The following is an 81,392-nucleotide window of genomic DNA, read 5'->3' on the forward strand; positions in this document are numbered from 1 at the left end:
ATTGCGGTGCGCCAAGTCAGCGAAATAAGCTAAAAAAGGCGAGTTGGGACGATGATTACAGGGCAAAAGTTTTCTTTGGTTAATTATCCGACAAAGTATGCTCCCGCCCTGGCGCTACCCCATGTGCTGTCAGGTAATCGACATATCGAGAAAGGTCGAAAATTAAACAAAATACCGGATAACTTCAACTCAGGTACTTAATAAAATTAGTGAACTCACATTAAAATAAATCGCTAAAATTGTGTGGTTTTGTCAACGGAATAAGGGAGAAAAATGACTGATAAAAAATATCCTCGTGGCTCGGAGTGGCGAAAATGGGATTTACACATACATACTCCTGCCTCATTTCATTGGAGTGGTAAGCGTTTTAACGCTGATCCAAAGTCACTTGATAATGCAGATTTAGTTGATGAAATGATAGATGCCTTAAATTCAGCTGAACCTGCTGTGTTTGCTTTTATGGATTATTGGACATTTGACGGCTGGTTTGCCCTTAAACATCGATTATCCCAGCCGGGAGCCCCTGAGTTAACAAAAACAGTTTTTCCAGGCATAGAACTTAGATTGGTCGCTCCTATGACTGGACGGCTGAATGCTCATGTATTATTTTCAGATACAATTGAAGATCAATACTTGCGTGATTTTAAGACAGCATTAGAAATCGCTTTAATTAATAGGCCATTGTCTGACCACTCACTGAAATGCTTGGCTAGGCATGTTGGTGATGACTTACTGAATAAAAAAGGTTATCAACGATGTGAAGTTAACGATGATGATTCTAAAGCTTTAGAAGCAGGATCGAAAATTGCTGAAATCACTTGCGATAGTTACAAGAAAGCAATATTGAATGTTCCAGATAATAAGGCCATTGGATTTATGCCATTTAATACAAATGATGGTTTGGCAGATATAAAATGGAACGAGCATTATTCATACTGTCTAGGTCTTTTTGATAGTTCGCCAATCTTTGAAACACGATTGACGGATACTTGGGCCGCATTTGTAGGAATCGAAACCAAAGGCAATGAAAAGTGGATTTCAAATTTCCAACTCGCTCTTAAAAATATACCTAGGCTTGCAATCTCAGGAAGTGATGCTCACCGATTTATAGGTGAATCAGGTAATAAAGACCGACGTGGATACGGCGATTATCCTTCTGAAAAAGCAACTTGGATTAAGGCCAATCCCACATTTGAAGGTTTACAGCAAGCGATTAAAGAGCCAGCAAAACGTTCATTTATTGGTGAGCAGCCACCGAAGAAAAAGCTATTTAATGAAAATAGAAGCTTATTTATTGATAAGTTAGAAATCAACAAATCTAGTGATTCGACATTGAATGATGAATGGCTGAATCAAACCAGATTGGATTTGAACCCTGATTTGATAGCAATCATTGGAAATAAAGGAAGTGGTAAAAGTGCATTGGCTGACATCACCGCCTTATTAGGTAATTCAAAGCAAAGCCATCATTTTTCTTTTTTAAAAGAGAATCGATTTAGAGGGAAAACGGGTGAGCCAGCTAAACATTTCGTTGCCAAGTCAACATGGGCTGACGGGAAGGATCTGGAGAAAAACCTTAATGAAAACCCAGCTACAGAAAATGTTGAGTTTGTTAAATATATCCCGCAAGGACATTTTGAAGAGCTGTGTAATGCACACGTTTCAGGGAAGTCTGACGCATTTGAGAAAGAACTTCGTGCAGTAATATTTTCACACGCTGACGATACTATTCGTTTAGGTGCTCTTGATTTTGATCAGCTAATTGAGCAACAGGAGCGCTCTTTAAGAAGTCGTATCGATGGATTGAGAAATGAATTACACAATGTTAACCAGCAAATTGACTCAACTGAAAGCCAAATGTTGCCTGAGACTAGGAGAGCAATCGAAGAACTACTTACTCAAAAGCTTAGGCTTATTGATGAACTCAATAAAATTAGGCCTGAAGATGTTGCTCAGCCGACAAGTGAGCTAACAGACGAGCAGCAGAAAGCTACAGGCCTGCTTGCCGAGATAGTGGAAGAATTAGAAAAAACAAAAGCCCAAAAGCAAATTAATCAGGATGAATTAACAAAGCTAGCAGCCAAGAAAAAGGCTGGTCGTAATCTCCTCGAAGGTATTGATGTAGTAAATCGAACGATTCAAAACTTTTTTACTTCATTTGATGAGGATGCAAAATTAATAGGACTGGACATAAATGAGATCATTCAACTAAAAATCAATGAACAGAGAATTGCTGATGTTGAGAGCGAAACATCAACTCGTGAAACCGAGATTGGAAGTGATAATCAAAAGCTGGAAGAGCATGATCAGGCGATAATTACGAAGCGTGAACCTCTGAATGCTAAGCTAAATTATCCGCAACAAGCCTATCAGAATTATCTAGACCAGCTAAATGAATGGGAAGAAAAGAAAATCAGCATATTAGGAAGCAGAGATTTACCTGACACCCTGAAAGGCTTAGAGCATCGAAAGGAGCAGCTGGACAGCTTACCTACCCAAAGATCTAATCTGCAAGCGGATAGACTGGAAAAAACAGCTCAAATATTTGATTTGCTAAATGAGCAAAGAGCTAATCGAGAGACGCTCTTTCAACCTGTTCAGCAACTCATTCAGAACAATAGCCTTATCAGGGATGAGTATAAGCTACAGTTTAAAGCTGAACTAAGTAGTACCACAGAATTGATTACTGACAAGTTATTTTCCCTTGTCAAACAGGCGTCCGGTGAATTTAGAGGTGAATCAGAAAGTCTGGCTGCCATAAAGGAATTAACAGACAGGCACGACCTCAATAACAGGCAATCCCTGCTCGGTTTTTTGACTGAATTACATGATAAACTTGAAGGTTCTTCGAGTGGACAGATAGGCATTCAATCAATGTTACGAAAAGGACGCTCTGCAAATGAAGTTTATGACTTCCTATTCGACTTGGAGTATCTAAAGCCTAGATACACTCTAATGTTCCAAGATGCTCACATAGAGCAACTTTCTCCAGGGCAAAGAGGCTCTTTACTTTTAATTTTTTATCTTCTAGTGGATAAAGGTAATACACCGATTATATTAGATCAACCAGAGGAAAATTTGGATAACGAAACGATTGTGAGTTTGCTGGTACCTGTACTAAACGAAGCGAAACAAAAACGCTAAATTATAATGGTTACTCATAATCCTAATTTGGCTGTAGTCTGCGATGCAGAGCAGATAATCTACTGCGAAATTGACAGAAGAAATGGGCAGAACATTTCGTATACATCTGGTGCTATTGAGTGCAGAGTTATAAACCGGAAGGTTGTCGATGTGCTTGAAGGTACAATGCCTGCGTTTGATAACAGAAAGATGAAGTACCACTAATCGCATGTAACAAGTCAAAGCACGCGGACTCGAGCATCATTCGGACACCCACAATTATTTTCGTATTTTTAAGGCTGGTATATCTCACTAAAACCTGATAAATAGTATTTAATACAGTATATTAATTATGCGTCTATTTTGGGAGGAAGTACTGGTCTGATGTGGTGATCGCGCATGCGCACTATTCAATGGTTAGCTTCAATTGGCAGTATTGACTAAACTCTATATTTCAGTAAAATTGTTGATGTTAATGGATTTAGGCGGAAGTCTGGAGTTCGATTCTCCAGCTCGGCACGCTGGACATAATTACTGTACTCGCATTCGTAATGGTAACTTTGAATTACGTAAGCAATTGTTTGGTTTCACATAGAACAATTAAAAGAGGAGGTAATCTTATGGAAAGATTAAAACAAAACGTTAAAAGTGTTATAGCTTCGGTAGTAAATGGGGTGAGTGCGGTTTGTTCAAGTGTCGTAGCAACTGGGTTGACAGCAGGGTTGAGTTTAGAGGGCTTACGCTCTCTGGGCTTCTACCTAAGTCCATTACTCCTTCCCGTAAATCTCAAAATTAAAACTAACCAAGCCAAGCAGCAGACTCCACCAGCGGTCACGTTTTTTGTACCAAAAAGTCCACCACTTTGCTCCTCGCGCTGTTGGCGGCGTTAGATTCACAAGGAAAGTTTATGAGTACTCTCGAAGATTATGTAGTCAAATATTTGGAAAGCTTTTCTGTTATAGCAACAAAAATCCCTGAGTCGAATGAGAAAACTCCTGACTTCTTAATTGAACAAGAAGAAAGCGTTTTAATTGAATTAAAAGAAAAAACTGATTCAGAAGAAAAGCATAAAGAGCAAAAAGAAGTTTTAGCTAATAATAGTGTCTATGAACATATAACTACGACAGGACATAATAATCGAATTTCGGGTGTTATTACTGGCGGGATAAAGCAATTAAAAAACAGAAAGTCTAAACATAACTGTGACTTCTGTTTGTTATTTCTTGTCGCTAATGGTGTAGCTCAAGGAAGCCAAGCAGAGCAAATTCAGGCCACTTTATATGGTAAAAAAATGTAATTGATTTTGATTCACAATCGAATGTTGCTATTAGTTGTTACTACGCATACTTCAGTGACTTTTTTCGTTACAAAAACACCTTAGATGGTGCATTTTTAGCTTCTCAAGGAAGAGTTATCCTTTTGCTTAACGACCAATCTCCTAACTTTCAAAAGTTTAAAAACTCTAATTTCATTAAAAAATTCCAAGGTGAAATTAAGATTATTGATCCTGTTGAACTTGAAAAAGAGAATCATATTTATATTGCTGATTTTGATGCTGACAGGAAAGATGAGGATTTAATGACAAGTTTAGTTTTCGATAAGTATAATATTAAAAATGGTCTGCTAATTGATTTCCCAAATTATACGCATCAAGTTCAGGTATAATGTAAACATAACAGATAGGATAGGCCGTGCGCAGCCGTGTCTCTGTTTTTAGAAAGAGGCAAGTGTACTCTTATTAACGTGAGGAGCCCGAGGCTGAGGGTTAGGCAGACTCTTTATTATGCAAATAGCAGAACGAGGGCTCGCTCTGTTTGAGGTAATGTTTCAGGGGAACGTTTTTGATCGTTATGATGATCCCTTAATCTCGAACTAAGCCTCAAGTGACCCATTGTTAAAAATATCCTAAGCATCCTTCAAAAAACTCAAATTGAAGCAGCACGCTGCTTTGGCTTTTTTCAATCCCCATCGGAGTAACTTTAACTTTTCGATAAAAAATAGTGTGATTAAGACAGGATGTCGAAAATAGCCTTAGTTGAGCCATGGACGGCGAATATGAGGCGATAGCTATTTTTGTTCATCGAAAATTGAAATGCTTCTACTCCGTCGGGCGTTATGGAGATTGTAAAGAGGATAAGGACGAGCAGTCCTCTTTACCCCAGTGTGGATGGGAATCCACGACGTTTTTTTATGTATACCGCATAACCAAGAAAAACACAAAAACCAAACCATCCAGTGCGCCTCATAAAGTATCTTGATGGCACAATAAATACCTATACTCTGAATATAGTCGTGTAACCAGCACCTATAATCTAACCTCCGGCAGTTGATGTCGGCGTTAGCTGTATTTAGAATATGGAGTCATTTTCATGGATAGAGTAATGTTCAGGGTTAACCTTAACGATTGGCTTGAAGGTACAATTATCAAAGTAAAAAATAATGAGTGTTGGAACACAGCTTGGTTAGAGACTTATAAAGAGTTAGGCGGTCAAAGTGTAGAAAGCGGTAAAAAGTCTTGTCCCAAAAATGCTGCAAGAATTCTATATCAAAGCGGCAGACTGAAAGGGCATAATAAACCTTACAAAAATGTCTCATTTAAAGATGTTAAGGCTAATGATTCCGTAAATGGAGTGTACGCCCTTATGGCTATCGAACAACTAAAGCAGAATGATAGTATTGAGTTAAGTTCACTTGTAAAGTCTGTACATGAAAACTTTAAGAAACAATTTGGTACTGCACCTAATACAGATCAAGGAGCTATAAAATTAACTTTTAAGCTTTGGCATTTAAATAAAATATTTCAAAAGTAATACAGCTAATAATCTATGTCTTGTTTGATTAATTTTTTTAAAGATTGAACATCAATCTGTGGCCCGTTTGACTTGGCCACGTCAGCATTAAAGGTTAACAACCCTAGTTCGAGTTAGCACTTGAGTTGGCACTTGAATTAGCACTCGCGCTTGCGAGTTCTTGTCGAACAATATCAGCGCCTGCACTTAAGGCATTGAGTTTGCCTCTTGCCACTTGATGAGATAAGGGGGCCATGCCACAGTTGGTAGACGGGTAGAGCTTGTCGGCATCGACAAATTGAAGTGCTTTTCGTAGTGTATTGGCGACTTCTTCTGGTGTTTCAATGGTATCGGTTGCGACATCAATGGCGCCTACCATCACTTTTTTACCGCGAATGAGTTCAAGTAAGTCCATTGGCACATGAGAGTTGTGACATTCTAGTGAGATAATATCGATATTCGATTTTTGCAGTTTGGGAAACGCTTTTTCATATTGTCTCCACTCTGATCCCAACGTTTTTTTCCAATCTGTATTGGCTTTGATGCCATAGCCATAGCAAATATGCACGGCAGTTTCACAGTTAAGTCCTTCAATGGCTCTTTCTAAGGTCGCAATGCCCCAATCATTGACCTCATCAAAAAACACATTAAATGCAGGCTCATCAAATTGAATAATATCAACACCCGCCGCTTCTAATTCTTTGGCTTCTTGATTGAGGATTTTGGCAAATTCCCAAGCGAGTTTTTCGCGACTTTTATAATGGTCATCATAAAGAGTATCGATCATCGTCATGGGACCGGGCAGAGCCCATTTGATAGGTTGCTTGGTTTGCTGACGTAAAAACTTGGCATCTTCAACAAAAACAGACTTTTGACGAGTAACAGGACCGACAACCGTCGGTACACTCGCATCATAGCGATCACGAATTTTAACGGTTTTACGTTTCTTAAAATCAACACCGTTGAGGTGCTCAATAAACGTCGTCACAAAATGTTGCCGTGTTTGCTCGCCATCGCTGACAATATCAATACCGGCTTGTTGTTGATCTTGCAATGACAAACGTAAAGCATCGTGTTTGCCCTGAGTTAATTCCTCACCGTGCAATTTCCAAGGTGACCAAAGTGTCTCAGGTTCTGCAAGCCAAGCCGGTTTAGGTAAACTGCCCGCAGTTGAAGTCGGTAATAGTGTTTTCATGATAAATGATGCCGTATATTTGGGTTAACGTTAGAACATAGCGATTAAACGTAGCGATTAAAGTTAGCTATTGAGCATGATTATTGAACGAAAGTAGCAGACCATTGTTCAAGCACAGTTTGGTGCGGTTTAATGAAGTGTTCCTCAGTAAACTTTCCCTGCTCATTAGCCAACTGGCTACGTTCTTCTCGATCATAAACAATTTGAGTTAATGAATGATCGAGGTTCTTTAAGTTTGGTTGATAGGATTTCCCCGCAACAGCATTCGCATTATAAATCTCAGGTCGGTAGATTTTTTGAAACGTTTCCATCGTGCTAATGGTGCTTATAAGCTCAAGGCTAGTGTAATCATTCAGTAAATCACCAAAGAAATAGAAAGCCAAAGGCGCAACACTGTTTGGTGGCATAAAATAACGAACCTGTAAGCCCATTTTTTTGAAATATTGTTCAGTCAAAGAAGATTCATTGGGCTGGTATTCAACACCTAGTACAGGATGCTGGTTTTCAGTCTGATGATAAGTTTTGTTATCCGAAACACTGAGACATATAACCGGTGTTTTATTAAAGTTTTGCTTGTAAATATCTGAATTCACAAAATACTGAAACAGTTTCCCATGCAGTTCGCCAAAGTTATTTGGAATACTAAACTTGGGTTGATCCTTATTATGATCAGGCAGTAATACGCTAAAATCATAATCTCGCACATAAGAGGAAAAATTATTCCCTACAATGCCTTCAATGCGTTGGTTCGTTTTACGATCAACAATATTCGTTTTTAATATTTCAATTGATGGGAAGGTTTGACCACTGCCTTCAATATCCATCTCAACGGAAATGATGTCAAGTTCGACAGAATAACGGTCTCCTTTAGGGTTATCCCAATGCGCTAAGGCATTAAAACTATTGTCGATCATCTTTAAAGCGTTGCGCAAGTTCGCTTGACGGTGGTTTCCTCTCGCCAAATTAGCAAAGTTGGTCGTGATCCGCGTATTGTCTGAGGGGTGATAATTTTCATCGAGACAAATGCTCTTAATCGTAAATGCAAAGTCTTTATTCATTGTGATCGGGTATCCTGTTCCTGAGGTAAAAAACGGAGATAAAACCTAAATGTATTGCTTGCTCTTTCTGGACTTTCTGATTTTCTCAGTCATTAGTCTTCAGCGTCTTTTTTGATTTATGCCTATGACCGAATTAAGGATCAATTGTCATATTGTCTAAAGTTAATAGTAAAATGCATTTTATACTTGGATTGGTACATGATGAAAAGCGCATTTATTTCACACAGAACATGAGAAAGATTCATTAGCTATCTATTTGAATGTTGGTGTGGGTGTCAGTTATATTAATGAGCTTGAAAAACAGAACTGAATTTATTAACTCTTGATTATAAAAAGAAGTGAGCTGAATGAGTGAATTAGTGTTATTGATTATATTGTGCGCCTTACTTGGCAGTGGCGTTGGTTTTTTGGCAGGACTGTTAGGTATTGGTGGAGGATTAATTATTGTCCCAGTGCTGAGCAGTATTTTACTTCCTTTTGACGTTTTACCCCCTGAGCAGGTGGTCATCGTTGCCATTGCAACGTCATTGGCATCGATATTATTCACATCAACGTCTTCGGCAATCGCTCATCATAAAAAGGGTAATGTACCCTGGGATCTCGCGCCTTGGATAATGATGGGGGTGGCTCTTGGTGCGCTTATCAGTGGCTTTATGGCAGCACTATTACCAGAAAAAGTTGTTCGCATCGTGTTTGTCGTGAGTGTGGTACTCATTGCGTTCAAGATGCTTTACAGCAGCACCAAAAGTGACGCTTCTGCTGTGCGTCAAATGCCCAACAAAGGTTTGTTAACCATTTTTACGACGATTACTGGCGGGTTGTCTGCCATGATAGGGATCGGTGGTGGTGCACTCTTAGTGCCCTTGTTGACGTTTTTCTCACTGGATATGAAAAAAGCCATAGGATGTGCCTCTGCTTGCGGTATTGTCATCGCATTATTTGGTTCGATAGGCTACATCAGTTCAGGTAGTACGCATTTTGCTTTACAAGATGGATTTGCTGGGTTCGTCTATTTACCGGCTTTATTCGGTATTGTTTGTACTTCTTGGTTTACGGCGCCGTTAGGGGCCAAATCGACACATTACTTACCCGTTTCTGTGATCAAAAAAATCTTCGCGGTGTTATTGTTAATTATGGCTGTAAATATGATGATTAATTAGAGGGGGGCAAGTTAGTAATAGCTTGGTCATATTTCAATCTAAAGCCGAGAATGCAAACATAGCAATAAGGGGAAGCCGCGCCCCTGCTTTTTAGCAAGAGGCAAGTGTACGCTTATTTAACCTGAGGAGCCCGAGGCTGAGGTTTAGTCATACTCTTTATTATGCAAATAGCAGAACGAGGGCTCGCCCTGTCTGGTGTGATGTTTCGGGGGATTGTTTTGATAGTTGTGAGTGGGAACTCACGATCTTAGCCTCACCGCAGGTGAAAAGAAGATTCACTCACGATCTTCCATTAAGCGAAGCTTAATTATAAAAATGCCCCTTGCTGACATTTATTTCAGCTTCTCCAACTCGATGGGTCTACACAAAATCGTCATTTGTGGTAATAAGGCATTGGGGCTAAGCGAGAGCGCAAAATCAACGGCTTTGACAATATCGTCGGGTTGTATCTTGGCTTCATTATCAATGCGTCCATCATTGGTCATGTTGGTATCAACCACACTGGGGCAGAGGCAAGTGACCTTCACACCGTAAGGCAATAAGTGTTTAAATAAGCTTTCACTGTAATTGATTAACGCGGCTTTGGTGACCCCATAAAGGCCTATTTTTGGCAAGGCATTGATCCCCGTATTCGAAGCAAGAGTAAAGATATGCCCCTTTTGTTGTTGCTGCATGTGTTGTGCGACTTTATTGGTCAATATCAAGGTGGAGGCTAAATTGATACTGAGTAAATGATCGATGGTATTGTCATCGGCTTCGATAAAATGAGTGGTTAATACCCCTGCGGAGTTGACGAGAATATCGATAGGGGAATATTGCCTTAAAATTCGATCGCTGAGTTGCTCAACGCTGCTGGTGTGAGCGAAATTACAGCGATAAATACTGATTTTGATTGCGGGGTATAACCCAGATAGTGCCTGTTTTGCTTTGATAAGTCTTTCTTTATTCTTAGCCACTAAAATAAGATCGTAGCCTTTTTGGGCAAGGTGACAAGCGATGGCATAACCTATTCCTTGGTTTCCTCCAGTGATTAACGCATACGGCATAACGTTCTCCTGATATAAAAGAGCTGACTCTGGGTATCTTACTCTTGAACACTTCTTTTTGGTAACCCCTTTCAGATGAAGAATAGAACAGTAAAAGACAACATAAAGTGGCTAAAAGCACTTGATGGTTTTATGTTTCAATTTTGTGTTAGCGGTGTTTCTGATGATTGAATCGAATCATCAATTAAAGGATAAATCGATAAATTAGCGTAAAAAAGCTTTAAAAATATGAAGTAACGTGGTTTATATGAATGAAGAGGCCCAATAATGAATGTGAAGGATGTGAATCATGAAATCAATGTCACTGCTGCAAAAAGTGTTTCTTATCATCGGAGCCGTTATGATAAGCATGACTTTGTATATGGCATCCAACACCTCTGATTATATCGATAATTCGATTGTAAGTGTGGGTAAAGTGGTTGATTATCGAGAGGTTTATTCAAGTAGTTCGTTAACTTATGCACCTATTATTGAATATCAAATACCCAATGGAAAAACACTGTCATTTGCTTCCTCAACCAGTTCTTATCCCCCTGCTTATGATATTGGCGATCCCGTTAATATTCGTTATGCAACGGGATCGCCACAAAATGCCATGATCAATGGTTTTTTCTCTCTTTGGCTAGGGGAGATAATTGTCGGCGGATTGGGCTGCGTATTTCTGGGTATTGCGTTTTTTGGCAATGTGTTTAATTTTTTTAAAAACAGAAAAAGGACCTCTTTAACGCTCTATGGCGATAGAATTGATACTAAATTACAAGGTGTAGAACGTAATTTAAGCCTAAGAGTCAATGGACGTCATCCCTATAACATTGTCACGCAAGGTTTGAATAGCCGGACAAGTGAGCGACAAACCTTTAAGAGCCAGAATTTGTGGGTTGATCCAACAGCCTACCTGGATGACCGATGGATCACTGTGTATGTCGATAAACGCAGGCCAAAACGCTATTTTATGGATGTGTCATTTTTATCAAATGGCTGATCATATTTGAGATCTTTGCTTAAGGTATCGGCTGAGGAGTCAGCTTTATTTGATTATGATGCTGTTTAAAAAGGAATAAGGCACCTAACACTGATAGGATGCTGAAGATGAAAAAGAGTTGTTTAACATTGATATCATAATGAAGCACTATTCCCATGATCCCAGAGGAAGTGATGACACTTAATGCACAAACAAAATTGTTGGCGGCAAATATAGCCGCTTTTTGTGCATCGGCCCCATTGACTTGTAATAAGGCAAACCCTGAAAAGAGTAGTAGGGAGCTCAGTAGATTAAGCAAGAAGATGATGATTAATGCTTGGGTAAATTCATCCATTATGTTTAAGAATAGGTGTTGACTGGACGATAAGCTGTTTGAACTTAACATTAAGTAACCGACTGAAAATCCAATACAGCCAAGAAAGGTGATTATGCCTTGATTGACACGATTATTTAAAAATAGGTACAGCATGGAACCACAGGCGATAGCCAATGTCATGGTCGTTAATAACATCGTGACATGGAATTCATCGACTTGGAGTTGGTATTTAGCATAAGTGGCTGTTTGTGAGTAACTTAGATTGATGAAAAACCAATAGTAGGCAATGAGACTCACACCTAAGAGTAACTTAGGATCATGGCTAATGATAAGTTGCATCTTTTTATATTGGCCCTTAAAGCGAAGGGGTTCTTGTGGACTTTTGATGGGGATCCCATCAGGGTTTTTTTGGCTTAGGACCAATATTGCACTGATGAGCGTCAATGTCATGATGCCGATTATGGTAATGTTGATGTTGATGTTCATCAAAAAACCGCCTATTCCGGTACCTAATAACACCGCAATGACACTGCTGCTTTGGAAAAGGGTGGTAGTGCGACTTCTTTGTGCTCTGGGTACGACATCATCTATCATGGCAAGTTTAAGTGGACTCGATAGACACGCGACTAATCCAATTGGCAGTAAAAGAAAACAAAGAAGATAGATGTTTTTTTCAAATAAGCAATAACTTAAAAAGGCGATAACAAGATATTCAAAACCTTTTAATTGTTTAAATAAAAACATCTTGGAGTAACGATCGGCTATTTGCCCGACGATGCCCGATAGGAGTAGACAAGGTAAGATAAATAAAGCCATCGCAATGGCGGTTAATTGTGCGGCGACTTGTTCAGACTGCGCTTCAAACCCGACAAAGATGATCAGGACATTCTTAATCAGATTATCTAAGGTGACACCTGAAAAATTAATCAAGAAGAGGGCACGGAAACGATGTCTACTCATCGCTTTTGCTCCTTGAAAAAGAGTCGACTCAATTGACTAAGCCCTTTCCATCCAATTTGTTTGAACCAAGGTAAGTGATTGACATCAATGGCGGTAAACTCCATCTCTTCTATGCCGCCTCTGGCACATTTGAAATCCATGGCGCCAGAACTGGCATGGCAAATAAGCCGTCTCTCACTACAGACTTGAGCAATAATGGCGTTAAGTATGGGGTAGAGCTGTTGCTTCTTATCAAGCAAGGTATCGTATCCAGAAAAAGGCACCGTGAGTACGCTTCCTTCTATATACAGCCCTAGCATAGCAACCAGTCGTCCTGTTTCAGGATCTTTTAAGGCTTGTATTTCTATTGCATTTTGATTTATACAGGTCTCAAAAAACAGAGTGGTAAATTGAGGGTTATGTTGAGAGTGCTGTTTGATAAACATTTTTTGATACAGTTCATGTAATTCACTGGCATACTCAATATCAATTTTTTCAATGAGTTGATATCGAGTGTTCCTCAAATGCCGACGATCATTTTTACTGGATTTTTTACTTAAAGGCATTGGGGTTCGATAATCAATCATACAGATAGGGCGAGAAGGTAATAACATGAAGCCTGCAGATTTAAGCTCATGGATTAAGGTGTGATTTAACGTTTGATTCAAAGAGCGAAAAGCTAATGCATGTGTTGGATAAGCCTGTGTTAATGTTTGGCGAATTTGAGCGATAGGGACGTTGATTTGTGGGTAAAGGTTAGTTGACCAGAGTCGGTTGTTGACTTGTACACAGCGGTTAATGCTCATGAGTTTTAATGGTGACGCTAGGCAATTGATCATTATTTTTAACGTTTTTTTGATCATGCTTGGATAGCGACTGAGTAAGGCATCACGGCCATAACTGACAAAAGCGTTATAAGGTGAACAAACATAAGACGCTTCGTATTCTTTTTCGTTAACGGTAAAAGGAATGACGTACTGGTGGTGGATCTGCAATAGGTGGATTTTAGTGTCGACATTATTAATAAAGGGTCTGCACCCTTGCTTCATATAGCTTGAAATCAGACGATCAGCTCCATTAGCTCGGAAGTGGGTAATATTTTCTGCTGTTAATATATTAACAGGCAGTTGCGAATTTTTTTCAAACATTATTCTGAGCTCCAATGAATAAGTTTTAGCACGTTTTCATTAGAGAAATCGGCAAGGCTGTATGCTGATAAAGGGGCATATTAGTGTGATCAATGTTATATCCTGAATATTAATGATGTTGATGATTAATCGCACTACAGCAGTAATTGTTTCTCTCTGTGGGTGGGCTGGATATCATTTTGAAAGGCTTTGATAATATAAGGGCGCATTAAATCTGTTCCCGTGATCATCGGTTTAAAATCAGCATTGTTATTGAGTGCGTTTTGCTGCGTTTCTAAGATCCGTTTATCTTGTATAAAGGCAATATATTGAAAAGGAAACATGGCCCACATTTTTAAATAGTTGAGGTAATGGTGGCCAAAGGCATAAGTCCGCACGATAAGTTTGGTTTTTTTGTCTGTTTCCGGCACCAGATAGATGACAACAGAGAGGGCGATGCCTTTTTTAGAATAGTATTCCAATTCAAGGATCCCTGAGGCATGAATACGGCCAATCCCTTTAATAATGTGACTTCCAAATAGCCTGCTAACCAGGCCGGTTTGTTTTTTCTCTTCAATATATTCTGCTTGATAACCGTTTGCATGGTGGGTGATGGTTGCATGGCAAGCGTGACGTTTTGGGCTGTTGTTACGTATGATCCCAGTGTGAACGGTATGGGTATGCAGTGCATCAAGAAAGTTTTCGGCAATATCGACACAGTTGGCCTCAATGATGCCTGTTTGGGTCGAATAAATATGGCTAGCATGGACCTGAGGGATAAAAGGTGGGTTGTGCTTAACCTGATTAAGGCTGAGCCAGATGAGACCATGGGCTTCACAGACGGCATAGGTGTCAATAAAGGCATGTTTAGGGGCTCGAAAATGAGGATCACCTGGGATCGATGTTAATTGTCCCTGCCCATTAAATGTCCAGCCATGGTAGGGGCATTCAAGTGCTCCCTGTTTCAAGCACCCTGTTGATAAGGGGACACCTCGATGAGGGCACTGATCTTTTAAGGCATGGATCTTATTGCCATCTCTAAATAAAACCACAGATTGTCCATAGTAAGCGACGGCAAGGGGCTTATTTTTCTTCAATTTACGCACTTGTGTGACGGGGAACCAGTGATCCTGAGAAGGGTATGTATTCATAATTTGTATTTTTTAATAAGGGGTACGAAGATGTTATTGGTGATCCAAGAAAGAAGTCGCCACATGCGTTGCGTTTTTTTAGGCAGGTGCTGGGTATAGACAGCCGAGTATTCGATGATAGGGCAAGCCCCCCTTTGCCTTTTAAAGTGAGCCGCTCCAGAGCTGGCGTTAAAAATGAAGCCATTACTTTCGGCAAAACCTAATCCTGAAAAAGCGGCCAGTCGATATAAACCTAGTTTTTGGGGCTGAGTGGTGTCATAGCCAACGATAGGGGCAGTGACGATGTTATCGATAGTGAAATGTCCCGTTATGGCATCAATGACGCCTTCAGGGTTTCGAAAACCTTCAAATGAGAAATGAGGGTGCTTAAGCATGGCATCAAGATAAGCTTCGGTAAATTGAGGGTTGAGTTGAGAGTATTTGCTCACATAGAGCATGTTATAAAGCTCGATGATCCTCGGATAATCATCAGGTGTAATTTCAGCTTGGCTGATACTTCGATAAGATGTTTTTTTGAGTAAATTGCGATCCTTTTTATAGTTATGACGTCGGCTATAATCTGATAAGTTTCTATCATAAATATAGACTTGTCTTGAAGGTGCAAGGGTATAGTTAGCGTGTTTAAATGCCGCTATTAATGGTGCATTGGAATAGTCGTTGAGTGAACGAAAAATGATGGCATGATCGGGATAGTCTTTGACTAATGTCGCCGTGAGTGAAGCAATGTTTTCTGGGCTAAAAGAAGCGGGGTAAAGGTTGGTTGATAATAACCAATTATTCACATGGACGACTTTGTTAATATGATTGCGTTTCAGGTAACGATCAAGCTGATGGATACTTGATTTAATGATAGATTCAAGCCAAGGTTTATTGAGTTTATCGAGCTCTTCTAGGCAGTAAGGCACAAAGGCAGTGTAAGGAGAACACACATAGCTGTTCTCAAATTCAGTGTTGTTGAGGCTCATTGGCAGCTGGCAATGTTCGCTGACGACGAGTGTACTCATATGTGTCTGTACATTTTCAATCATGCATGAGGAGGAGGCGGCAAAGTATTGGCAATATTCGTCAGCCGGATGAGTTGAGGTTGTCGGTTCTGTGGTGTGGTTCATTTGATGGTTTCTCCGTCCCACTCAAAATCTTGTGTGGCGGCTTCTCTTACCGATATTTTATCTTTTATCGCAATGTGGATAAGCTCAGCGAGTGAAATAAATTGAAACCAAGAGAAACCATAATCTTGCGAGCAGATCATGACATCTTTTGCCTGTTTATAGTCTTGATACCAAGTGTTGATTTTTCTTTGATGAATGGCAAAAGGCAGTCCAGCAATGAGCATCATAACGGAAATCATTTTGGCTTGATTTAGGCTGGTGGGGTGTTGGGGTTTGAGTCCTAAAAAGGCATCGGCTAAGTTAGCGCTTTCTAATAAGTGTAACCCGCTGGTGGCCCGTGGATTACATTCAATAATATAAATATTGTCCGCGGTTTCAATGATATCAAAACCTAAATGCCCTGTGTATTCATGTTTTTGGCAAAAAGCGTGAATAAAGTCAGAAACTCTTTTATTTTTAATGGGCTTAAAATAAATGCCTGCTGCTACTTTGAGTCGATGAGTCGGCTGATAAATGGCCTGGGCAAAGACTTTTCCTTTTACGGCAATGGCGTAGGTGCAATATTCAGTGCCGATAATTTTTTCTTGTTTAAGAATGCGTCCTGCTGCATTCGAATGTAACTTTTGGACGCTATCAGGGGTTGGGGATAGCAATACATCGGTACCGAAACGGCAAAACTCGCGTTTGACTATGCTATTGGATAATGATGTTTGGGTGATCGGGTGGGTAAAGTCCAATAGTTCGGTCTGAGGAAGTGTGATCCCCGTATCATCGCATAAGGATAAGATGTCGTATTTACTGTGTAGCTGCCGCATTAAATTAAAATCTGGACACAGTACCTCACAGTATTCAGCCAAACTCGCTTTTATGGCTGAGATATAAAAGCTTTCTTCACACATAGGCAATAGATAGTCAATTTTGTGCTCTGCAATTATATCCAGTAGGGCAGCTTGATAGACATCAATATTTCCCCTTGGGCTGGGTGTAATAAGAAACTTTGTTAAACTACGGCTATTTTTGGCCAATGGAAAACGTAAAGAGTCAGTCATAAACACTTGGTGTCCATGACGGTTTAAATTTCTAGCAAGTTCTAATGATACAGGGGCTCTGGCACAGGTAATGAGAAAACGTTTCATGCTGACATCCTAAATATATATCTTGGTCAATCGTTGTCTTTATATGATTTGTTGTTATTTAAATGTTCTTATCACTCGACGTCTCTTTTCCCCTTTATTCGGCGCAGTATAGGGTTGGAATCGATATTGGGGTTGACGCACATTGAGTCGGTTAAACAGTACGTTTAAGCCTGCCGTTATGGCCTGAGTGTTATCGCTAGAGTATGGGGTGCATTCAATCGTGAGAGTGTCTGAATGGGTTTGTATCACCCGATATTCGTCGATATGCTGGCAATTGGCCACGATAGTATTGCGAATAAAATCAGAATAAATATCAACATTCTCGTTAGCTTCATTTTTCAATTGCAGGACGTCATCTTTTCGACCTTCAATCGATTTTATACGCGTGTGAGATGATCCGCAGGGACAAGGTGTGATGTCTTCCACTAAGACATCATCGAGAAGGTAGCGTACGATGGGTTGAGTGGTACGCCTCAGATCCGTCACAATAGGTGAAAAACGCTGTTGGGCCTTATCGATCCACTGCTTTTCAATAATGATATTATCTTCATTAAGGTGCAGGTTTCCTTGGGCGCAGCTGATCCCTAAAAAGCCTTCCGTGCACTGGTAAATTTGATGTACTTTTTGGCCAAAAAAAGTACTGATTTTTTGTTTGTCATGCTCTTCTAATACTTCAGCAACCGCAATGATTTTTTTGGGTTGTATATTGGGCTTTAATAGGCATAAATTGCGTAATACACTGGCGGGTGCGATCAAAATACTGGGATTGTATTGCTCTAATGCATTGATGTGTGTTTTTAGTTCAGTCATCAAATCAAAAAAACGATACTGAATGAAAAGGCTTTGGGTACTTTCATATAATTGGTTATTGGCGCGTAGAAAAAAAGCAATGCGCTGAGAACGGTAATAGTGGGGTAAGGCTTTCGCCATCATATAACCGGCCCATTCACTGCGCTCGATTTCTGATGACACAAAAAGTCCTCTATGCCCACTGGTTCCTGAAGACAATCCAACGGCATATTGGCCATAACTTGGTGTAAAATCTCTTGTGTTTTCTGATGTTATGGCAATCTCAAGTGCTTTTTCCCGTGACAGTCCGGCAGTATTGATACGATCAAAGTTTTCCATGTGAATTTTTTTATTGATAACAGGGAAGGCTGTTAAGGGGGAATCTAAGTAGTCTTGGTAATAACTTGATTGGCTTAATGTTTGGCTTTTAAAAGTATTAAAAGCCTGAGTTTGGTGTTTGAGTAATGCCAAACGGGTTGTCTTTTGATAATGTTTAGCACGAATAAAGCCGGTCACAAAGGCCCAGATTTTTTTTATTCTTTTTAATGGATGTTTCATCATATCATTAACCCCTCAATGGTTTTTTGACAGTGACTGGGGATCAGTTGAATGCTTTTATTGATGGAGTAGAGCTTGGATAATTGATTTAATGTCTCTAAATAGGCATCACCGTTATCCATGATGATATTGGCTAATCGATTCGGTCTGGCACCTTGGGTATAGGCTTCTTGTGTCCAGCAAGCATCACCGATAAGAAAGGCTGTTTTTTGTTGGTTTTCCAGTAATAAACCAAAGTGCCCAGCGGCATGACCGGGCAGTGAAATGGCCATGGCACTACCATCTGCAAAAATATCATAACCTAAGTGGAACGGCGCATATTGGTCAGATAAATGGATGGATTGGCAATCTTCAATGAAACGGCAACGCAATGTAAAATTGCTGGGTAATAATTGCGGCAAATAACCTTTGATTAATCCTTTGAAGCGGCTCGATTGAGATATGGCATTTAACGCGATGCGTGAGCAGATAAAAAGGGCTGCTGGGAAATCCATTAATCCCGCAATATGATCGGCATGGAAATGAGAGATAAAAATATATCGAATCTCTTCAGGGCGGATTCCCCTTGCATGCAGCTGCGTGATAAGTTGCTCTTTATCACATAAATGCATCGGCGTTAAGCAGCGATATAAGCGCTCAGGAAAAGGGTGGGTTGCTTTAATAAAGCGTTTAGCATAACCGGTATCAAATAAGATGTAGCCGAGTTTGGGGTGTTTGATCAGCCCAACATAAGCAGGGAATTGCATGCTTTTCCAAGAATGGCCTCGCATTACCATGGCTTCAGGGTGGAAACAATGACCGACTTTAAGTAGGGTTAGCATGGCGACCCCGACGTAAAGTATTGCTTAATCCCATGCTCTAGCGAGTAAAGGGGTTGATAGCCCAACATGTTATTGGCCGCACTAATATCCAGTGTTTGCGATTTGGCCAGTAATCCTGTTGCGTAACAGGTCAGTAGAGGCTCTTTAGTGTTAAATATTTTTGCGAATGACTCCAAGGTACCTGCCAATCCGTAAAGTAAAGGGTAAGCAACGGGCAAGAAAGTAATCGATTTATTGGTGTGTTTAATGAGTGTGTCGATTAATGTTTTGACATTCATGGATTGGGCATTAGAGATATTAAAACACTGTTGATGAAGGTCAGGCTTGCTGCCAGCAAGAAACAATGCATGAGCCACATTTTTAACATAGGTGATATCAACCAAAGCTTGACCTTGATTGAGAAGTGGAAAAACCCCTTTATTCAATAGTGCCAATATACGAGGAAAAATGCTGGTATCCCCTTCACCTATGATCCCTCTTGGTCGTATAATGACCACTTCAGTATTGCGGCATTCATTAAGCATAACTTGCTCACCAAGATATTTAGTTTTGGCATATTCGTTGACAAAACCCGATGTTAATACCTGATTTTCTTTAATGTTGAATTTATCAGTAAAATCAAAATAGACACTGGTCGATGACACATAAACACAGCGTTTGACATTATAATATTCGGCGGCGTTAAGCACATGTCGAGTGGCTTCTACATTGGCGAGATAAAATTGCTGAGCTTGTCCCCATGCGCTGGAAAACGCAGCGCAGTGAAAAATGACATCTGCTGTTTCGAAGGCATTGATGACATGTGAACCGAGCGTTAAATCAACGACTTTAAAGCGAGTTTGTGAAGAATTGAGCTTTAAGCCTTTGTCTTTATTTCTGCCCAAGGCCAAGATTTGATAACCTTGATTTTCAAGGTATTTAACCAGGTGTGAGCCGAGAAACCCTGTCGCGCCGGTAACGATGGCCTTCATCCTATTTCCAATACGATAGCGCCAAAGCTTAAGCCTGCTGATGTGCCGAGTAGCATGACTTTATCGCCAGTTTTGACTTTTCCTGATTGTAATAACTCATGCAGTGCAGAAGGGATAGAGGCCGCAATTTGATTGCCTCTATGTTTGATAATGTTGATCATTTTTCCGGGGGCAATATTCAGTCTTTTTTCAATATGTTGGAGTCCCAATTGACTGGCTTGATGAGGGATCACCCAATCCATGTCCTGAAGGGTATAAGATGTTTTGGCTAACAGATTATCGACAAAATTCTGTATATGTTGGGTGGTAAGACGAAAAACCGCTTTTCCTTGCATTTCAAACAAACCATAAGGTCGATAATCGCCTTGGGTATTTGCCGGATGATTTAACGTACCCAGTCCTCGGATCTGGCACATTTCAACACCTTCACTAAAGGTCTCGAAGTGACTGGCGAGAATGCGAGTGTTGTTTTGTGTCGAGTGGCTGACAATGAGCGCTGCTGCGCCATCACCAAATAACCCTCCTGTTTCTCGTACGCTCCAATCAAGTCCAACAGACGCTATTTCAGATGACACAATGAGGATATTCTTATAGCGTTGAGTTGACAGTAAAGCATGCGCGATATCTAAGGCTTTGACGGCGCTTAAACAAGTCATATTGATATCAAAAGCAGGAATAGGGCGAGCAAAGGGCAGTCTTGCATGAATTTTAGCCGCATTACAAGGAATAGGTTGCTCCATGGTTCCACTTGCAGAAATAAGGCAGTCAATATCATCGAGTAACAGATCACTATTTTCTATTGCTTGGTGGATTGCTGTGAGGGCAAGATCCGTTGCAGTTTCGTCATTGACATAATGGCGTGAAGCAACCCCAGTAGTTTTTTCTGTTTGTCCTAAAGGCCAAGATTGTTGTTTATCGATGTCAATGGATTGGATAACATTCAGAGGTAAGGCAATTCCAGTGGCACGAATATTAATGTTTGAGTTAAGGTGATCCATATTATTATTCTCTCCATTTTGGTGATTAAAAGTACATGTTTGTCAGTTAATCTATGGTTTATATTGTATTTTTATCACCTCCTACTTTGTAGGGGGGCGTGACAAGACTAAGGCTTGTTAGTGAGTACTTGTTGCTCTTAGTTACAGGGGTTATTGAATATTGATGGCTAAATTTATAACGAAACTTGATTGATTTATATCAGGTGTATACCTGAGTTTTAAAAATAACCCTTTAAACTCAACGGGTTAATACTTTAGTGTAATAACTCTAAATAATTGTTTGTAAAATCAGCATCTTGATATAAATAAGGAACATAAATGCATTTAGTTAAAAAAGAGTTAAAAGATGGCCATTCACAGATTACTTTCCCTAATCGACAAGCCGACGGTGCGCTCGTTGTGACGATGGTTTTTTATGCCAGCGGCAAGTTGGTTATTTATCTTGGTGGGGCCGTTTTTTATACCGTTAAAATGCAGTTAACGGTGATGGAAAATGGTATTGATTATGATAACCCTGCCGATGAGCTGTCCTATGTGATCAGCGCTGAACAATATCACTTCAGTATTTCAGCAGCTGTTTACGCTGAATTGATTTGTTTACCCGAATTTAGTGATTGTGCTGGTTAACGAATGGCGAGAAATAGAGGTTAATATTTAATGGCATCATTGAAAGGAAGTTATTAACAATCATTGTGGCTTAACATCGTTAAGCGTAAAGATGGCGTTTGATAGGTGATATTTTGATAGGTTTTCTGTTTTTTGACAGCAGCGGCAATGCATTACTGGTATATAAAGGAGCATAAATTGAGGAGAGGCAAAGAGGAGTGATGATAATGCTCGTATGGTTTAAGCGACGCTTATTATATCGATTACCATTAGAAGGGGTGGATGCAGGTTGGAAAAATTTTAATAACGATAATCCAATGTGTATTTGGGAGCATATTGCAGAGTTTTTTTATGGGGTCAATCAAGAGGAGGCACAGCAAGCTTTATTCGATTTATCTCGAATTCAAATCTGTGATTCAAAAAAGTATGATGCATTTAATCGATTACGCACATTAGCGGCTGAAGTTTTCTGTGACAAATTTAGAGAGGAAGGGGTTAAAAATAAAGATGGTTCTTGGGATATCACCATTCAAATTAAAGGTTGGCAAATTAATCAGGATATTTTACAGCTTAATTTGAAAGCGGTTAATGCTATGTATTAATGATGGGGGGTATTGAACCCGTTTTCACTGCGCTAGATTAACGATAATATCGACGTATTTTTTTGACTAAAGCTGACGTTATGACATGGATAGGGATCAGTCGCTTAAATAATTGACGTAATTTGATTAAGTCATCGGGATACTTTCGTATAAAAATGAGAAATAAGCGTGGGTTTAGCCTTGCTTCAGTGCTTTTTTTTGGCTAATGTGGCGCCATTATATTTACATTTAGCCAACAAAGATCGGGTCCATGAAAAAAACACTACTCTATCTGACATTCGTATCAATCAGTTCACTGAGTGCGATGCCAATATTCGCCGCTAACGACTCTGGATCTGCTTCGGGCTCAGAGACCAACATTCAAACGCCCTTTACGGTACAAGATTTAGTCAAATTGAATGAATTAGCTTCCCCTGCGCTTTCCCATGATGGCATCAAATTGATTTATAGTATCGATAAAAAAGATGATAATGATCAACATCAATCGGATTTGTATCTACAATATTTAAATCAAAATGGTGTGGGCGATGATCAGGCTAAGGGGCTGGCGAATAAGGTTATTCAGTTAACCTCATCAAAAAGTACTGAACGTAATGTTGTCTTTGCCAAAGATGATCAGGCTATCTACTTTATTGCTAATCGTACCGGCTCGAGTCAATTGTATCGTTTGTCATTGACGGGGGGGGAAGCGGTCGCGATATCCGATTTACCCCTAGATGTGGATGAATTTAAGCTGTCCCCTGATGGCCAGCAAGTGTTATTGACCATGCGAGTCGTTCCTGAGTGCGATACGCTGATCTGCTCGAAAGAGAAGTTTAAGACGGAGAAAAACAGAACGTCGACTGGGATTGTCTATACCCAATTAATGGTACGCCATTGGGATACTTGGTTTGATCATGCTAGAAGTCACTTGTTTATTGCAAAGCTCGATGGGAAAATGATCACCGATGCGCTTGATATTACTCAGGGACTGGATACCGAAACGCCGCCTAAGCCCTTTTCAGGTTTGGAAGAGGCCAGTTTTACGCCAGACAGTCAATTTGTTGTTTATAGTGCCAAAGCGCCGAGCCATACTCAAGCTTGGACGACGAATTATGATTTATGGAAAGTCGCTGTAACGGGTGGGGACGCCGTTAATTTAACGGAAAAAAATAAAGCTTGGGATTCTCATCCAGTATTTTCTTCAGATGGCCGTTATCTTGCTTATTTAGCAATGAGTCAGCCGGGTTTTGAAGCTGATCGTAATCGCATCATGCTGCGTGATACGGTCACTGGGCAAGAAAAAGAAGTGGCGCCGCTTTGGGATCGCAGTCCGCATGCGTTATTTTTTGGCACGGATGATAAAACCTTATATGTCACGGCTAAAGATCTCGGTCAAGTGTCACTTTTTGCTGTCAATACCCAGTTTGGTGATGTGCGATCGATTTATAATGAGGGATCGAATACCATTGTTGGGATCACTCAAGACAATATTATTTTTAGTCATAAGAGTTTAGTGCAGCCAAGTGATCTTTATTCTATTAATTTGGATGCGCAGAATCTTGAGCAATTAACCGATGTTAATCTCGACAAATTGGCTAAGATAAAGTTTGGTGAGTTTGAGCAATTTCATTTCAAAGGGTGGAATCATGAAACCGTTTATGGTTATTGGATAAAACCTGCCAATTACCAACAGGGTGAACAATACCCTATCGCATTTCTGGTTCACGGCGGACCGCAGGGCTCTTTTGGTAATAATTTTAGTGCGCGCTGGAATGCCCAGTTATGGGCGGGAGCAGGTTACGGCGTGGTGATGATAGACTTTCATGGCTCGACGGGCTACGGGCAAGCATTTACCTATTCCATCACTCAAGATTGGGGCGGAAAACCCCTTGAAGATCTGAAAAAAGGCTTATCTGCTGTCGTCGAGCAGCAACCTTGGTTAGATAGAAATCGTGCTTGCGCCCTAGGCGGTTCCTATGGTGGCTATATGATGAATTGGATTGAAGGTAATTGGAGCGACGGTTTTAAGTGTTTGGTTAATCATGCTGGCTTATTTGATATGCGCTCGATGTATTACGTCACAGAAGAGCGTTGGTTCCCAGAATATGAATTTGGGGGCACTTATAATGACAATAAAGCCTTATACGAACGCTTTAATCCGGTGAATTATCTTGATAGCTGGAAAACCCCGATGTTGGTTATTCATGGCGAAAAAGATTTTAGAGTGCCATACGATCAAGGCTTAGCGGTCTTTGGCTTTTTACAACGTAAAGGGATCCCTTCTGAATTATTGATTTATCCTGATGAGAATCACTGGATATTAAATCCCGATAATTTAGAGCAGTGGTACGCGAATGTATTAGGCTGGCTCGATCGCTGGACGAAAAAGTAACTAATCAGTCAATAAAAAACCAGAATGTGTGTTCTGGTTTTTTTATTGATGGTCGTTTTTTTAAGTGATGTTATGGGATCATGAGCGCTACACTATACCCAATAATATGGCAATGATGAGTAACAGCACGCTTAAACCCCAAATCCAAAAGAAAGAGTAACGGATATGTTTACCCATTTTGAGATCGGCTAATCCGAGACCAAGCCATAATGCGGGGGAAAAAGGACTGATAAACGTGCCGAGAATATTGCCGATGATCATGGCATAGATGGATGATTGTGGGCTTATCCCGACGCTCGAGGTTATTTGTTCTACGATAGGAACCAGTGCAAAGTAATAAGCATCCGTGTTTAAAATCAGCTCGAACGGCGCGCCGAGTATACCGATAATAATATGCAGATACGGTAACATTGCTGTGGGCAGAATAGCGACAATATCGACGGCGAGCGCCTGCAGCATTTTTGTCCCCGTTAAGATCCCTAAAAAAGCCCCCGCCGCTAAAATAATACATCCCATCAGCACAGCACTTGGGGCATGGGCTTTAATCCTATCCATTTGATCGGCGACCTTTGGATAGTTGATGGATAATGCCAAACTGACGCCGATCATAAACACAAATCCAGAGGGGATAATGCCCCACACCAGTACGCCAATGACACTTAAGGTTAATAATAAATTGATCGCTAATTTTTGTGGTTTAGCGCAGGCTAATGTGGTTTGAATATCGATATGATCATTGAATACGGTCTGACTAAGCGGTTGTGTAAGGGCTGGCAAGTTGGCGATGCGGCGCTTTTCTCTTATTCCCAATAAAATAGCCATAGGCACCAACATGAATAACGCGATGATTTGTAAGGGGACTAATGGCCGCCAAAGATCGGTGGGGTTCATGGATAATAGTGCACTTGCTCGGCCAATCGGCCCAGCCCAAGGGAGCATATTCATAATGCTGGCACTGGCGCCGACAAGTAAGAGTAATAAATAGGGGCTCATTCTTAGGCGTCGATATAAAGGCAGCAGGGCGGGAATAGTGATTAAAAAAGTCGAGGCGCCAGAGCCATCAAGGTGAGCAATTGCGGCAATAAAAACGGTGCCAATGACGACCGATTGAATACTCCCGTGAGATAGAGCGATCATTTTGTTGATCATCGGGGTGAATAATCCCACGTCATTCATGATCCCAAAATAAATAATGGCAAAAATGAACATGATCACAATGGGGAAGACTTTTTGGGCGCCTTCATTAAAGTAAAGCCCAATGTCATGGACACTGGATCCAGCAACAAGTGCACCCACAATGGGAATAATGATCAAGGCGGTGATTGGACTGGTTTTTTCTGTGAGTAATAATCCCACAATAGTGATGATGGTGATAAAGCCAATGATCCCTAACACGGCAATTCCTCTTATTTATTTTTATTTATTTGATGTAAGGTGGGAGGTGGCAACGCTCTTGACAAATACCGCCTCTGTGACCTTCGTCGATGAAAAAGTCCGTTCGATTAATCTTAGAGTAAACATAATGCGTGTCAGAGTAGAAGAAGTTTTAATCAAAACACCCGTGCGCTTAATCTATTACCGCTTAATTTAAGCCAAACTGGATTTAAATGTATTTTTTCAGTTTCATTTAATTGTTATTTTGTTGTCATATTTTGTTCTTTGTTACGCTTTATTCTGAGTGACTATTGATAGCTAAACCCATTAAATTTTCCAATCTCAATGGTTCTGGGTATAGGGAGAGACGCTTAACGATTAAAGATTAATCGATCCTCAAGGTGTCATGAAGAGAAGCAAAATAAGTGAATCAAAAGGAATAGCAATAAAGATGAAACAATCAACATCGATATTACCAATACTGCTGTCGAGCGTATTATTAATGGCTTGTGACGATAACCAAAAGACCGTTAATAGCACAAGTCAAAATGAAATAGGGGGATCTTCTCCCGCTTCAATGGTCTCTTCAGTGCCTTTAGCATCATCTGGAGAAAGGTGTGATGGCGTCAGTGCTCCTGCTAGTGATGCGAGTCTTGAAAGTGATGTGTGTGCTGGCTCTAGCCTACTCTCAATGTAATTGGTTGCCCGCTATGCAGCGAATGAATTTGGTGTCAGTGCCGCTGAAATAGTCGATTACCATGCGAGTTCAAAACAGATTTTTGTAGTGAATGCCAAAATTGGTCGAGTGGATATACTCGATGGATCGTTATTGGAAACGGCGACGCCGGTGAGTATAGATCAGGCCTTATTATTGAATAATTTACTTAAAGTAGCTGATGTTGATGTGGTCAGTGATATTAATTTGTCACGGTTAGGCGGCGTTAATAGTATCAGTATTTATCAAGATTTATTGGCGGTGGCGGTAGAGCGGGGGGATGAACAAGGCAATGACAAACAAGGTAAAGGCTTGGTCGCTTTTTATCAGTTAAGCGACGACGGTGCCGTGCAATATATGCATCAGGTTGAAGTCGGTTATTTACCCGATAATCTCGTGTTTACGCCCAATGGACAGCAATTATTAGTTGCTAATGAAGGTGAGCCAAATGAGGCATACTCCGTCGATCCTGTGGGGAGTGTGTCTATCTCAATATTGTCGATGGTAGGCCGTTAATGGAAGCGACTCATGTTATGTTTACTGATTTCAATCAAGGAGGGGATCGCCATAATGAACTCAGTCGTTCGATTAAAATCAATGGTCCCAATGCCAGTGTGGCACAAGACTTATAACCTGAATACATCAGTGTCAGTGAGGACAGTCGAATGGCTTATGTCAGTTTGCAGGAAAATAATGCCATTGCAAAAATCAATCTACAAACGATGAGCATCGCGTCGATATGGCCACTTGGATTGAAAGATTTTGGTCATGTGGACAATGCCATTGATGCTAGCGATAAAGATGACGGTATTGATATTCAGCCTTATACGGGCGTCTTTGGGCTTTATCAGCCTGACACCATCGCGAGTTACCGCTGGAATGAGGTTGATTTTATTGTGTTAGCCAATGAAGGGGCGGGAGAGATTATGATGGTTTTTTTGAAGAAGTACGTGTGAAAGATATCTCGCTGAGTACTGCGCATCCTCAGTACCTTGCTGCAGTCCATCGGGAAAGGCAATGAAGTGAGTGGCAGTACCAGTGTTTATCAACTGATTAAAGATTAAAGATTAATGAGTGAAGAAGTGTCTACACATTGTGATTGATCTTGAAAATAAACAATCCGCCATCAACTTGATGGCGGATTGTTTATGTTAGTTAAAATGGCGTAAACGTGTGAAGTTAAAAACCGCGAGGTAATTGGCCTTGACCCGCCAGTTTTTGAAGCCATAACTCTTTTGGCGTTTGCCCCGCTGATAGCGTTACGGCATTATGTTGAATGGTTGCGACCTTTATGGTTTTTTTCGCTGCAGATTTCGGCTCGATTTTAGGCGTTGTTTGAGTGTCTTTTTTATTGGGTATTGCTGTGTCACTCTTTGCTATGTTCGATTCAGTATGGTTAAATTCAGCGAACATGGCCTCTAACTCACTAAAGCGTAAAGATTTACCGCCATCGATTTTGTACCAGCTGCCTTTTTGCTCAATAGAGACGGTTTGGCCTTTTTGACTTGATAATAAGCCTTCAAGTTGGCTGATAACTTCTTCTTTGGTCAGTTTAGACATAGTGATAACCTGTTAATTTTTTGTGTAAATAACGAATTGGCGTGATTTTATAGGGTAATGCACTCCGATGTCCAATTTTCGATGAAATTCGCCCCTTTTTCCTTGTGTTTGACGGGTTTTTAAGCAACAAAAGCCAAAGCGTTAAGTACGGGGTAAGTCATAGATAAATAAAATAGATCGGTTACAATAAGGCTTTATAGTTGGCACTAGGGTGATCTCATGTTGCGTACTGAATTAACGCAGTATTTATCTTCTTTTTTAAATATCAACGCGTTTAAAGATTATGCACCCAATGGGCTACAAGTAGAGGGGCGTCGAGAGATCCACACTATTGTTACGGGTGTGACGGCTTGTCAGGCATTGATTGAAGCCGCTATTGCGCTTAAGGCGGATGCGATTTTAGTCCATCATGGCTTTTTTTGGAAAAATGAGCCTGAAGTGATCACCGGTATGAAACAAAAACGCATTAAAGCCTTACTTGAAAATGACATCAACTTGTACGGTTATCATCTCCCTTTAGATGCACACCCTGAGATCGGCAATAATATTGAGTTAGGTCGTCAATTAGGGCTGCAAAATATAGCGCCTGTCGATCATGTAACTGGCGCATCAACCCCCGGATTATTGTGGCGTGGAAAGCTGCCTGAAAAAATGTTGCCGAGTGTTTTTTCCGCGCATTTAAAGGCGGTGCTTGGCCGCACACCCTTACATTTAGGGGACGAGAGTAAAGTCATGGAAACGGTTGCTTGGTGTACGGGAGGCGCGCAAGATTATATTGATTTAGCCGCGCAATTGGACGTTGATGCGTTTATCAGTGGAGAAGCCTCGGAGCGGACTTTTCATTGTGCTATCGAACAAGGTATTCATTATTTTGGCGCAGGTCATCACGCGACTGAACGGTATGGTATTCAGGCGCTAGGGCGCCATTTAGAAGCGAAGTTTGGTGTAACACATCACTTTGTCGATATTGATAATCCGGTGTAATATGACTTCTTGGTTAAGCCTTTTAGGCTAGGGTTGATTTTGAGTTGGTTATTGTAATGTTTATGTATACTCGTATAAATATTACCACTGCCTTTAGCTGAAAGTAGTAGGTGTATTAACGGTTGATGGCTAAAAAATGATAGAAAAGTATAAAATTGATATCGCATAATATTCATAAAAATATAATCTAGAATCAGTATTAACGCTCTGGTTTAGATTTTATCAATTTTATGAGGATATTATGACAACGATAAGCCCTTCCGCTACCAGTTTTTTACACAATATTGAACTCGACTTGTCAAATTCCCAACTAACTGATTCCAATCGATTTAATGATTTCAATGATTTATTCTGTGAAGACTTTGTTACCTCGGAAGACTTTTTAGAAGGAAACTTTGCCGATACTTTTGAGACCTTGAAAAGCTTTGCAAAAAATAATGATCCTGAGAGTGTAGATATATTGTGTCAGTTAACCGCAAGAAGTGATGAGCTAGGGAAAGCGGCAACGAATGCGCTAATGGAGGTGAGGCAGTTATCTGAAGAAGGGACTCACAGACGGGAGCTGATAGACAATCGTTGTTTAAATTTGTATGAAACATGCAGAAATAATGAAGCCAATTATGATTTTCCTCAAGTTAAGCAACTTAGCAAGGGAATGCTGAATATTATTTTAGATACAAAATTATCAACTGAAACCATTTTATCAGAAGATACACAAGATTTAATGCAGTTGATAGCGCAGCCCGATATTGAGCCGTCACAAATTCGCGATCTTGCTTCATTAACAGGGGGAGAGTGGCAGCGCTACGAAGCCAATAATCAGCCGATAAAAGGTGAGGTGATTGAAAGAGCGTTTGGAGCCAGAGGTGATCGAAATGAAATCAGTGATAACATGTCGGGGATATCAGTTGGCCAGATGGAAACTGATGAAACAGAGACTGACACAACCAGTGTGACACAATCTATTGTAACAAGTGATACACAATCTACAGCCACTTCACGTACGTCATCTTTAAGCAGCACGACATCAGTATCGAGCAGTTTTATCCCGCAGCAAACTGCCATCACACCCATTACATTAAGTGAGACACAGAGCCAAATGAGTGACTCATTAGTGGGAGCCTTTGAACGATTAGAAATACAAAGTGATATCAGCAGTGATACGAATAGCAGTAGTATGAGTTCATCTTTGAGTTCCAGCGTATCTGTATCAACGGTTAGCACTGATAATCCTGTCGATTTTAACCCTATGCTTATGCTACAAGGTCAATCATTACGTGCTCAAAATGCTCCTATTGTATTATTGCCGAAAATGACCTTAAGCGACTTATTTCGTTTAACTGGGGAAGATGTCTCTAATTGTGAAAGAACCAATGATTTACTCATGAATAAGAGCGAGTTAAATAATAATGACGCTGAATTGGCAAGAACGTTACATTCTGAATTACAGTCTGCACAGCTGGAATTTTTACTGAACTCTCAAGTGCCAATACAAGCGGTGGACAATCTTTCAGGTGTATCAGAGCCTGTTAGCCAAATGAGTGATGAAGACAAATTGATATTGGAAACGTTAAATCTTAATAAAGTAAGAGACTATTTTCATTTAATTGAGTTAACCGGTGAGTCATTGGAAAACGCACCTCGCGCGACGGCATTGCTGCAATCTAACCAATTGAAACCTATGTCTAATGCACATGATTTTTTAAATGATCCAAGAGTATTAATGCAGGTAGGAGATTTAAATAACATAGAGTCATTAGCGGAAGAACAATTTAGATCAGGGCTATTTTCAACGGATGGTGAACGACGTCCACCGATCACGATTAGATCGAGTTATACACTAGATGAAACAGTTATACAGAGTGATGGACGTTGGGTTGATGAACCTCGCCAACGCACAGAAGGTACATATTATGCTGTTAAAACCATTGATAGTGGTGATTGCTCAATTGCCAGTATCGGCCTCGATCCGAACGAGGTGAGAACGAAGCATTATGCAGAAACAATGATCCAGACGATTATTCAAAATGGTAGTGTGGAACAAAAAGAGCAATTATTATTCAGCCTGACAGGCGTGCAAACTGCAATTAATGAGGTTGAAGTGACTCGACTAAATGCAGTATCTAATGCTACCTTAGAGAGTCTACTGGCGCTAGATATGACACCAGTGATAAATCGTTTAGTGACTAGTGATGTTCAGTTAACTCCTCGTGAGTTAAAACTTGTTGCTGCTCTTGGTTTCAATGTTAAAGAGCTAAGAACGGAGTCTAATGTAAAGCAAGGATTAGAACATATTATTAATAATGGGAATATTGTTGAAAAACAGCAATTGTTGTTGAGTTTAAAGAATGTTGCAACTGAACTTAGAAAAGCTAAAGAGTCTGAGTTGTTAGCATTAATCAGTGCTAGCGTGGAGGATGTACCAAATTTAGATATGACTATATTAATAGAAAGGTTGTCAACGCCAGGGCTATACCTAACCCCGCAAGAATTAGGCCTAGTGGCTGCGAAAGAAAACATGAAGCTTGTTTTAGTGGGGCTAACACATCAGGATATTCGTAAAATGGATAATTTTACCGATATGCAAACAGTTCAAACCACGACTATGACTCAGGAATTAGGGGATAAGAATAGTCAAACGGTTAAACATGTATTGATGTCGCCAAATTCTCCTTCAATCAATGCTAATAAGCAAACGCACTTTTCGACTTTACAGGTGATAGAAGAAAACGTCACGCAACTGCGTTAATTTCCTTTATGGGCTATTAATCGATAACATATGATGAGATGACAGGTTATCGATATAGCGAAGAAATAAAAAGCCGCTCAATGATATTGCATTGAGCGGCTTTTTTATCGGCGATAAAAATTGGGTGTTATTTCACTTTCATACCCGGCTTGGCGCCCTCATGGGGCTCCATGATCCATAAATCTTTTCCGCCAGGGCCTGCGGCTAATACCATGCCTTCTGAGGTACCAAAACGCATCTCCCGTGGGGCGAGGTTAGCGACCATTACCGTCAGTTTACCTTCGAGATCTTCAGGCGCATAAGCAGACTTAATGCCGGCAAAGACTTGTTTGGTTTCGCCGCCTAAATCCAGCTCTAATCGCAGCAATTTTTTCGCATCTTTAACATGTTCCGCTTTGGCGATACGTGCGATACGTAGATCGATTTTAGCGAAATCATCAAAACTGATTTCAGGACTGATCGGCTCTTGTTCGAGAGGAGACAAGTGTGAAGCAGGTGTGTCTTTCTTTTCAGCTGCACTTCCTTCGTTACTTGCATCGCTAGTCACTTGCAGGTTTTCCGTCGATGCATCGATGATGGCTTGAATATTTTTCATATCTACACGTTGCATTAAGGCTTTAAAGGGCTTGATTTCATGCCCGCTAAGATCTTGATTCAAATTATCCCAAGTGAGCTTGAGCTGTAAGAAACCTTCAACATCATTGGCAAGTTGCGGCAATACCGGTTTAAGGTAAGTGCACAAAATACGAAACAAGTTCAAGGCATGACTGCACACTTGATGGGCTCGCTCTTGGCTTTCTTCTTGTTTGATTAACTGCCAAGGAGCGGCTTCAGCCACAAAGGCATTGGCAAGATCGGCAAGGGCCATAATTTCACGCATACCTTTGCCGTACTCACGCGTTTCATAAAAATCAGCAATAACATTCTGTTTAGCTAAAAAGGTTTCAGTCAAGCTGTTATCAGTGACTTTTGCGAGTTTGCCATCGAAGCGCTTGCTAATGAAACCGGCAGTACGGGAAGCGAGGTTCACTAGCTTACCGACAAGATCGGAGTTCACTCTTTGGGCAAAATCTTCGAGGTTTAAGTCTAAGTCATCGATACGACTGCTCAGTTTAGCGGCGTAGTAATAACGCAAATATTCTGGGTGCAAATTATCTAAATAAGTGCGGGCTTTAATAAAGGTGCCTTTGGATTTAGACATTTTAGCACCATTGACCGTGACATAGCCGTGTGCATAAACGCTAGTGGGTTTACGAAGGTCTGCACCTTCTAACATAGCAGGCCAAAATAGGCTGTGGAAATAGACAATGTCTTTACCGATGAAGTGGTACAGTTCTGCCGTAGAGTCTTTGGCCCAAAAGTCATCAAAATTAATATCACCGCGTTTGTCACACAGGTTTTTAAACGAACCCATGTAGCCAATAGGGGCGTCTAACCAGACATAGAAGAACTTGCCAGGTGCATCAGGGATTTCAAAGCCAAAATAGGGAGAATCACGGGAGATATCCCATTGTTTTAGGCCTTGTTCAAACCATTCTGCGAGTTTATTGGCCATTTCAATTTGTAAAGAACCGGAGTTTATCCACTCTTTTAACATGCCTTCGAATGCCGGTAAGTCAAAGAAGAAATGCTCAGAGTCTTTCATGATAGGCGTCGCGCCTGAGACGGCAGATTTTGGATTGATTAAATCTGTGGTGGTATAAGTGGCGCCGCAATTATCACAATTATCACCGTATTGGTCGTCTGAATGGCAACGAGGGCAGGTGCCTTTGACGAAGCGATCAGGTAAAAACATCGATTTTTCAGGATCGAATAACTGTGAAATGGTTTTGGTTTTGATGTAGCCGCCGTCACGAAGCTTTAGATAAATCTGACTAGCAAGGGCTTTATTTTCTTCACTGTGTGTGCTGTGAAAATTATCAAATTGAATATTGAAATCAGCAAAATCTTGTTGATGCTCTGCTTGCACTTGCGCAATCATGGCTTCAGGTGCGAGCCCCATTTGCTGTGCTTTTAGCATGATCGGTGTGCCATGGGCATCATCTGCACAAATATAATAACATTCGTGTCCACGTAATTTTTGATAGCGTGACCAGATGTCTGTTTGAATATATTCCAACATATGCCCTAAGTGTATGGGGCCATTGGCATAGGGAAGTGCACTTGTCACTAAGATTTTACGTTGTGAATTAGCCATCTTGTCTCTAAATCGTTGGGTGCTCAAAAGTATGGCGTAGATACTAACCGATCCTGCGGAGACTTTCATCAAAAGCTGACGTAAGTGGGTTAAATCTAGACTAATGTTTGGCTCAATATCTGCTACAATTGCACAACTTTTATTTTAGGGAGTGATATTTTGCCTTCATTTCACCGAGAATTCTCACTAAGCGATGCTTTACTAACCCCTGTATTAAGCCGCTTAGAGTCGATAAAGGATGATCATCTTGGTCTGAGTCTATTAGATGCTGATCTGATCAGAGACTTGGTGCTCAAAGGTAAATGCCTTGAAATACATTTAGTTTATCCTTATCCCTGCCAAACCCGTATTCCGGCTATTGAACAAGCATTAAATGCGGCATTAACTTCATTAACTGAAATCGATGCAGTGAAATGTCACATTGACTTTGAATTTACTGTACAATCTTCGCCGGTTAAGGCACCGATTGAGAACGTAAAGCAAGTGATTGCAGTGGCATCGGGTAAAGGGGGGGTGGGTAAATCCACCACCGCGGTGAATTTAGCGTTAGCCTTAGCGGCCGAAGGGGCAAAGGTGGGGCTGTTAGATGCGGACATTTATGGTCCTTCTATCCCTATTATGCTGGGGATCCCTCATTTTAAGCCAGTATCACCCGATGGTAAGGTGATGATCCCTGCGAAGGTTCACGGTATTGTGGCCCAATCGATAGGGTTTATTATTGATGGAGAACAAGCCGCTGTGTGGCGAGGGCCTATGGCTGCAGGGGCGTTAGTGCAATTGATTAACGAGACCCAATGGCCAGAACTTGATTATATGGTGATTGATTTACCACCAGGGACAGGCGATATTCAGTTAACCTTGTCACAGAAAGTGCCCTTAAATGGGGTTGTTATTGTGACGACGCCTCAAGATATCGCATTGGCCGATGCCCAAAAAGGCATCAATATGTTCCAAAAGGTGAATGTTCCCGTTTTGGGGATTGTGGAAAATATGAGTTTTCACCTTTGTAGCCAATGTGGTCATCAAGAGCATCCATTTGGTCGCGACGGCGGTCAAAAAATGGCGACACGGTATGGATTACCGTTATTGGGGCAATTACCATTAATATTGACTATCCGTGAAGACATGGATAAAGGGTTACCCAGTGTGGTGGCGACACCGCACAATGATATTGCTCAGTTGTACCTAGCCATTGCTAGGCAAGTGGGTGCAGAGCTTGCGCTGACTAAAGCGCAACCATCCGTTTCTATTAGTATGTCAGACGAATAAGGGTTTAGAACACAAATGAATTCACAGCAGTGTGTGATTATTGGGATTGCAGGGGCATCCGCGTCAGGTAAAAGTCTAATTGCTAAAACGATTTTCGAAGAGTTATGCAGTGATCTGGGAACAGATCAAATTGACGTCATTTCAGAAGATGCTTATTATCGCGATCAAAGCCATTTGTCGATGGAACAACGTGTATTGACAAATTATGATCATCCTAAAGCATTGGATCATGAGCTTCTATGCCTACACTTACAACAGCTTAAAGACGGAAAGTCGGCTGATATTCCCGTTTATAGCTACAAAGAACACACTCGAACGAATAAAACGATATCATTGACACCGAAAAAAGTGATTATTTTAGAAGGGATCTTGTTACTGACAAATCCTGAATTGCGTCAGTTGATGGATGCGAGCGTGTTCATGGATACACCGCTGGATATTTGCTTCATGCGCCGTCTATCTCGTGATGTGGCCGAGCGGGGACGGACCATGCAATCTGTCATGTCTCAGTATACCGAAACTGTTCGTCCCATGTTTTTGCAGTTTATTGAACCTTCTAAACAATATGCCGATATCATCGTTCCTCGTGGCGGTAAGAACCGAATTGCGACCGATATATTAAAGGCAAGAATTCAACATTTACTCGCAAAATAACGGCTAAAGTGATTGTAGAGGATTATGGAATATGCGTTTAACCGATATTGAAATAGAAGCGTGCTTAGATGATGGCTCGATTGTTATGGAGCCTCGTCCAAGTTCGGATGCGATAAGTGGTGTGAGTGTTGATGTTAAACTGGGTAACCAGTTTCGCGTGTTTAAGGATCATACCGCGCCCTTTATTGATCTCAGTGGCCCTAGCGTTGAAATGCAGGCCGCACTCGACAGAGTGATGAGCGAGAAGATAATCATTGCCGAGGATGAATCTTTTTTCCTTCATCCCGGAGAGTTAGCGCTATCGATTACCCATGAAAATGTGACCTTGCCTGCTGATATTGTTGGCTGGTTAGATGGGCGTTCATCATTGGCTCGATTAGGGTTGATGGTGCATGTCACCGCGCACCGTATCGATCCGGGTTGGCAAGGTAAAATCGTGCTTGAGTTTTTTAATAGTGGCAAATTGCCCTTAGCACTAAAGCCTTTGATGACCATTGGTGCGTTGAACTTTGAGCGTTTAAGCCATGATGTTGCGAAACCTTATAACACGCGTAAAAGTGCCAAATATAAAGATCAACAAGAAGCGGTTGCAAGTCGCATTAGTCAGGATTAACGAATAGAGAGTCAGATATCGAGTATCAAGATAACGGATTCAAGATGGCTCATTCAGTATCATTAATTCAGAGTAACGAATGATGAGAGTCTGGGTGAATGGTGTAGAAAATATCGGGGTAGCGCCTCTTGATAGGGGGCTTGCTTACGGCGATGGTGTCTTTGCGACTATGCAAGTGGCGAATAAGACATTGCTGTTTTTAGGGGCTCATTTACAGCGTTTACAGCAAGGTGCCATACGTTTAGGCTTTGATTGGCAAGTGTCCTCTGAATTACTCAATTTATTACAAAGACAAGCGACTTCGATGGAGAGAGGTTGTATAAAACTGTTACTGACGCGAGGAGTGGGTGGACGTGGATATGCCGTGCCATCAGAGCCTCAAGTCACAGAAATTGTGTCTTTGCACGCTATTCCAGTTCATTATAAAACGTGGCAGCAACAGGGGATTTCACTGATCACCAGTGAGGTAACGTTGGCACGCCAACCCCGATTAGCAGGGATCAAACACTGTAATCGGCTTGAACAAATATTAATAAAATCAACACCACCTCCCGAAAGTTTTGATGATCATTTGGTATTAGATACTCATAATTTAGTGGTAGAATCTTCCATGGCCAATATTTTTTTGGTTAAAGGTAAACAGATTATGACTCCTGTGATGAGCCATTGTGGTGTGGCTGGGGTGATGCGTGAGCAGGTGATCCATGGTGTATTGGCATTAGGGTTCACTGTCATCACCAAAGCGGTGCCTGTCAGCACATTGTCTGATTATGAGAGTGCTTTTGTGACGAACAGCTTGTTGGGGATCGTTGATGTGACTCGCATTAACGAGGTTGATTTTTTTAAGGCACAATGGACATCCTCTTTACGATCTTCATTGGATTTGACCTTGTATTAGAACAGTAAATTAGGTTGTGATAATGAAAAAAATGGCAGTAGTTTTTATTGCGAGTAGTTTGATTGTGTTGGTACTTGCAGGCATGGGGGCTTATTGGGCTTATCAAATGCTACAAGATTATGGACGCAGTCCGATTAACACGCCTTCTCCAATTGAATTAAAGGTTGAACGAGGGACGTCGTTTTATGAGTTGGCCAGCCAACTCCAATCAAAAGGATTGATAGAAGATGCGCAAAAGTTAAAATGGCTAGCAAGGATAAAGCCCAGTATTGCGCATATACGTTCTGGTTTATATCAAGTCGATCCTGCTGATAGCATTGATAGTTTGCTGTTAAAAATTGCCAAGGGTCAAGAGAAAGTGTTTAGTCTTACTTTGGTTGATGGCCTGACACTCAAAGAGTGGAGTGAGCAATTGAAAACCTTGCCGCATATGAGCTTTAATACTGATGTATTTAATCGCGTGTTGTTGGCTAATGGTGATGAGTCTAATTTACCTGAAGGTAAATTTTTTCCTGATACCTATCAATATCGTGCAGGTGAGTCATTATTTGATTTGATGAATACTAGCTATCAAAAAATGCAACAAGAATTGACCTCTGCTTGGGAAAATAGAGCAGCAAACCTTCCCGTGACTTCATCTTATCAGTTACTGATCCTAGCCTCTATTATTGAAAAAGAAACAGCCAAAGCAGAAGAGCGTCCACAAATAGCGGCAGTGTTTATGAATCGCTTGCGTAAAGGCATGCGGTTGCAAACGGATCCGAGTGTGATTTATGGTATGGGTGAACGTTATAAAGGCAATATTACTCGAAAAGATCTACGGGAGTTAACACCGTTTAATACTTATCGTATTAAGGGGCTCACGCCAACCCCTATTGCCGCGCCCAGTGGTGCGGCGATTGAAGCTGCGGCCCACCCCGCGACGGTAGATTATTTGTACTTTGTTTCTCGTAATGATGGCAGTCATGTGTTTTCTAAGACCTTGAAAGAGCATAATCGAGCCGTGAACAAGTATCAAAGAAATCGATAAGGGCTATTCAAGCGATCTGTAAATGAAATTGATTTGAGAGATAAAAGTGAATAAAAGTAATCGTAAAGCGACACACCCAATGGCAAAGTTTATTGTTATCGAAGGGCTGGAAGGGGCGGGGAAATCGAGTGCTATCGCTTTAGTGCGTGATTTTATCGAGAAGAAAATAGGCACAGTGCCAGTTTGTACCAGAGAGCCGGGTGGAACGCCTTTAGCTGAAAAAATGCGTGATTTAGTCAAGATTACCGATGAGAGCGACCCTTTATGTGATGAAGCAGAATGCTTACTGATTTATGCCGCAAGGGCTCAACTTATTGCCAATGTGATTAAGCCAGCGCTTAACCGCGGTCAGTGGGTTCTCGGCGATAGGCATAACTTGTCTTCACTGGCCTATCAAGGTGGTGGACGCCAGTTAATGCCATTAGTGGAGTCGGTTAGCGCGGCCACCTTGAAAGGATTTAAGCCTGATTTAACCTTGTATTTGGATATTGCCCCTAAATTGGGTCTTGAACGGGCTGCAGAGCGAGGTGCATTAGATAGAATAGAACAACAGGCAGTGGACTTTTTTGAAAGAGCGCGCCGCACTTATCTTAATTTAGCGGCTACTGATGACAGTATTGCTGTGATCGATGCCAGCCAATCGATGGCGGCGGTACATAAAGATATTATTGCTGTTTTACAAGTACAAGGTTGGTAATATGCCCGCTAATGTCGTGCCTTGGATAGATAAAGCGTTAAGTCAATTTTGCCTAAGGCTCAAACAAAATAATTATGGTCATGCTTATCTCATTGGGCTTGAAAAAGGTTATGGTGGCGATTTATTAGGCCTCGATATGGCAAAGTCATTGCTATGTGATAAGGCGACTGCGCGAGGTGGTTGTGGTTTTTGTAAGGCATGTCAGTTATTTGAAGCGAATAACCATCCCGATTTTTATTTAATTAAAGCCGATGGCCATCAAATAAAAGTGGATCAAATACGAGATCTGTGTCAGCGACTCACTGCCACCGCTCAGCAAGGTGGCCGCCGAGTCGCATTATTACTCAATAGTGAACGGCTCAATATTGCGGCTGCGAACGCCTTACTTAAAACTCTTGAAGAGCCTGGTAAAGAGACCGTATTGCTATTACAGTCAGATACGCCGAGTCGTTTAATGGCAACGATCAGCAGTCGCTGTCAACGAATGGATGTGCCGTTACCGACACTGATTGAAATAAAAAGCTGGCTAAAACAACAAGCAGATGTGCTACAAGATGTGACTTGGTGTTTACCTGTGGTGGGTGGGCCCATCGCGTTGGCACATAGCCTTAAAGCAGGCGAGTATGCGCGGCTATTATGTTGGCGTAAGGCTTGGGCGCAAAGTTTGTCGTCGGGACGTTTATCCAATGAGCTGATGAATTTGGATGAGCAACAAGTCCTCGATGCGATTAATATCTTGTTTTTAGTATTAAAACAGAAACTCATAAAACAAGTCGATTTAGATGCGATGATCCGAATGAAAATTGTCGATTTTTCGACGCATATTATGCAGCAATATCATCAATTGAAAATAATGCCTAATATTAATATACCAGCCTTATTCAAAGGTTTTATCGCTGATTATCAACAAATAGTCACGTAAAAAGAGTGAGGTTACTTAGCCTTGTTCATTTGGGATATGGCTTGTAGTGACCGCAGCTTACCGTTATGCTGGCGACAAAATATTGTCTCTAGGAAACCTGTTGTGCTTATCGATTCTCATTGTCACCTTGACCGTTTAAAAGCGGCACCCGATCAATCCAGTTTACGTCAAATTATTCATGAGGCGAAGTCACGGGGGGTTGAATATTTTCTCTGTGTGAATGTCAGGCAAAATGGTTTTCAAGCGATGAAAGAACGGGTTTCTGAGTTTGAACAGATTTTTATGTCTGCGGGCGTCCATCCATTGGATGTACAAGAAGGTTTAGACGTTAATGAGTTGCAAGACTTTATCAAGGATCCTAAAGTCATTGCTATTGGGGAGACGGGTTTAGATTATTTTTATGCCGATGAGACTAGATCCATCCAGCAAACGTGTTTTGAACAACAAATAGCCCTCGCGGTTGACGTCAATAAACCCTTGATTGTGCATACGCGTGATGCTCGTGAAGATACCATTAATTTTTTAAAACAAGGCCACGCCGATAAAGTGGGTGGCGTATTACATTGTTTTACAGAAAGTTATGAGATGGCAAAATCGGCGATGGAGTTGGGTTTTTATATTTCAGTCTCAGGGATTATTACCTTTAAAAATGCAGCTGAATTGAGAACAACCATACGTAAAATACCTAAAGAGCGGCTACTCGTTGAAACTGATTCACCTTATTTAGCGCCCGTTCCGCATAGAGGTAAAGAGAATCAGCCCGCTTTTGTACGTGATGTTGCTGAGTTTGTTGCTGAGTTAAGGGGGGAGACTTATGAAGAGTTAGCCGCTTATACCTCTGAAAACTTTTTTCATTTATTTAAAGATGCAAAGCGGTAAATAATCTCTTAAAAAGCATAAAAAAAGACCCAAAATTGATCCGTGAGGTTTTGGGTCTAGGGGAAGGGCTCCATGATGGAGCCATGCGCTAATATTAACAGGTCATTCTATCTAACTGGTACTTAAGTGTAGTAGATAATTCTAAATAAGGGGAATGTTTATTAGCTAATGTGATTAAGTTAAAGCAAAGCGATTTTGTCTTTGACTAACTCTCTGGGCAGATTATTTTTTAGTTTATTGCCTAAGTGCTTAGCCATACCCAATAGCGCCTCTTCGTAACTGACTAATATCTCTCCCTGTGGCTGTTCTTTTTGACTCAGCATGATATCTCGGCCCATCAAATATGCTTTTGCTTGTTCTTGCGTTAACCCAATACTGGGTTTATTGATCCCTAAAGCCATCAGGGCTTCATGTTTTGCTTTAAAGCCTTTTTTGAGCAGATCGGCTAATTTTATGCCCATTCTTTGGTAACGCATCTTGCCGATAAAAGGCACTAGGGACTCAGGAAAGAGCCAAAATTCATTTTCTCTTTGCATGAGAATACCTTGCTTAGGCAGCGTGATTGAAAATGTGTCCTGAAAGTACTGCTGCAAAGCGTCGATGTGCTTTTTTGGGGCGGGGTTAAAAGGAAAGTTTTTTTGCTTTTTAGGCGCTGGCTGTTGACGAGGGATCGAATGCTTTTTGGTTATTTTCGCAACAAAAAAACCTTCACTATCAAATATTTGTGGCCAAACATGTAAAAACCCTTCTTCAGTGCAGGCTTGATTGGCACCCGGAAAAAGCGTCGATAGGTCGTCAATGCTCACAGCATCAGGGTATAAGGCTTTTAAAGATAAACAGACGGCTTGGTTCTCTGCTTTATTCAACGTGCAAGTGGAGTAAACTAAGCTGCCGCCAGGCTTTAAGGCCAAAAAAGCGGACGCTATTAGTGCTTTTTGTGTTTGGGCGATATCGGCAATGTTATTGGGATCCCAATGCTTTAACGCCTCGGGATCTTTTCTGACGGTACCTTCTCCGCTACAGGGGGCGTCCAGTAAAATAGCATCAAAGCTTTCATAGAGATATTCACCAAAAACACGGGCATCGAAGTGAGTTAATGCGGTGTTTGTCACTCCCATTCGTAATACATTGGCATGTAATACTTTTATACGGCTAGCTGAATACTCATTAGCGATCAGTAATCCTTGATTCTCCATTAAGGCAGCTATTTGTGTGGTTTTAGAACCGGGGGCGGACGCCATATCTAAAACAATATTCTCTCTGGATAAATCAAATTGTTGAAATAAGGCGGTGGGAGGTAACATTGAGCTGGCTTCTTGGATATAAAAAAGCCCTTGTAGATGTTCAATGGTGTTACCAAGCTGGATATCTGATGCCAGAGTGAGCCAAAATCCATCCTTACACCAAGGTATAGGTTCAAAACCCCACCCTTGATGTGTCATTCTATCAATAAAATCAGCGCAACTAATTTTTAATGTATTGATACGGATTGAAAGTCTTAACGGCTGCCCACTAAAGTGAATGAAATCGTCCAGATTAAGGTGGCGAGGAAGATCCTTGGCGATGCTATCAATGAAATTTTGATTTAATTGAACCATATGCTGGGTATGATGCTGAAAAATACTAGTATATCATAAGAAATCAGTTCACTAACTGATTGCATCATTAAAAATAAAAGGGGCGTGTGTGCTTAATAAAATTTGGCTTGTTTTCTTTATTATCACCGCATCGGCGATAGGCTTACAGTTAGTCAATGGGCAAACACAAGTGCTAGAAGCGGCGGTGACGTCATTGTTTCATAGTGCTAAATTAGCCGCTGAAATTGCATTGGGATTAATTGGGGTGTTGTCACTTTGGATGGGGTTAATGCGCGTGGGTGAACAGGCCGGGGTCGTCGGTGCATTGGCGAAAGTGTTAGAGCCTTTATTGAGTCGATTGATGCCAGAAGTGCCCAGAGGTCATCCCGCTTATGGCAGTATAACCATGAATTTAATGGCAAATATGTTAGGTTTAGATAATGCCGCCACGCCTTTGGGCTTAAAAGCGATGCACGATTTACAAACCTTAAACCCAAATAAATCGGTCGCAACGAATGCGCAAATTTTATTTTTGGTGTTGAATACCTCATCGGTCACACTGATCCCTGTGACGATTTTCCTTTATCGTGCCCAACAAGGGGCCGTGAATCCAGCAGACATTTTTTTACCGATCTTATTCGCAACGTCAGCTTCGAGCATTACCGGGGTATTATTGGTGGCAATTGTGCAGCGTATTTCTTTATTGAATACGGTATTACTCAGTTATTGCAGTGTTATTTTTGCCATGATGATCGCCTTTGTTTGGTATTTAGGCACATTAAGTGCACAAGCGATGGGAAGTACATCAACGCTGTTAGGCAACGGGGTGCTTATTGTGTTGGTATTGAGTTTTGTATTGATCGCGGGATATCGAAAAGTGGCCGTTTATGATGAATTTATAGAGGGCGCTAAACAGGGTTTTTCTCAATCTATTCAGCTTATTCCATATCTGTTAGCGATGTTAGTGGCGATTGGATTGCTTCGAGCCTCTGGCGCATTAGATTATTGCTTAGATATTATTGCCAATGTCGTGTTGCTGATGGGCGGTGATGGACGATTTGTGGATGCCTTACCGACGGCAATAATGAAACCTTTTAGTGGTTCAGGGGCACGAGCGATGATGTTAGAAACGATGGAGCAGTATGGAGTGGATTCGTTTAGTGGGCGATTAGCGGCCATTTTTCAAGGCAGTACTGAAACGACTTTTTATGTATTAGCTGTTTATTTTGGTGCGGTGGGGATCCGCAATGGACGCCATGCATTGGCTTGTGGTTTAAGCGCCGATTTGGCGGGGATCATCGCTGCTATTTTTGTCTGTTATCAGTTTTATGGGTAAATGCTCAGGCTTGTGACTTGAGCGCCTCTTTATTTGAGCATGAGCGGAGGATCGATGCTGCTCTATGCGTGTTATCTTTTTGATGCCATAATTAATGTAAGTTGTTTTGTATCTGTTTTAGATTGAATGTGGGCTTAATGCTTTAAGATTGATAAACGTTAATGATTAGGTGTCGCTGTTCTTTTCTACTAGAATGCATCGTTTAATCATAAGATCTCACTAATTATTCTAAACATTAGCGTCTCGTTTTCTTATTTACAGTCATTCAGGTGCCATATGACGAAAGTTGTTTTTTTATTAACCTTGTTATTGACGCCTCTATCCGTCTTCTCATCACCATTTTCATCTCAAACTCCCAATTTGGTCTTGGTGACCATTGATGGATTGAGATGGACAGAGGTGTTAGATGGGGCGAATTTGAATCTAATCAATTCCCCCCATTGGGTGCTCGATACTCAGAAAATAGAACGTGATTTTTGGAATGAAAATAGGCAAGTGAGGCGAGAAAACTTAATGCCATTTTTATGGCAACAAATGGTGCCAGCGGGTGTATTAATTGGCAAACGCAATGATTTGATCCGTGCTCCTGAAACTGAACGATGTGTCCGTAATGATGATTTTTATCAGAGTCTATCTCCTGAGGTCGATTCAATGACGTTATGGACTCAAAGACCCGATCAAAATAAGAGTAAATTGCTCGCTTGGCTGTATAATACTTTTCCGCCCGTCGGTGAACTTGATCCATTAGGGGCAATGCAACAATATAATTTCTTCGAAAAACCCGTTAAAAAACAAATAAGTCCATGGCCAAAGACACGTTTTGATTCAATGACATATCGTTATGCTAAACAGTCATTATTTTTAAAGTACCAAAAGGTGACCTATGTGTCTTTTGGGGCAACAGATATGTATCTTCATGAAGGCGAGTATGGACAATATTTATATGCCGCAAGACGCATTGATGGCTATGTTAAAGGGTTATGGACGTTATTACAGGCACTGCCTCAATATCGGAACAATACCATTTTGGTGGTAGTGAATGGCCATACGCTAAAGCGTATTTCTAGTCAAGTAACTGAAAAAACGATTAATGGGTATTATCCTATGTGGTTTGCTGCCATGGGGCCGGGTATTCATTCTGTTGGGGAGCTAGGTGTTAATTTTCCACTGACACAAACCCAGATATCTGAGATGTTATTGATGCTGTTAAAAGAAAACCCAGGTATCATTCCATCGAAAGCGCGAGTATTGCTTCGAGAATTCACTTCCTAGGTTAGCGGGATCCGGTATTGGCAACGGATTTTGGGATCAATGGATAGAAAGGATCTCTGTCTGCTTGTTTGGAAAGTGAGAGTTTGGTTAGGTAGGCTGGTATTTTTCATGTAAAATATGTCGCCTGGATATTTAAGATAACGTAAGAAGTGCTTTTATGCCGTTTTGGAAAACCACCCCTTTAGCTGAAATGAGTCCTACTCAATGGGAGTCTTTGTGTGATGGTTGTGGTAAATGCTGCCTCAATAAAATTATCGATGATGAGACTGAGGTCTTGTATTACACCAATGTTGCTTGTGAATTATTAGCGCATCAACAAGGCAGCTGTAAAGATTATGAGCATAGATTCACAAAAGTGCCGGGTTGCACTAAAGTGAGCATGGATAATATTGCAGAGCTCACATGGCTACCCAAAAGCTGTGCTTATCGGCGTTTATATTTAGGACGAGATTTACCCCATTGGCATCCTCTGATCACAGGCTCTAAGCAGGCTATGCAAGCGGCGGGGAACAGTGTGAATGGTCGGGTGATCAGTGAACAACGAGTGAAATATCTTGAGGATCATATTGTGTTATGGCCGCTTAAGGATGTGGATTAAGCGGAGTGATTTTCACTGTACATTTTCAAATGGAAGCGCACAGAGATGGGTAATAAAAAGTTGGCGATTCATGCTTTATTAAGTAGCCTTTTTGAATGTTGATAGGGTAGTCATGGTTATTTTTTATAAGATAAAGCCGATTGTTGTGTTCTAATCGAGTCACTATCGCACCATTGATCTCTCCTTCCGCACTACATTTAATAAAAAAGCGACCAATCGGTCGCTTTTTTACTTTTTGACGTTACGGGTTATTCAGACGATGAGGTGACCGTTATCTCTGCTGGGACAGCATAAATATAGTCATTACCCTTGATTTTATATTTCCCATTTAATAAGGTATAACCTTCATTATTATCTGTGCGGACTAGTCCAGCATTCTTACCGCCGTTACTGACACTCGCGATTGGATGGTTAGAAACCGACCAATGGGTGTCCTCGCTTACATCCTGTTTTGAGCCTCCGGCATGTAGAAAGTAAGCATAGTATTTTTTGCCGTCGTGATCGTGGGTAGTCATATGTGTTATGTGCTGCCCATACGCATCTTCAATGACATAACCTACGATGTAATCCTTAACAACATCAACAGGAGTTGAAGCTGATAATTGCTGACTACCAGGCTGAGTGTAAGTAACCTTAATCTCAGTCTTACCCTCTTTAACCCCTGTAGCTAGACCTTTAGTATCAACTGCATTACTAATAGTAACGTAGTCTGTATCTTTACTGAACCAAGTGGTAGCAGGATCAGAGGTTACATCAGAGGTGCGTCCATCTGCATAATGAAGAGTCGCTGTATACTGCTTGTTGGTACCGAGATAAAGCAGTGGATTTAGGGGGGCTATACTAATGCTTTCCGTTTGGGCGGCAACGACGTTTAAGCTTGCATCATCGGTTAATAACGTGAGTCCCTGGTTATAAGTCGCTTTAATGGTGGTGTTGCCCGTGTCGGGCCCTCCGGCGTGTGCAATTCCGTAGCGGTCTATTGTCGCAATGTTCGTATACTTGCTGGACCAATCTACGTCCTTAGTGACATCATTTTTATGACCATCGGAGTCAGTCATTGTGGCAACATATTGCTGATACTGCTCTTCGGCTATGGTCTTGTCTTGGGGGGTGACCAGTAATGATAAAGCTAAGGCGCCAGTGACGGTTAAGGTTGCCTCATCGTTTAGTGATATGGCTCCTTGGTTATAAACCGCTGTAATGGTGGTGTCGCCCGTGTTGGGCCCCCCAGTGAATGCAAGTCCGGATGTAGGGGTTATTGTCGCCTTGTCCGTATCGCTGCTGGACCAAAACACCTCATCAGTGACATTATGGTTATTGCCAGCAGAGTCTGTCATCGAGGCGTAATATTGCTCCGTATAGCCTATAGGGAGGCTCCACTGCTTAGGGGAGATCTTCAATGACACCGGGTGAGCTGAAGTGACAATGAGAGTGGCGTCTGCTGTTATATCTGAAAATGTAGCTGTGATTGTCGCTTCACCAACTCCTACAGCGTTTGCCTTCCCTGCTGTTTCATCATCCATTTTGGCAACATATTCATTATCGCTCTCCCATACTGTCGTGCTATAAGCAGTGACATCCGCTGTAGTATCATCACTGTAGGTTGCTGTTGCCGTGTATCGAGCAAATAAACCAACAATGGTGCTTGCTGTTGTCGGCGTGATGGATAGCTCGGTTACGTAAGCATCTGTGACGGTGAGGGAAGTACTGGCATCATTTGAATTATAAGAGACACTAATGGTGGTGGTACCTTCTGCTACTGATGTTGCGTAGCCAGTGTCGTCCCCTATAGTGGCTATACTGGTCTTGCTGCTTGACCATGAGGTATTTGAATCTGTGGTGGCATCATAGGTAGTACCGTCACTGTAAGTCACCGTGGCGGTATATTGCAGCTCTTCTCCATTTGCGATGGAGTCATCTGTCGGAGAGATATCAAATGTCGTAACAGTGACGGCATCAACAGTAAGATCTGTGCTATCAGAGAGATCATCGTTATTATTAAGAATAGCACTAATACTTGTCTCGCAATCTGCGCTCACATCGAGGGCTTGAGCCAGTCCAGGAGTGGTATCACCAGAGCTTTCTATGGTGGCGCAGCTTGTATTACTGCTGCTCCAAACAATGCCGTCGTCATCGGTGACATCTGAACTGGTATCGTCTTCATAATACAAGGTCGCGGTGTATTGTTGTTGTGTACCCTGCTGAATGGTTTCATCGACAGGGGTCACCACTAAAGAGGTTGGAGTAGAACTGAAAACATACAGCGTTGCAGTCGCGCTGACACCCTTTAGGCTGGCGGTGATAGTAACGTTTCCTTCACTTACCCCTGTAGCAACGCCCGTATCAACGGTGGCAATACTGGTATCGCTACTGTACCAGTCTGCATAATGGGTTACCGTTGAGGTACTGTTATCGCTGTAAGTGGCGATAAGTGAATAAGCTTGGGTGTCATCAATACCAATGTATGCGGTAGCGGGTGATAGAGATAATGCCGTAATATCATCTCTATCAGCATCGGCGCTGTCACAGGCACTGAGTAGAAAGATGGATATAAATAGAGTGAACCACTTAGCGATAGATGTCATCAAGGTGTCCTTTAATTAATCTCATCCCAATCATTGGGAAGTTATAGATATTAGCTGTAAAGCTTAAACTGAATTATGTTTAAATCTTTATTGCCCAAATTGCATGACAATGCCAAGCATGACACTTAATGAGCCGAAATCTTTCATGGTATCTCGGCCATCATAATCGGTGACATTAAGATTTAAATCATAAACATCATAACGGGTACTGAAATCGAGCCCTATTAGTTCGCTAAATTGATATGTAAGTCCTGCGCTAACAGAGCCACTTAAACTTGTCGCACTTTTTGATTCGATATCAAATCCTGCAACAGGCGTTTCTTTCCAATCAGCATAAGCGAGGCCGATACCACCAGAGAGGTGGAGAAATAACGCGTCGTGATCAAACATAAAGTCGTGTCTTATTCCGGCGGTGAAAAGATGAATATTTCTATCACTGTGTTCGAGTAAGGCATAATCCAAGTAGGGTTGATATTCTTCGGCTAACGTTTTGGCAAAGAGTATGTTGAGATTATAAGCGGTGCCACTATTATCGTAATGGTATGAGCTATCTACTGTCCCATAACGCTGATTTTTACTGTTGTAGGCTTTACTGTATCCAGCGGCTAAGGTGAGTTTATCGACGGCGAAGGCACTTCGTTTTTGAGGTGACTCTTCAGCAAAAATTTGTGGTGATAAAAAAAGTATAGGGAGCATCCAAGTTGCTTTCATCATTATATAACCTTTCTATTAATTTATATGAAGTATAGAAAGGGATTAAGCGATTGCTAATTTTTTTTGAAGAAATTTTCACATTACAATAATGGACTGAATTGATAAAAAAACTGTTCTATAATGCGCTTCCATAGGGAGCGCATTTCCCATTCTTTTAGATCGATCCTAATAGAGTCATCGATATAATCTTGCTGTAACGCCACTAAGGCACCCGTAAAGCCGGGTTCCTCTACTGCTAAGGTGAGCTCAAAGTTGAGCCATAGGCTACGCATATCTAAATTAACGGTACCGATCAAGCTGAGTTGTTCATCAATGACGACGGATTTAGTGTGTAGTAGTCCCTGCTGAAAACGATAAAGCTTGACACCTGCTTGGAGTAATTCACTAAAAAATGAACGGCTTGCCCATTCGACCATGAGAGAGTCGCTGCGAGCGGGGATGATGATACTGACATCAATGCCTTTTTGGGCAGCGCTAATAAGGGCAAAGATTAAGTGTTCGCTAGGGATAAAGTAAGGTGTTGTAATGATAATACTGCTTTGAGCTTGATAAATACTTTGTAATAGGACCTGATGAATGATTTCGTAACGTATTCCTGGTCCTGAAGGGATCACTTGCACGCAGTTTGGAGGCGCATAAGGGGGCGTTGGCGTATTATCCGGTAATTGAGGTAGTTCTCTGAACTGAGTTTCAACCTCCCAATCCCACGCATGGATACAATTCAAAACAGGCACGCTGGCGCCTTGTATTCGTACCATGACATCAATCCATTTACCGACGCCTGCATTGATATTAAAATAATCAGGATCCACTAAATTCATGGATCCTGTGTATCCGATTTTATTGTCTATGACAATTATCTTTCTGTGCATTCTAAGGTCTATTCGGCGAATAAAAGCCCTAAAAGGGGACACTTCTAAGACTTTAACCAATTGTATTCCTGAATTTTTCATTAATAGCGGCCAAGGCGTTTTGAAGAACTTTTGACTCCCCGCTGAATCTAATAATACTTTAACCGCCACACCTTTATTGGCAGCATTAATCAGTGCATTAGCCACTTCATTTGCCATGCCTCCAGGGTGCCAAATATAAAATTCAAAATGGATACTGTATTTAGCTTGCTCTATGTCTTTAATCAGCGAGTTGAGAATAATATGCGGATCACGCAGTAAACTAAGGCGATTATTATAGAGTGAAGGAATTCCTAATCTATTGATACAAAGAGTATTAATGTTTCGAGCATAGCTACTCATGTAGTGGGGTTTATATTGTTCTAAAGAACAGAGGCTACCAAACCAGCGTTGGTAAGGTTTGAACATTTCTTGCGTTCTGGCGGCTCGTTTACTGCCGATGTTATGTTCACCAAAGAGTAAATAAGCGATGATGCCACCAAATGGAAGGATATAAATAATCATTAACCAAGCAAAGGAGACACCAATAGCGCGACGTTGAATGATGATCCTTGCGGTGACGGCCGCAATGATCATCCAGTAAGTAAATACGGCAATGAAAGTGATAATATAATGAAAACGTTCCATTCAACATCAATACACAATAATGATTATCTATTAAGAAGTGTGGATTCTTTTGACTTAAAAAGATAGCCTTAAATGGTATTTGCATTCATTTCGTCAAACAAGTGGTTAGTCGCGACTGTGGAATATTGAAGTTTGTTGTATTTTGATTCCGCATCTTCAAGTAGCTTGGGTATATACTTTTAAATATGTTTTTTAGAATAGGTGCGATATCACACATGACAAAACGGAAGAAAATCATATTAATTTCAATATTTGGTTTTTTTTTAGTGAGTTATACTGACTTGAGTTATGTGTTTTCGTTAAATAATATGCCTAAGGTCTTAAGTAATGAAGTCATTAGCACGATTAAACAACCTTGCGTATACAAACAAACAGGGGGAAATATTGATAAAAAGGGTCAATTGAGTCTGGCTATATGGAATATTTATAAGCAACAAAAGCCAAATTGGTTACCTCAACTGAGTGAATTAGTCGAAAAAAATAATTTAGTCTTATTACAAGAAGCCAAATTATCCTCTTCGTTGTTGAATTATTTATCATCATCGTCATCCGTTTATTTTATGGCTGAAGCCTTTAGAATAGGGCGATCTTCCGTTGGTGTGATGACCATTAGTGATACGATGAGTTTGAGGACGTGTGCGTTGTTATCTGCTGAGCCTTGGATTCGATTTCCTAAATCAACACTCATTTCGGTGTATGCGTTATCCAATGGTCAAAATTTACTCGTTGTGAATTTACACGGGATTAACTTCGATTGGCGATTAATACATTATAAAGAGCAATTCAAAGCTCTTGCTGATTTTTTTATGGATCATGAGGGACCAGCGATCCTTGCTGGGGATTTTAACACTTGGCGATTAGAGCGACAGGCCGTAGTGGATCAGTTTGCGCACTCATGGGGGTTAACGGAAGCAAGGTTCACTGTTGATCAAAGAATATCGGCGTTCAATTATCCATTAGACCATTTATATTATCGTGAACTTGAGCTCATAAGTGCGAATGCTTTTGAAACTCAAGCATCTGATCACTCGCCTATTATAGCGACTTTTAAGTTGATTGATGAGCCGTAAATTTACCACTAAATAGGGTTTTGATATTGTTGATCCTCCAATAGTCATGATCCCTTTTTTGTTGCTCAATTTTTTCAAGTACTCATTTCATATCAAAATATGATCCTTTGTAAGTGATTATGTTCTAATGACTGACTTGGTTATGAACTCCCATCAGAGATGAAAAAGAGCTAATACTTTATTTTTATTGATGAGTCTGTCTAGAACCTGCTTATAATAAGGTGAATTTAATATTGATGTCATAAAAGACGTGAATAATGGCCTAGTTGAGAGAATAGTCTTGAATCAGAGGAGCAGTATAGAGTCATTATACTATATTCATTATATTGACTGGTTTTATTTATATGTTTGATAAATAATAGTTTAAATGCTCTGTAGACGTGAGGTGTAAGCTGTTTTCTATGCCGATGATAGAATATGAATTTACAATTAAAAAAGTCGTTTAAGTGTATTATTTAATCTATATGTGTTTTATTTGTGCTTTTTTGGTTTTGTTACTGTTATTTATAGTTGCCTTGTTAACCTTCCGTTTACTTTACATTGGTTTTATAAGGTGTTAAATAAAATTAACTGGAGATTAATATCGATTCCATTTGTGGTTATCTGTATGATATTAATGGTTTTTTACTGTTTAATCTTTGTTTGGTTCGATTTAACAAAATGAGATATTAGTTTTTATTACTTGTCTATATGACTTAGCTGTATTACTTTCAGTATATCAATAAACGGTTATTAATATGATGATTTAATTGGTTTCGATATTATTTTTAATACCTGATGTTATGAGTTTTTTTGTTAATTTAAATTTAATGGTATTGACGAAGTTTGGTTTTAAATTTCTATATTTAGAAGGTTTTTTGCCTTAGGCTTAAATTGTTTAAACAGTTATGGTATAAAAACTCAAGTTTGGTATAAAAACTCAAAAATAGGTTTAATGGAATACCATTTCCATGGAACCTATGAATTGAGGTAAAGAGAGAGGTAAATAGATTGATTTATATAGATAATTTGTCTCTATTAGGAGTGACGCCAATTTCAGCAGATAAACCTGCTGGGGATAATATTAGTGTTGATAATGATTTTGAGAACTTAAAACGAGAAATAGAAAAACATAATTCTTATTCAGCAGAGCGTGAAGCCGTTAATTGGAAAACCGTTGAAACCTTGGGGTATAAGCTCCTGTCTCAAAAATCTAAACATTTTCAAGTTGCTGCTTATTGGGGCGCAGCACGTATTCAATTGGCTGGTTTTCAAGGGATAATTGATTCATCATCTTTATTTAAAGGCTTAGTAGAGCATTTTTGGGATTCGGCTTGGCCTGCCGTTAAGCGCCTTAAAGGCAGAATGAATTCCGTTCAATGGTGGTTAGATAGCAGTTATCGTTGGGCAGAACATTATGAAGGGCCCAAAATTGATCCGGTGTTAATTGATAAAGCAGTTGAGCTTATCTCTGAATTTGAAGCATTATTGGAAAATCAATGTGAATGTGATGATGTGCCAATAATGAGAGGATTAATTAGCAGTATTAAACGGTTACCCGTTAAGGAAAGTCAAGTTGTATTGCCCATTGAGGATATGGTCACAACTGAAGCGCTAGAAATAGATACGAGTTCCGTTGTTGAAAATGTGATTGCGGAAAAAGGACCGATTGATGATGAGTCGATTACTCATGATATTGAAACCGGTCAGCTTGAGTTAACGTCAGAGCTACCTAGTGTCAAACCTAAACAGCAGAGCAATGCAGCAGCGCCTATACCGACATTGGATGATATGTCATTGCCCGATGACGATATTAAAGTCGGTATGTCTTTACTTTTACGCTCTGCAGATAAAATCTTTCGGCAGGATATGAATGAAGCGTCGAGTTATCATTTAAGGCGTTTAGCGGTTTGGTCGGCATTAAGTCAAGCGCCAACCGTCATTTCTGGAAATAAAACACGTTTACCTTCACCTGCTACTGAAGATAAGAATATTTTAAGAATATCATTAGATGATGGGACGCCTTCAAAGGTGATAACGTGCTGTGAAAATCGAGTCAGTCAGTATTTATTTTGGTTAGATTTGAGCTTCCATACTTATACGGCGTTAAAAAACTTGGGCAATGAGTCGGCGATGATAGCGATAGAAGCTGCAGTACTCGATTTCGACCATCGTTGTCCAGAAGTGAAAAACCTCTGTTTTGATGATGGGTTACCTTTTGCTGGGCCTGATACCTTAATGTGGCTGCAAAGTTTGAAAGGGTCGGAAGAGTCAAATACACTCAGTGAGTGTGATTTACTCTTATCCGAAGCCAAAGTATTGAGTGCTGGGGGGCATTTTAATGATGCCATTATTAAGTTAACCGGATCAATTAACCGTGTTACGCTAGCTGAAGAGTGTCAGATTAGAATTTTACTTGCTGAAATAATGAGCAAAGCGGGTGCGACCTTACTTGCCATTGAGCATATTAATACGGCAATAGGCTATATTGATGCGCATAAACTGAATGAATGGTCTCCAAAGTTAGCATTAGAGATTTTGCGTTGTGCCTATGAATTGATGCGTGCGGCAGAAAATATAGAGCAGTCAAATGAAATATTGAAACGGGTGAATATGATTGATCCTGCTATGGCAATGACATTGCAGACAGTTCAACAATTTTAATTTTTAGAATGAGGAATGATTATGAGTAGTAAAGGTTCTATCGCACCGAAAGAAAGAGTCAATATTGTTTATAAGCCTGATACAGGTGATGCGGCAGAAGAAGTGGAGTTACCCCTTAAAGTTTTAGTCATGGGAGATTTTACTTTAGCGCAAGATGATCGTTCAATTGAAGATCGTCACCCAGTAAACATTGATAAAGATAATTTCAATGATGTGTTGCAAGCACAGAATATCGTGGTTGACTTGGTTGTCCCTGGGAAGTTAGCAGGTCAAGATAGCGATGAAATGGCCGTTAAACTGGCTTTAAATACGATGAAAGATTTCGAGCCAGATCAAATTATTCAGCAAGTACCAGAGTTGGCTAAATTACTTGAATTAAGGGAAGCGTTGAAAGCATTAAAAAGCCCGTTAAGTAATATTCCAGATTTTAGAAAGAAGATCCAAAGTTTAGTTCAAGATGATTCAGCACGTGATGCATTAATGAAAGAACTTGGTATAGACGAAGCAGAGTAAGGAGAAGCACAAATGGCTGAACAAAAAGACGTTGAACAAACATCAGGCGCGACAGAAGGTAACTTACTAGACGAGATAGTCCAAGCAACCCGTCTAAGCCCTGATGATCAAGCATACTCTGTGACAAGAACAGGCTTACAAGAGCTGCTGAAAGGCCTTGTGCAGCCTGAAAAAAAAGGGGCTAAAATTTCAGGAGAGTTATTGGATGTCATGATCGGTGAGCTTGATCAGCAATTGTCTGCTCAAGTGAATGAAATTTTACATGATGACCAGTTTAAACAATTAGAAAGCGCGTGGCGTGGATTAAAATTCTTAATCGATCGTACTGACTTTAGAGAAAACGTAAAGATCGAATACGTGAATATTTCTAAACAAGATTTGATGGATGATTTTGAAGACAGCCCTGAAATTGTACAATCAGGCTTATATCGCACTGCCTATACTGCCGAATATGGGCAATTTGGTGGTCAGCCTTATGGCACGATTGTTGGAAACTATGATTTTAGTCCTTCTTCTCCTGATATGGCATTATTAAAGAATTTATCCGCAGTTTCTGCCATGTCACATGCGCCGTTCATTGCCGCTGCCGGCCCAGAGTTTTTTGGCATACAAGCATGGGAAGAGTTACCTCGTCTTAAAGATTTACAAGCGATATTTGAAGGGCCGCAATATACCAAGTGGCGCTCATTTAGAGAAAGTGATGATTCGCGTTATGTCGCCTTAACTTTACCACGATTTTTATTACGGTTACCTTATAGCCAAGAGGAAAACCCGAGTAAATTGTTTAATTATAATGAATCGGTGAGTAACGGCGATAAAGATTTTTGTTGGGGTAACACCGCTTTTGCTTTTGCTAATAGAATTACCGATAGTTTCGCCCAATATCGTTGGTGTGCCAATATTGTTGGCCCACAGGGCGGCGGTGCCGTAGAAGATTTACCTGTACACCAATTTGAGTCTATGGGTGAAGTAAAAAGCAAAGTACCGACTCAAGTGTTGGTATCAGAGCGCCGTGAATATGAACTCGCAGAAGAAGGCTTTATTTGTCTAACCATGCGTAAGGGCAGTGATAATGCGGCTTTTTTCTCGGCTAATTCTTGCCAAAAACCTAAGAGTTTTGGCAATTCACCAGAGGGTAAAGAGGCCGAAACCAATTATAAACTATCGACTCAGTTACCTTATATGATGGTGATGGACAGATTAGCTCATTACATTAAAGTATTGCAGCGGGAAAATATCGGTCTATGGAAAGAACGTCAAGATCTGGATCGGGAATTGAATAAGTGGATCGGTCAATATGTTACAGAGATGGATAATCCAGATGCGAGCGTGCGTAGTCGTCGGCCTTTACGAGCTGCGAAGATTACCGTGAGTGATGTGCCTGGCGATCCAGGTTGGTATCAAGTATCAATCAGTGCAAGGCCTCACTTTAAATATATGGGTGCCTCTTTCACTTTATCGCTAGTGGGTAAGTTGGATAAAGATTAAATGAGTGGACTAATAATCTAGGAATAAAATATAAAGAGTATTAAATGTGTTTTGTTCTGATGTTTATTGATTTATTATTGATAGCAATGGGGTTGTCAATAATAAGTTTAAGACTACTTTAATATTAATGTTTTAATATTGGTTTTTTATTGTTGTCACTATGTTCTTAATAATGTTTCGTTATTATTGCTGTTGATTTAATTGTTGTTTTAACTTTTTCAAACAACGATATTAATATAAATAAATTAAAAATTAGTTTGATTAATAAAAAAATACCAGTAGAATGAAATGACATCTTAAGGACTGGATGCATTTAAAGTTGTGAATATAAGGAATGCAAATATCATTGGGTATGAGTTGAATATTTTTAATATTAGATTGATATCTGAAGTTATATTTTATGACACTAGAATATACAATTAAATATAAGAGGAATTAATTATGGCTTTAACATCTTATTGCGCTATTGGTGATATCAAAGGTGGTTGTACTCAAGCAGGAGATAAACTAGATAAAGTGCTAGTCTATTCATACGAGCATAATTTAGAAATACCTAGTGATGCGAATACTGGGGCAGCGATTGGTTCAAAAAAACATAAGCCTTATAAAATTGTGAAAGCGGTAGATAAGGCTACATCTGATGTTTTTACCCTTTGGAAAAGTGGTAAGCAAGTAACAGTTACTCATGATCTTTATCGTATAAACGCTTCTGGTGTTGAAGAAAAATATTTTACGACTACATTAGAAAATGCGATAGTTGTGGGGATTAAAAACCATACTCCTGATACTTTCGCTGATACTTCTGATAAATTTCAAGATATGGAAGAGGTCACGTTTACTTATTCAAAAATCACTAAGTTATATATTGAAGGTAACCTCGAAGCTCAAGATGGTTGGGATGCAAGCTAATTTGTTTTCATAGCAATCAAATAAATTGCAATTTAAACTAGCAATTATATAAAGTTAGACAATGATCCAAAGGTGTTTATTGTCTAACTTTATTCATAATAAATATAACGGACTATATTTAGTGCATTGTTAATTAACCGAAGTGGAAAGGGGGAACTATGTATTCGGAACGTTTACTTGAGCGAGTGATTAAGGCTGGTGATCCTTTTAATGAACCAGAAAATGAGCTCTTGGTTTTAAATCGGTCTATTACGCGTTACCTTTCATTGTTACTTAATTCGCAACAAGGTACGGCGCAAACGGTGATAGATTTTGGTATGCCGGACTTGAATACCATACGCTTCAGTGACGATTTAGAGGGGCTTCGTGATTTAGAAGAAACGATAGAAGCACAGATTCTAAAGTATGAGCCAAGGATGCACAGTGTTAAGGTGACAACGATGGCAAATGAGACTGAGCGTTTGTCTTTGATGTTTAAGATCAGTGCTAGCATTAAATATAATAATGAAGTTATGGGTTTAGTTTTTGAGACGATTTTAGGCGCCGATGGTAACATTATTGTGAATAGGGTTTAGTCTATACATCTGTATTTATTGGTTTTTATTTATAATAATGCTCGGTGTTTTTTTCTTTGGAATAAAAGGTAGCATGTATCGCTTTTCTACATGGCAAGTGTAATAATCATTTATTTCGACTTAAAGACGATAACAGTATGATATTGAGAGAGTCTTTTTATATACTGTAATGATGAAAGACCGAGGAGTCATAGTGATGACAAGCAAACAGTCGAAATCCAATTCTGCTAACAATGATCTTATTCAAGATCTGATGCAATTTCCTGAGCAATATAGTTTTGTACAAGCCATACGGCTATTGCGCAGCCAATCAAAATCTGATATTAAAAGCTATTGTAAACAAAGAGTAAGAATAAGACCTAATTTGTCTTTAGGTTTTTCGGCCACTGAAATCATTCAGTTAGAACAGCAAGGGGATTATTGTCAACTGACCACTAACTTATTTGGTCTTTATGGCGCGGGCTCCCCTATACCGACATTTTACACGGAAGAGTTATTCGAAGAACAATCTCAAGATCGCAGTGTTGGTCGAGATTTTTTGGATATTTTTAACCAGATGTTCTTCGAACAATACTTTCAAGCCTCCTCTAAATATCGTTTTCTGCCTAAATTATTAGAAGAGCGTGATATTGATACCTTAGACAGACTTTTTTCTTTTGTCGGTTTAGGTTCTCAAGCGTTAAGAGATAATACCGAAGATGCGGGGTTACTCCTACGTTATAGTGGATTATTGACGCAGCTTCCGCGTTCTTCAGAAGGTTTACAAGCTATTATTGATGATATTGTTTCTGAGGACATTCATGAGCCTATAGGCATGAAAAGTCGAAGTCAGGTACGCGTGGAAGAATTTATTGAGACTTGGGTGAATATTCCTACTGGACAACAATCAGTGTTAGGAATGAGTCCTATTTTGTTGGGGGAAGAATCCTATTTAGGGACTAAATGTAAAGATATGAGTCAAGCTTGTCATATTTATATTGAGGTCGATGACGCTCAAAAATTTAAAGCATTACAACCCAATGGGAAGTTATTTAAACGAATTGTAGTGATTTTACGCCACTATTTAGATGAATTGATTGATGTCAGTGTTTGTCTCTGTCCGACGCAAAGCGCAATAGAAGCGCCTCGATTAAATAATGAGAAAAGTGCGTTATTGGGGATGAATACTTGGTTGGGTGGAATACCTAATAAGGTGACTTTTCCACTGAAATATTAATACGGAGAACATGCTTGATGATGAATGTGGATTTAAAAACTTTACTTTCAAAGCTGAATTATTATTCCAGTAATGCTCTGCATAATGCAGCGGGATATTGTATGTCTCGTACACATTATGAGGTGACAATTGAGCATTGGTTATTAAAGTGTCTTGAAGCAAAAGAAGGCGACTTGTGCCTGCTGTTAGAATCTCAAAATGTCGATGTTGGCGGCTTGATACAAGCGCTCAACCGGAGTTTAGAAGATAATACGACGGGGAATAGTGCCAAGCCTGCTTTCTCTTCTCGTTTAATTGATCTATTAACGGATGCGTGGCTCATTTCCAGTGTCGATTTAAATTTAAGTCAAATACGTTCGGGGACTTTATTACTGGTTTTATTGTCCAAACCGATGAGTTATGGACAGTCAAGTTGGTTCGACTTTCTTAGGAGCTTGCCTTTTAATGTGTTATTAAAGCAATTTTTCCCTTTAGTACGAGATTCAGCAGAAGTGGCTGCGGTGAGTTCAGCTGAAGAAAAAGGGCAAGATAGTCAAGCAACTGGCTCGGGATTTATTGACCGTTTTTGTACTGACTTTACGGCTAAAGCTCAAAAAGGCAGTATGGATCCTGTTTTTGGTCGAGATGAAGAAATTAGACAGATTGTTGATATTTTGGCACGTCGACGTAAGAACAACCCCATTTTAGTGGGAGAGCCTGGGGTGGGTAAAACGGCAGTAATTGAAGGGTTGGCACTGCGTATCATTGAAGGTGATGTGCCCGATGTGCTAGCGGGTGTGCGTTTGCTGGGTTTAGACATGTCTTTGCTTGAGGCGGGTGCGGGCATGAAAGGTGAATTTGAAAACCGTTTAAAAGGAGTCATTGATGAGATCAAAGCCAGTGTCAAACCGATTATTTTGTTTATCGATGAAGCCCATACTTTAATTGGAGCAGGAGGCAGTGCGGGTACGTCTGATGCGGCGAATTTGTTAAAACCTGCACTTGCTCGAGGTGAATTAAAGACCTGCGCGGCAACGACATGGGGTGAGTATAAAAAATATTTTGAAAAAGATCCGGCCTTAGCAAGGCGTTTTCAATTGGTAAAACTAGAAGAGCCCAGTGTTGAAGTGGCAACGTTAATTGTTCGTGGGCTTAGAGAATATTATGAACAGTCTCATGGGGTTGCTATTCGTGATGATGCGTTAGCGGCGGCTGCGAGTTTTAGTGATCGCTATATTACTGGCCGCTTTTTACCGGATAAAGCCATTGACTTAATGGATACGGCTTGCGCCCGCGTTAAAGTTAACCTAAAAGCGATGCCTGCCAAAGTTGAGGATACCAGCCGTCATATACAAGCTTTAGAAAGAAACTTGAAAGGTATTCAGAAAGATTTAGATAATGGTGTGCTGATTGATCTTGAAAGCATTCACTTACTTGAAGCTGACATAGAGCAAAGCAGATTGGATCTTGATGAGCTGACGCTTCGCTGGGAAACCGAAAAATCGGCGATAGAGACGGTATTAGCGGTAAGAGCTGAATTGGCTGAAGTGACAGATGACACCGTTGATGAATGCAAGAAGAGATTATTGGCCGCGAAAGAGGCATTATCTTTGATACAGGGCGATGAACCATTAATGTATTATGAAGTGTCACCGGATCTCATCGCTAAGGTTGTGTCTGATTGGACCGGTATCCCATTGGGTAAAATGGCACGTGATCAAGCCAGTGTTTTCCTCAATTTAGAACAATTAATGCAAGCCCAAATCAAAGGGCAAGATGATGTACTGAATGCCTTAGCCGATGGGTTACGAATGGCCAAATCGGGTTTATCTAAACCGGATCAGCCTATGGGGGTATTCTTATTGGTTGGGCCTTCTGGTGTGGGGAAAACAGAAACTGCATTAACCCTTGCTGAATTATTATTTGGTTCGACTAAGAATCTTATCACGATCAATATGAGTGAGTTCCAAGAGAAACACAGTGTGAGTCGTTTAATTGGATCGCCTCCAGGTTATGTTGGCTACGGTGAAGGGGGGATGTTGACTGAAGCCGTCAGGCAGCAACCTTACAGCGTGGTGTTGTTAGATGAAGTTGAAAAAGCCCATCCTGAAATTTTGAATATTTTTTATCAAGTTTTTGATAAAGGGACTTTGAGCGATGGTGAAGGCAAGGAAATTAATTTTAGAAATACTGTTGTGTTGTTAACCAGTAACTTGGCGACGGATGTGATTGTTGAGTTAAGCCAGCAAGAAGGGATAACGCGTCAAATTTTAGCCGATACCATAAGACCTATGTTAAATGAGTATTTTAAACCTGCTTTACTCGCTCGAATGAATTTATTGCCTTACAAAACATTGAGAGGTGATCAACTAAAAGAAGTGGTGGTATTAAAATTAACGCGTTTAGCTGAGAGGTTAAAACAGAATAATGGTACGCATTTTACCTATACCAAAGCGGTAGTCGATCAAATTACTGAGCGTTGTACTGATGTGGAGACGGGGGCGCGTAATATTGACTTTATTCTCAATGGCAGCATTTTACCCGAGCTGTCTCGTCAAGTATTGGCGCAAATGGGGCAAGGAGAGATGCCTGAAACGGTTACCCTCAATATCCAAAAAGGTGAGTTTACATTCAAATTTAGTGCGTAATGTTATCGGGTATGTTGTTGTTCGTCACTAGGGGGTAAATATGAGTATAATCGAAAATAGTTTAAAATTCAGTGCCGTAGGGTGGGATGAAAATAGTTTCAATGTAAATTCTTTTTCTGGTGAAGAAGCAATGTCATCGCTTTATCATTTTGATATTGAGTTGACAACTGATGATTATGATATTGATGTGGCCTCATTACTGAATGCAGAAGCGAGTTTTACGATTACAGTAGGGGAACAAGCGCCTCAATTTTTTCATGGTATTTTGTCAAAGGTCTCTATTCAAAATGAAATTGATGACCGTTTGTGTATTAAAGTGCAGTTAGTGCCAAAACTGTGGGCATTGACACTCGGTGTGGGAAGTCAATTGTTTCTGGAACAAAGTGTACCCGATGTGATTGCAACGGTGTTAGATGATAGAGACTGTAATGGCATTGTATTTACGTATCAAATAAATATGTCTCAGGAATATGATAAGCAAGATTTTATTTGTAAGTACAATGAGTCTGCGTTTGGTTTTATATCAAGATTGATGGAGCAAGAGGGGATTTTTTATTATTTTGAACAGTTATCAGATAAAGAAGTCTTGCATATTTCAGATACTAAGATGATCCATCAGGAGAAACCCGATACCAATGCGATTATTTATGGTAGAGGTGCAGGTCAACAAACTTCGATGGCGCCTGAGCTGGTGACTGAATTTAATGTCAATATTGCTCGTCAGCCTAAAGATGTGCTGTTAAAAGGCTATTTGTATAGCCGTCCCGATCTGCCACCAGAAGGTAAGGCACAGGTATCCGATACGGGCATTGGACGAGTTTATTGTCATGGCGATCGTTTTCTTTGCCAAAGTCATGCTGATAAGTTGGCAACCATTAAGGCGGAGCAACTTAATTGTGTGGCGAATACGCATTTTGGACACAGTTCAGTTTCATGGTTACAGCCAGGCTATTTATTTAACCTTAAAGGCTATATGGTTAAAAGTGTTGATCAGCAATATTTGCTGATTGGTATTAAGCATGAAGGTAGGCAAGCCAGTGAGTTCAATCTAAATATTGACGATAAGAAGGATTATTATACCAATCGTTTTTCTTGTATTCCCGCTAGCTTGCCTTACCGAGATCAATTGAAAACGGCAAGGCCGGTTGTCAATGGCACCATACATGCGGTGATTGATGCGGCGAGTTCCAGTGCAATGCTTGATGATGAAGGGCGTTATAAAGTGAAATTCCCCTTTGATTTATCCGATACTGAAGGCGGGCAAGCGTCGTATTGGGTGAGAATGGCGCAGCCTTACGGAGGGAGTGGTCATGGTATGCATTTTCCATTATTGAAGGGCACTGAAGTGATTTTAACCTTTGAAGAGGGCGATCCAGACAGGCCCTTGATATTATCAACAGCGCCAAACCCTGAAAACCCAAGCTTAGTGACGGATTCAAATTCTAATCAGAATGTCATTCAATCGGCGAGTGGTAATCAGATGGTGATGGATGATTCATCGAGTGGAAAATCCATAACGCTTAAGAGTGAAGGGGCAACGATTACTTTTGGTAATTTCACTTTAGATTAAGCATTTCAGAATGAATAAAAAACCTTAATGTTTCGATATTAAGGTTTTTTATTTTGGTAAGAATGTGAATTGAACTTGTTGATAGCATATTTTAAAACTATTTACTTTTATATTGCATTGTGGTTTTCATTGTCATTTATTTATCCTACTATTTTACCTTCTGTTTTAAATATTATTCTATTTTGTATGATTTTTTACTTTTAGGGTATTAACCTCACCTTATGTTGCAAGTTATTTGGTTATTTGTTTTTACTTTTAAGTTTTAACGTTATTGTTTTAAAAGCTGGAATAGTTGTTTTTGTATTTATATAATTAAAGATTAATGTTTATATCTTGTTGGTATAGGATTTAACATCATCCCTCCTTTTATCGCTACGACTTAAGCCTAAGTTGTGATAGGTTTTAAAATAAGTTATTCACTAATTGAATAATTTATTCCAATACACTTATATTCTCACTGTTTATAGTTCATCACTGCTCATTTTTAACAATAATTAAAAATAAGCGTGCTTTGGTGACCGATATTGATTCAGTGTGATTTTGTTTCATGATTAATTTTAGGGGGAGCGTTATTGATGACATCACCACTTGAGTCTAATGGCGGTATCGATGAAAGAACCAGCTGGGGGTTTTCTGGGGCAAAAATAACGGCCCAAAATTATTATGGCATGACTGTGGGTGTGAAGCACCTTCAATCATTAGGAGAGAACTTTTTTCTATTCATGGGAAGTGAGTGGAATGCCACAGTGGGTTTGAAATGTTCTTTTACGACTTTAACCATTAAGACGGCTTTTAAAGTTGCTAAACAAGATATTTCAATGAGTAAGTTTAAATATAAAATATCGGATAAAAAAATTGTTGCCAGTGAAGATAAAGTCTATGCGGCTAAATTGGATAAAGTGTTGAGCGACTTTTCATTAAAACTGAATGAACACACACAAATTGCATCTGAAGCGACAACTGTGATCAATCAATTAAAGGATGTGGGCAGTAAGTCAACATTAATTGCGAAAGATTCCCGAATTCATGCGTTAAAAGTGAAAGATAGAACGAGTGATATTAAACAATTGGCGAATGATTTTACCGATGAAGCGAATAGTATAGAGTCGTGCAATACGACACTGTCGAGTTTTATTAATGATATTGGTGTTTATAATACCTTATTAACGAGTCGAGTCAGTTTAACTGAGATTGCTCCAATAAAGTTTCTTAATTAATGGCTCGGGGTGGATATGGAAAATAATAGTCATTTTGATCATCGAATGAATAATGAGCACAATAATGGAAACGGTCATGGGCAAAATGATCAAGGAAATAATGGAATCAATAATGGAAACGGTCATGGGCAAAATGATCAAGGAAATAATGGAATCAATAATGGAAACGGTCATGGGCAAAATGATCAAGGAAATAATGGAAGCAATGATGGAAACGGTCATGGACAGAATGATCAAGAGAATAATGGAAACAATGATGGAAACGGTCATGGACAGAATGATCAGGGTAATAACGGACATAGTGATGATGAGTCAGAAGACTTAACCGACGATAGTTCAGACGATGATGCTGATAATAGCTCTGAGAACAGTTCGACTACTGAAGAAGTGGAGGACAAGACTCCCTATGGCTTTACTAGCAGTACGGGGTGGAGCGAATATAAAGATCAAAAAAGTTTTCTCGGAATGAAGGTAGTGACTAAGCAACTTTATTCTATTACCAATGGCGGTAAATGTTCGATTACCTTAGGCTCAGACACCACCTTAGTGGGGGGCTCTAAATTATTGATAAAGGGTTTGGCATGGTCTAAACATGCGCACTTGGGATATCACTTTAGTGGCAGTTTCGCCACCTTATCTTGGAGCAATGATGCTAATGATGTTTCTTTTAAATCACAAAAATTAGCAGCTGAAAAAGAAAAATTAGAAGCGGTGACATTTAAAGCCCATATTGAAGAATGGGAGTCAAAGGTGAGTTCCCAAACCGCTTTAGCGCATAGGATCATGCAAGTTAATTCAGAAGTTGGCGCGTTAGGTCAGAAATTGGGAACTGTAAGCTCTGAATTTGAATCGACTCAATTTAAGTATGAAACGGGGCTTATACGTAAAAAAGTCCTAGTCACTAAAATTCAGAATGTGACTCAAGATTGCCAGACGGTTGCTCAGTCGACAGATCAATGTGCAAATGCACTCGAGAAAGTATTTTTTAATGTCAATAGTGCAGCCAGTGTGGATATTGAAGATAAAAAGCTGATTTTGATGTGATGTAGGTTAATGAAAACAATGTTATTAACGATCTATTGATACTACTAATAATAAAGATAAGGATTGTTTATGTCTGATATTAATACGGATGATGATTACTCCTCAAGTACGGGTGATGATTATACTGAAAATACCACTTATCGTTCATTACTTACCCTTAATGGTCGTACCTTATTTTATGTCAATTCTTGGTACAAGTATACGCCTGGGATTGTGACTTGGGTGACACTTGGACATAATACTTTAATTAATATAGGCGGGTTCACCGAGATTGTGTTCCCCAGTTCGATTTATTTTAATATGGGAATTTCAACAAGTTGGAGTGGTAAAGTCAATAGTCTGACCTTTACTTACCAACAAGCAGCGATTAAAAAGTTAAGCGCCAAACTACTCACTTTTAATGCGAAAGCGCAACGAAAACTGGCTGTCGTTAGTGGTATTGAAAGCTACCTTTCTAAGGTTGATAGTTTATCGAATCAAACTCGATTGATTGGCTTGTCTTATGAAAATGCGGTTAATAAAGTTAACCGTGCTTCCATTGTGACCAAAGCATTAGCGCTTAATTTACAGCAAGAACAAGCCAGTATTAATAATGGCTTATTTCAGGCGAGAGTTGCAGTGAATAGTAATCGAAAAGCCATGAATAAAGTTAAAAATATAAAATCTTCGTTGTCGAATAGTGTGTGTAGAGTTAACTCCGGCAATGTTTCGATTAAAGATGATGTTATTACGGTACACGCCTGAGTATTATTTATTAAGTATTGATTAAGGTTGTGTTTTATGTCTATAAAAATAATGAAAAATGATGAGATTGCGACACTTTTTGTTCCTTATGAATTACAAGGAAAGTCTTATTTATGTATTTCGATGATAGTCGGCTTTGATCTACTCTATCCTGAGAAATCAGTCAATGAGCAAAAAATTTGGGCGTCTGTTAACGCCAGTTTAGACGGGCGTATGTTTGATGCTGGCATGCCTAAAATTAATCCGGAATGGTTATTATCGGGGGCGTGTTTTAGTGGGCCATCGCCAAGGGAGGTGGTGAAAGTGTCTGCTCATTTTGCGGGGAGTGAGAAACAAATCGATGTTTATGGTTCTCGGCAGTGGCAATATAGGCAAGGTCGACTTGTGCCCTCTGAGCCAGCTCCTTTTATTCGACAACCGTTAACCTGGGAAATGACCTGGGGCGGGGAGGATATCGCTGAAAATAAGTTGGGGTTAAGTTTAGTCGAAGAGTCATATCCCTTAGCTTGTCTTTTTTATTCTGATGATATTCACAATAGCCGTGTAGAAAACACGGATCACAGATCGGCTTGTTTTTTACCTTTAGCCATCGATCATCCCATGAGACAAGCTTGTATGGGCAGTTATGATGAAATTTGGTTTCGTGAACGCTGGCCCAGTGTCCCACAAAATTTTGATTGGCATTTTTTTAATCAAGCCCCATTTGATCAACGCTTAACCGATTTTTTCAAAGGGGGCGAAGCTTATCATTTGGTTAATTTACATCCCAAGGAGGCGGTGATTACAGGGAGCTTACCTTTTTATCGTCCTCGGGTTTTTGTGAGGCAATACTCCGATCCCACAGCGACGCCTATTCAAAATGTTGAGTCGTTAAAACAACATGATAATGAAGCCATTGATCAAGAGATCCAATATAAAATATCTGAGATTGGTTTGCGTAACGACACGGTGTGGTTTTTCCCTGAGCAGCAATTAGGCTTACGTATTTTTAGAGGCAGCATTGAAGTACAAGATGAAGAAGCGTTAGATGTGTCAGATATTTTATTCGTCAGCGAAGATCGGGAAAAAAATCCGTTATCCACAGAGCATTATGTCCACTATATGGCGCATTATAATGCTGCGAAAGAAGCCGAATCGGCAGAAATGGCTCAGCTGGGTGAAAAAGCCCAGCAAGCTAAACTCGATCTGGCTGAGGCGGAAAAAGAGCTCTCTGATATCCCGCAATACATGGCGTTTAAACAAGGGCAGTTTGAAAATAAAATACCTGCTGGAAAAACGCAACCTCATGATTTTTTAGCGCAATTAGATAGACAGCTTGATGTGAGTAGCGGGCAGTTAGCGACTCTGGCTCAACATGCTTCGGGTTTATCTCCAGAGCTACAATCATTGTTGGCGCAATCAGGTCCTAAAATCGATGCAATGAAAAGTAGCTTTGCTCAGCAAATGCAAATGCACATGAAGCTAAAGCATGATATGGCGACTGATTTGAAACAAATGAAGTTAAACAAGCCTAATGTCGCAACCAATCCTGAGTATGGTCAACAAGTACAGGCCATGGAAGAAAAACTCAATGCCTATGGTGATATACTTGATTATCCCCAAACGGACACCCCTTGGCATGACAAAGCCAGTGAGTTAGTGGCACAGAGTAGCGATCTCGATTATTTTCTAAAAAGATGCAAGAAATTAATGGCTTTGGGATTCAGAAAACTGAATATTCAGCGGTTGATGTTAGGCTATTTATCCCATGAAAGGGTGTTTGTCCCACAAGAGTGGGGTTTATCGATGGATGACTTTCATGATGAATTACCGACGACATTGCCTTCAGGTTGGTTGTTACCTGAATACCAAGAGGGAGTGTTTACGGCTTTACATATTCGCCAGTCACTATTTGAACCAGAGACTGATATGCTTGTTTTTGGCAGTGAGACATTTCCTTGGCATAGTGCCTTACAAGTAGGCTTACCAGTGGTAATGTGTCAAGATCGAAGCTTTGCATGGCTGATAGAGCAAGATGTAAGAGGCTTGGTGAATGTCATTGAAATGCCATTGGTTGATACTGAGTTATCCGATGATGTGCAAAAGGTCATCGTGGCTGCGCCGCAACATTTTTTGTTTATGCAGAATATTGATGATTTGTCCCCTTGGCAAGCCGTTTTTCCTGCATTAGAGCCGATTGGATTAAAAGAGGATTTACTCATTGAGCAAGCTTATGCTGAGTCCGTTGATTTAACGGGTTGGTTAGTTGAATATATTACGCCTATAGAAGGGCAAAGCTCAACGGATCAGCTCGCTAATATTCAGAAGACAAAACGCAAGTCATTGTTTGCCGTGCCACAGTTTACCAAAGAACAGGCCCAAGCGGCTTTTGATCAAAAACAAGCGAGTTTATATCAAGATTTTGGTTTGACCGCTGGCATGCCATTAAAAGCCGCGCTTAATGAGGCTTTCGAGCAAAAATCGGCCTCTTTTAAACCTAAATTACCCGCTGGGGTATCCAGTGATGTGTTTCAAAAAGGCTTAGATAAATTAAAAAACGCCCCTTTATCGACAGCGCCCGCCAGTGAGCAATTTGAGCGGTTATCTCAGCAATCGATTGCATTACTCGAAAAAGAGCAAGCTAATGCAAAATCTGATGTCGCTAAAGATCTCGTTGAGAAGCAATTATGTTTAGTTAAAGCAGAAGCGCAAGTTGCCATCGATAAAATGAAAGAATTAGAAGCGATAGCGCCGCCTAAAATAAACAATGATGACACGCCAGTTGATTTTGAAAAACTGAGCCGAGAGCAAGTCATTGATTGGCATGAGCGAGGTTTATCGCTGGCTAAGAAAGACTTATCAGATTTGGATTTATCTAACCTTGATTTATCTTATGTGGACATGAGTGGTTCCATTTTATCTGAAACGAACTTCAGTGGCTCAAAGCTTATTTCAGCTAAGATGCAAGAGGTCATTGCCACGGAGGCTATCTTTGATAGTGCCGATCTTGAAGGGGCGGATCTTTGTCGAGCATTACTCTCAGAGTCAAGTGGATGCAAGGCCCATTTATCACATGCCTGTTTAGATGAAGCGGTTTTGTCCGATGCACAATTTAATCAGGCTAATTTTACTTTTGCCAGTATGAATAGCATGACCGCAAGCGGTAGCCAATTTGTTGGATCCAATTTTAATGATAGCCAATTACATCAAGCTAACTTATTGAATACCCTTTTAGATAATGCCTCTTTCATTCGATGCCGAGCCATTAAAATGAAATGTTTCGAGGCCAAAGCAAAAGAGAGTGTTTGGACGGATGCTAAGCTTGATAAGGCCCTGTTTTGGTCTGCGGATTTAAGTGGCGCAGATTTCACTGCCGCTCAATTAACCAATGCCCGTTTCGGCAGTGCACAGTTACCCGGAGTTTGTTTTAACCAAGCGGTATTGGTCAAGGCCAACTTTGCCGATGCCAACCTCGCCGATGCCCATTTTCATCAAGCGAATATGGAAAATATCTATATCAGTAATACCAACATGCAACGCACGCAGCTCCATGGTGTTAATTTAAAACGGGCTCAATGTATTCGCAGTAATTTTAATGGTGCTCATTTTCAAGCCGTGAATGCCATGCAAACCAACTTTATGCGCTCCATTTTCAGCAATAGTACTTTAGACCGAGTGTGTTTTTACAATGGTGATTTATATAAGACGACCTTCGGTAATACGCATATTAAAAAATGTAATTTTAAAGCCACCTTATTAGCCAATAATGAGGACCTAATCAATGGATAATCTTGGTGATATAGAAAAGACTGAGCAAGAGGGAAATAATCAGCCTCTTGATAAAGCGGCCGCATTGCAACAGCAAGTCTTGCACCAAAAAATGCATTTCAGTGGTGAAGATTGGCAACAGTTGACGTTAACAAAAGTGGTGTTTACCGATTGTCAGTTTACGGACATTAATTTTGCGCATATTCAATTATCCCAATGTTCTTTTAACGGTTGTCAGTTTACTCAGTGTGACTGGATGGCGGCTGAGCTTGATGGGGTGATTTTTGACCGTTGTGCATTTCAACATGTGAGCATGGCACAAAGCGTATTAAAACAAGTCCTGTTCAGTGAAAGTGTCCTTAATGAGGTGACTGTAGTTTCCTCAAATCAGCATTTGACGCTGTATACCAATACAAAAATCATTAAAACAAACTTCGAGCAAGCGCAGTTACGCGCGTGTTGTTTTACTGGCGCAACACTAGAAGAGGTGAATTTTACGGACGCGAAGTTGTTTAAATGTGTGTTTGATGAAACCATTTGCCAAGCGGTGTTATTTTCGAAGACGACAATTGAAAAGTCCGCTTTTATGGAGACAGATTTAAGCACGAGCCGTTTTATTGAGGTGGACTTTTATGCGGTACAACTCAATGGCTGTCAGCTTAAAGAGGTCGATTTATCTCATTGTCGATTAGAGAGTTGTTACTTTATGAATAGTCAGATGCAAGGGGCAACGTTGGTTGGGATTAAAGGCGCCCATGCAGTGTTTATGGATGCGGATTTAAGAGACAGTGACTTTAGTGATGCATTTTTGCTGGGCAGTTGTTTTGAGAATGCAGACGTGTCTTATGCAAATATGAGTAATGCGGTGATATCGCAGTCCAATTGGGTGAAGGCTATTGCGATACACGCTAATTTCGTTAATGTTTCAGCAGAGTATATCGATTTATCTTATGCGAACGTGTCTTATGCCAATTTTAGTCGAGCTAATTTAATGACGGCAAAGCGGCATTGTTTGGTGGATAAAGAATGCAATTGGTTAGGTGCTAATACCCTTGGAGCGACGGGAACAGATCTGGATCTGGCCGAAGCTGAATACTGGTCAACGGAGGTTAAGTGATGAATTCAATACTCTTATCAAGTGATATGACATTTAATGAATTATACACTACCACAGGTAGCGTAGTGGCTTGTGAGTCAAAAGGGGCATATTGTGTCGATACGGCACAAGGTGAGGTGGCGGTGTCTTTGGCGGCCAGTTGTTTATTAATGCCTGCGGTGGGGGATGTGTGCACGGTGGCCATTGATGAGGACGGTGAAGGCTGGCTGTTAGCCATTTTAGTGCAAGCGGATCCGAGTCAAGGGATATTGGCTCACTCAGGTGCATTGCATATTGCCGCGCAAGGGGCACTGCATTTTAAAGGGCAAAGGATCATGAGTGAAGCCGAGGAGCAGATGCATTTTTCGGCAGGTGAGGTCAGTGTGCACAGTCAGCGAATGGCGATGCATACAGAGGAAGCGAGTTTAAGTGCCAATAAAACCCAAGTGGTGACGAAAGTCTTGAGCATGGTAGCCGATAAAGTGGAGCATGTAGTGGAGCTGTGGATGCAGCGCTTAGGCGAGAGCTTTCGGATCATTAAAGGACACGATGAAAAGCAAAGTGGCAGTAGCCGGCAGTTAGTGGAAAAAGATGCTGTGACGCATGCAAAGAATGTGATCAGTAGTGCAGAGAAACAGATGATCATGGAAGCGGAAAAAATCCACTTAGGCTAAGTCGAAAGTGTATTGCCCCGTGGTAATAATCGGTAAAGAGAGGTGTGTATGTTTGGTAATACAGCGTTAGGTGGCATGAATTTAGGTTTTCCGGATGTGTGTAATACACCGGGTCCGGTGGGGCCTATTCCGGTGCCTTATCCGAATATTTCTCAAGGTAATATGTGTAATCCAGGGACTGCGGCGTTAAGTGTATTGGTGGATGGGGGGCCATCGATCAACCAAGGTTCGATTATTACCTTAAGCAGCGGCGATAATGCCGGCGCGATTGGTGGTGTGGCCTCGGGCATGATGATGGGGCCGACAACCTTTAAGCTGGGGAGTATGGGAGTGATGATAGAAGGGTTACCGGCGATGCGTTTAACCAGCATGACGGGCCAAAATGGCATGTCACCGAATTGCCCCGGAGTGACACTGGCCCCTTCTCAAGTGAAAGTCATGTATATGAAGTAAGGCTTTATTTGAGAAGGCTTAGTTTATATATGATTGATCTAAGCTGCAATACTCAATGAAATAATCAGCCCGTTACGGCTGATTTTTTGTAGATGAATGTGGTATGGCTTTATTATAGGTTTTTTTTTGATTAAGGTAAGGGAAGTTCATGTCATTTTATAGGGAACATAATGCTAACCCGTCAACAAAAAGCGCAATATCACCAGCAAGGTTTTGTGGTGTTAAAGGATATGGTGGATAGTTACTGGCTAACAAAAATAAAAGCCCAAGCAGCTCAATTAGTGAATGAATGGCAGGACGAAGACCGTTCACATACCTTTACTACTCAAGATAACAACCGCAGCGGTAATGATTTCTTCTTTAATTCAGCTGAAAATGTTTGTTGTTTTTTTGAAGAGGAAGCCTTTGATAATAATGGGTTGTTTGTGCAAGATCGAGCCTTGTGTATTAATAAAATCGGCCATGCTCTCCATGAACTCGATCCCGTTTTTAGTGCGTTTAGTCATCAAAGGCAATGGGGGGAGATAGCGAAGGCCATTGGATTAGAGCAGCCGCAAATTCGCCAGTCTATGTATATTTATAAGCAGCCCAATATCGGAGGGGAAGTCAATTGGCATCAAGATGCGAGCTTTTTCTATACTAGCCCCCAAAGCGTGATCACTTACTGGTTCGCGATTGAGGATGCCTCTTTGCAAAATGGCTGTCTATGGATTGAGCCACGGGGTCATCAAGGTCCTTTAAGAGAGCGATTTAATCGACAGGATCATAACACTCATATGCAGCGGTTGAGTGATGTCCCTTGGCCTATTGAAACGGGTGTGCCTGTTGAGGTTAAAGCGGGTAGTCTAGTGGTGTTTCATGGTTTTTTACCGCATTATAGCGCCGCGAATCGCTCAACCATATCTCGACAAGCTTATACCTTACATGTGACCGATGGGATGAGTGAGTATGCCAAAGAAAACTGGTTACAGGCAAATAAATTGCCTTTAAGAGGTTTTGAGTCAACTGAGTGATATGAATGCTATTTTACTGATATATTCAATGAATACGGTATAAGACGAAATACTGAGGTCAGTATTACATGCAGCAAGCACTTATTCATGTGGCGTTAGTCGTTAAAGATTACGATGAAGCTATCGATTTTTATGTCAATAAACTTAAATTCGTATTGATTGAAGACAGCTATCAAGAAGAGCAGAATAAACGTTGGGTGGTTGTATCGCCACCGGGTTCTCAAGGTGCCACCTTGTTACTGGCGAAAGCATCAAGACCAGAGCAAGTGAATGTTATTGGCAATCAAACTGCGGGGAGGGTGTTTCTATTTTTAAGTACCGATGATTTTTGGCGTGATTACCACCGAATGGTGGCTGAGGGGATAACGTTCGTTCGAGAGCCGGCTAAGCAAGATTATGGCACTGTGGCAGTTTTTGAAGATTTGTACGGTAATTTATGGGATTTATTGCAATTTAACAATAACCATTCAATGTCAAAAAGATTGATGTTAGACCGTATATGATTCAGAGGTGTTTTAGGGAATTGAATGCGTGTTTTAATGTACACACTATCACTTTCGATAACGGTGGCGAGTTTGCAGAGCATGCAGTAGTCGCAAGAGCACTAGAAGCAGAGGCATACTTTGCTCATCCGTACTCATCTTATGAGCGTGGATTAAATGAAAGCTTTAATGGGCTACTGAGGCAGTATTTCCCAAAAGGAATGGATTTAAGTCAGGTTACGGAGAAAGAAGTTCAGGCAGTCCAAGAGCGACTGAACTTAAGATCAAGAAAGTGTCTTGGTTATAAGCAGCCTAAAGTAGCATTTGAAGCGCTACGTCAGGCGGCATAGGCGAGTGTGGCACTTGCGAGTTGAATTCGCCGATGGCTATGATATTCATCTGCTGAATGTCAGTAATAAGCACGATAAATTAGTTAAATGAATCCTAGGTGGGATAGACTGAAAAAACGGCATGTTTTATATTTCAACAGGATGGACGCCTGCGATTACTGGTATTCACCTCATTACATGGGATGGTTTTATGACGGCACGTATACAGGTTGGCGGACTTAAGATTGCTACGGGACTGTGGCAATTAGTCGATGAGAGAATGTTAAGCGGCATAGGTATCAAGTCCAAAGACTTTTGGTCTACGTTTGAGAAAATAGTGGATGATTTAACCCCAATCAATAAAGCGTTATTAGAAAAAAGGGCGCATTTACAATCTCAAATTGATGACTGGCACCTTGCTCATGTGGGCCAAGCACATGATCCGGACTCTTATAAGGCATTTTTACAAGAAATTGGCTATTTATTGCCTGAAGGTGATGATTTTTATATTGAAACTACTCATATTGACAGTGAAATTACGGATCAAGCTGGGCCACAATTGGTGGTGCCTGTCAAAAATGCCCGTTTTGCGCTTAATGCCGCGAATGCGCGTTGGGGTAGTTTATACGATGCTTTATATGGAACCGATGCCATTAGTGATGCAGGTGGGGCAGAAAAAGGGGCGATTTATAATCCTGTGCGAGGCCAAAAGGTCATTCAATTTGCTAAGCAGCATTTGGATATAGTGGCTCCACTAGAAGATAAAAGTCATGCAAATGGGGTACGTTATTTTATTGACGAAGGCATGTTACAGCTAGAGTTGAATGACGGCTGTATTACCGCGTTAGTCGATCCGGATAAGTTTGTCGGTTACACCGGTGAGTGGCATGCACCTTCATCAATATTACTTAAAAATAATGGGTTACATGTTGAGATACAAATCGATAGTCAGGATAAGATAGGCCAAGTTGATGCTGCACATGTTAAAGACTTATTGGTTGAGGCTGCAGTGACCACTATTATGGACTGTGAAGATTCCATTGCGGCTGTGGATAGTGAAGATAAGATTGAAGTGTATCGCAACTGGTTAGGCTTAATGCAAGGGGTGTTAAGCGAAACAATCGTTAAAAACGAACAAGCCACCATTCGTACATTGGCTGATGATCGTCATTATACGGCGGCAAATGGTGAGGTAATAATCTTACCTGGGCGGAGTTTATTATTTGTGCGTAACGTGGGTCATTTTATGACCACCGATGCGGTGCTGAATCAAGATAATGAAGCCATTCATGAAGGTATTCTTGATGGTATGATCACCACACTGGCTGCGATGCATGACTTGAAAGGACTCCATAATGGGCGAGCCAATAGTCGAGCTGGCTCTGTTAATATCGTGAAGCCTAAAATGCATGGGCCAGAAGAAGTGGCGTTTACCTGTGAATTGTTTAACCGTATTGAAGATGCCCTACAATTAGAACGCTATACCATTAAACTTGGCATTATGGATGAAGAGCGCAGAACCACGGTTAATTTGAAAGCGTGCATTCGAGAAGCAAAGCATCGAGTGGTGTTTATTAATACCGGATTTTTAGACCGAACCGGTGATGAAATCCATACTTCAATGTTAGCCGGTCCTATGGTGCCCAAAGCTGAGATGAAACAATCAAAATGGCTTAAAGCTTATGAGGATTGGAATGTTGATATGGGTTTGGCATGTGGTTTACAGGGTCATGCTCAAATTGGTAAAGGCATGTGGGCTATGCCGGATGAAATGGCGGCGATGTTGGCTGAAAAAATTGCTCATCCTAGAGCCGGGGCCAATACGGCATGGGTCCCTTCGCCTAATGCAGCTATTTTACATTCGACTCACTATCATTTGATTGATGTAAAGGCTTATCAAAATAGTATCAAACAACGCGCGCGCGCCAGTATTGATGATCTGCTGACCTTGCCTTTAATGCAAGCACCACAAGGTTTAACGCAAGAAGCGATCCACAAGGAGTTGGATAATAATGCCCAAGGTATTCTGGGTTATGTGGTGCGCTGGGTCGATCAAGGCATTGGTTGTTCAAAAGTATTGGATATGAATAATGTGGGTTTAATGGAAGACCGAGCGACATTAAGAATTTCTTCACAACACATTGCGAATTGGTTAGTCCATGGGATCTGCACTGAAGAGCAGGTTTTGTTAGCATTAAAACGTATGGCGTTAATCGTAGATGAGCAAAATAGTGGTGATCCTTTATATGACGCCATGGGCCCTCATTTCGATGGATTAGCCTTTAAAGCCGCTTGTGCACTGATCTTTGAAGGGAAAAGCCAACCATCAGGTTACACAGAGCCTTTGTTACATCAATATCGTATTGAAGCAAAAGCACGCATGAACTGATCACTTCAGAGGCATTGGCGGGTTAAGTGAGTAAACGGTCTAGTCCCAAACAAAACATAAAGCCCGTTGCGATTAGCAATGGGCTTTATGTTTTGTTTGGGGCGGAAAGGTCAACGAACTAAAATAGGACGTTTATTCATCTTGGTAATTATGGCCATAATAACTGGCAATGAGAATATTTTTAAGTTCTGCAATCAAAGGATAGCGGGGGTTGGCACCAGTACATTGATCGTCAAATGCTTCTTCAGCGAGTTCATCCAATTTACTCAAAAATAACGTTTCATCGACGCCAGCGGCTTGAATGGAGGCAGGGATCCTAATGATGGCTTTCAAGTTTTCTATTTTATCGATAAGACATTGTAATTTATCTTGTCCGTTATCTCCTCCCAATGAAAGATGATCGGCAATTTCGCCATAGCGACAGAGGGCTTTAGGCCTGTCATATTGACTGAAAGCCGCCTGCTTAGTCGGAATGTCGGTGGCATTGTAACGAATAACATTGCTAATTAATAATGCATTGGCCAAGCCGTGAGCAAGATGGAATTCCGCGCCTATTTTATGGGCCAGTGAATGACAAACACCTAAGAAGGCATTGGCAAAAGCAATCCCTGCAATGGTGGCGGCATTATGCACTTTTTCTCGGGCGATGGGATCATTAGCACCCTGTTCATACGCATTAGGAAGGTATTCAAATAGTAGACTTAATGCTTGTAATGCTTGGCCATCACTGTATTCGTTGGCCATGATGCTGACATAGGCTTCTAATGCGTGAGTGACGGCATCAATCCCCCCAAAAGCGGTGAGTGCCTTTGGAATATGCATCACTAAGTTTGGATCGACAATAGCCATATTGGGGGTTAATTGATAATCGGCAATAGGGTATTTCATACCGGTTTTTTCATCAGTGACTACGGCAAAAGGAGTTACTTCTGAGCCCGTTCCTGATGTTGTCGGAATGGCAATCATCATGGCTTTTTTGCCCATTTTGGGAAATTCATAAATACGCTTACGGATATCCATAAATCGACGGGCTAAATCGGAAAAATGTACATCGGGATGTTCATACATGACCCAGATGATTTTAGCCGCATCCATGGGGGAGCCACCACCGAGGGCAATAATGACATCGGGTTGAAAGTTTAGGGCCATTTTGGCACCCTGTTTAACGGTGGCCATGGTGGGATCGGCTTCGACGTTATAAAACACATCGGTGGCCAGCCCTTGTGCTGTTAAAATATTGATGGTTTCGTCACAATAGCCGTTATTAAATAAGTGCTTGTCAGTAACGATTAGGGCGCGTTTTTTATCACTTATTTCCTCTAAGGCGATGGGTAAACAACCGCGGCGGAAATAAATAGAGGCGGGCAGTTTATGCCACAACATATTTTCAGCTCTCTTGGCTATCATTTTTTTATTAATCAAGTGACTTGGCCCTACGTTTTCAGAAATAGAATTTCCGCCCCATGAGCCACAACCTAATGTGAGAGAAGGAGCGAGTTTGAAATTATACAGATCGCCAATACCGCCTTGTGAAGCGGGGGTATTAATTAAAATCCGAGCGGTTTTCATCCTAAAGCCGAAGTCTTTAATACGTTGTTCTTGGGTGTCTTGATCAGTATAAAGGCCTGAAGTGTGTCCGATCCCACCGAGTTTGACTAAAGCATCCGCTTTATCAACCGCATCCTGAAAGTCTTGTGCACGATACATGCCGAGTAAAGGGGAGAGCTTTTCATGGGCAAAAGCCTCTTCATTATTAATATCAGTGATTTCTGCAATTAAAATACGAGTATGTGACGGTACCGTTAATTGCGCCATTGCGGCTATATCGATGGCACTTTGCCCCACAATAGCGGCATTTAATCCCCCATCATGTAAAATCACTTGCTGTAAAGCATCATGTTCTGCTTGATTAAGCATATAGCCACCGTGTTCGGCAAAGCGTTTTTTAACGGCATAATAGATCTCATCAACGACAATCACGGCTTGCTCTGAGGCACAAACCACCCCATTATCGAACGTTTTAGACATAATAATGGAACTAACGGCGCGCTTTAAATCGGCGGTTTCATCAATAACAATAGGCGTGTTTCCGGCACCGACACCAATTGCCGGTTTACCCGAAGAGTAGGCCGCTTTGACCATACCAGGCCCGCCAGTTGCCAAAATAAGATTGACATTGGGGTGGGTCATTAATTGATGTGATAAAGGCACACTTGGTTCGTCAATCCAACCAATGATGTCGCTAGGGGCCCCCGCCTCGATAGCGGCTTCTAATATAATATTCGCCGCCATAATCGTCGATTTTTTAGCGCGTGGATGAGGGGAAAATATAATACCATTACGGGTTTTAAGGCTGATTAAGGCTTTAAAAATGGCTGTTGATGTCGGATTGGTGGTGGGAATGATCCCACAAATAAGGCCAACAGGTTCAGCGAGAGTAATGGTGCCAAAGGTGGGATCTTCTTCTAAAATACCACAGGTTTTGTCATCTTTATATTTATGATAAATATATTCAGATGCGAAATGGTTCTTAATAACTTTATCTTCCATTACCCCCATCTGGGTTTCTTCTACGGCGATTTTAGCGAGCGGGATCCTCGCATTGGCAGCGGCTAAGGCGGCGGCTTTGAATATCGTATCGACTTGCTCTTGACTGAAAGTCGCAAAATGGGCTTGGGCTATTTTGACTTTTTGGATTAATTGATTGAGTGTGTGCTCATTAGTGACAGTCATAACTTCTCCATTAAAAAATTTTGGCAATGCTCTTACAGCGTGATAATAAAGAGGCGTTGGCGAAATTTTCTTTACATTCTATCCCCAGCCCATGAAACATAGTCATGGGATGGGGATATCAAAGAATATTAACTTCAATAACTATAGGAAAATTACCTCTAATTGGGAGGAATAACTGTGAGCAAAATCACACACTATTAATGTGGTTATTTTAATATAACCAATCATGCATGTTATGTTCAAAAAACCTTCTTATAAAGGAAAGGTGAACAAGCTAATCGTGAGGTTAAGGTGTTAAATTATTCATTTCAATGGTAGCGGTAGTTTGTTTTTTATTTGAATATGATGCACAAAGTGTGTCAAAAACTCTTCAGGTGAGAAGGTTGCAACCCAATCATTTTACGACGAGATTATAATGTTCAAGTCGATGAAGCGTTGACCGGAGTGAAAGTATTGAACAGAGTTATAGGACTGGGTATCAATTGAACGGTGTATTTAGGTTAAGGACAAATCAGTCTAGCATTAATATACCACTTTCTAACATTCTTATACTTTCAGCTTCTTCGATGGCTATTTGATTTGAGCTGATACACATGGAGTTCAGTGCCATATGAACTTGTGCATTATCCATACGGGTATTTGCATCAACGATGGCGGTGTTGCTAGTGTCGATACGCGTATTGGCGGTGTCAAGGTTAGTATTGGTGGTGGCTAAATGAGTATTTGTGGTGTCGATATTAGTGTTAATGGCTGTTATCTTTTGCTCTATAGCGCTAAGGTGTTGCTCTTTTAAGTGTAGTTCAGCGAGGACAGCGGACATTTTGTCTGCCATCATTTCTTTGTGCTCAGCAGTGGCCTTGGTTGCTAGGCCCTTTACGCTCATTTCTTCTATTTTGACATCTGAAAGTTTGTTAGTGAAACTGAGGTTCCAAGAAACATTAACATCTGTTGTTTGTCCAACAAAGATGGATTGTTTAAGACCTAGATTAAGATAGGTCTCATTGCCGACGTGTATGCCCACGGTTGCACCGAGGACGACGGATTCATTTGTGCCTAGAGTGAATGAGTAGGATTGGTTGGCAACGATTTTATATCCGCTATGGTTAAAAGTATGTTCTTTATTGGCGTTACTGGGATTATTGACATCATATTGGGCCATATTACACCTCGGTATTCATCTGTAGATGAAAAGTGAATGTTAGATAATAAATATTATTCACTTTATGTTCTTTGTCAAAGCGGGTTATAAAAATAACAGGAAATGACGAGTTTGTTTTTATTGTTAGCTATGATGAGATAAATAAAATTAGGTTTTACGATATCATAAAGGTGATTCTTTACAACGAATCATCTTTATCTGAATATATAAGTGCCTGAGGTGAAGTTATCCGGTATTCTGTTTGATTTTTAAGCTCCAAAAATATGCAGATTACCTGATAACACATGAGTTCCTGCTTGCTAAAGGGCTAAATTCAACCTTTGAAAACTTTTACTTAAGTTCTTATGAGTTTTTAACAGGTAAACGTGTGTCGCTTATTGCTGAGATCTAGGGATTATGTCCAAAATAAACGTGTTTTAATCGCGGCGTAGTGAGTGTAGCCTAGGGGGCGTTGACAATTGGCCATGATTAGCTGATTAAGATACAATTTTTCTCTTTGAAATTCATATGTCTCGTAAAATGATTAGCGATAAGCAGTGGCGACGAATTCATTCACTGCTTCCAGGAAAAGCCACTGATTGTGGAGTCACCGCAAAAGATAATCGTCTTTTTCTTGAAGCGGTACTTTGGATAGTCAGGTGTGGCGCACCTTGGCGTGATTTACCTAGTGAGTTTGGTCATTGGAATAGT

At 40.6% G+C, this 81,392-nt stretch carries 67 protein-coding genes; 46 read left to right on the forward strand and 21 right to left on the reverse strand.

Annotated elements, in window-relative coordinates:
• The first annotated feature begins 273 nt into the window (after positions 1-273).
• The 4 genes from L2764_RS02715 to L2764_RS02730 all read left to right on the forward strand — a co-directional run bounded on the left by L2764_RS02715 (position 274) and on the right by L2764_RS02730 (position 5,933).
• Positions 274-3,144 carry a TrlF family AAA-like ATPase gene (locus L2764_RS02715; RefSeq protein ID WP_248938707.1) on the forward strand — a complete coding sequence of 957 codons (2,871 nt, stop codon included), beginning with the start codon at positions 274-276 and terminating at the stop codon, positions 3,142-3,144.
• 886 nt (positions 3,145-4,030) lie between these two features.
• Positions 4,031-4,420, forward strand: a complete 390-nt coding sequence (locus tag L2764_RS02720) for a hypothetical protein (protein ID WP_248938708.1) — start codon at positions 4,031-4,033, stop codon at positions 4,418-4,420.
• Between the two features lie 122 nt (positions 4,421-4,542).
• Entirely contained in the window at positions 4,543-4,788 is a 246-nt protein-coding gene (locus tag L2764_RS02725; protein WP_248938709.1) for a hypothetical protein, read from the forward strand.
• 704 nt (positions 4,789-5,492) lie between these two features.
• On the forward strand, positions 5,493-5,933 hold the full coding sequence (locus L2764_RS02730) for a DUF6979 family protein (protein WP_248938710.1): 441 nt from the start codon (positions 5,493-5,495) through the stop codon (positions 5,931-5,933).
• Between the two features lie 103 nt (positions 5,934-6,036).
• On the opposite strand, the gene L2764_RS02735 is transcribed toward L2764_RS02730, so the two are convergent.
• A complete protein-coding gene (locus L2764_RS02735) occupies positions 6,037-7,107 on the reverse strand; it encodes a methionine synthase (RefSeq protein WP_248938711.1) in 1,071 nt (356 codons plus the stop codon).
• Between the two features lie 80 nt (positions 7,108-7,187).
• A complete protein-coding gene (locus L2764_RS02740; RefSeq protein ID WP_248938712.1) occupies positions 7,188-8,165 on the reverse strand; it encodes a DUF1852 domain-containing protein in 978 nt (325 codons plus the stop codon).
• 347 nt (positions 8,166-8,512) lie between these two features.
• Between L2764_RS02740 and L2764_RS02745 the strand changes: the two genes are divergently transcribed.
• On the forward strand, positions 8,513-9,325 hold the full coding sequence (locus L2764_RS02745) for a sulfite exporter TauE/SafE family protein (RefSeq protein WP_248938713.1): 813 nt from the start codon (positions 8,513-8,515) through the stop codon (positions 9,323-9,325).
• Positions 9,326-9,657: 332 nt separating this feature from the next.
• Here the strand turns inward: L2764_RS02745 and L2764_RS02750 are convergent, their stop codons facing one another.
• On the reverse strand, positions 9,658-10,371 hold the full coding sequence (locus L2764_RS02750; protein ID WP_248938714.1) for an SDR family NAD(P)-dependent oxidoreductase: 714 nt from the start codon (positions 10,369-10,371) through the stop codon (positions 9,658-9,660).
• A 289-nt stretch (positions 10,372-10,660) separates the two neighbouring features.
• Between L2764_RS02750 and L2764_RS02755 the strand changes: the two genes are divergently transcribed.
• Positions 10,661-11,353: a DUF3592 domain-containing protein gene (locus L2764_RS02755; protein WP_248938715.1), complete on the forward strand. Its 693-nt coding sequence runs from the start codon at positions 10,661-10,663 to the stop codon at positions 11,351-11,353.
• Positions 11,354-11,372: 19 nt separating this feature from the next.
• On the opposite strand, the gene L2764_RS02760 is transcribed toward L2764_RS02755, so the two are convergent.
• The 9 genes from L2764_RS02760 to L2764_RS02800 form a co-directional block, all read right to left on the reverse strand.
• On the reverse strand, positions 11,373-12,629 hold the full coding sequence (locus L2764_RS02760) for an MFS transporter (RefSeq protein WP_248938716.1): 1,257 nt from the start codon (positions 12,627-12,629) through the stop codon (positions 11,373-11,375).
• The gene (locus L2764_RS02765) at positions 12,626-13,756 is read right to left on the reverse strand and encodes a hypothetical protein (RefSeq protein ID WP_248938717.1); all 1,131 of its coding nucleotides are present in this window, start codon (positions 13,754-13,756) and stop codon (positions 12,626-12,628) included. Before L2764_RS02765 ends, L2764_RS02760 begins: the two co-directional genes overlap by 4 nt.
• A gap of 134 nt (positions 13,757-13,890) precedes the next feature.
• Positions 13,891-14,886, reverse strand: coding sequence for a Rieske 2Fe-2S domain-containing protein (locus L2764_RS02770; protein ID WP_248938718.1), 996 nt, complete (start codon positions 14,884-14,886; stop codon positions 13,891-13,893).
• Positions 14,883-15,995 (reverse strand): hypothetical protein, encoded by a 1,113-nt coding sequence (locus tag L2764_RS02775; protein WP_248938719.1) that lies wholly within the window; start codon positions 15,993-15,995, stop codon positions 14,883-14,885. The genes L2764_RS02770 and L2764_RS02775 overlap by 4 nt, the downstream gene beginning before the upstream one ends.
• Positions 15,992-17,131 (reverse strand): ATP-grasp domain-containing protein, encoded by a 1,140-nt coding sequence (locus tag L2764_RS02780; protein ID WP_248938720.1) that lies wholly within the window; start codon positions 17,129-17,131, stop codon positions 15,992-15,994. Before L2764_RS02780 ends, L2764_RS02775 begins: the two co-directional genes overlap by 4 nt.
• A gap of 54 nt (positions 17,132-17,185) precedes the next feature.
• Positions 17,186-18,481 (reverse strand): F390 synthetase-related protein, encoded by a 1,296-nt coding sequence (locus L2764_RS02785; protein ID WP_248938721.1) that lies wholly within the window; start codon positions 18,479-18,481, stop codon positions 17,186-17,188.
• A complete protein-coding gene (locus L2764_RS02790) occupies positions 18,478-19,299 on the reverse strand; it encodes an MBL fold metallo-hydrolase (RefSeq protein WP_248938722.1) in 822 nt (273 codons plus the stop codon). The genes L2764_RS02785 and L2764_RS02790 overlap by 4 nt, the downstream gene beginning before the upstream one ends.
• Positions 19,293-20,270 (reverse strand): NAD-dependent epimerase/dehydratase family protein, encoded by a 978-nt coding sequence (locus L2764_RS02795; protein ID WP_248938723.1) that lies wholly within the window; start codon positions 20,268-20,270, stop codon positions 19,293-19,295. The genes L2764_RS02790 and L2764_RS02795 overlap by 7 nt, the downstream gene beginning before the upstream one ends.
• Positions 20,267-21,268 carry a 3-oxoacyl-[acyl-carrier-protein] synthase III C-terminal domain-containing protein gene (locus L2764_RS02800; protein WP_248938724.1) on the reverse strand — a complete coding sequence of 334 codons (1,002 nt, stop codon included), beginning with the start codon at positions 21,266-21,268 and terminating at the stop codon, positions 20,267-20,269. Before L2764_RS02800 ends, L2764_RS02795 begins: the two co-directional genes overlap by 4 nt.
• A gap of 318 nt (positions 21,269-21,586) precedes the next feature.
• On the opposite strand from L2764_RS02800, the gene L2764_RS02805 reads away from it, so the two are divergent.
• From L2764_RS02805 to L2764_RS02815, 3 genes are all read left to right on the forward strand, one after another.
• Positions 21,587-21,895, forward strand: a complete 309-nt coding sequence (locus tag L2764_RS02805; RefSeq protein ID WP_248938725.1) for a hypothetical protein — start codon at positions 21,587-21,589, stop codon at positions 21,893-21,895.
• A 206-nt stretch (positions 21,896-22,101) separates the two neighbouring features.
• A complete protein-coding gene (locus L2764_RS02810; protein ID WP_248938726.1) occupies positions 22,102-22,476 on the forward strand; it encodes a hypothetical protein in 375 nt (124 codons plus the stop codon).
• Positions 22,477-22,780: 304 nt separating this feature from the next.
• Complete coding sequence (locus L2764_RS02815; RefSeq protein WP_248938771.1) at positions 22,781-24,850, forward strand: dipeptidyl-peptidase 5; 2,070 nt, start codon at positions 22,781-22,783, stop codon at positions 24,848-24,850.
• Positions 24,851-24,937: 87 nt separating this feature from the next.
• On the opposite strand, the gene L2764_RS02820 is transcribed toward L2764_RS02815, so the two are convergent.
• Positions 24,938-26,245, reverse strand: coding sequence for a CitMHS family transporter (locus tag L2764_RS02820; protein WP_248938727.1), 1,308 nt, complete (start codon positions 26,243-26,245; stop codon positions 24,938-24,940).
• A gap of 430 nt (positions 26,246-26,675) precedes the next feature.
• On the opposite strand from L2764_RS02820, the gene L2764_RS02825 reads away from it, so the two are divergent.
• From L2764_RS02825 to L2764_RS02835, 3 genes are all read left to right on the forward strand, one after another.
• Complete coding sequence (locus L2764_RS02825) at positions 26,676-26,921, forward strand: hypothetical protein (protein WP_248938728.1); 246 nt, start codon at positions 26,676-26,678, stop codon at positions 26,919-26,921.
• Positions 26,922-27,455, forward strand: coding sequence for a choice-of-anchor I domain-containing protein (locus tag L2764_RS02830; RefSeq protein ID WP_248938729.1), 534 nt, complete (start codon positions 26,922-26,924; stop codon positions 27,453-27,455).
• Positions 27,456-27,604: 149 nt separating this feature from the next.
• The gene (locus tag L2764_RS02835) at positions 27,605-27,895 is read left to right on the forward strand and encodes a choice-of-anchor I domain-containing protein (protein WP_248938730.1); all 291 of its coding nucleotides are present in this window, start codon (positions 27,605-27,607) and stop codon (positions 27,893-27,895) included.
• 223 nt (positions 27,896-28,118) lie between these two features.
• On the opposite strand, the gene L2764_RS02840 is transcribed toward L2764_RS02835, so the two are convergent.
• Positions 28,119-28,499: a hypothetical protein gene (locus tag L2764_RS02840; protein WP_248938731.1), complete on the reverse strand. Its 381-nt coding sequence runs from the start codon at positions 28,497-28,499 to the stop codon at positions 28,119-28,121.
• A 219-nt stretch (positions 28,500-28,718) separates the two neighbouring features.
• Here L2764_RS02840 and L2764_RS02845 point away from each other — a divergent pair, with 219 nt between their 5' ends.
• Positions 28,719-29,483, forward strand: coding sequence for a Nif3-like dinuclear metal center hexameric protein (locus L2764_RS02845; RefSeq protein WP_248938732.1), 765 nt, complete (start codon positions 28,719-28,721; stop codon positions 29,481-29,483).
• Positions 29,484-29,724: 241 nt separating this feature from the next.
• The gene (locus L2764_RS02850) at positions 29,725-32,232 is read left to right on the forward strand and encodes a hypothetical protein (protein WP_248938733.1); all 2,508 of its coding nucleotides are present in this window, start codon (positions 29,725-29,727) and stop codon (positions 32,230-32,232) included.
• 127 nt (positions 32,233-32,359) lie between these two features.
• On the opposite strand, the gene metG is transcribed toward L2764_RS02850, so the two are convergent.
• Positions 32,360-34,429 carry a methionine--tRNA ligase gene (gene metG, locus L2764_RS02855; RefSeq protein ID WP_248938734.1) on the reverse strand — a complete coding sequence of 690 codons (2,070 nt, stop codon included), beginning with the start codon at positions 34,427-34,429 and terminating at the stop codon, positions 32,360-32,362.
• 159 nt (positions 34,430-34,588) lie between these two features.
• Between metG and apbC the strand changes: the two genes are divergently transcribed.
• The 8 genes from apbC (at position 34,589) to L2764_RS02895 (ending at position 41,391) form a co-directional block, all read left to right on the forward strand.
• The gene (gene apbC / locus L2764_RS02860) at positions 34,589-35,698 is read left to right on the forward strand and encodes an iron-sulfur cluster carrier protein ApbC (RefSeq protein WP_248938735.1); all 1,110 of its coding nucleotides are present in this window, start codon (positions 34,589-34,591) and stop codon (positions 35,696-35,698) included.
• Positions 35,699-35,713: 15 nt separating this feature from the next.
• Positions 35,714-36,352, forward strand: coding sequence for a uridine kinase (udk, locus tag L2764_RS02865; RefSeq protein ID WP_248938736.1), 639 nt, complete (start codon positions 35,714-35,716; stop codon positions 36,350-36,352).
• Positions 36,353-36,383: 31 nt separating this feature from the next.
• On the forward strand, positions 36,384-36,965 hold the full coding sequence (gene dcd, locus L2764_RS02870; protein WP_248938737.1) for a dCTP deaminase: 582 nt from the start codon (positions 36,384-36,386) through the stop codon (positions 36,963-36,965).
• A gap of 79 nt (positions 36,966-37,044) precedes the next feature.
• Entirely contained in the window at positions 37,045-37,863 is an 819-nt protein-coding gene (pabC, locus tag L2764_RS02875; RefSeq protein WP_248938738.1) for an aminodeoxychorismate lyase, read from the forward strand.
• 22 nt (positions 37,864-37,885) lie between these two features.
• Positions 37,886-38,893, forward strand: a complete 1,008-nt coding sequence (mltG, locus tag L2764_RS02880; RefSeq protein ID WP_248938739.1) for an endolytic transglycosylase MltG — start codon at positions 37,886-37,888, stop codon at positions 38,891-38,893.
• A gap of 79 nt (positions 38,894-38,972) precedes the next feature.
• Positions 38,973-39,590 carry a dTMP kinase gene (tmk, locus tag L2764_RS02885; RefSeq protein ID WP_248938772.1) on the forward strand — a complete coding sequence of 206 codons (618 nt, stop codon included), beginning with the start codon at positions 38,973-38,975 and terminating at the stop codon, positions 39,588-39,590.
• A 1-nt stretch (position 39,591) separates the two neighbouring features.
• Positions 39,592-40,512: a DNA polymerase III subunit delta' gene (gene holB / locus L2764_RS02890; protein ID WP_248938740.1), complete on the forward strand. Its 921-nt coding sequence runs from the start codon at positions 39,592-39,594 to the stop codon at positions 40,510-40,512.
• Between the two features lie 102 nt (positions 40,513-40,614).
• On the forward strand, positions 40,615-41,391 hold the full coding sequence (locus L2764_RS02895; RefSeq protein WP_248938741.1) for a TatD family hydrolase: 777 nt from the start codon (positions 40,615-40,617) through the stop codon (positions 41,389-41,391).
• A 179-nt stretch (positions 41,392-41,570) separates the two neighbouring features.
• On the opposite strand, the gene rsmF is transcribed toward L2764_RS02895, so the two are convergent.
• On the reverse strand, positions 41,571-42,989 hold the full coding sequence (gene rsmF / locus L2764_RS02900; RefSeq protein ID WP_248938742.1) for a 16S rRNA (cytosine(1407)-C(5))-methyltransferase RsmF: 1,419 nt from the start codon (positions 42,987-42,989) through the stop codon (positions 41,571-41,573).
• An 88-nt stretch (positions 42,990-43,077) separates the two neighbouring features.
• Between rsmF and L2764_RS02905 the strand changes: the two genes are divergently transcribed.
• The 3 genes from L2764_RS02905 (at position 43,078) to L2764_RS02915 (ending at position 46,174) form a co-directional block, all read left to right on the forward strand.
• Positions 43,078-44,304, forward strand: a complete 1,227-nt coding sequence (locus L2764_RS02905) for a spore maturation protein (protein WP_248938743.1) — start codon at positions 43,078-43,080, stop codon at positions 44,302-44,304.
• Between the two features lie 276 nt (positions 44,305-44,580).
• Positions 44,581-45,576 carry a hypothetical protein gene (locus tag L2764_RS02910; protein ID WP_248938744.1) on the forward strand — a complete coding sequence of 332 codons (996 nt, stop codon included), beginning with the start codon at positions 44,581-44,583 and terminating at the stop codon, positions 45,574-45,576.
• Between the two features lie 157 nt (positions 45,577-45,733).
• Positions 45,734-46,174, forward strand: a complete 441-nt coding sequence (locus L2764_RS02915) for a YcgN family cysteine cluster protein (RefSeq protein WP_248938745.1) — start codon at positions 45,734-45,736, stop codon at positions 46,172-46,174.
• A 248-nt stretch (positions 46,175-46,422) separates the two neighbouring features.
• On the opposite strand, the gene L2764_RS02920 is transcribed toward L2764_RS02915, so the two are convergent.
• The 3 genes from L2764_RS02920 to cls all read right to left on the reverse strand — a co-directional run bounded on the left by L2764_RS02920 (position 46,423) and on the right by cls (position 51,011).
• Positions 46,423-48,759, reverse strand: a complete 2,337-nt coding sequence (locus L2764_RS02920) for an Ig-like domain-containing protein (RefSeq protein ID WP_248938746.1) — start codon at positions 48,757-48,759, stop codon at positions 46,423-46,425.
• An 87-nt stretch (positions 48,760-48,846) separates the two neighbouring features.
• Positions 48,847-49,473: a porin family protein gene (locus L2764_RS02925; RefSeq protein WP_248938747.1), complete on the reverse strand. Its 627-nt coding sequence runs from the start codon at positions 49,471-49,473 to the stop codon at positions 48,847-48,849.
• A gap of 80 nt (positions 49,474-49,553) precedes the next feature.
• Complete coding sequence (cls, locus tag L2764_RS02930; protein ID WP_248938748.1) at positions 49,554-51,011, reverse strand: cardiolipin synthase; 1,458 nt, start codon at positions 51,009-51,011, stop codon at positions 49,554-49,556.
• A gap of 215 nt (positions 51,012-51,226) precedes the next feature.
• On the opposite strand from cls, the gene L2764_RS02935 reads away from it, so the two are divergent.
• The 20 genes from L2764_RS02935 (at position 51,227) to L2764_RS03030 (ending at position 76,810) form a co-directional block, all read left to right on the forward strand.
• Entirely contained in the window at positions 51,227-52,081 is an 855-nt protein-coding gene (locus L2764_RS02935; protein WP_248938749.1) for an endonuclease/exonuclease/phosphatase family protein, read from the forward strand.
• Between the two features lie 990 nt (positions 52,082-53,071).
• Entirely contained in the window at positions 53,072-54,724 is a 1,653-nt protein-coding gene (gene tssA / locus L2764_RS02940; RefSeq protein ID WP_248938750.1) for a type VI secretion system protein TssA, read from the forward strand.
• A gap of 21 nt (positions 54,725-54,745) precedes the next feature.
• Positions 54,746-55,237 (forward strand): type VI secretion system contractile sheath small subunit, encoded by a 492-nt coding sequence (gene tssB, locus L2764_RS02945; protein WP_248938751.1) that lies wholly within the window; start codon positions 54,746-54,748, stop codon positions 55,235-55,237.
• A gap of 12 nt (positions 55,238-55,249) precedes the next feature.
• Positions 55,250-56,725, forward strand: coding sequence for a type VI secretion system contractile sheath large subunit (tssC, locus tag L2764_RS02950; RefSeq protein ID WP_248938752.1), 1,476 nt, complete (start codon positions 55,250-55,252; stop codon positions 56,723-56,725).
• Positions 56,726-57,166: 441 nt separating this feature from the next.
• A complete protein-coding gene (tssD, locus tag L2764_RS02955; RefSeq protein WP_248938753.1) occupies positions 57,167-57,634 on the forward strand; it encodes a type VI secretion system tube protein TssD in 468 nt (155 codons plus the stop codon).
• Between the two features lie 158 nt (positions 57,635-57,792).
• Positions 57,793-58,209 carry a type VI secretion system baseplate subunit TssE gene (tssE, locus tag L2764_RS02960; protein ID WP_248938754.1) on the forward strand — a complete coding sequence of 139 codons (417 nt, stop codon included), beginning with the start codon at positions 57,793-57,795 and terminating at the stop codon, positions 58,207-58,209.
• A gap of 196 nt (positions 58,210-58,405) precedes the next feature.
• A complete protein-coding gene (gene tssG / locus L2764_RS02965) occupies positions 58,406-59,425 on the forward strand; it encodes a type VI secretion system baseplate subunit TssG (RefSeq protein WP_248938755.1) in 1,020 nt (339 codons plus the stop codon).
• 20 nt (positions 59,426-59,445) lie between these two features.
• On the forward strand, positions 59,446-62,052 hold the full coding sequence (tssH, locus tag L2764_RS02970; protein ID WP_283106889.1) for a type VI secretion system ATPase TssH: 2,607 nt from the start codon (positions 59,446-59,448) through the stop codon (positions 62,050-62,052).
• 40 nt (positions 62,053-62,092) lie between these two features.
• Entirely contained in the window at positions 62,093-63,622 is a 1,530-nt protein-coding gene (locus tag L2764_RS02975; protein WP_248938757.1) for a type VI secretion system Vgr family protein, read from the forward strand.
• A 575-nt stretch (positions 63,623-64,197) separates the two neighbouring features.
• Complete coding sequence (locus tag L2764_RS02980; protein ID WP_248938758.1) at positions 64,198-64,839, forward strand: hypothetical protein; 642 nt, start codon at positions 64,198-64,200, stop codon at positions 64,837-64,839.
• Between the two features lie 15 nt (positions 64,840-64,854).
• The gene (locus L2764_RS02985) at positions 64,855-65,883 is read left to right on the forward strand and encodes a hypothetical protein (protein ID WP_248938759.1); all 1,029 of its coding nucleotides are present in this window, start codon (positions 64,855-64,857) and stop codon (positions 65,881-65,883) included.
• Between the two features lie 69 nt (positions 65,884-65,952).
• Positions 65,953-66,627 (forward strand): hypothetical protein, encoded by a 675-nt coding sequence (locus L2764_RS02990; RefSeq protein WP_248938760.1) that lies wholly within the window; start codon positions 65,953-65,955, stop codon positions 66,625-66,627.
• Between the two features lie 36 nt (positions 66,628-66,663).
• Positions 66,664-70,395, forward strand: a complete 3,732-nt coding sequence (locus tag L2764_RS02995; RefSeq protein ID WP_248938761.1) for a DUF2169 family type VI secretion system accessory protein — start codon at positions 66,664-66,666, stop codon at positions 70,393-70,395.
• Positions 70,388-71,491: a pentapeptide repeat-containing protein gene (locus tag L2764_RS03000; RefSeq protein WP_248938762.1), complete on the forward strand. Its 1,104-nt coding sequence runs from the start codon at positions 70,388-70,390 to the stop codon at positions 71,489-71,491. Before L2764_RS02995 ends, L2764_RS03000 begins: the two co-directional genes overlap by 8 nt.
• Positions 71,491-72,144 (forward strand): DUF3540 domain-containing protein, encoded by a 654-nt coding sequence (locus tag L2764_RS03005; RefSeq protein ID WP_248938763.1) that lies wholly within the window; start codon positions 71,491-71,493, stop codon positions 72,142-72,144. Before L2764_RS03000 ends, L2764_RS03005 begins: the two co-directional genes overlap by 1 nt.
• Positions 72,145-72,192: 48 nt before the next feature.
• Complete coding sequence (locus L2764_RS03010; RefSeq protein ID WP_248938764.1) at positions 72,193-72,597, forward strand: DUF4150 domain-containing protein; 405 nt, start codon at positions 72,193-72,195, stop codon at positions 72,595-72,597.
• 170 nt (positions 72,598-72,767) lie between these two features.
• A complete protein-coding gene (locus L2764_RS03015; RefSeq protein ID WP_248938765.1) occupies positions 72,768-73,610 on the forward strand; it encodes a phytanoyl-CoA dioxygenase family protein in 843 nt (280 codons plus the stop codon).
• A 68-nt stretch (positions 73,611-73,678) separates the two neighbouring features.
• Positions 73,679-74,113 carry a VOC family protein gene (locus L2764_RS03020; protein ID WP_248938766.1) on the forward strand — a complete coding sequence of 145 codons (435 nt, stop codon included), beginning with the start codon at positions 73,679-73,681 and terminating at the stop codon, positions 74,111-74,113.
• A complete protein-coding gene (locus L2764_RS03025) occupies positions 74,113-74,442 on the forward strand; it encodes an IS30 family transposase (RefSeq protein ID WP_312018333.1) in 330 nt (109 codons plus the stop codon). Before L2764_RS03020 ends, L2764_RS03025 begins: the two co-directional genes overlap by 1 nt.
• Before the next feature lie 190 nt (positions 74,443-74,632).
• The gene (locus L2764_RS03030; RefSeq protein WP_248938767.1) at positions 74,633-76,810 is read left to right on the forward strand and encodes a malate synthase G; all 2,178 of its coding nucleotides are present in this window, start codon (positions 74,633-74,635) and stop codon (positions 76,808-76,810) included.
• A gap of 132 nt (positions 76,811-76,942) precedes the next feature.
• On the opposite strand, the gene adhE is transcribed toward L2764_RS03030, so the two are convergent.
• Both adhE and L2764_RS03040 read right to left on the reverse strand, forming a co-directional pair.
• Positions 76,943-79,543 (reverse strand): bifunctional acetaldehyde-CoA/alcohol dehydrogenase, encoded by a 2,601-nt coding sequence (adhE, locus tag L2764_RS03035; RefSeq protein ID WP_248938768.1) that lies wholly within the window; start codon positions 79,541-79,543, stop codon positions 76,943-76,945.
• A gap of 511 nt (positions 79,544-80,054) precedes the next feature.
• Complete coding sequence (locus L2764_RS03040; RefSeq protein ID WP_248938769.1) at positions 80,055-80,702, reverse strand: coiled-coil domain-containing protein; 648 nt, start codon at positions 80,700-80,702, stop codon at positions 80,055-80,057.
• A 507-nt stretch (positions 80,703-81,209) separates the two neighbouring features.
• Here L2764_RS03040 and L2764_RS03045 point away from each other — a divergent pair.
• The coding region (locus tag L2764_RS03045) for a transposase (RefSeq protein WP_248938770.1) at positions 81,210-81,392 on the forward strand (183 nt) is incomplete at its 3' end.

This window comes from Shewanella surugensis (genome assembly GCF_023284005.1).
Taxonomy (GTDB): domain Bacteria; phylum Pseudomonadota; class Gammaproteobacteria; order Enterobacterales; family Shewanellaceae; genus Shewanella; species Shewanella surugensis.

Bases quoted from the DNA above. Each gene is read 5' to 3' on its own strand.
- L2764_RS02715 (WP_248938707.1), top strand. From the start codon at position 274: ATGACTGATAAAAAATATCCTCGTGGCTCGGAGTGGCGAAAATGGGAT.
- L2764_RS02720 (WP_248938708.1), top strand. From the start codon at position 4,031: ATGAGTACTCTCGAAGATTATGTAGTCAAATATTTGGAAAGCTTTTCT.
- L2764_RS02730 (WP_248938710.1), top strand. From the start codon at position 5,493: ATGGATAGAGTAATGTTCAGGGTTAACCTTAACGATTGGCTTGAAGGT.
- L2764_RS02735 (WP_248938711.1), bottom strand. From the start codon at position 7,107: ATGAAAACACTATTACCGACTTCAACTGCGGGCAGTTTACCTAAACCG.
- L2764_RS02740 (WP_248938712.1), bottom strand. From the start codon at position 8,165: ATGAATAAAGACTTTGCATTTACGATTAAGAGCATTTGTCTCGATGAA.
- L2764_RS02745 (WP_248938713.1), top strand. From the start codon at position 8,513: ATGAGTGAATTAGTGTTATTGATTATATTGTGCGCCTTACTTGGCAGT.
- L2764_RS02750 (WP_248938714.1), bottom strand. From the start codon at position 10,371: ATGCCGTATGCGTTAATCACTGGAGGAAACCAAGGAATAGGTTATGCC.
- L2764_RS02755 (WP_248938715.1), top strand. From the start codon at position 10,661: ATGAAATCAATGTCACTGCTGCAAAAAGTGTTTCTTATCATCGGAGCC.
- L2764_RS02760 (WP_248938716.1), bottom strand. From the start codon at position 12,629: ATGAGTAGACATCGTTTCCGTGCCCTCTTCTTGATTAATTTTTCAGGT.
- L2764_RS02765 (WP_248938717.1), bottom strand. From the start codon at position 13,756: ATGTTTGAAAAAAATTCGCAACTGCCTGTTAATATATTAACAGCAGAA.
- L2764_RS02770 (WP_248938718.1), bottom strand. From the start codon at position 14,886: ATGAATACATACCCTTCTCAGGATCACTGGTTCCCCGTCACACAAGTG.
- L2764_RS02775 (WP_248938719.1), bottom strand. From the start codon at position 15,995: ATGAACCACACCACAGAACCGACAACCTCAACTCATCCGGCTGACGAA.
- L2764_RS02780 (WP_248938720.1), bottom strand. From the start codon at position 17,131: ATGAAACGTTTTCTCATTACCTGTGCCAGAGCCCCTGTATCATTAGAA.
- L2764_RS02785 (WP_248938721.1), bottom strand. From the start codon at position 18,481: ATGATGAAACATCCATTAAAAAGAATAAAAAAAATCTGGGCCTTTGTG.
- L2764_RS02790 (WP_248938722.1), bottom strand. From the start codon at position 19,299: ATGCTAACCCTACTTAAAGTCGGTCATTGTTTCCACCCTGAAGCCATG.
- L2764_RS02795 (WP_248938723.1), bottom strand. From the start codon at position 20,270: ATGAAGGCCATCGTTACCGGCGCGACAGGGTTTCTCGGCTCACACCTG.
- L2764_RS02800 (WP_248938724.1), bottom strand. From the start codon at position 21,268: ATGGATCACCTTAACTCAAACATTAATATTCGTGCCACTGGAATTGCC.
- L2764_RS02805 (WP_248938725.1), top strand. From the start codon at position 21,587: ATGCATTTAGTTAAAAAAGAGTTAAAAGATGGCCATTCACAGATTACT.
- L2764_RS02810 (WP_248938726.1), top strand. From the start codon at position 22,102: ATGCTCGTATGGTTTAAGCGACGCTTATTATATCGATTACCATTAGAA.
- L2764_RS02815 (WP_248938771.1), top strand. From the start codon at position 22,781: ATGCCAATATTCGCCGCTAACGACTCTGGATCTGCTTCGGGCTCAGAG.
- L2764_RS02825 (WP_248938728.1), top strand. From the start codon at position 26,676: ATGAAACAATCAACATCGATATTACCAATACTGCTGTCGAGCGTATTA.
- L2764_RS02835 (WP_248938730.1), top strand. From the start codon at position 27,605: ATGGCTTATGTCAGTTTGCAGGAAAATAATGCCATTGCAAAAATCAAT.
- L2764_RS02840 (WP_248938731.1), bottom strand. From the start codon at position 28,499: ATGTCTAAACTGACCAAAGAAGAAGTTATCAGCCAACTTGAAGGCTTA.
- L2764_RS02845 (WP_248938732.1), top strand. From the start codon at position 28,719: ATGTTGCGTACTGAATTAACGCAGTATTTATCTTCTTTTTTAAATATC.
- L2764_RS02850 (WP_248938733.1), top strand. From the start codon at position 29,725: ATGACAACGATAAGCCCTTCCGCTACCAGTTTTTTACACAATATTGAA.
- metG (WP_248938734.1), bottom strand. From the start codon at position 34,429: ATGGCTAATTCACAACGTAAAATCTTAGTGACAAGTGCACTTCCCTAT.
- udk (WP_248938736.1), top strand. From the start codon at position 35,714: ATGAATTCACAGCAGTGTGTGATTATTGGGATTGCAGGGGCATCCGCG.
- dcd (WP_248938737.1), top strand. From the start codon at position 36,384: ATGCGTTTAACCGATATTGAAATAGAAGCGTGCTTAGATGATGGCTCG.
- pabC (WP_248938738.1), top strand. From the start codon at position 37,045: ATGATGAGAGTCTGGGTGAATGGTGTAGAAAATATCGGGGTAGCGCCT.
- mltG (WP_248938739.1), top strand. From the start codon at position 37,886: ATGAAAAAAATGGCAGTAGTTTTTATTGCGAGTAGTTTGATTGTGTTG.
- tmk (WP_248938772.1), top strand. From the start codon at position 38,973: ATGGCAAAGTTTATTGTTATCGAAGGGCTGGAAGGGGCGGGGAAATCG.
- holB (WP_248938740.1), top strand. From the start codon at position 39,592: ATGCCCGCTAATGTCGTGCCTTGGATAGATAAAGCGTTAAGTCAATTT.
- rsmF (WP_248938742.1), bottom strand. From the start codon at position 42,989: ATGGTTCAATTAAATCAAAATTTCATTGATAGCATCGCCAAGGATCTT.
- L2764_RS02910 (WP_248938744.1), top strand. From the start codon at position 44,581: ATGACGAAAGTTGTTTTTTTATTAACCTTGTTATTGACGCCTCTATCC.
- L2764_RS02915 (WP_248938745.1), top strand. From the start codon at position 45,734: ATGCCGTTTTGGAAAACCACCCCTTTAGCTGAAATGAGTCCTACTCAA.
- L2764_RS02920 (WP_248938746.1), bottom strand. From the start codon at position 48,759: ATGACATCTATCGCTAAGTGGTTCACTCTATTTATATCCATCTTTCTA.
- L2764_RS02925 (WP_248938747.1), bottom strand. From the start codon at position 49,473: ATGATGAAAGCAACTTGGATGCTCCCTATACTTTTTTTATCACCACAA.
- cls (WP_248938748.1), bottom strand. From the start codon at position 51,011: ATGGAACGTTTTCATTATATTATCACTTTCATTGCCGTATTTACTTAC.
- L2764_RS02935 (WP_248938749.1), top strand. From the start codon at position 51,227: ATGACAAAACGGAAGAAAATCATATTAATTTCAATATTTGGTTTTTTT.
- tssB (WP_248938751.1), top strand. From the start codon at position 54,746: ATGAGTAGTAAAGGTTCTATCGCACCGAAAGAAAGAGTCAATATTGTT.
- tssC (WP_248938752.1), top strand. From the start codon at position 55,250: ATGGCTGAACAAAAAGACGTTGAACAAACATCAGGCGCGACAGAAGGT.
- tssD (WP_248938753.1), top strand. From the start codon at position 57,167: ATGGCTTTAACATCTTATTGCGCTATTGGTGATATCAAAGGTGGTTGT.
- tssE (WP_248938754.1), top strand. From the start codon at position 57,793: ATGTATTCGGAACGTTTACTTGAGCGAGTGATTAAGGCTGGTGATCCT.
- tssG (WP_248938755.1), top strand. From the start codon at position 58,406: ATGACAAGCAAACAGTCGAAATCCAATTCTGCTAACAATGATCTTATT.
- tssH (WP_283106889.1), top strand. From the start codon at position 59,446: ATGAATGTGGATTTAAAAACTTTACTTTCAAAGCTGAATTATTATTCC.
- L2764_RS02975 (WP_248938757.1), top strand. From the start codon at position 62,093: ATGAGTATAATCGAAAATAGTTTAAAATTCAGTGCCGTAGGGTGGGAT.
- L2764_RS02980 (WP_248938758.1), top strand. From the start codon at position 64,198: ATGACATCACCACTTGAGTCTAATGGCGGTATCGATGAAAGAACCAGC.
- L2764_RS02985 (WP_248938759.1), top strand. From the start codon at position 64,855: ATGGAAAATAATAGTCATTTTGATCATCGAATGAATAATGAGCACAAT.
- L2764_RS02990 (WP_248938760.1), top strand. From the start codon at position 65,953: ATGTCTGATATTAATACGGATGATGATTACTCCTCAAGTACGGGTGAT.
- L2764_RS02995 (WP_248938761.1), top strand. From the start codon at position 66,664: ATGTCTATAAAAATAATGAAAAATGATGAGATTGCGACACTTTTTGTT.
- L2764_RS03000 (WP_248938762.1), top strand. From the start codon at position 70,388: ATGGATAATCTTGGTGATATAGAAAAGACTGAGCAAGAGGGAAATAAT.
- L2764_RS03005 (WP_248938763.1), top strand. From the start codon at position 71,491: ATGAATTCAATACTCTTATCAAGTGATATGACATTTAATGAATTATAC.
- L2764_RS03010 (WP_248938764.1), top strand. From the start codon at position 72,193: ATGTTTGGTAATACAGCGTTAGGTGGCATGAATTTAGGTTTTCCGGAT.
- L2764_RS03015 (WP_248938765.1), top strand. From the start codon at position 72,768: ATGCTAACCCGTCAACAAAAAGCGCAATATCACCAGCAAGGTTTTGTG.
- L2764_RS03020 (WP_248938766.1), top strand. From the start codon at position 73,679: ATGCAGCAAGCACTTATTCATGTGGCGTTAGTCGTTAAAGATTACGAT.
- L2764_RS03030 (WP_248938767.1), top strand. From the start codon at position 74,633: ATGACGGCACGTATACAGGTTGGCGGACTTAAGATTGCTACGGGACTG.
- adhE (WP_248938768.1), bottom strand. From the start codon at position 79,543: ATGACTGTCACTAATGAGCACACACTCAATCAATTAATCCAAAAAGTC.
- L2764_RS03040 (WP_248938769.1), bottom strand. From the start codon at position 80,702: ATGGCCCAATATGATGTCAATAATCCCAGTAACGCCAATAAAGAACAT.